This window comes from Lachnoclostridium sp. An131, assembly GCF_002160825.1.
Classification (GTDB): Bacteria; Bacillota; Clostridia; order Lachnospirales; family Lachnospiraceae; genus Laedolimicola.
Genome location: NZ_NFLI01000003.1, coordinates 1 through 113,138, shown reverse-complemented (window position 1 = coordinate 113,138; position 113,138 = coordinate 1). Strand labels below are relative to the sequence as shown.

Genomic DNA, 113,138 nt, shown 5'->3' with positions numbered 1-113,138 from the left:
AGCTGTTTATATACCAACAATACGTTATGCATTTTCCCATCAAAATCAGGATCTCGATTTTCACAATAATACTTGATACGAAAAGGCTTGATTTCAGCTTCATCAAGTATTGTATGAACAGTGCTTTTGTGAATCGTGGAGAGTCTTGTATACCCGGCTGCTTCTGCATGTCTGTTGATATGCGATGTAAGTTTCGCATAAGTCCAGGTTTCTGCAGCATAGCCAAAATCAACCGGCTTTTGACAGGCAATGTTAATAATCCAGGCCTTTTCATCATCGGTGATCTCAGCATTGCGGCCGCGCCCTGGGGCATCAAACAAAGCATGCTCCACGCCACCTTCGGCGTATTTGTTTAAACAAAGCATAACACTTTTGCGGTTGATGCCAATTTTATCCGCAATCTCATTAATGGTACAACCATCGGCCTTTAAAAGCAGGATACGGGCACGGCTAACTGTTTGTGCCTGTATGGTACGGGCACGTGTTTGAACTTCAAGATATTCACGTTCCTCAGCACTGAGGTTAATGACAATTGATTTCCTTCCCATAGATAGGATACCTCCATCATCTGATGTAACTATTCTATCACGGGCAGGAAATAAAGTCCGGTTATTTAAAAGATTTTATACTAGGGAAAGGTAAAACTGTTTACGCGCTTCAGGCATTTTGGGAAGCTTCTTAATATGGACATGCTGAAATGCTTTTTTGAAGTCGGAAACGATCCGGTGCTGCTTGGCGGGTTAAAAATCATGCAGGAAAAAGCTTTGTGTGAAGGCTACGTGGGGAATCCCCCTGTGATTTCCAGCGGTCTGAAAAGTGTTGACCTGCCGCAGGCGACTGCCCGACAAGCAGCTGGAACTGACATTGTCGAATCGAGAGGTGGGGGGGGGGAAAACAGTTCATCGATTTGTTAAGGGATTGGTTTGAAGAAACGACCAAGGAGATTTGGCGTGGATCAATCAGTTTTGCGTGGTATTTCGAACTGGGGAGCAGCTACAATTCAGAATATACTCCGTGATTACTTATGGAATTTTGCCAGTGTCTGGGATATAGCGTTCAGATAAATATGATGCTGGAGCAGACTGGGCTCATGTTTAAACTATAATATTGGGATAATAGAAGTTGGAGGCGGTATATGTAGAAATTAGTCTGAAAAAAGAGGGATGGGGATACATTGGTCCTTTTTAGTCAGGAATCAAGATATTTTAATGCAAGTACGTTTTCCAGTTTGCAGTTGTTTCGACAACAGTATAATCCGAATACTGCTTCACAGCGTTATAAGTATTTGCATTTTTCGCTTAATAGATTAAATTTGCACTTTTCAACAGCCCGTCTTTCTGGTAATATAGAAATATCTGAATGAAAACAGGAGGAATAATTATCTATGTGTGGAATCGTTGGCTTTGTGGGAAACCGGCAGGCGGCGCCTGTGCTGCTCGAGGGCCTTTCGAAACTGGAATACAGAGGCTATGATTCGGCAGGCCTGGCAGTACGGGATGGAGACGGTGACATCGAGATTGTAAAAGCAAAGGGACGCCTGAAGGTTCTGGAAGAGAAGACAAACGATGGGCAGGCCTTAAGCGGCGACTGCGGAATCGGTCACACACGCTGGGCGACGCACGGAGAGCCATCAGAGGGAAACGCGCATCCTCACTGCAATGCAGATGGTTCAATCGTCGGAGTTCACAATGGTATCATTGAAAATTACCAGGAACTGAAGCAGAAGCTTCTGAAGCATGGATACACCTTTTATTCCGGCACAGACACGGAAGTGGCGATTAAGCTGGTAGATTATTATTATAAAAAATATCTGGGAACACCGGTAGACGCCCTGAATCATGCCATGGTGCGCATCCGCGGCTCCTATGCGCTGGCTGTAATGTTCAAGGATTATCCGGAAGAGATTTATGTGGCCAGAAAAGACAGCCCGATGATCCTCGGCGTTGCGGATGGGGAGTCTTATATTGCCTCTGATGTGCCGGCCATTCTGAAGCATACAAGAAATGTATACTATATTGGCAATATGGAGCTCGGCCGGGTGCAGAAGGGCAAGATTACCTTCTACAACCTGGACGGAGACGAGATTGAAAAGGAGCTTGTGGAGATCAAGTGGGATGCGGAAGCCGCAGAGAAGGCCGGCTTTGAGCATTTTATGATCAAGGAAATCCATGAGGAGCCGAAGGCTGTACAGGATACGCTGAATTCTGTGATTCATGACGGGCGAATCGATCTGGCGGAGATGGGGCTCGATGATGAAATAATCCGGGGCGTCAGCCAGATTTACCTGGTGGCATGCGGCTCGGCCTATCATGCCGGCATGTCTGCTCAATATGCAATAGAGGATTTGGCAAAGATTCCGGTGCGGGTGGAGCTGGCTTCTGAGTTCCGTTACCGCGAGATGCCTTTGGATGAGAAGGGCCTGGTTGTGGTTATCAGCCAGTCAGGCGAGACTGCGGACAGTCTTGCGGCTCTGAGAAAGGCGAAGAGCTGCGGAATCCGTACGCTTGCTGTTGTAAATGTAGTGGGTTCCTCGATTGCCCGGGAAGCTGACAATGTGTTTTATACGTTGGCAGGACCGGAGATCGCGGTGGCGACCACGAAGGCCTACAGCACTCAGCTGATTGCCTGCGATATTCTGGCGGTTCAGTTTGCGAAGGCCCGCGGAACGATTGATGAGGAAAGGTATGCTTATCTGATAGAAGAGCTTTTGTCTCTGCCGGATAAGATTACGAGGGTATTGCAGGATAAAGAGCGGATTCAGTGGTTTGCGGCAAAGCAGTCGGCCTCGAAGGATGTATTTTTCATTGGACGTGGAATTGACTATGCGATTGCCATGGAAGGCAGCCTGAAGATGAAGGAGATCAGCTATATCCATTCGGAGGCCTACGCGGCGGGCGAACTGAAGCATGGAACCATCAGCCTGGTGGAAGACGGGACGCTGGTCGTGGGAGTGCTGACCCAGAGCAGCCTTTATGAGAAGACGCTCAGTAATATGGTAGAGTGTAAGAGCCGCGGCGCTTATCTGATGGGACTGACGACCTACGGGCATTACAATATCGAGGACACTGCCGATTTCGTCACCTATATTCCGAAGACCGATGAGCATTTTGCGGCGTCTCTGGCGGTCGTTCCGCTTCAGCTTATGGGATATTATGTATCTCTGGCAAGGGGGCTGGATGTGGATAAGCCGAGAAATCTGGCCAAGAGTGTGACTGTAGAATAATAATTTAAAGAAAAATGTTAATTGCAGGCTGGCGTTCCGGAGAAAAGATTTCTGACGGGCCGCCAGCCCTTTGTGATGTGTTTCCTAGATTTCGCAGTGATTTTCCGCTTTCTGTCTTGCTCCCCGGATCAGCTCTTCCTCCACCTCTGGCCGTGTCTGTCCGTTCCGATACACAAAACCGATTTCCCGGGAAGGGATTGGAAAGGGGAGAGGAAGCTCCAGGAGCGTTCCGTCTTTCAGCTCCTGGGCAATAAATTCCCGTATGACTCCGGCGATGCCCAGGCCAATGCGGGCAAAGTCGATCAGAAGATCCATGGAGGTCGTTTCCAGGATGTTTTCCGGGAACAGGGCGTTTTCCTTGAGGTAACGGTCGAGATACTGGCGCGTCAGGTTGTCCCTGTCCAGAAGCATCAGGACGCCGTTCTTCAGAAGCGTCAGGGTGTCTTCGGCGGCGGAAGGACGGAAGCAGCTTTGGCCTGTGAGGAGAGAAAGATTGTCAAGATAGTCCTTTGCAGCCACAAATGTATCCTGGATCTGCATGACGGGAGTGAAGGACAGGGAGCCGAGCTGTTCCGGCTTTCCGGTGAGGCCCAGATCGAGCTCGCCCTCTTCAAGCATCTGCAGCGTGTGGTTGGTGGACTGACAGGCAATAGTGACGCGGAGGTGAGGATGAAGCTTGACGAAATCCTTCAGAGAGGGCAGAAGGACGTATTTGCAGAGGGTAGAGCTGACCCCGATGCGCAGCTGGCTCATACCGAGCTCGTGGCGCAGGCGCAGCTGGTTTTCCGCGCTTTCGAGCGTCTGCAGGGCGGATCTGACATGGGAGAAAAGAAGTTCACCGTCTTCTGTCAGCCGCACTCCCCGGGAGGAGCGAACAAACAGGGGCGCGCCCACCGCCTGTTCCAGTTTCTGTATGGCTTTGCTGACGGCGGGCTGGCTGATAAAGAGCTCGTCGGCGGCGCGGGAGATGTTTCCGGCCCGGGCTACCGTGTAAAAGATACGGTATAGAGACAGATTCTGATACTGATTCATGATGCTTCCTCCTCTTATGAATATACCTCAGCCCCGGAAAATGCGTAAGGACAAAGGACATTGCAGTTTGCTATTCTGAGTCCTGCGGGGTAAAGGTATGATGAAAAACATATTAAACCGGTCAAATAGCGGCATAACATAATTTATAATTATAGTAAATATTCATAATATGTATTTTAATTATATCAGTAAATGTGATAGAATACAATCAGGCTATATAAGAAAGAAGGAGAACAGAAGCATGGGAATGACAATGACACAGAAGATTCTGGCCGCGCATGCGGGACTTCCGGAGGTAAAGGCCGGGCAGCTCATTGAAGCGCAGCTGGATCTGGTGCTTGGAAACGATATTACGACGCCGGTGGCTATCCGCGAGATGGAAAAGCTTAAGAAGCAGGAGGTCTTTGACCGGGATAAGATTGCCCTGGTCATGGATCATTTTATTCCGAATAAGGACATCAAGTCGGCAGAAAACTGCAAATGTGTGCGTGAGTTTGCCTGCCGCCAGGATATCACAAATTATTTTGATGTGGGAGAGATGGGCATTGAGCATGCGCTTCTTCCGGAAAAGGGCCTGACGGTAGCGGGAGACTGCATCATTGGGGCTGACTCTCATACCTGTACCTACGGAGCGCTGGGAGCGTTTTCCACGGGCGTAGGAAGCACGGACATGGCAGCAGGCATGGCTACAGGAAAGGCCTGGTTTAAGGTTCCTTCCGCAATTAAATTTAATCTGATGGGAAAGCCTTCCAAATGGGTCAGTGGAAAGGATGTAATCCTGCACATCATCGGCCTGATCGGAGTGGACGGCGCCCTGTACAAATCTATGGAATTTGTGGGCGACGGAGTGGCGAATCTGTCTATGGACGATCGCTTCACGATTGCCAACATGGCGATTGAAGCTGGCGGAAAGAACGGAATCTTTCCGGTAGACGAAAAGGCGGAGGCTTATATGAAGGAGCATTCCAGCCGTCCCTATCAGATTTATGAGGCGGATCCGGACGCAGAGTATGACGCGGAGTATACGATTGATCTGAGCGCGCTGAAGCCTACGGTGGCCTTCCCGCATCTTCCGGAGAATACCAGGACCTTCGATGAGATTCCGGATGATATCGCGATCGATCAGGTCGTGATCGGTTCCTGCACAAATGGAAGAATGGACGACCTGCGGACAGCTGCCGAGATCCTGAAGGGCAGGAAGGTGAAGAAGGGCCTGCGCTGCATCGTGATTCCCGGAACGCAGAAGATTTACATGGACGCCATGGAGGAAGGACTCCTGAAGATTTTCCTGGAAGCCGGCGCTGTGGTCAGCACGCCGACCTGCGGTCCCTGCCTGGGCGGATACATGGGAATCCTGGCGGCAGGAGAGCGCTGCGTTTCGACGACGAACCGGAACTTTGTGGGACGTATGGGACATGTGGATTCTGAGGTTTATCTGGCGAGCCCGGCGGTAGCTGCGGCCAGTGCAGTGACAGGAAGAATCTCCGAGCCCGCGGAGCTTGGATTATAGGAGGAAGGACAGATGCAGGCAAAAGGAAGAGTATTTAAATATGGCGACAATGTAGATACAGATGTAATCATTCCGGCCAGATATCTGGCTATCGCAGCTCCGAAGGAGCTGGCGGAGCACTGCATGGAGGACATTGACAGGGATTTTGTCCACAAGGTAAAGGCCGGAGATATCATGGTGGCAAATAAAAACTTTGGCTGCGGCTCATCAAGGGAGCATGCGCCTCTTGTAATCAAGGTGTCTGGCATTTCCTGCGTGATTGCGGAGACCTTTGCGCGGATTTTTTACCGCAATGCCATCAATATCGGGCTTCCCATTATTGAGTGCCCGGAGGCCGCAAAGGATATTAAGGACGGCGATGAGGTGCAGGTGGATTTCGACAGAGGAACCATTTACAACCTGACTACGGGAAAGCAGTATCAGGGTCAGGCGTTTCCTGAATTTATGCAGAAAATTATCAGGGCAGAAGGCCTGATCAACTATATCAACGAACAGTAAAGCGGTGCAGTGTTGTATCCGGGGCTGAAAAATCGGTCCCGGATACAGTGCGCTAAAGAAAAGGAAGCCTCTATGGGAAAACAAAACGAAGAGAAAACCAATCTTTTCAGGACGATGGGAAAAGCGCTCAGCATGGAAATCCGCGAGCATAGAAGCTCGTTTCTGGTCTATGTGGTTCTGCGGGCGCTGGTGATTCTCGTCATGATCCTTCAGATTTTTAACCGGAACTATGAAAATGTATTTTTGTGCGCTCTGACGCTCCTGCTTTTGATTGTGCCGAGCTTTCTGCAGGTCAATCTGAAGATCGAGCTGCCTACGGGGCTGGAGATTATTCTGCTGTTTTTTGTTTTTGCGGCGGAGATTTTGGGGGAAATCGAAGCGTATTACATCCGCTTTCCGTTCTGGGATACGATGCTGCATACGCTGAACGGCTTTTTGATGGCGGCTATCGGCTTTTCGCTGGTAGACATTCTGAATCGTAATGAACGGTTTAAGTTTGAGCTGTCTCCGTTTTTCGTGGCGATTGTAGCGTTTTGCTTTTCCATGACCATTGGAGTGCTCTGGGAATTTTTTGAGTGTGCCATGGATCTGTTTTTCGGTCAGGATATGCAGAAGGATACGATTGTCCATGCATTTTCTTCCGTGATGCTGGATCCGGAGGGAGCCAACCACCCGATCCGTGTTTCGGGTATTTATGATGTGGCAGTGAACGGGCAGAGCCTGGGGCTGGGAGGATATCTGGATATCGGCCTTCTGGACACCATGAAGGATCTGTTCGTGAATTTCGTCGGGGCTGTGATTTTTTCTGCGGTGGGATACGTCTATATCCGGAACCGGGGCAAGAGCTCTATTGCGGCGCGGTTTATTCCGAGGCTGAAGAAGCCGGAGGCAGACTTTCTGGAGATTGCCCGGGAAAGGGTACAGGAAGAAGAGCTGGAAGAGAGGCTGTCAGGAGAAGAGCGGAAGAAAAAGGAACGGCAGAGAGAGGAAAAGCCGGAGACAGAGAACGTGGAAAAGGGCGGCACAGATAGAACCAGTTAAGTAAGAATAAGCAAAAGCAGAAAAGGCGTCAGAAGGCTGCCGGAAGGAAAAGACAGCTTCCTGACGCCTTTTTGGGGGTGCGCCTGGCGGCGGAAAGACGGCTTCAGACCGGGCTTTGAAACATGGGAAGACCGGGCGGGCTGAAGGTAAAGGAAAAGAAGCAGGTCACAATCAGAAGCAGCAGGGCATAGTTGGCCAGCAGCGGCAGGTTCAGGGAAGGGCAGCGCACCTCCAGATAGCGGGACGACAGAAAGGTGACAAAGACGCTCAAAGCGAAAATCAGGATATCTGCAGCGAGAAAATTTCGGCCGATAATCCCCGTATAAGTAAAAAATGCCGCCAGAATAAAAAACATTCCCAGAATCACGCCCAGCACCCGGGCGGTCAGAAAGCTGCCGGAGACCTTGAAAAGCACGATGATTTCAAAGAGCGTGTAGACAAGCACTGGAAAGAACAGCAGCTTCAGATGCTCCCAGACAGATTCGCTGACCGGAGCAAACAGGGCGACGAAAGGATTTTCTCCGCTCCATTCGTAGCAAAAGTGAAGCAGGGTGCCTGCGATCAGAGTAAACAGGATTCCGGCAAGCAGATTGGTTCCTTCTCTGATTTTCATGTGAAATTCCTCCTATCTTTTTACAGCTATATTTCCGATTTACTCCATGAAATATTACGAAAATATGACATATACTATATTATATGTAACAAAGATGAAATGATTGTTGAGAAAAAGAACAGAAAAAGGCAATAAAAAAGCCTGTCCGATAAAAATTATTTTTGGTAAATATACCAGTCATTATTCATAAAAAGGATAAAAAAGGAATTAATATACAAAAACAGTAACGAAAATAAGGAGGGATGGTTGACGGGCAGGCAGAGGATTTTTATAATAGGGTTGTATGAAAAAGCTAAGGGATTATGCAATTGTGCTGGGATTGGCGGGTATGATTCTTATGGTATCCGCCGATACGAAGGATGTAAAAGCAACTGGTAAAATCTCTTACGAAAGTGAAGGCCTTTCTGAGGCCTCCTGCGTGACAGCCGGCATGAAGACGGCGGAAGCCTCCAGGACGATTCGGGATGAACAGCCAGAGGCAGAACAGCAGCTGGCCCGCACCCTGGAAGCAGTTCCGGAAGAAAATCCGGAAGCAGACAGCCCGGAAGAGGCTCTGCAGCCAGGCTCCCTGGACGAGGCAGGGACGGATGCGGCAGAGGAAGCAGCCTCCGGCTGGGTTTATGAGGTATCCGGTGAGGATTATGACGCGCTGCTTCGTCTTGTGGAGGCGGAGGCGTCAGGGGAAGATATCAAGGGAAAGATGCTGGTAGCAAACGTAGTGCTGAACCGTGCGGAAAGCGGGCTCTTTCCTGATACGATAAAGGAGGTTATCTATCAGCGCCAGAATGGAAGGGCGCAGTTTTCACCCGTGGCTACAGGAAAGATTGACCGGGTGAGTGTCTCGGAGGAGACAGTGGAGGCCGTGGAACGGGCGCTCTGCGGGGAAGATGAATCGGCGGGCGCGCTTTATTTTGTGGCTCCTGCCTGTGCGGATGCGGAGAATCATGCGTGGTTTCAGCGTAATCTCACACTTCTGTTTTCGTACAACGGGCATGAATTTTATGCTTGACAGTTACAGAGGTTTTTGATATCCTTAAAAACAGATATCAGAGAAATGCGAGGACGAGGAGTAGTACGATTTTCTTGGCGTTCAGAGAGCTGCTGGCTGGTGTGAAGCAGTGGAAGAGAGAATGGGAACTGACCTCAGAGCGGCTGTCCGAAATCTTCGGAGCGGGAGAGTAGGCGCAGACGGAGCCCGACCGTTACAGCGGGGAGGATATAAGGTTCCATACAGGAATCCGTATCTGATGAGAGTGTGGATCTGTTTCCACAAAACCGGAGTGGTACCGCGTAGGATATGAAAATCTTCCGTCTCCGGCAGCGAGAGCTGCCGGAGATTTTTTTCGTGTAAGCGGCGGATACTGCCACATGGTTTTCCGCATTTCTATTATCTGAAGCAGTGTGAAAATCAAATCAGAAAAGGAGAAAAAACCATGATGAATCACAGCAAATACCGGAGACAATATTATATGCCGCCTTATCCCTGCATGAAATGGGCAGAGAAGGATTACGTGGATAAGGCCCCCGTATGGTGCAGCGTGGACCTTCGGGACGGCAATCAGGCGCTTGTAGTGCCAATGACCCTGGAGCAGAAGATTGGCTTCTTCAAGCTTCTCTGCAAGGTAGGCTTCAAGGAGATCGAGGTGGGCTTCCCGGCGGCTTCCGAGACGGAGTATACGTTTCTCCGCGCTCTGATTGAGCAGAATCTGATTCCGGATGATGTGACGATTCAGGTGCTGACCCAGGCCAGAGAGCATATTATCCGCAAGACCTTTGAGGCGCTGGAGGGCGCGAAGCAGGCCATTGTGCATGTGTACAATTCTACCTCTGTGGCCCAGAGGGAACAGGTATTCCATAAATCAAAGGAGGAAATCCTGAAAATCGCCGTAGACGGAGCAGAGCTTCTGAAGAAGCTGACAGAGGAGACGGGCGGAAATTACCGCTTTGAGTACAGCCCGGAGAGCTTTACGGGAACAGAGCCGGAATATGCGCTGGAGGTCTGCAACGCGGTGCTTGACGTATGGAAGCCCACGGCAGACAACAAGGCGATCATCAATCTTCCTGTGACAGTGGAGCATTCCATGCCCCATGTATATGCCAGCCAGATTGAGTACATGTGTGAGAACCTGAAATACCGTGAAAATGTGATCGTGTCGCTCCATCCCCACAATGACCGGGGCTGCGGCGTGGCAGACACGGAGATGGGACTTTTGGCAGGCGCTGACCGCGTAGAGGGAACGCTGTTTGGAAACGGAGAGAGAACCGGAAACGTGGATGTGGTAACGCTGGCTATGAACATGTATTCCCAGGGTGTGGATCCGGAGCTTGACTTCAGCAATATGCCGGAGGTCTGCGAGGCTTATGAGAAATTTACCGGCATGAAGGTAAACGAGAGAAGTCCGTACGCGGGAGCGCTTGTATTTGCGGCCTTTTCCGGCTCCCATCAGGACGCCATCGCAAAGGGCATGCATTACCGCGAGGAGCACGATCCGGAGCACTGGACGGTTCCGTATCTGCCCATCGATCCGACGGATGTCAGCAGAAACTACGATGCGGACGTCATCCGTATCAACAGCCAGTCCGGAAAGGGCGGCGTAGGCTACATCCTGGAGCACAATTTCGGCCTGAACCTTCCGCCGAAGATGCGCGAGGCCATGGGATACGCGGCCAAGGACGAATCCGATCACAAGAACAAGGAGCTGCTGCCTGAGGAAATCTTTGAGCTCTTCAAGAAGAAATTCGAGGGCCTGAACGCTCCCTACAATATTACCGAGGTACATTTCAAGCAGGAAAACGGCGGCATTACAGCCGAGGTGCATACCGAATACCAGGGAAAGAGGGAGGTTACCTATGCGCCTGGAAACGGCCGTCTGAACGCAGTCAGCAACGCTCTGAAGAAATGCTTTGGACTCCAGTACAATCTGGTTACCTATCAGGAGCACGCACTGGAGGCAAGCTCCAGTTCCCGGGCTATTGCCTATGTGGGAATTCAGAAGCCTGACGGAAAGCTTTACTGGGGCGCAGGCGTGGATTCCGATATCATCCGTGCTTCCATCGACGCTCTGCTGACAGCGATCAATAATTCTGCTATTTAATATCTGAGACTGTGCGGCGCCAGGCCGCAGGAGAGGAAGGAGAAAGCTATGAGAGTTGCATTGGCGCAGACAGAACCCCTCTGGGAAAATAAAGAAGGAAATTTCCGGGCAGCTCTTTCCTTTCTTGAGCAGGCACGGGAGAAGCAGGCAGACCTGATTCTGTTTCCGGAGATGAGCATGACTGGCTTTTCCATGCATCCCGAAAAGATAGGGGAGACAAACGAAAGCCCGGAGACGCTTTCGTTTTTCCGGGAGCAGGCACAGGAATACGGCCTCTATATCGGGGTTGGCTATGTGGAATACTGTCAGCCGAAATCCTTTAACCGGTATGCCATCATAAGCCCGGAAGGCAAGGTTCTGGCCGATTACAGAAAGATTCATCCCTTTACCTTCGGGACGGAGGCGGTTCATTATGCGGGAGGAGAAGAGCTTGCTTTCTGCCGGGTGAAGGAATTTACAGTGTCTCCGCTTATCTGCTACGATCTGCGGTTCCCGGAGCTTTTTGAAATTGCCTCTGAGCGGGCGGATCTGATTGTGGTGCCGGCAAACTGGCCTTCCGACCGCCGGGAGCATTTTATGACGCTTCTGAAAGCACGGGCAATTGAGGATCAGTGCTATATCGCAGGCGTAAACCGTGTGGGGCGTGCCCGGACCTTAAGCTACAGCGGGGATTCCATGATTGTAGATCCCTTTGGCCGCGTTCTGTCGAAAGCGGGGGATGGGGAAGAGCTGATAGTGGCGGATTTGAATCTGGAAGGGCTTCGGCAATACCGGGAAGAATTTCCGGCGCGGACGGATCGAAAGCCGGAGCTTTACGAGAGACTGCGCCGAAGCTAAAGAAAAACAGGAGCGGAGGATAAGAGCCTGCGCAGGAAGATACAGCATGATACAGCGCCGGAGCCAGGCACAGCCAGAATTGGCTTGTGCGGCTCCGGCGCTGTCTGCTTTCCGGTCTTTTTACAGCACGCAGATATGTCCGGTGTTATTCCGGATAAACTGAGAGGGAAAAGTATTTTGAAGCAGGCTTTCTCCCTCCGCTCCGGTACAGTGGGAGACTGCGATCTGGGAAAGCCCCAGCTTCCGGAACCCGGCAGCCGTTTTCTGAAGCCGGGCTTCGCCTGCTTCCACAAGGTGGGTGCCTCCGATTACAGCGTAAAGAGGAGCGCCGGATCTGGCGGCGGCTGTGTGCAGCATATTGAGGATGCCGGGATGGGCGCAGCCTGAGAGGAAGACCAGTCCCTTTCCGGTCAAAAGCCCCAGGGCGATCTCATCGTCAAAGGCATCCGGCTGAAGGCCGGAGCCGTATTCTGTATAAAACCGTGGATTTGGCTGTTCAAAGGGACAGCTTTTCTCAAAGCCTTTGAAGATTACGATTTTCGGAGTAAGCCAGGTCGTATCGGTACCAAGCTGCCTTAAGGCGACCTGGTAGGGAGCAAGAATTTCCCGGGGAAACGGGTTTCCATTGTACTGGAAGCTGCCTCCGGGCTTTTTCAGATCCCCGGGAATTGTGCAGTCTTTGGAAATGTTCAGATTTATGCGTTTGTATTTGGGGCGGAAAAAGCCTTCTCCTACATAAAGCGGCGTGCCGGGCGCCAAAAGAGGCAGAAGCCTGGCCAGCCCTCCGCTGTGGTCATAATGCCCATGGCTTAGAATAACGGCGTCCAGCCTGGAAAGATCAATGCCAAGCTTTCGGGCGTTGTCTGCAAAAGCACCTGTCTGGCCGGTGTCAAAGAGGAGCCGTTTTCCGGCAAACTCAATAAAAAGGGAAAGTCCATGTTCAAAGGCCAGTTCCCCTTTGTCATCCGGCTGGTTTTCTATCAGTGTCGTGATTTTCAGTTCCATGCAAGCAGCTCCTTTCGCAATCCGGGCGTATCATTTTTCTGTATCCAGTATAGCACGAAGAGGCTGCTGTGAAAACCTGTGGACGAACCGGAAGGAAATATGCTATAATAGCCCGGAAAGCCTGATACATATTTTTAGAAAAAGGGGACGAAATTCATGGATTTGTTATACAGGAGTACAAGAGATTCCGGCGTACAGGTGACGGCTTCCCAGGCAATCCTGAAGGGACTGTCCGCAGACGGCGGTCTGTTTGTGCCAAACACGATACCAGAGCTGGATGTGAGCCTGGATGAGCTGGCGCAGATGAGCTATCAGGAGACGGCCTACGCAGTGATGAGCCGGTTTCTGACTGATTTTACGGAAGAGGAGCTGAAGGGCTGCATCGAAAAGGCCTATGACGAGAAATTTGATTTGCCGGAGATAGCCCCGCTTGTGAAAGCAGGGGGCGCTTATTATCTGGAGCTTTTCCATGGAGCGACTATCGCCTTTAAGGATATGGCGCTTTCGATTCTGCCGCATCTGATGACGGTTTCCGCCAGAAAAAACCAGGTGAAAAATGAGATCGTGATTCTGACGGCGACCTCAGGAGATACGGGAAAAGCGGCGCTTGCCGGGTTTGCTGATGTGCCTGGGACACGCATTGTGGTTTTTTATCCGAAAAACGGAGTAAGTCCGATTCAGGAAAAGCAGATGGTGACCCAGAAAGGAGACAACGTAAAGGTTATCGGGATCCGCGGCAACTTCGACGACGCCCAGAGCGGCGTGAAGGCTATTTTCGGCGATCAGGAGCTGGAGCGTGAGATGGCGCAGGCGGGCTTCCAGTTTTCTTCCGCAAATTCCATCAATATCGGACGCCTTGTTCCGCAGATTGTCTACTATGTGTATGCCTATGCGAAGCTTTATGCGGCTGGCGAAATAGAGAAAAACGAGAAAATCAATATCGTAGTTCCCACCGGAAACTTTGGAAATATCCTTGCCGCTTATTATGCGAAGCAGATGGGGCTTCCTGTGGGCCGGCTTATCTGTGCTTCCAATGAAAATAAGGTTCTTTTTGATTTCTTTCAGACAGGAAGCTATGACAGAAACCGGGATTTCATTCTGACAAGCTCACCGTCCATGGACATCCTGATTTCCAGTAATCTGGAGAGACTGATTTACCGGATCGCCGGGGAAGACGACAGGGCAGATGCGGCCTTCATGAAAAATCTGGCGGAAAAGGGAGTCTATGAAATTACGCCTGCCATGCGGGAAAAGCTCGGTGATTTCTACGGCAATTTTGCCACAGAGCAGGAGACAGCCCAGACGATTCAGAGCCTGTATGACAGGACCGGCTATGTGATCGATCCTCACACGGCTGTGGCTTCCTGTGTGTACGAAAAGTACAAGGCAGATACCGGCGACAAGGCAAAGGCCGTGATTGCCTCTACGGCGAGCCCTTATAAATTTACAGGCAGCGTGATGAGGGCTATAGGACAGAATTGCGACGGAAAGGATGACTTTCAGCTGGCAGATGAGCTTTCCGCTCTTTCGGGCACGGAGATCCCGCGGGCGGTAGAGGAGATTCGTACGGCTCCGGTGCTTCACGATACGGTAGTGGAGATCTCGGAGATGAAAGAGGCAGTCAAGGCATTTTTGGGAATATAAAGAAAGGCGGATACGATGGACAGCAGTATTTTTGGTATTTTGGATATTGTTTTTGTGGGTGCAGGCATCTACGTTCTGTACGCATGGGTTATGATGAAAACAAAGGGAGAAATCAAGACCTCGATTTTGATGAGCAAGGACGTAAACATCAAGAAATGCAAGGATCTGGAAGGCTATAAGGCTTTTATCGCTCCCAAGATGCTGATTTTTGGCATTGCAGCGATCCTGTACGGAGCGGCCGGCCTTATCAACACTCACGTGTATGCGATGCCGCTGCCGGTATATATCGTGATTATGGTACTGTTTCTGGCGGTGCTGATCTGGTTTGCGTATGCAACCCGCAAAGGAATCGAGAGATTCTGGTAAGTGACAAAAAAGAGGGTATCCTCAAAGTGCAAATCCACTTTGGGAATACCCTTTTATCGTATCCATGTGTGAAAAGAGAGGATTTCCGTGCAAGCCAAGCCTACCGCTCGGACAGCTTTACATACTCCTGTTTTTCCGCAACACTCTTGTATGCAGGACGAATGATCTTTCCGTTATTTGCCAGCTCCTCGATACGGTGCGCGCTCCAGCCGACGATACGGGCCATGGCGAAGATCGGTGTGTAAAGCTCCAGCGGCAGATCCAGCATGCTGTACACGAAGCCGCTGTAGAAGTCTACATTTGCGCTGACGCCCTTGTAAATCTGACGCTCTTCGCCGATGATCTTCGGAGCCAGGCGCTCTACCATGGAATAAAGCTGAAATTCCTCTTCACGCCCCTTTTCTTTGGACAGGCGCTCTACAAAGGACTTGAAAATATTTGCACGTGGGTCGGACAGAGAATATACAGCGTGTCCCATACCGTAGATCAGTCCGGCACGGTCGAAGGCTTCCTTGTGAAGCAGAGCCTTCAGATAGCTGCCGACCTCCTCTTCGCTGGTCCAGTCCTTTACATTCTGCTTCATATCCTCGAACATGCGTACAACCTTGATGTTGGCGCCACCATGCCTTGGTCCCTTTAAGGATCCCAGGGAAGCGGCCACCGAAGAATAGGTGTCTGTGCCGGAGGAGGATACTACATGAGTTGTGAAGGAGGAGTTGTTTCCGCCGCCGTGTTCCATATGGAGTACGAGGGCGATATCCAGAACCTTTGCCTCAAAATCAGAATAGGAGCTGTCAGGCCGCAGGGTGTAGAGGATATTTTCCGCTGTGGAGAGCTCTGCCTGGGGCTGATGGATGTAGAGGCTCTTTCCGTCATGATAATGGCTGTAGGCCTGATAGCCATAGACGGAGAGCATCGGAAACAGGGCAATCAGCTGCAGGGACTGACGCAGTACATTTGGAATGGAAATATCGTCGCCCTTGTCATCATAGGAGTAGAGGGTCAGAACGCTGCGGGCCAGGGTGTTCATCATATCCTTGCTGGGCGCTTTCATAATAATATCGCGCACAAAATGGGTTGGAAGAGTGCGGTAGGAGCCCAGAAGCTCACAGAAGTCAGAAAGCTCTTTTCCATTCGGCAGCTCGCCAAAGAGAAGAAGATAGGTGATTTCCTCGAAACCGAAACGCTTTTCCGATACGAAGCCTTTCACCAGCTCCTCAATATCGTGTCCGCGGTAGTAGAGCTTACCTTCGCAGGGAACCTCCTTCCCATCCACTGTTTTATAAGCCTGAACCTCACCGATCTCAGTCAGTCCGGCCAGGACTCCCTTGCCGTTGATGTCGCGCAGACCACGCTTTACGTCGTATTTCTGGTACAGGTCGGCATTGATTTGGCTGGCCCTCTCGCTCATTTGGGCGAGATCTAAAATTTCAGGTGTAATCTCAGAATATGAATTCATCTGCATAGGCAAAAACTCCTTTCGCTTTCTATAAATAATAGTATAAATTCATTTTTTCAGGGGATTTCTGAAAAAGAATTTGCCGGGGTATATCTGCGCTCAGGCGTGAGGTGAGAGACCCGCTTAAGCAGAAGTGATGTCACGGACCTGGCGCTGAGATGGCCGTTTCAGCGGCTTCTGAATGGACTGCGATTATACCATGTCCTCCGGGGGATGCCATGCGGCACGGTATAATGTCTAATGGCATTATACCATAAAATTGCAGGAATAAGAATATAAAAAAGAAAAATTTACAGTTATTTAATAATTTGGCTACATTTTAAGCAAAAAGAGGAGGGAGAACAGGGGGATGGAAGCGCAGGGCGCGGCAGGAGAGTTTCTCGTCTCTTTGTATAGTTTGGATAAGATTTGTTTTTATTTTTTTAACATTTCCCGGCTTGACTTTTTTTTCACAAGATGGGATAATATAGGGCGAGGCAAAAACGGGCCACTGGCCTGATGCAAATTTATACTATAGAAAGAAAGAGGTCAAGTGAAACATGGCAAAGATTGATTTAACCAAGTATGGCATCACCGGAACCACAGAGATTGTACGCAATCCCTCTTACGAGCAGTTGTTTGAGGAAGAGACAAAGCCCGGTCTGGAAGGCTATGAGAAGGGACAGGTCAGCGAGCTCGGCGCAGTGAACGTGATGACTGGTATCTACACAGGACGTTCACCGAAAGACAAATTCATTGTAATGGATGAGAATTCCAAGGACACTGTATGGTGGACTTCTGACGAGTATAAGAATGACAACCATCCGGCAAGCCAGGAAGCCTGGGTTGCAGCAAAGGAGATTGCTCTGAAGGAGCTTTCTGATAAGAAGCTGTATGTGGTAGACGCTTTCTGCGGAGCGAACAAGGACACCCGCATGGCTATCCGTTTCATCATGGAGGTAGCTTGGCAGGCACACTTCGTTACCAATATGTTCATCCAGCCGACCGCTGAGGAGCTGGAGAGCTTTGAGCCGGATTTCGTTGTTTACAACGCTTCCAAGGCAAAGGTAGAGAACTACAAGGAGCTGGGCTTCAATTCTGAGACCGCAGTTGTATTCAATATCACAAGCCGCGAGCAGGTTATCCTGAACACCTGGTACGGCGGAGAGATGAAGAAGGGTATGTTCTCCATGATGAACTACTATCTGCCGCTGAAGGGCATCGCTTCCATGCACTGCTCTGCAAACACAGATATGAACGGCGAGAATACCGCCATCTTCTTCGGACTTTCCGGAACAGGAAAGACTACGCTGTCTACAGACCCGAAGCGTCTGCTGATCGGCGATGACGAGCATGGCTGGGATGACAACGGAGTATTCAACTTCGAGGGCGGCTGCTACGCAAAGGTTATCAACCTGGACAAGGAGTCTGAGCCGGATATCTACAATGCTATCAAGAGAAACGCTCTTCTGGAGAACGTTACTCTGGATGAGAACGGAAAGATCGATTTCGCTGATAAGAGCGTAACCGAGAATACCCGTGTATCTTACCCGATCGACCACATCGAGAAGATTGTTCGTCCGGTATCCGCAGCTCCGGCAGCGAAGAATGTAATCTTCCTGTCCGCCGATGCATTCGGCGTACTTCCGCCGGTATCTGTTCTGACACCGGAGCAGACCGAGTACTACTTCCTGTCCGGTTTCACAGCAAAGCTTGCAGGAACCGAGCGTGGAATCACAGAGCCGACACCGACCTTCTCCGCTTGCTTTGGCCAGGCATTCCTGGAGCTGCATCCGACCAAGTATGCAGAGGAGCTTGTTAAGAGAATGAAGGAGAGCGGAGCTAAGGCTTACCTGGTAAATACCGGATGGAACGGAACCGGAAAGCGTATCTCCATCAAGGATACCCGTGGAATCATCGACGCGATTCTGGATGGCTCTATCCTGAACGCTCCGACTAAGACGCTGCCGTACTTCAACGTAGAGATTCCGACTGAGCTTCCGGGCGTAGATCCTGATATCCTGGATCCGCGCGATACCTATGCTGATGCTTCCGAGTGGGATGCAAAGGCAAAGGATCTGGCTGGACGCTTCATCAAGAACTTTGCGAAGTATGAGAGCAACGAGGCTGGAAAGGCTCTGGTAGCTGCCGGCCCACAGATTTAAGAGGATACTGAGAATTCCTAAAACCCGAAGGGGCGTGGATTTTTCCGGAGTAATTCCGCTTTTCGCCACACAGCTGCGATTCGCAGCTGTGTGGTTATTTTTTTGCGTATTGGCAATGAGGCATGCGGAAGATTTGGAATCCCGCCCACACAAAGGAGCATTTTATGAACGAAACCTTCATGAAAGAAAAACCGATATTCGGGCTGGTGCTGTCTATGTCGCTTCCTATGGTTTTGTCCATGCTGGTCAGCTCACTTTACAATATTGTGGACAGCTATTTTGTGGCAAAGATCAATGAGGACGCCATGACAGCCCTGTCACTGGTTTATCCGGTTCAGAATTTTATTAATGCAGTGACGATTGGCTTTGGTATCGGAATCAATGCCATGATCGCCTTTTATCTTGGAGCGCAGGATCAGGAAAAGGCAGATCAGGCCGCGTCGCTGGGAGCCTTCTGGAATGGAGTACACGGGGTGCTCCTTACAGCTGTGTGCATCGCAGTGATGCCTTCGTTTCTGCGTCTTTTCTCGTCAGACAAGGTAATTATTGATTATGCAGTCCGCTACTCCCGGATCGCCTTTCTGTTCTCGGTGATCATTGCCTTTGGCATGACATTTGAGAAAATTTTTCAGGCAGCAGGGCAGATGAAGGTCGCAATGGTGAGTGTACTGGCAGGCTGTATCACGAATATCGTCCTGGATCCGGTGCTGATCTTTGGCCTGGGTCCGGCGCCGGAAATGGGAATCGAGGGAGCGGCGCTTGCGACAGGGATCGGGCAGGCCGTAACCTTGGCGATTTACCTTGTTGTTTATCTGCGGGGAGGGCTTCCCGTGAAGATTTGCTTTCAGTCTATGACGTTTAGAAATGAAGTCAGCGGGAAGCTGTATGCAGTAGGCATACCGGCTGCTTTGAATCTTGCGCTGCCGTCCCTTCTGATATCGGCGCTGAATGGAATTCTTGCTGCTTTTTCCGATGCCTATGTACTGGTGCTGGGCGTATATTATAAGCTGCAGACCTTCCTTTATCTGACTGCGAACGGCATTGTGCAGGGAATCCGTCCCTTGATGGGCTATAATTACGGGGCGGGGGAATATCAGAGGGTCAAGAAGATTTTCCGGACAGCCCTTTCCATGTCGGCGGTCATCATGGTATTTGGAACGGTTATCTGCATGCTGCTTCCGGAGCGGCTGTTTGCATTGTTTACGGCAAATGCAGAGACGATCCAGATGGGAGAGCAGGCGCTGCGTATTATCAGCCTGGGATTTCTGGTATCCTCTGTGTCAATTACCGCGGGCGGCGCGCTGGAGGGGCTGGGAAAGGGCTTTCCTTCCCTCCTGATTTCCCTGCTGCGCTACCTGATCGTCATGGTACCGGCAGCCTTTCTCTTAAGCCGGTTTCTGGGGGCAGAAGGAGTCTGGCATGCGTTTTGGATAACAGAATGGCTTACTGCCCTTGCTTCTCTTCTGATTTACAGTAAAGGAACAGGAAAAATATAGAAGAAAAAGGGCTTCTGCCGGCTTTTTCAGCCGGGCAGGAGCCCTTTTTATATGAGAGTATGAGCCGGATGCCAGGTCCTTTTCATGTCATCAGAAAATTCAGGGATCCAGCTGGATTTTCTGTCCCCTTTTCCAGAAGGGAAATCAATCCCCGGATGGTTTCCTCCGTCTCCTGAGGCTCGGAAGGAGCCAGGGAATTATCCAGCTTTACAGTCAGTACGATCAATACAATTTCCGCCAGCGCAGCGGGATGTTCGAAGTGAATCTGTCCCTCACGGATACCTTGGCGGATGATCTCGGTCAGCACAGGCTTCATCTCAGAAATCAGATGCCGCATGTATTTCTGACGGATGAAGGCGTCCTCCCTGGCGTCGGAGAGCTCGGAATCCTTCCGGGTGCGGAAGGCTGAGGAGGAATTCCTGCAGGCCTGAAAAATCAGAGCCATGCGGGTAAAGGGGGAGATATCGGTCTGCATGGCCAGTTTTTTGGCAGTCTTAAGCGGAGCTTCGTAATTCCGTTCTACCAGCGCGTCCACAATGGAATCCTTGGAAGGAAAGTAATAGTAGATGCTTCCTTTTCCGATTCCGGCAGTCTGGGCAATTTCACTGACAGAAATATTCTGTATATGCTTGGTTTTCAGAAGAGTCTGGAGCGCATCCAGGATTTGGGTTTGTTTTGTCTGATTCTGCAAGTGATTCACCTCTTCCGTATTCTCTGGTTTTTCTGCAGCTTCTTTATGTATTACAAGTATTCAGTATAACACGGCAGGAATGACTCTACAACCGGGAAAATAACCAGAAAATAATGTAAAAATACGGTTTTTTTGGAGAAAGGGTGAATTGACCGCCGGTCGAAAAGATGATATTGTATTCGTGTAAATAAGTCGACCAGCGGTCGAAAATAAAAAATCATAAAGCGAGGAAAAGAAAGATGAGGTATGCGGATTTTTTCGCAGAGATTAAGAGCCGTTTTATGGAAGCGGACGTGAGCGATATTCACGAGCATCTGGCTTACCAGTTTAATATCACAGGGGAAGCGGAAGGGATCTTTTATGTGGAGGTAAAGGATGGAAAGCTGTATGTGGAGCCCTACGAGTATTTTGACAGGGACGCAATGTTTACCGGAAGCGCCGATACCTTTATGAAGATTGCGGAGGGAAAGCTGGATCCTATCGCGGCAGTCGGCCTGATGAAATTAAAGGTAGAAGGAAACATAGACAAGGCTCTGCGCTTTAAGGAATTGATTGATAAGAAAAGAAAATAGGAGAGGAACCGGGGATATGAAAAAGAAGCTGGTAAAGGGAGCGGCTGTTCTGCTGGGGCTTCTGGCGGTATCGGAAGCAGGAGGCTCCGCCTATTTTTACCGGAGAACCATGAAGAGGAACCGCCTGAGTGTGGAGCGTACCATGAAGATGTCGGGAACAGACTGGAGCAGATATGGAGAGCTCATGCAGAGACGCAGGGAATCTATGATGGCTCAGCCTCAGGAGGAGCTTTGGAACACATCCAAAGACGGCCTTCGTCTTCATGCCACATATTTCCCAAACGGCGGCAGCAAACGGGTGGCTGTCTGCCTGCATGGCTATACCAGCCAGGGCATGAGCGACTACATAGGGCTTTCGGATTATTATCTGAAGCATGGCTTTGCGATGCTGCTTCCGGATGCCAGGGCTCATGGCAAAAGCGAAGGAGAGTATGTGGGCTTTGGATGCCTGGACCGGTATGATTTAATGGGATGGATTCAGTGGATCATTGACAGGTGCGGGGAGGATGTGGAGCTTCTGCTTCACGGGACATCTATGGGCGGAGCTACGGTGCTGATGGCCAGCGGCCTTTCTCTGCCGCCTCAGGTGAAGGGAATTGTATCAGACTGCGGGTTTACCTCACCGAAGGAGGTGTTTACTCATGTGCTCCATTCCATGTACCATCTTCCGGCCTTTCCTATGATTCAGATCGCAAGCGCTGTAAACCGTAGAAAGGCAGGCTATGGGCTGGATGACTGCAATGCAGCCAGGGAGGTGCGCAAAGCAAAGGTTCCGGTTCTTCTGATTCACGGAAGCGCGGACAGCTTCGTTCCCTGCAGCATGTGTGAGGAGATCTATGAAAGCTGTGCTTCGCCGAAAAGGAAACTGATTATCGAAGGCGCCGCCCATGCGGAGAGCTATTATAAAGCGCCGGAGGCCTATGAGCGCGCTCTGGACGAATTTATCGGAGGAATTCTAAAATGATGAGGACAAGAAAAGGATACCCGGTGTACCCACTGACTGCCGCGCAGAAATTCCATTTCTTTTATCAGAACTTCTGCCCGAAGAAAGAGGTGCTGAATATCGGAACCAGTCTGACTATCGGGGTGGATCTGGATTTTGAAGAACTGAAGAGGGCGATTTACAAGGCCTATGAGCGCTGCGATTCCATGCGGCTGAGGTTTGCTCATGACAAAGAGGGAACGTATTATCAGTATGTAGTGGAAAAGGAAGAGCGGGATATTGAATTTGTGGACTTCACAGGGAAAACCATGGAAGAGGCGGAGCAGGTTATGACGGAATGGACGAGAGTACCGTTTAAGCGTGACGATTCGCCTATGAACCGCATTGTGATGATCAAGACTCCGGACGGTTTTCAGGGAGTGTATCTTCTGGTCGATCATATGACGATGGACGCCCAGTCCCTGATCTGCTTCCTGAAGGATATAATAGAGCTTTACTGCAATGCAAAATACGAGGGAGTGCCTTATCCAAAGGAAATGGCCTCCTATATTGAGCAGGTGCAGAAGGATTTGGCCTATGAGGCCGGCAGCAGGGCCCAGGCAAGAGACGCAGAGTATTTCCAGAGGCTGATTGAAGCCTCAGAGCCGATCTACAACGGCATCGATGGTCCCGGAACGCTGGAGGCCGAGCGGAAGCGCAGCGGGAATCCGAAGGCGAGAGCAGCCATTAATGTATCTGATTCTGTAGATTCTGCGCTGGACATCTTCCACCTGGAGGCTGAGCCTACGGAGAGGCTGATGAATTTCTGCGAGAAATACCATGTATCCCTGGCTGCGCTGCTGTTGATGGGGCTTAGGACCTATTTCCAGAAGATGAATGGAAATGATGACGTATCCATCAATACAGCTATCGCCAGAAGGGCGACTCTGAAGGAAAAGAAATCCGGCGGAACCAGGATTCACTCCTTCCCGTTCCGCACGGTCATATCTCCGGATCATACCTTCCTGGAGGGAGTATATAGGATCCGGGATCTGCAGAACGAATATTTCCGCCATGCAAATTATGATCCGGTAGCCTATTTTGGATACCGCAGCAGGCTGTATCCGAATCCCCAGGGGCAGACCTACGAGCCCATGTCTCTGACCTATCAGCCGCTGACGCTGAAGGAGAAGGGGCTTGAGCAGCTGGGTGATATTCAGTACAAGACAAAGTGGTATCCCAATGGCGCTACGACACAGGCTATGTATCTGACGGTTATGCACCGCCCGGAGGACAATGGCCTGGACTTCAGCTTTGAGCATCAGGTAAAGGCCGTGTCCAGAGAACAGCTGGAGTACCTTTATTATTATCTGTGCAGGATCATGTTTAAGGGAACGGAGAACCCGGAGCTGAGCATTGGCGAAATCATCAAACTGGTATAAAATAGGAGGGAAGAACATGTTTGAACTGTTAGTAAGGCTTATCTGCAATTACGTGGAGGTGGAGCCGGAAAATATCCATCCGGAATCGCGTTTTATGGAGGATCTGGGGTTTACGTCCTTTGACTTTATGAGTATGCTCGGAGAACTGGAGGACGAGCTGGACGTGGAGATTGACCAGAAGGAAGCGGCAGATATCCGTACGGTACAGGAGGCTGCGGATTATCTGGAAAAGCTGAAGGCGGAGGAGTAAGAGAGAAATGCTGTGTTCAACAATCCGCCAGATACTGGTAAATACAGAAAGGCAGTACGGGCCGGAGGATGCGGTCCGCTATAAGATTGGCAAAAATAAAATAGAATCCAAATCCTACACACAGCTGAAGAAGGACAGTGAGAGCTTCTCCTGCGTACTGGAGGCTTTGGGAGAGCAGGGAAGCCATGTGGCGGTGATCGGAGCCACCTCCTATTCCTGGCTGGCTGCCTACTTCGGAATCGTGAACTGTGGAAGCGTGGCGGTTCCCCTGGATGCCTCTCTGCCAGCGGATGAGCTCTGTGAGCTTGTGGACCGGGCAGACGCTTCGGTGCTGGTTCTGGACGAAATCCGGAAGGATGTGGGAGAGGCCGTAAGAGAGCGTTGTCCGAAGCTGAGGCATCTGATTTCCATGCAGAAGGAGGAGAGCGGCGAAGAGGCCCTGTCCTTCTGGCAGCTGCTCCGGGAGCATGAGGGGCCCTGCGCCTATGAGCCGGATCCGGATAAGCTCTGCACGATTCTGTTTACCTCAGGCACTACGGGGAAAAGCAAGGGAGTCATGCTGACCCAGCGCAATCTGGCGGAGAACGCCACCTGCCTGGATATGAAGATTCCTCCCCGGACAGTGATTTTGTCGGTGCTGCCGATTCATCACGCGTACTGCCTGAGCATGGATATTCTGAAAGGCATATCGCTGGGCTCTGTCATCTGCATCAACGATTCCCTGCTCCGCGTGGCCAAAAATATCAAGCTGTTCCAGCCGAATATGATTCTGATGGTGCCTCTGATGATTGAGACTATGGCAAAGAAGCTGGAGGAGGTGTCCGGGCTTCCGGACAGCCTGGTGAAGCGGCAGATTTTTGGAAAGCAGTTCCATACTATCTGCAGCGGAGGCGCTTATCTTCCTCCTGCGATGATTGATCTGTTTAACCGGTATGGGATCACGATTCTGCAGGGCTATGGAATGACGGAGTGTTCCCCGGTCATCAGCACGACGGTAAGCTGGAATATCCGGAAAGAATCAGTCGGGCAGCTGCTGCCCAACTGCGAGGCAAAAACGGTGGACGAGGAGCTCTGGGTGCGCGGAAGCAGCGTGATGCTGGGCTATTATAAGATGCCGGAGGAGACGGCGGAAGCCCTGGAGGATGGCTGGCTGAAAACCGGTGATCTGGGATATGCGGACGAGGAGGGCTTCGTCTATCTGACCGGCCGGAAAAAGAACCTGATCATTACGAAGAACGGCGAAAACGTGTCTCCGGAGGAGCTGGAGAATAAGATTGGGGAAAACCGGCTGGTGCAGGAGATCCTGGTACGTGAGCAGGAGGGCGTCATCGAGGCAGAGATTTTTCCGGATTACGACTATGCGAAAAAGAAGCATATCCGGGATATCCGGGCGGCTCTGCAGCAGATCCTGGACGAGTACAACCAGGGAGCGCCGGTATATAAGAGGGTATACAGCCTGAAGGTGCGCGAGACGGAGTTTGAGAAGAATACTTCCAGAAAAATAAAGAGATATTAGAAAAAATGAAGGGCCGGCATACCGGAAAAAGGTTTTTCCAGCATGCCGGCCCTGTTCCTGCGGTAAGATTTTTCGGAACAAAATGTAGATTTAGTAAAAATACACAAAAAATGCCCTAAATTAGAAGTTTTTACAGTTATATTTGTGCAAAACATAAAATTTACAAAGGAGAAATTGCATTCTTTTTCATAAAATTGTATAATAATAGCGTATTTAAATGAAAGAGAGGGCCTTTATCATGAAACAAAATAACATGTTGGCAATGATTCTGGCCGGCGGGCGCGGTTCCCGTCTGCACGAACTTACCAATAAGGTCGCAAAACCGGCGGTGGCGTACGGCGGAAAGTACAAGATTATCGATTTTCCGCTCAGCAACTGTGCAAACAGCGGAATCGATGTGGTCGGCGTTCTGACTCAGTATGAATCCGTTCTCCTGAACAGCTATGTGGCGGGAGGCGGCAGCTGGGGCCTGGATGCCCGTGACAGCGGCGTATTTGTCCTGCCGCCCCGTGAGAAGGCAGACGCGAATCTGAATATATACCGCGGGACAGCAGATGCGATTTCCCAGAATATCGATTTTGTGGACAGCTATGATCCGGAGTACATTCTGATTTTGTCCGGAGACCACATCTACAAGATGAATTATGCGAAGATGCTGAAGTACCACAAAGACAACAATGCGGACGCAACCATCGCGGTCATTGAGGTTCCGATTAAGGAGGCCAGTCGTTTCGGTATTATGAATACGGATACGGAGACCGGACAGATTGTGGAATTTGAGGAAAAACCGGAGCATCCGAAGAGCAATCTTGCTTCTATGGGTATCTATATTTTCAACTGGAAGCTCCTGCGCAGAATGCTGGTGGCGGATATGAAGAATGAGGAATCCAGCCATGATTTCGGAAAGGATATCATTCCGCAGATGCTCAATGACGGGAAGAGACTCTTTGCCTACAAATTTAAAGGCTACTGGAAGGATGTGGGAACCATCGATTCCCTTTGGGAGGCGAATATGGATCTGCTGGATCAGAAGAGCGGCCTCGATTTGGATGACCGTACCTGGAAGATCTATACAGAGGACATCCCTACCTTCCCGCAGTATATCTCTGAGGATGCAGATGTGAAAAATGCTTACATCACCCAGGGCTGTGTTGTAGAGGGCGAGGTGAAAAATTCCGTCCTGTTTACCAGTGCCAGAATAGGCGCAGGTGCGAAGGTGTATGACAGTGTCCTGATGCCGGGAGCGGTCGTGGAGCCGGGAGCGGTGCTGAATCGCGTCATCGTGGCGGATAATGTGAAGATAGGAAGCCAGGCAGTGGTTGGCAGCGCGGACAGCGAGCACATTGAACTGGTTGCGAAAAATGTAAAAGGGGTAGAATGATTATGGCAAGAGCATTAGGAATTATCAGTTTTTCAGAAAGTCATATCTGGGTAGATGGCCTGGAAGATTACCGTTCAATCGCCGCATTCTCCTTCCTTGGCAGATACCGCGTGATTGACTTTCCGATTTCCAATATGTCAAACAGCGACATTGACCGGATTCAGGTGTATATCCGGAGAAGACCGCAGTCCCTGGTAGGCCATATTGGTACCGGGCGGCATTTCAATATCAACTCCAAGAGCGGATATGTAAAGATGATGTTTACGGATTCCCAGGAGGAAAATGATTATTACAATACAGATGTAAAGGCTTATCTTGCAAACCTGGAGCATATTGAGAATACCTCAAATACCCATGTGGTCATTGCTCCCGGATATATGGTATACCGTCAGGACTTTGACGCGCTTCTGAAGACGCATATCGAGTCGGAGGCGGATATCACAGTCCTCTATCATTCCGTGGACGACGCGAAGGAGAACTATCAGAGCTGCTACTGTGTGAACCTGAACCGCCAGAAGGGTGTGGATTCCTTTGAGCGGAACAATGGAAAGGTAAAGAACCGCAACATCTTCATGGATACCTATGTAATGAAGAAGGAGCTGTTTGTGGAGCTTCTCAGAGAGGCTAAGAAGACCTCGTCCATGTACACGCTGCGCATGATCATCAATGACAAATGCCATGATCTGGACATCCGCGGTGTGGCCCACAGAGGCTTCTTTGCCCCGATCACAGATTTCAAGAGCTACTATGACGGCAATATGGCCCTGCTGGATCTGAAGACAGCGCAGAATCTGTTTGATACATCCTGGCCTATCTATACACGTACCAGCGATTCCTGTCCGACTCAGTATTTTGATACCGCCATAGTCAGAAAATCCTTCCTTGCAAACGGATGTACCATAGGAGGAACGGTAGAAAACTCTGTGGTAGGCCGTGACTGTGTGATTAAGCCTGGCGCCGTAGTGAAGAACTGCGTGCTGCTCACGAACGTGCTGATCGGTGAGGGCGTACATATTGAGGGCCAGGTGGTGGACAAGAATGCAAAGGTCACGAAAATGAAGGAGCTGATTGCAGAGCCGGATACGCCCGGTTATGTAAAGCGAAACGACACCGTATAAATCCCTGTCCCTCTCGTTACGGGCTTTGCCTGTATTCTGCGAAAGCAGGTGTAATTTTTTTCTGGTTGTCAAATCAGGAGAACCGGAGTATAATAACACCAGGGAGTAATTCCTGGGGTGTGCGTCAAACCGCTATTTTGAACCTACATTTACGTTTATGGGATTCCAATATCTCAGTCTGGATGCCAGGCCTCCGTTTTGCAGTGGAAGGCAGAAGGGCTGTTGAGGTCACCCACCTAGCTTTGGCTAGGCGTCAAAATCGCGGAGACGGCATTTTGGGTATACTGCAGATAAAAGCAGCCGCTTGCGGCTGCTTTTTTTCGTGCGCCGGTTCTGTCCCGGACGTGCCCTTCATATAAATAAAATGGCATGGAATAAAGCGGCTTTTAGCCGCCGGATAAGGTGGGCAGATAACGGTGGATCATTGGAGAGATTATCACAGGGATAAAAGCAGGGAGATCAGAAGGACCAAGCTGTATCTTCTGATGATAGGCGTTCTGATTCTTGGAACGCTTCTTTTTTATGAAAAAAAGGGAATGCAGGCTCCGGAAACAGCACAGGAGGGACAGCGGGAGGGGCGGCAGACAGAGGAGGAGACTCCCATGGAAGATGCGCAGGAGGAAGAACCGGAAATGGCAGAAGAAACGGAGGAACCGGAGGTTCAGCCTCTGGAATACAACGGAAATATCCGGGTGCTGTTGAGAACAGATCATTATGAGGGAGAGATCCATGGGGAAATTCAGCTGTCCTCTGGCTCAGGACAGGACCTCACGGTATATGATGGGGAAAATGGGGAGACGATAGAAAGTGGGAATTTTCTTGCCTTTACGAGGGAGGAGGATACGCTGTTTCTGAATGGAGAGCCGATGGCAGCTATGCCGGAGAGGATGGTTGTGAAAACTGCTGAAGGAGACGGCGCAGGAATCGCCGTAGAGTCGGTGGTGAGGAACAGCGGGATCCCTGTCTATGAGGGAGTGCTGGAGATCTGGCCTGTACAGGAGGGCTTTTATCTGGTCAACGATCTGCCCTTTGAAACCTATCTGAAATATGTCGTTCCCAGTGAGATGCCTTCCGGGTACAGTATGGAGGCATTGAAGGCCCAGGCAGTCTGCGCGAGGACCTATGCCTGCAAGCAGCTTCAGTCCTTTGACTTCCCTGCCTGTGAAGCGCACGTGGATGACAGTGTCATTTACCAGGTATACAATAATACCGGAGCGGCGGAAAGTACCAGCCAGGCTGTAGATGCGACCTCGGGAATGATTTTGACAAGCGGCGGGCTTCCCATTACGGCTTATTATTTTTCTACCTCCTGCGGAGCCACTGGAAACGAGGAAATCTGGTGGGAGGGAGACGCTTCGCTTACGCCGTATCTTTGCGCGAAAACAGTAGACGCAGCGGGAGAAGCTGTGGATCTGAGTGAAGAAGAGGCGTTTGAGGAATTTCTGGAGGAGGAAAATGAAGGCTGCTATGACGCCGGTATCAGCTGGTACCGCTGGGAGGCGGAAACAGATCTGGATACGCTTACGGATAATGTCAACGCGGCGCTGAAAAGCCGGTATGAGGCGAATCCGGAAGCGGTTCTTACAGAGGAAAACGGCGCATTTGTGAGCAAAGAAATAGAGAGTATTGGAAGGATTCAGGGAATCGAGGTGCTGGAGAGAAATGAAGGCGGAGCGATTGTGAGGCTTCAGATTCGTGGAAGCGAAAATACGATACAGGTATTGACAGAATATAATGTGCGCGCGCTTCTGAATCTGCAGGGCTGCAATGTCGTCCGAAGCGACGGAACGCTTACAGCAGGAGCCTCGCTGCTGCCGAGTGCCTGCGTGGTGATTACTCCGGTATTTGGAAGCGAAGGGGAGCTGGCTGGCTGGCGCTTTGAAGGCGGCGGCTATGGCCATGGTGTGGGCTTGAGCCAGAATGGGGCGAATACTATGGCAAAGCAGGGAATGAGCTTTGAGAAAATTTTAGGTTTTTATTATACAGGAGCGGAATTGACGGCAATCACGGATTTATGGTAAGATATACATTCAGAAGAGGGAGAGCAGTATGAAATTTCTGAAGAAGGCAGTAAAAATGGTGTCCGGTTTTCTGGGGGCCATGCGTGATGACCATGTGGGAGCATATGCGGCGCAGACCGCTTACTTTATTATGCTCTCATTTTTTCCGTTTATCATCCTGCTGGTGACGCTGATACGGTATACCTCGATTACGCCTGCGGATGTGTACGAAGCGGCCCGGGCGATTTTCCCTGCCAGCATGGACAGCTTTATCTTAAGCCTGATCAATGAGGTATACAGCAAGACGGCCGTGACTGTCTCGGTTTCCGCGATTGTGGCAGCCTGGTCTGCCGGAAAAGGCTTTCTGGCCCTGATGCGGGGTATGAACACGATCTACAATGTGGAGGAACGGAGGAATTATATCATTCTCCGTCTGCGGTCAGCGCTTTATACAGTGGTCTTTGTGATCGCCATTATCCTTTCGCTCGTGGTGCTGGTTTTCGGAAATTCCATCCATGAGGCAGCGGTGGAGCATATGCCTTTTCTGGCAGTGGTCACGGGGATGATAGTACGCCTGAAGGGCATCGTGGGTGTCTGCTTTCTTACTGTTGTGTTTATGCTTTTGTACCGTTTTGTGCCAAACCGCCGTGCCCGTCTGCTCAGCCAGGCGCCAGGGGCTCTGTTTTCCTCTGTGTGCTGGTATCTTTTTTCTATCGGTTTTTCTATCTATGTGGAATATTCGCCGGGGATTTCCAATATGTACGGAAGCCTGACAACGATTGTGCTTGTTATGCTCTGGCTTTATTTCTGTATGTATATTATTTTGCTGGGTGCCGAAATCAATTCTTACTTCGAAGATCAGTTCCGCCGGGTTGCTTATTACCGGCAGATGCTGCGGGAGCAGAAGAAGGAATCCTGAGCTGCCGGCTGTGCCTCCGGTACTGATTGGGGGACAGGCCGGTATGCTTCCGGAACACGCGGCAGAAATAGCCGGAGGACTGAAAGCCGCATTTTCGGCTGATCTCCTCTACCGTGTCCGGGGAGGAGGAAAGCAGCTGTTTTGCCCTTTCCAGACGGTAATTCTGCAGATAGCCGACTGGCGGCTGGTGCAGATAGGACTGGAAGCACCGGGAAGCCTCACTTTTGCTGATGCCTGCAGAGGCGGCGATGTCGTTCAAAGTGATGGAGGTGGCATAGCTGCTGCGGATAAAGGCGAGCATTTTCTGCATCCGAATCTGCAGGACAGCCTCCTCTTTTTCCGGCTTTACGGAGGAAAGCTCTCCCGCATGGGAAAACAGGAGCTGCCAGATATGGTTCAGCTCATTCTGTACCTGCATTTCAAAGCAGGGGCTGTCCTCCTCCGCGTGTTCAAAGGGCAGGAATGGAAGCGGGCCGTGTTCAGGTTCAGAACCATATTTCTGCAGAAGAGAAAAGATGTGGTCAAGGTGGGAGAGAAGCTGCTTCTGCCAGAGAACAGCGGGCTTCAGGACTATGCAGGGAAGCTGGCGGGATGATAAAAGCGGTCCGATATATTTCCGGTAAATCAGATGATCTGCGGGAGCGATGAGTTCACCGGAAAACAGAATATTGGGACATCGGCAGCGGTCCCTTTCATAGAGCTGTGAGAAGCTGTGGAGCACGTTGCTGTTTACAAAGATGCCGTCTCCTTCGTCCAGCAGAAATTCCATACGCCCGATCTGCGCCTGTACGGGGCCGCCGCAGATGAGCAGAAGCTCGGCTTCCGCGTGCCAGTGGAGCGGAAAGCGGCAACCGGGAAAACGGAAAAAGTCATCGACATAATACTGAATGGGAAATTCTCTTTTTCCGTGAACAGTCAGCTCCTGAAAATTATCTCCTATCGATATGCTTGAAGTGTTCATCAGCCTTCCTCCTTCCTGCCGGTACTGTCCTCAAAAGAGCCCTGTACGGCTCTCTGCTTTTTGACTTTGAGAATATAGTACTATATTTTTGGAAGAAAATCCATTGATTTAAAGAAAGTTTGGGAATATACTACGATACAGCTTGAAAAAGCAATTTTTATGAAGAACTGTAGGAGGATGATCCATGATACAGAAATACAGCTTATCGTACAGCCATACCATTCGGGCATGCTTTACAGCCTATATTGTTCAGGCTATCGTAAATAATTTTGCCCCGCTGCTTTTCCTCACCTTTCAGTCTGTGTATGGGATCCCCCTGCAGCAGATTACACTTTTGATTACCTTTAATTTCTGTATTCAGCTGTTGATAGACGCACTGAGCGCGCGGCTTATCGACAGGATAGGCTACCGGGCATCTGTGGTGGCTGCACATATCTGTTCCGCGGCCGGACTGGCCCTTTTGTCAGTGCTTCCGAGTATTCTTCCGGATCCGTTCGCCGGGCTTTTGATTTCCGTTATGCTCTATGCGGTTGGAGGCGGCCTGATTGAGGTGCTGGTAAGTCCAATCGTAGAGGCTTGTCCTGCAGACAACAAGGAGGCGGCCATGAGCCTGCTTCACTCCTTCTACTGCTGGGGCCATGTGGCGGTAGTCCTGTTCTCTACGGTTTACTTTCTGCTGTTTGGAACTGAGAACTGGAGAATTCTCGCGCTGCTCTGGGCCGTGGTGCCGGCTGCCAATTCCATTTTGTTTATGCGGGTTCCGATCTATTCACTGCTGGGTGAGGGAGAAAGGGGATTGTCTTTGAAGGAGCTTTTGAAGAACCGTATTTTCTGGCTGCTTCTTCTGATGATTTGCGCTGGAGCCAGCGAGCAGGCGGTGAGCCAGTGGGCTTCCACATTTGCGGAATCAGGCCTCCAGGTGTCAAAAAGCATGGGCGATCTCTGCGGACCGATGCTCTTTGCCATTCTGATGGGAACCTCCAGGGCCCTTTACGGAAAATACGGAGACCGTCTGAAGCTTGACACCTGCATGAGAGCAAGCGCGGCCCTGTGTATCGTAAGCTATCTGATCATTTCCCTTTCTCCGTGGCCGTTCTTAAGCCTGCTGGGCTGCGGCGTGTGCGGATTTTCTGTAGGCATCCTCTGGCCAGGCGGCTTCAGCATTGCCTCGCGGACCATTGCCAGAGGCGGGACTCTGCTTTTTGCCCTGCTGGCGCTGGGCGGAGATGTGGGCTGCTCCCTGGGGCCTACTTTTGTGGGAATGATTTCCTCCCTGGCTCAGGGAAGCCTTTCCTCCGGCATTCTGGCAGCTGTGATTTTTCCGGCTCTGATGCTGGCGGGCTGCCTGATATTGCCGCTGCTGTTAGGGAAAAAGCGGGGCAGAAAGGCAGAGGTGCCGCGGACGGAAATGTAAAAGCAGGCAGATTAGAAATATTCTTTCAGATATGCAGCTGTCTTTTCCGGTATTTCAAAGAATGCAGTTATTCCGGCGATCTCAAGGCTGATACGGGAATCCTCATACAGGGTAAGCTGGCAGAATTCATACAGCTTTCCATCTGTCTGTGTTTCTCCGAATTTTATGGCCTTTTCCTGTAAAAGAGTAAAGCCTCCGATTTGCTTTCCATTTGGCGGAAGCTCTTTCAGCCTCCAGTCTTCTGCATCCTGGGTCAGCGCAGCTGCGAACGCTGTCAGCTCCGGCTCCCGCAAGGAGCATTCCGAAGGCCAGAACAAGGTCATCCGGAGTGGAAAGCTCTGCGGGAATGAGGAGCGGGAAAAACAGAAAGCCCAGGGCAATCAGAGCGATGCCGAGCAGATCAAGGGCAACAGCCTTTTTTCTGCGTTCCTCATAGAGAGTGGTCAGCTTTTCCTTTACAGTCTTGTCAAATAGAAGCGGTTCTCTCCAGAGACGGCGGTAGGGATTGCCGGCCAGAAGGATGGAGAAAAGAAGAATGATTTCAGTAATAAACAGCAGCATAAAAACCAGGACTCCCAGATTACTGTTTTGATTTGAAAAGGAAAAGGCCAGGCTGCCAATAAACAGGCCGGCAGCTGCGCCGGTTTTTTGCAGCTTTCTTTTTTGGTGGGCCAGAAAGCCTCGGGCTGTTTCCAGGCTTACATAGAAGCCTGGCTCCTCAGGCGAAGGCTTGGAGCGGTCTTCTTCCCCCTCATTTAACAGATAATCCAGAGTGACATGAAACATTTTGCTCATGCGGATGATTTTCTCCGTCTCCGGGTAGCCGCTGTCCCGTTCCCATTTGCTGACTGCCTGACGTGAGACGCCTAACTGGTAAGCAAACTCCTCCTGAGACAGCCCGGCTTCCTTTCGAAGTTTCTGAATTTTTTCTCCAAAGGTCATATGTGTATCCTCCTTCTGTGACAGTTTATCTGTTTTTGCGCCGGATGGCTACCAAAATACGGTTGCAGCTGTGCTACGCCAGGTTGCAAAGTCGTAAAACAAGCGGTTTTGCGCCTCTCAGAGCCTCATCACGGGACGGATGTATTTGAAATACTGTTCCGGATGGTAATAGAAATACATAATTCTGCCGGGAGTGGTATCAAGCCGGCAGCCAGCGCCGGAATAGTCAAAGGACGCCATGGCGCTTTCTATTTTCTGTTCTACGCTTATATTTTCCCGCTCATAATTAAAGGGCCCATGCTCAAAGACTGCATATTCACCTTCCGGCACATCCATAAGGAACATATGCGGAGGAACTTCTCCCCGGTACTCTGCGGGGAGCCGTATGCCCCAGCATTCAACGCGGGGAATTCCCCAGTCACAGAGACGCCCCTGTGGATCGTTTATGTAGGCCATTACCTGGCCGCCTGTGCAGTCTGCTTCGCTGCCTCCCTCATCGTCCAGCTTTCCTTTGACGCTGTCCAGAATTCCGCAGACAGTTTCGTAATCCTGGCCTGGCAGCTGATTCTGCTTCTGCCAGAAATCCCAGTATCCATTGCTCTCATAATTTCTGACATGCAGAAATTTGTGGGCGGGTATCGTGATAAAATAGATTTTCACATCATCTTTTGACTGAATCATGCCGATTTCTCCTAAACCTAATAAGTAACGGTCAAAGGGATGGATTTTGGTGCGGAGTATGACGGGACGGGGATGCTTCCTGTATGCGCCCGGTGTCATGCCGTATGCTTTTTTAAATGCCCTTGTAAAGGCTTCCTGAGAGGAAAATCCATAATCAAGGGCGATATCCAGAAGCTTCCGCTGGCTGTCCCGGACCTCTTTCAGCGCGAAGGCCAGCCTTCTCTGCCGGAGATAGCTGCGCAAAGACAGGCCGGATATTTCATGGAATTTCCTGGTGGTATGAAATTCAGAATATCCCAGCCTGCAGGAAAGAGCGCGCAGGGTCAGGGCTTCTTCCTCGTGGTTTCGTATACCGTTGTCGATTTCGTCGACGATACTCTGAATCTGTCTTCTCCATTCATACATGCCGGTTTTCTCTTCCTTTCGCCGTTCTGTCGGTAATTATACCCTGGCGGCCGGATTTCTGCTTGATTTTATTTGCGTTTCGGGTTACCCTCAGGTAACAGGAACATAAGTTTCATGTTCATTGCGGGCAGATTACTTTCAGTATACAGGAGAGGAACATTCGGATCAATGAGCTAGAATGTCCGGGGAGAGAATATGAATAAAATGGAAGAGATGAGAGAGTTGAAAGAAGGAATAAAAGAAATGAAGGGAACAAAAGAGATGAAAAAGCGATTCACGGCCGGGCTTACGCTGGCTCTGTTCATGGCGGCATTTCTGGCAGTGTGCGGGTGCGGAGAGAAAGAGAAAAGTGTGACGGAAGCGCAGAATCCGGATACGGCTGTTCAGGCAGAAATACAGACGGAGAAAGTTCTGGAAGAGCCACAGGAGGCAGAAGAAATTCCGGAAAAGGAACCATTGCAGGAGAAAGAAGAAATCCCGGTAACAGAGGAGACCGACTGGTCCGGTTATTTTGATGGGCTGAACGGAGCGGCGGTTCTTTACTGGCCTTCGGAAAACCGCTATCAGATCTACAATGCGGAGCTGGCGCAGACCAGGCGGTCGCCCTGTTCCACCTTTAAAATCATTTCTTCGCTGGTAGCGCTGGAAAACGGAATTCTGGAGCCGGAGAATTCGGTCCGTACCTGGAGCGGGGAGGCGTTCTGGAATGAAGACTGGAACAGGGACATTGGTTTTGAAGATGCGTTCCATACTTCCTGCGTCTGGTATTTCAGGCAGCTGGCAGATGATATCGGGCCGGAGCTGATGCAGCAGGAGCTGGACAGGCTCCAGTATGGAAACTGTGATATTTCCGACTGGGAAGGACGGCTGAACACCAATAACAGCAACCGGGCCCTGACCGGCTTCTGGATTGAATCCTCTCTGAAAATATCTCCGAAGGAGCAGATGGAAGTGATGGAGCGCATCTTCGGCAGGGATTCTGAATACTCTGCAGAGACGCAGCAGGACCTGATGGACGTCATGCTGGTCACGGAGCAGAATGATTCGGCTGCCGCTGTCTATGGGAAGACCGGAATGGGAAAAGACCGGGGAATTACAGTAGACGCCTGGTTTACAGGCTTCGCAGACACCGCAGATGGCAGAGTCTGTTTCTGCGTTTATCTGGGCGAGACGGAAGGGAGAGAGGTGACCAGCACCGGAGCAAGGGAGATTGCCCTGAAACTTCTTGCGGATTATGAATAAAACGGGGCCTGAAAGACTCAGGGCCGCGCGCTTTCTACGTAAAAAACGATTTTGGTAATGTATTCATTTTCATCCTGGGAAGTGATATAGTCGTTGATGCAGAATTCATAAGCATCGGAGACGATACTCCAGTTATGAGCAGCACAGTAATCCAGCAGCTTCCGGTACGAACGGCCGATGGACGGATAATCTCCCACATGGTAGATACAGGCGCAGGTCCCGGCGGGAAGACGCAGGATGTTTGGGGCTTCCCCGTTCCTGTCGATGGGCAGAAAGGCCATGGAAGCCTCGGTAAAGCGTCCGTCTCGGATGTGCTTAAGAGGAACAATGACGCCGGTCTGAAAATAGATGGGAAGATGCTTCTGAGAGGAATCCACAAAGCACTGCTTGGTGGCGATGCTGATTTCTTTCAGAGTGTATGGCGCTTTCACTTTCCGGAACAGAAGATACTGGGCGTCCTGGCTTTCGATGGTGACAGCGCCGTCGTTTCCACGGCGTTCCGTTACCTCTTCCATCTGTCCGCAGCGGTGCAGCACTCTGTTTCGAATCAGGCGCAGCTCCTGAATCTGCCGGTCAATGACGCTTACCTGTCTCTTTAACGCGGCCAGACTGCTGTCGATATTGTAATGCAGCATATGTTCTTTGATTTCATCCAGAGAAAATCCGATTTTTTTCATAATCAGAATGGTGTCCAGGTAGTCAATCTGGCTGGCGCTGTAATAACGGTATCCGTTGTGCGGGTCCACATAGGCAGGGCAGAACAGACCGATTTTATCATAAAAAATCAGTGTCTGCCGGGAGATATTCTGATATCTGGAAAGCTCGCCGATGGAGAACAGGTCTTCCATAATTCCTCCTTGACATTATAGTTACTATATAGTTTATGATAACACGGAACAGAGATAAAATGCAATAAAAGGAGAGAAATCATGTCTGGAAAAAAGATTTCTGTTTTACGGGAAAAATGGATGGAGGGCTTGTCCTGGCAGAGGATTGGGCTAATTATTCTGGGAGCGGCAGTCTGTTCCTTTGGCATCCACAATATTCACCAGCGGACAGGCATTACAGAGGGCGGAGTCATCGGGCTGATGCTTCTTGCGGAGCATTGGCTTGGATTTTCCCCTGCCTTTCTTACGCCTGTGCTGGACGCGGCCTGCTATCTGCTGGCTTTCAAATATCTGGGAGGGAGATTTATCAGGATCTCCGTAATTTCAACCTTAAGCGTTTCGCTTTTTTACAAGGTCTGGGAATGCTTTCCGCCCATGCTGCCGGATCTGTCAGCGTATCCTCTGGCGGCAGCCGTGCTGGGAGGGATGTTTGTGGGAATCGGCGTCGGAATCATTGTGCGCCAGGGCGGCTCCAGCGGAGGGGATGACGCGCTGGCTCTGACGATCTCCCGCGTCACGCGCCTTCGCCTGTCCCGGTCCTATCTGTTTACGGATCTTGTGGTGCTGGGGCTTTCACTGAGTTACATTCCTGCCGGAAGGATATTCTTTTCTGTAGTTACAGTGACGATTTCCTCGTTCCTGATTGACTGTATTCAGAACTGGGAACCGCATAAGCCAAAGGCGCCGCAAAAAATCCGGGAAGAGCATGGGAAAGTGGAGAATAGAAGAGAAAGCATGAAATCTGAAAGCTGATATAAATGATATATATAAATGATATAAAGTATGCCGGACCAGGTCACAGAACTCAGTCCCGGCATACCTTATCGATGTCTATACAATAATCTTCATCGATCAGAATATAATTGTATCCATATTTTTTACACATTTCATAATAATGGGCATTATCCCGGAGAAGAGATTCCCGGGTGCACCAGGAATCATCCAGGCGCTGTTCGATGGTGCAGGCGTATTTCTTAATATCTGTAAAATGCCGCTCAATATAATTTCGGCTCATTACAAGACAGCAATAGCGGATAGGGCTCAGACGGAAGCCCGGACATAGTTCATAAGCTCATCGAAGCCGCCGTTTGGATAGCCAGAGATATCCTTCTCTTTCCTGTTGATCAGGCAGTCTGTCAGAAGAAATACCTGCATACCAAGCTCCCGGGCGATCATGTCTTCGGTGACATCGTTGCCTACCATGAGGCAGCATTCCGGGTCTTCTCCGAGACGGTTCAGGAGCTCCTGATAGTAGGCCGGATTCGGCTTGCAGTACCCGATATTTTCATAAGTCGTGTAAAATTCAAAATCCTCCGGTTCCAGTCCCGCCCAGCGGATGCGGCTTTCGGTGGCGATGGCCGGGAAAATGGGATTGGTAGCCAGCGCCGCGCGCAGCCCCAGCCTCTTCGCCTCCCGGACGGCCTGAGCGGCCTTGGGCTGAAAACCGCAGAGCTCTTTTCCTTTCTGAAAATCTGTGGTGTAAAAGTCTTCGAACACAGGAAGATCGTTCAGAACCTGTTCCCCGTAAATTTCTGAAAAACGCTTCCAGAAGGCAGTCTCGTTGTTCTGGCTCCCGTCATTTTTTACCATAGCTGCAGTACCGGCCCAGATGGAATCTACCAGCTTCGCCGGCTCATAGCCCAGGGGAGCCAGCCTTGCGGCCAGCAGCTTGAAATAGCCCTTTGTAAACGCGTCATTGTCCATGGGAAGAAGGGTACCGTCCAGGTCAAATAATATCGTTGTAAGTTTCTGATGTTCCATTGCGTACCTCACTTATGTCCTGTTAGATGTTTGTACAGCTTATCCGTTTTTGTGTCTGCCGCCTTCCCGTATTGCGTGGCGGCTGGCGCAGAAACAGTCTTAGCAGATATTATAATATTTTATTTCTCCATTGGCAAGGATCGTGCAATTATTTTACAGGCATATGAAAAACAATTATCCCATGAATGCGGTGACGCACCAGGTTTCGCCGGAGCCGAAAATGATGGCGCAGAACAGTTTACATCCCGAAATAAGCGGCGATTTCTTTCATCCGCTCAGACTGAGCCACATGGAAGGGACATCTCTTATCACAGTGCCCGCAGGAAACACAGGCGGATGCTTTTTTCTCCAGCTTGCCGTAATGGTCTGCAGCCATCGTGTCCCCGGAAGCTGCCAGATCGTAGTACTTATTGATCAGCCCTACATTTAATCCTGCCGGGCAGGGCTGGCAGTGGTTGCAGTAGACGCAGGTTCCTGTGACGTCTTTCGGAGTGAAGGTTCCCAGAATGGAATAATCCCGTTCTTCAGGAGAGGCCGTCAGGAAACCAAGAAGCTGTTTTACGTCGGCAAGATCCCGGATGCCGGGAAGTACGGTCAGCACGCCGGGCTTATCCAGGGCATACTGAATGCACTGGTACTGCGTCAGGGCCTGCCCGAAGGGCGAAGTATTGGCATCCAGAAGCTGTCCGCCGGAAAAAGGTTTCATGACAGAGATTCCGACGCCTTCGGCTTCGCAGCGGCGGTACAGGGCCATGCGTTCGCTGGCGCTTCCGTTTGCATAGTCTCCGTGCTGATAGTCGTACGCTGCGTTGATGGAGAACATCAGCTGGTCGATGAGCCCGGTGTCCAGCGCATGCCGGGCCAGCGCCGGAGTGTGGGAAGAGAGGCCGATGTGGCGTACAGCGCCGGCCTGCTTCATATCCAGCAGATAGTCCAGAACGCCGTGCTTCTGATAGGCCTGCCAGTCGGAAGCTGCGTCCAGACAGTGAATGAAGCCGTAATCAATATAATCCGTCTTCAGTTCCGTAAGCATCCAGTCAATCTGCCGTTTTATGGTCTCGAGCTTTGTGGTCCAGCCGTATTCTCCGGTTTCGTAATTTGCCCCGAAATGAACCTGATAGAACATTTCCTTCCTTACAGAGGCGAAGGCCGTCCCGTAGTATCCGAAGGTTCTGGCTCCGGCGGTTGCAAGGTCCGCATAGTTGATTCCATTTTCATGGGCGTAAATCAGGGCTTCTACGGCATCCTTTTCCGGCGTGTCGGCGATATAGCTGGTGCCGAGTCCCAGGATGCTGATTTTGTCCCCGGTCTTTTTATGAATTCTGTACTCCATATTTAAATCCTCCTGTATTTTGTCAGTGAAGTACCCGCAGCCGGCGGACTGAGTATGAAAATTGAAAGCGCAGCAGCGCAGCGGCGGGCAGAAACGGCATCCGGCCGGCAAAGCTCCCTTGTCTTTCCCGGCTGGAGCGCACTGATATTATTTTACAGGCTGAAGTCAGCTTTAGGTCAATAGGAAATTCAACTTTTATTCCATACGGAGCCGTACCACGATGCTCTGCTTCTCCAGATTCCGGAAGCACAGGCAGGGAATCAGTACGGCGAACAAAAGCAGGAGGGGCGCGCATACTCCCAAGGGCAGCAGCGTGAAATGAAAGGTGGAGAAGCCGCCGCTTACCATGGCGCGGATCAGAATTCCCACGGACAGAGCGCTGACAATGAAGGAGGCTGCCAGTGTAATGACTGCGTAGAAAAGACCTTCATAGACCAGCATCCGGCAGAGCTGTTTCTTTGTCATGCCGACGCTCTGAATCATGGCGAATTCCCGTCTGCGGGAGACGATGGCTGTTACCATGGAATTGATGAAATTCAGGATGCCCACCAGGGCGATGACGACGCTGACGGCATTTCCCATGACGGAAGAGGAGCGGGTCTCAGCCTCGTACTGCTCGGCCATGGTCTGGCGGGAGGTGACGGGAAGGCTGCTGTCCGTGGTCTCCCTGTAATCGTCCAGGAAGGAATGTACCTGTTCCAGATCGATGGCAGGTCCCACGGCCAGAACATAATCTCCGGAGGCAAAGGCTTCCGCGTCAAAGCTGCCCTGGAGAATATACGGCTCCTGGGTGATGGCGTCCAGGGGAATTCCGTCAAGGCCGTAGACCCTGGCGGAGGCTTCCCGGCTTTTCAGGGCGGCGCGCAGCTCTCCGGCGCCTGCCGCGTCATAGGTTTCCCAGCCTGCCAGCGCGTCCTCGGTATAGAAGTTTTGAAGATTTTTAAGGGTGTCGTCGTCGATCTGCCAGTCCGCCTGACCGGTATAGAGATGGCCTGACGCTTCCAGTCCCTCCTGATTTTCCAGATCCCGGACCAGAGAGCTGCTGAGGGAGGTGGAAGCAGGGTCATAGCCGTTCAGGCTGTCCCCGCTGTCTGAGTCGGTAAGCTCGAAGTCTGCAAGCGTCAGATCAGCCAGGTATTTCTCTATATCGAAGGACGCGTTCTGCGCGTAGAAGGAGCACAGAAGCACCAGGGCCAGCGTCAGGGAGCAGATGACGGTGACGGTCCGCCTTTTATTGCGGCCCAGATTGGACCAGGCCATGGAAGACAGGGAAGCGCTTCCGCGGCGCCGTTTGCGGCTTTTTCTGCTCTTCGACGCGGCGTCGTTCATGCGCAGAGCTTCTATGGGAGACACTTTTCCCGCGAGCCTTGCGGGGCGCAGGCAGGAGAGAAGGACCGTAATCCAGGCGAACAGGGCGGAGCCGATGAAAATGACCGGATTGGCGGATACGGTGCTTTCGCCCTCAAGGATTCCCAGGAAGGAAGGCACCAGCACCATGCCGAGCAGCCAGCCAAATAGCAGTCCCAGAGGGATTCCGATCAGGCAGATGCGGCCTGCCTGCCCGAAGATAAGCCGGCGGATCTGGCGGTTGGTGGTTCCGAGGGTTTTCAGCCTGCCGTAGAACTGGATATCGGCGGTGACACTGATCTGAAAGATATTGTAGATGATCAGGAAGCCGGCGATAAAGACCAGAATCATGCCCAGGTACAGAGGCAGGCTTTCCTGGAAGGCCGTGGCGCCCATTTCCGGGGAATAGGCCAGGTTTACGCTGTATTCCAGATCCGAAAGGCCGGTGTCTGCCAGGATGTCGTTCAGATCTGCTTCGATATTCTGGTCGCTGTACAGGCTCACCTGGGCCATGAAGGTGCCGAGCACATTTCCGTCGGAAGCACTGTCCGGAGTCTGCGTATCTGCATCTGCTCCGGCAAAGCTCTTTTCTTCCGCAATCATTTCATCGGCGAAATCCCGGCTGACCCAGGCCATGCCGGCATAGCTGGATTCGTTTCCTTCCCAGAACCCGCAGAGCGTAAAGACAGAGGAAGTGACTTCGCTGCTGTTCAGATCCTTACGCCATTCCAGCGTGACGCTTTCGCCCAGTTCATGGGGAAGGCCAAGCCGGTCAAGGGTAAGCGTATCCAGGGCGATCTCGCCGGCATTTTCAGAAGACCGATGACGTCGTCGCTGGTTCTGGTGTCCAGGTTTCCGGTAGGCTCGTCGGCCAGGATAATCGAGGGCTTGCTGGCAAGGGCTCTTGCGATGGCCACCCGCTGCTGCTGGCCGCCGGAGAGCTGGTTGGGAAGGCTGTCAAGCTTCTTTTCCAGGCCGAGAAGCTTGACTACCTGCAGGATGAATTTCCGGTCAGGCCGCCTGCCGTCCAGGGAGATGGGAAGGATGATATTTTCCCATACGCTTAAGACAGGAACCAGATTATAATTCTGAAAGATGAAGCCGATCTGCTTACGGCGGAAAATGGTGGCCTGTTCGCTGTTTAAGGCTGCAAGCTCCGTATCGCCCACCCGGACACTGCCTTCGCTCGGGGTATCCAGGCCGCCCAGCATATGAAGCAGCGTGGATTTTCCGGAGCCGGAGGTTCCGATAATGGCCGTAAATTTTCCTCTTTCGATATCCAGATCTATGCCGTCCAGGGCTTTCACCAGCGTTTCGCCCTTTCCATAATATTTTTTCAGTCCTCTTGTCTGTAAGATGATGTTGTCTTTCATGCCGATTTCCTCCTGTATGAAAATATGGAATGCTTTTTCTTTTCAGATATCAGGATAGCAGAGGAAGGTCACAGGAAAGGTACAGGAAGGTTACGTTTTTGTACCTTTGATACCGGCCTTGACCTGGAGCTTTTGCAGGAATTCTGCCGGATAGCCCTTGACGTATTCCGGGAAATTCCGTATGCTAAAGGTGAGAAAAACATACGGGCAGCCGTGCTAAGCAATTAGTGCGGCGCCTCTTTTTTGGAAAAGATCCTTTCAGTGAAAGAGAAAAGGCAGGAAGAAAGCATGAAACGTATTTTTTTCGCAGAAGATGATTTGAGTTTGATAGGCGGATTAACCTTTGCTTTGAAGAAGCAGGGATATGAGACGGAGGTTGCAAGGACAAGCCTGGAAGCGCGGAGAATATGGAAGGATGGAAGGTACGACCTGGTCATTCTGGACGTGTCTCTGCCGGACGGTTCCGGCTATGATCTGTGCAGGTTCATCCGGGAGACATCGAAGGTACCGATTATCTTTCTCACAGCGGCGGATGAGGAGACGGATATCATCATGGGACTGGACATAGGCGGAGACGATTACATTACCAAGCCTTTTAAGCTGGCGGTATTCCTGTCCCGGGTGAATGCGCTTCTGCGCAGAAGCGAAAATTTTGACGGGAATTCCGGACAGGAAAATGTGGAATTAAGCTCAGGCGGCATTACGATACAGCGGCTGAAAGGAGAGGTATACAAGGATGGAGTGAAGCTTGACCTGACAGCGGGGGAATATAAGCTGCTCTGCCTCTTTATGGAAAATCCGGATATGGTTCTGTCGCCGGAGCAGATCCTGGGCAGGCTCTGGGACCATGAAGAGAAATATATAGATAGCAGCACGCTGACCGTTTATATCCGGAGGCTGCGTACAAAAATAGAAGATGACCCCGGCGAGCCAAAGAAAATCATCACAGTGCGGCGCATGGGATATAAATGGAACACGGCGGATTGAGGTGCGAGATGAAGATACTGGCGGATAAAAGGATCAAACAGTTTTTTGTCAGAGCAGGACTGCTTACGCTGATTTTTACGCTCCTCTCAGCGGTTTTTGCCGGTCTGGCAGCAGGAATGCCGGGAGTCAAAGTGGCGGCAGGCCCGGGAGAAGGAGCGGCGCTGTGGGCCGGAGCCTGCTGTCTTGGCCTGGGGCTTTCGATTCTGATGACAGCGTTCCTGCATTTCCGGGAGGAGAACCGGGTTCTTGAGGAGGCTGTGGCGCAGATTCGGGCATATCTGCAGGGAGATCCGGACGCGCGGATCGACTGTGAGGAAGAGGGAGAGCTGTACCGGCTGTTTCACGAAATCAATTCCCTTGCGGCGATTTTGAACGCCCATGCGGAAAACGAGGCGAAATCCAGAGAATTTATGAAGGATACCATAGCGGACATCTCCCATCAATTGAAGACGCCTCTTGCGGCGCTGAATATTTACAACGGGATTCTGCAGGGGGAGGCGGAAAATCTGCCGGAGATACGGGAGTTTACCGATCTTTCGGAGCAGGAGCTTGACCGGATCGAGACGCTGGTGCAGAACCTGCTGAAGATCTCGAAGCTGGACGCGGGAACGATTGTGATGGAAAAGGCAGAGGAATCCGTACCGGAAATGATGTGGACCCTGGAAAAGCAGTTTGCCTGCCGGGCAGAGCTGGAGGATAAGACGCTGACATTCTCCGGGGAAGACGGCGTCACGCTGAACTGTGACCGGAGCTGGTTTCTGGAGGCAGCCGGGAACCTTGTGAAAAATGCTTTTGACCACACGGAGAAGGGCGGCGCGATCCGGGTGGAATGGAGGCAGTTTGCGTCGGTGGTCCAGATAACGGTGAAGGACGACGGGAGAGGAATCCATCCGGAGGATCTGCACCATATTTTCAAACGGTTTTACCGAAGCCGTTTTTCAAAGGATACGAAAGGGATTGGCCTGGGCCTTCCGCTTGCGAAAGCAGTTGTGGAGATGCACGGGGGTACCATTGAGGCGGACAGCGAGCCTGGAAAAGGAGCGGTATTTACCATGAATTTCCTGTCGGAATCTCCTTAATTGACCGGAAATGTCCCGGCCGTTCAGAGCAATTCCTACAAAATTGCAGGATAAATGTCATATGGCGGTAGGGTGGGAATGCTACGCTTTCTGTACAGCATTGGTTTGCGGGGCGCATTGCCCCTGGTACGCCGGCGCTGGTGATGGAAGACGCAAAAGGAGGATGACAGCAATGGATTTATTGAAAGTAAAAGCAGTTTCCAAGACCTATGGCAGCGGAGAGGCTGCCGTGCATGCCCTGAAGAAAGCCAGTTTTACGGTTCCCAAGGGAGAATTTGTGGCGATCGTCGGAGAATCCGGCTCCGGAAAAACGACGCTTCTGAATATGATCGGGGCGCTGGATACGCCCACGTCCGGGAAAGTGTTCATAGACGGGAAGGATATTTTTGCCATGAAGGAAAAGCGGCTGACTATTTTCCGACGCAGAAATATCGGGTTTATCTTCCAGAGCTTTAATCTGATTCCGGAGCTTACGGTGGAGCAGAACATGATTTTCCCGGTGCTGCTGGATTATCAGAAGCCCGACAAAAGGTATCTGGAGGAGCTTCTTTCCGTGCTGAATCTGAAGGAACGCCGCCATCATCTGCCGGGCCAGCTCTCCGGCGGTCAGCAGCAGCGCGCGGCCATCGGGCGCGCGCTTATGACGCGTCCTTCGCTGATTCTTGCGGACGAGCCTACGGGAAACCTGGATACGCAGAACAGCAGCGAGGTCATGGCTCTCCTGAAGGAGACTTCAAGAAAATATGAGCAGACGATTATCATGATTACCCACAACCGGCGCATTGCCCAGACGGCGGACAGGATTCTGCAGGTGTCGGACGGGGTGGTAACAGATTTCGGACGGGCAGGGGATGCCCGGAGACTGTCCGCAAATGACAGACAGACTGGATATGGGAAAGAAGGTGGCTTCGAATGAAAAGCTATCTTGGTCTGATTCCTATTTCCGCAAAGGTCCACAGGCGGCAGAACCGCATGACGATTCTCTGTATTGTATTTGCCGTCTTTCTGGTGACGGCGGTGTTCAGCATGGCGGAGCTGGGCGTACGGATTGAAGCGGACAGGCTTCTGGAGAAGCACGGAAGCCAGGAGCTCGAAAATCTGGCCGGCAGCACCATGGCCCAGACCCTCTACCCCATTGCCGCGGTACTGACGCTTTTGATTCTGATCGCCGGCGTTCTGATGATCTCAGGCAGCATCAACAGCACGGTAGCACAGAGAACAAAATTTTTCGGCATGATGCGCTGTATCGGCATGAGCAGACAGCAGATTATCCGATTTGTCAGGCTGGAGGCCCTGAACTGGTGTAAGACAGCTGTGCCTGCGGGCGTGGCGCTCGGAATTATGGCAGCCTGGCTTCTCTGCGCGGTTCTGCGTTTTCTCGTAGGGGGACAGTTTTCAGAAATTCCGGTATTCGGAATCAGTATTACAGGAATTGTAATCGGCTCCGTAACGGGAATCGCCGCTGTGCTGCTTGCCGCGCGGGCGCCTGCGAAGCGGGCGGCGCGGGTGTCCCCGGTGGAAGCGGTTTCCGGAAACGAAAAAGGAACCGGCGCCCTGCGCCATGGCGCAAAGCTTTGCCTGTTCCGGGTGGAGACGGCTTTGGGGATTCATCATGCAGTGTCCGCGAAGAAAAATCTGATCCTGATGACCGGCTCCTTCGCCCTGAGCATTATGATGTTCTTAAGCTTTTCGGTTCTGGTGGATTTTGTAGGATACCTGATGCCCCAGTATTCCGACGCTTCTGACATTGATATATCGGGCAGCGGAGGCGCGGACACGGTAGACAGCGGGCTCCTGGATACGCTCAGCGGCATGGAGGGCGTGAAGCGGGTGTACGGGCGCAGAACCAGCTTTCAGGTTCCGGTGGAAATAAGCGGGGCGGCAGAAGGCTTTGGTGCGGCAGAAAGCTCCGGCGCCGCAGACCTGATTTCCTATGATGATTTTGGTCTGGACTGCCTGAAAAAGGACGATATGCTGAAAAAGGGCAGCGACATCTCGAAGGTCTATGGGGACAGCGGTTATGTGCTTGCGACTTCAGATGCGGACAGTCTTCTTCGGATCGGGGACAAGGTAAAGATTGGAGCGGAAGAGCTTGAAATAGCGGGACTTTTGAAGTACGATCCTTTCAGCAGCGACGGACTGACCCATGGGGAGGTTACTCTGATTATGTCCGGAGAGACCTTTATCCGGCTTACTGGAATCACCGGGTATTCTTTGATCTCAGTACAGACCACAGGAAATGTGACGGAGGAGGATGTGGAGGCGATCCGAGCCGCGGCCGGAGAGGACTGCGTTTTTTCTGACAGGCGTGATCAGAATACCTCCGGCACCTACCGGGCGTTTGCAGCCTGCGTGTATGGCTTTCTGTTTGTTATTACGCTGGTTACTGTGTTGAATATTGTAAACGGCATTTCCATGAGCGTGTCCGCCAGGACAAAACAGTACGGCACCATGCGGGCGGTCGGAATGGACGGGCGGCAGATCACGAAAATGATAGCTGCGGAAGCCTTTACCTATGCGCTGTCCGGCTGTGCCGCCGGGTGCGCGGCAGGACTTTTCATCAGCAAATGGCTTTTTGACGTTCTCATCGCCGCCCATTTTGCCTACGCTGTCTGGGAGCTGCCGGTGAACTCTCTTCTGGTGATACTGCTGGCTGTGATTCTTGCGGCGGTTCTGGCAGTCTGGGCTCCGGCAGGGCGGATACGGAAGCTTTCTGTAACGGAGACAATCGGAGAGCTGTAGCGCCTGGACTTTCCGGCATGCAGACCGGTCAGAGTGTGTTTGGGATGCCTGCGGGATTTTCAGCTTCCCGCAGGCAGATTGATGCTTCGGATGATCCGGCAGGGATTTCCCACAGCCAGAGAGTTTGCGGGGATATCCCTTGTCACGACGCTTCCTGCGCCGATGACAGAGCCGTCCCCGATGGTTACGCCGGGAAGCACGATGACGCCGCCGCCCAGCCAGCAGCCGTTTCCGATTCGAATGGGCAGGGCGTAGGTGCGGCAGAAATATTCCTCCGACTCGGGGTTCCAGTCCGGAGTCAGCCTTTCCGACAGCTCTACAGGATGCGCCGCCGTGTAAAGCTGTACATTGGAAGCGATCAGAACATTGTTTCCGATTTCGATTTTATTGCAGTCCACAAAGGTGCAGTTCATGTTAATGGACACATTGTTTCCGATATGGATATTGTATCCGTAATCGCAGAGAAAAGGCTGGGCTACCGAAACGTTTGTGCCGGCCTCATAGAACAGACGGTCAAGAATTTTTCTCTTTTCTTCCTTCTGCTCATACTGCAGGGCATTGTATTCTTTCAGCAGCTTCCTGGCTTTCGCCTTTAAGGACAAAAAAATCTCGTTGTGGCAGTCGTAGTATTCACCGGCCATGCATTTTTCCAGTTCTGTCAAGCTTACACCTCCTGAAATGAGTTTGTTTCAGTATAAGAAAAAACCTGTTGCAGTGCAAGCAACAGGCTGTTTCGATTTATCCGCGGCATTCTCAGGGCATATTCCTTCTGATTCTTTATTCTGCAGTTCTCAGCCGCTCCGTAATGCTTCCCCTGGAGATGAAATGCAGGCAGCCAAGGGGGACTGCGGCGGACAGGACCAGCACGCCTGCCAGAGTAAGCGCGAGGGGCGTCACGGAAAAGGTGTAGACCATGCACCAGGAGCCAATCCCTTCTATGACGGACGGCATGACAAACCGCGCGAAGAGGAAGGTCAGCGGTCCGGTGGCAAGAAACATCAGCGCCGCGTGGAAGATGCCTTCCAGAAGAAGAAGCGTCTGAAGCTGGGAATGTGTCATTCCCAGGCTTTCATAGACGGCAAATTCACGCCGCCGGTTTACGGCTTTGATAATCAGCATATTGGTAAAGTTCAGCAGAGCGATGCCCAGCAGAGCCACGCTTACAATCAGAGTGGGAAGGACCGTATTCAGCCGGCCGGCGGCGAAATTTTCCTGATATTCGCTGCGGCGGGTGATTCCTACGCCACGGTTCAGTCCCTGTTCATAGGCGTCAAGATAAGCCTCAAACGCCTCCTGGCGGCCATGATCGATGCTGACAGCGGCCTGACGCACACCCTGGTCCGGAAACAGCCGGTCAAAGGCGGCGGGGGCCATATAATAATAGATACAGAAGGAAGCCTCAGGACTGTTGGAGCCGTTTAAGATCATTCCGCTGTCGGCGATGGAGCCCAGGACTTCAAAGGTCTCTCCGGCCAGCGTGACAGTTTCCCCGGCGGCTTCCGACGAGAGGCCGGCGGCATTTGCTCCGGCTGTGAGCACCACATTTCCGGACGCGAAGGCATCTGCGTCAAAGGACCCGCTGGTAAAGGATACATTTTCCAGAATGTAGTCCAGGTATTCTCCCTCGAGAGAAACTGCGACGCCCATATATTCTCCGGTTTCTTCCAGGCGCTCCAGTCCCTCGATCCAGAGGGGCTGTCCCTCCATCATTTCCCGGCGGGCGGGGCCGCCCTCTTCCTCGGAGGCGTTGTAATAGCTGATAAGGCGCTGCCGCAGTTCTTCAGACGCGGTCAGGGAAAGCTCCCGGGTTTTCAGCGCGCTCACGTGGAGGACTTCCGGACGGGAGCGGAGCTCCTCAATGGTTTCATCGGTGATGGAATGGTTGTTCTGGTTGTACTGCTGTACGGAAAGATAGGCCGATCCGTCGGCAATGGTGTAGTCCCAGGGGGACATGGCCTCCAGGTAGAGGCCTTCTTTCAGGCTGATATACTGTATCCATACGGAGGTCAGAAGAAAAAGGGCCAGGAGCAGCGTTACCGCAGAGAGCAGCATCTTAAAGCGGTCCCGCAGAAGAGCGCGGAAGGCAAGGCCGGGAAGGCGGATTCTTCCGCTGCCGGAAGCGCTTTTTCTGCCGGGAACAGGCGTTTCGTCCAGAGACCGCAGAAGCCCGGCGGGCGTCATGCGGGACAGGCGTCTGGCCGGCAGAAGATAAGAGAGCAGTGTCGTGCCAAGGGAAAGGACTGCTCCTGCGAAAAAGGGTCCCCAGGAGAGAAAGTAAAGGGCCGGATTCTCTTCCATGCCGGAGACGATCCGGCTTGTGACTGCCAGATGAAGCAGAAAACCAATGAGAAAACCGGGGAGGACTCCCAGCAGGGAGACAGCACAGGCCTTCTCCGCCAGAAAGACGCGGATCTGCCGGGGCGTCATGCCGAGGGCTTTGACCTCAGCAAAAAACAGGCCGTCCTGGCCGGAAGCGATATGGACAATGCCGTAGATCATCAGAAAGCCGCAGATCAGCACAAGGATCGCCGGATAGTAGTAGGGCATGGCATTGCTCTGGGCCTGTTCCATCCGGGCGCTGTTGAAGGCCAGATTGGTTGTGCAGCCGGCGCCTGCGATTCCCTGACTGGCCAGAAGCTGTTCCGCCTGCGCTTCCAGATTCCGGGGCTGGTAAAGGGTGACGCCAAGAGTGGTATTCCGGGCAGTCTCTGCGTCATACTCCGGGTAGAGGTCCCGGGCGGTTTCCTCCGTAATCCAGGCGCAGGCCTCTGAGAAATTTGTGGGGCTGGCCCACCAGCCGCAGAGGGTGAAGGAGCTGGTGTGGGAGATCCCTTCCGGATCTGTCCAGGAAAGCTCCACCGGAGCGCCTTCTTCACGGAGAATACCCAGAGAATCCATCGTAAATTCGTCCAGAGCGATTTCTCCTTTCTGTTCCGGCAGGCGGCCGGAGGTGGGAATGGACAGAACGGTTTCCGCGTAATCCCGGTCAGTGACCGCCAGCTTTACCTGCCGCTGTCCGATGACGGCATCCGTAAGCTGTCCCACGGAGCTCAGGCGGACAGAGGACCTTATGGCGGCGTCCCGGGAAAGGATGTCTGCCTGGTGCTCCGTCAGCCCTGTATAGAGGATATGGCTGGTGGAGCCGTAGGTATACTGGTAGTTCAGAAGATAGGCTCCTTCTATGGAGCCGGCCAGCAGAAAGACAAAGGAATAAAGTCCGGTGACCAGGGCGCAGGCCAGGATCAGGATCAGATTTTTCACGCGGTGGAAACGGAAGTCCCGGCGGACCAGCCTCCCGCAGATGTTCAGATTGTTGTTTACAAGCATGGAAAGACCTCCTTACGCACGGATTCTGCCGTCTTCGATCCGGATGACCCGGTCGGCCATCTGGGCGATCTCCAGGTTGTGGGTGATTATGACGAGAGTCTGTTTCCAGGTTTCCACAGAAAGCTTCAGAAGACCCAGCACGTTCTGGCTGCTTTTACTGTCCAGGTTTCCGGTGGGCTCGTCCGCCAGAATGACGGATGGCTTGGCGATCAGGGCACGGGCAATCGCCACACGCTGCTGGCCGCCTCCCGAGAGCTGATTCGGGTAAGCGTTCTGCCGGTCTTCCAGATGCAGAAGCGAAAGAATCTCCTGAAAAAAGACGGGGTCCGGCGTGCTTCCCGCCAGGCTTAAGGGAAATAACATGTTTTCCTTTACCGTAAGCGTGGGAATCAGATTGAAATTCTGGTAGACGAAGCCCACCTTGCCGCGGCGGAAGACAGCCAGTTCTTTTTCCTTCAGTCCGGCCAGGCTTACGCCGTCCACGATGACTTCTCCTTCGTCCGGAGTGTCCAGTCCCCCAAGCATATTGAGAAGGGTGGTTTTCCCGGAGCCGGAAGCGCCGATGATGGCGGTGAATTTTCCCTTTTTGATGGCAAGATCGATGCCGTCCAGGGCGGCGGCTTCCTGCCCGCGGTAAAAGCGCTGGAAGATATCGTTGTAATGCTCCTCGGGAATCCCTGTGCCCGTGTCCGTAATGTCAATGCGGGTGTAGAACTGCCAGGGGCGCACGGTAATGGCGACGCTTCCGCCGCCGGGCGTATATTTGACGGCGTTGTCCAGAATGTTGCCAAGAGCCTCCGCGGTCCATTTGGGATCGTGCTGCACGGTAATCCCGCTGTCGCAGTCTGCCAGAAGCGCGATGCCCTTTTCTTCCGCCCTGGCCCAGACGGTACTCATGGCGGCGGCAATGGTATCCTTTAAGGGCGCTTCCGTTATATGAAGGGCAAAGGTTCCGGTTTCCAGACGGGACATTTTGATCAGGGACTGCAAAAGAAAATCCAGCTTGTCGATCTGACCGTTCATGGTTCCCAGAAATTCGTTCCGCTTTTCCGCGGGAAGCGCGGGATTTTTCAGAATTCCCGCATAGAGACGCAGGTTTGCCACAGGTGTCTTCACCTGATGGGAGATATCACTGACCAGTCCCTGAATAGTCTCTTTGTCCTTCTGGCTCTGGAGCTTTCCCTCGTTCATAATGTCGTAATATTGCAGAAGCTTACCCTGGACCCGGGAGGTCAGGGAATCCTCGTAAGGATGATAATCCTCCGGCTGGCGGCCGGACATAAGCGCGTCCAGGGTCTCGCAGATCTCGCCCGCAAAGGAGGAGATCTGAAGGCGCTGATACCAGTTCAGCAGCCCTGCGGCTGCAAGAATTCCGGCGCAGACCGCAAGCAGACAAAAGCGGACGGAGGCTCTGGGGACGAATTTCCACAGAAGCCAGAGCAGGAGAGCGATGAGCAGAAGCATGAGAAGAAGGATGGAAAAACGCAGAAATTTTATGTTTTTATGCTTTCTCATGTATTTCCTCCTGTCCAGATATAGCCCATGCCCCGGACTGTCTTAATGTAGGGATGGTCATCGTCTTCGATTTTGGCCCGCAGACGGTTCATGGTCACGGTGAGGGTATGATCATCGATGAAATTTCCGCCGCTGTCCCAGAGACGCTCCAAAAGAAGCTGGCGGGTGAGAATCCGCCCGGAATTCTCCGTCAGCGTCTTCAGAAGCTTGTATTCGTTGGGGGTGATGGCCAGCTTTTCTCCGCCGCGGACTGCGGTGAGAGAAGAAAAATCGAGAAGCAGAAAGCCGTCGCTCCAGCGGTCTGTCGGAACAGAGGACTTCTCCTTTCCTCGCCGCAGCGCCACTTCTATCCGCCGCAGCAGGATTTTCATGTTGAAGGGCTTGGTTACATAGTCCTCAGCGCCCATGTCAAAGCCGGAGAGCACATCTTCCTCCAGATCATTGGCCGTCAGAAAGATGACCGGAAGCTCTGGGCGGAGCTCCTTGATTTCCCGGCACAGGTCAAAGCCGTTCCCGTCCGGCAGATTTACGTCCAGAAGGGCCAGGGAAAAGCGCTCCTCCCGCACAAGATAGCGGGCTTTGGCGCAGGTATAGGCAGCGGCAGAGGAATAGCCGCCTGTATCCAGTTCAAAACAAAGACCGGCGTTCAGGGCCAGGTCGTCTTCCACTACTAAGATCCGTTCCATAAAAACAGCACTCCTCACAATGAATCGTCCTCCTGCGGCTGCAGCAAGACACAAATTTAAGTATATCAAAAAATCTGTAAATGAAAAGAGGCAGATAGGAAGGAGGAAAAGCAGATTGACATAAGAAAACCCGTCTGTTATTTTTGGAATAAGGTGGAGTCCCTGTGAAAATAAAAAACATAATTATTGCAGGCCTTATAACAGGTTTTCTTGTCTGTACTGCCGGATGCGGAATAAAAGAGGCTTCGCAGTACCCCTGGAAGATTACAGAAAGTGAAAGAGACATCAGAAACGCAGACGATAGGATCGTGCTTCAGGCTGAGAAAGCTTCTGTGACAGCGGAAGGGATGCGGATATCCACACAAAATAACAGTGACGCAGAGATCACCTTCGGGACAGAGTACTTTATCCAGTTGAGAGAAGATGGTTCCTGGTATGATATTGATGCGGATACTGACTGGACGATGGAGCTGGTGCGGATCGCGGGCTGGAACGGCTGAACAGATGAAAAGATACGCCAGGAAGGGCAGAAGCGGACAGTGGCCGCAAATTGAAAAACAGAAGACTTGGGAATAGACGGAAGCGCTTCGATGTGCTATAATCATAACGTCGGCCTGGGCCGCGTCCGCTTGGCTCACTGCCGCGGAAATAAAGGGAGAACTCAGGCGGGAGCGGGGCATTCCGCACCGCTTTGGAAAAACAGCCGCAGGAAGATGAAACCGGCAGGAAAACGACAGCGGCGGGAAGAACGGGAGGAAGCAGACAGATGGCAAATGTGACATTTCAATTTGAAAACGGGGAAAAGGTGATGGTCTCCACTATGGCAGGAGAGAATCTTCTGGAGACCGCGCGCAAATCGAATGTGGTGATTGACGCGCCCTGTTCCGGAAACGGCTCCTGCGGAAAGTGCAGGGTGAAGCTTTTAAGCGGAAAACTGGATTCCAGACAGACCCGCCATATCAGCGATGAAGAATACGCGGAGGGATGGCGCCTGGCCTGCTGCAGCCATGTGGCGGGAGACGTGGAGATTATGGTTCCGGATATTGCGTCTGCCTACAGAAGCCGCATGAAGGTGGCTGATTTGAGCTCCCCGGAAGAAGTAAGAATCTTTGATGAGTCCAAAGAGAAGGTGGAGGAAGCGGGACTTCCGATGAAGAACAATCTCAGGATTGTATCCGTAAAAATGAATCCGCCAAGTCTGGACGATACAATGCCGGATATCGAACGGCTGATCCGGGCCCTTCAGAAAGAGACGGGGATTGAGCACGTACGGGTGCCTTATTCTGTGCTGCGCCGTCTGCCGGATGTGCTCAGGAGCAGCGATTTTGATGTGCAGTGTGTGATCAGCCAGAGTAAGAGCCATGTCTTTGTCTATGAAGTATCAGGAAGCAATGAGAATCTGATTGTGGGAGGCCTGGCGGTCGATATCGGAACCACCTCAGTGGCGGCTGTCATAGTCGATATGACCAACGGAAAGATCCTGGCCAAGGCTTCCACTGGAAACGGACAGATTCGTTATGGAGCGGATGTTATCAACCGTATTATCGAATCCACGAAGCCCGGCGGACAAAAGCGGCTGCAGGACGCTATCGTTTCTGAGACGCTGAATCCGCTGATTCAGCAGATGTGCCGGGCGGCAGGAATCAGTCCCCGCCATATTTTCCGTCTGGCAGTGGCGGGCAATGCCACGATGAATCACCTGCTGATGGGGATCAACGCGGACCCGCTGCGGATGGAGCCGTATATTCCGGCCTTCTTTAAGACGAATTCCTTCTATGCGTCGGATATCCATCTGAACGTGCATCCGGACGCACATATTATCATGGCGCCCAATATCGGAAGCTATGTGGGAGGAGATATCACGGCGGGCACACTGGTCAGCATGCTGTGGAACCAGCCCCACTTCTCACTGTTCATCGATCTGGGAACCAACGGCGAGCTGGTATTCGGAAACTCTGATTTCATGATGAGCTGCGCCTGCTCCGCAGGACCGGCCTTCGAAGGAGGCGATATCAGCTGCGGCATGCGCGCCACAGACGGCGCCATCGAGGCATGTACGATTGACAAGGAGACCATGGAACCCACGTTCCAGATCATCGGAGACGAGGGACAGAAACCGGTAGGCCTGTGTGGTTCCGGTATCATTGACGTAATTGCGGAGCTGTTCCGCTGCGGCATGATCAGCCCCAAGGGAAAATTTATCCGGGAAGGAAAGAGAATCAAGCACGACGCCTACGGTATGGGAAGCTACGTGCTGGCCTTTGAAGAAGAGGCAGAGGGCACGAAGGATGTAGAGATCACCGAGGTGGATATTGACAATTTTATCCGTGCCAAGGGAGCGATTTTCTCTGCGGTCCGCACGATGCTGAAGAGCCTGGATTTCGACATCAGCATGATCGAGCAGGTATATGTGGCCGGAGGAATCGGAAGCGGCATCAACATGCAGAATGCTATCAATATCGGCATGTTCCCGGATATTCCCATCGAGTATTATCACTATATCGGCAATTCCTCCCTGTCCGGCGCCTATGCCATGCTGCTTTCCACAAAAGCAGAGCGCAAGGTCTATGAGCTGGCCCAGAACATGACTTATCTGGAGCTTTCCACGGAGCCTGGATACATGGATGAGTTCGTGGCCTGCTGCTTCCTGCCTCATACGGACAGCAGCCTGTTTCCGTCAGTGACTCAGAAATAGACAGAGACAGGAAACGGCGGCGGAAAACAGAGACAGAAATTAGAGCAGAAACATAAATGAGCAGATACGCATACCGGCCGGAGCTATATGTCCCGGCCGGCGTGCTGTCATAAAGCATGAGACTGTGTCGGGAAGAAAATCCTGAGAGGGTCTCAGGAAAGAGAGATGAAAATATGGATTTCCCTTATGAAAAGGACAATAAAGAACGGATTCCCCTGGAGCATTATCTGAGCGAATACCGGAATATCGATCCGAAGGAAGCGGCCGAGCGCTGCGGTGTAGAGTATGACGAGGAGAAGCAGCAGTTTCATATCCGGCTGATGGGCTTCCGCTATCTGGTAGATTTTCCGGAATTTGCGGTGCACAAGGAAGACGAGAATGAGGAGGGCGCTTTTCTTCTGCTGGACATGGTTCCGGCGAAGATCATTGTGCTGCGGTTCCTGATCTCGGCGCAGATGGTAAAGAGCAGCGGCAAATATCTGACCTACCGGGAGGTTCCCTGGGGCGAGGTCTATTTCCGCCAGTTTGAGGGACGCTGCCTGATGAGGCTGAAATTCGGCTTCGGCTTCAAGCTGGACAAATTTGCGGAAGGCATGGAAAAAATACCAGGCGTGAAGAAGCTGAGCCTGGGCGATGTGTCCTATGAATTTGAATTCATCAATGGTCTTCATGTGCGCTTCATTCTCTGGGCCGGAGACGAGGAGTTCCCGCCATCCTCTCAGATCCTCTTTGAGGACAACTTCCCCTATGCGTACCAGGCAGAGGACCTGGCTGTGGTGGGTGATATTTCCATTACTACACTGAAAACATTAGCGGCTTAAAAAGCCGGCAGCAAGGAGACAGGAGCAATGAAGGAGTCAAAAAAAGCGATTCTGGTAGTGAGCTTTGGAACAAGCTTTCACCGGACCAGAGAAAAGACCATTGACAGAATCGAAAAGGATATTGAGGAGGCGTATCCGGAGTACCGGATCTACCGGGCCTGGACCAGCAAAATGATTATCGCGAAGCTGCTGCGCCGGGATCGGATCCAGGTTCCGACTGTGGCAGAAGCGGTGGAGCAGATGATCGAAGACGGAATCACGGAGCTGATTGTGCAGCCCACCCATGTGATCAACGGAGTGGAAAACGATCTGATGAAGGAGGATGTGCTGGGGAGGCGGGACGCTTTTGAAAGCGTGGCCTTCGGTGATCCGCTGCTGACCTCCCAGGAAGACAATGAGGCAGTGATTCATGCGGTGATGGAAGAGTTTCCGGACTTGAAGGAAGACGAGGCGCTGGTACTGATGGGACATGGAACCACGCACTATGCCAATTCCATCTATGCGGCCCTGGATTATACGTTTAAGGATTTGGGATATTCCAGAGTATTCCTGGGAACAGTGGAGGCTTATCCGTCCATGGAATCCCTGAAAAAGCAGATCCGCGCGCTGGGGCCCAGAAGACTGATACTGGCGCCTTTTATGGTGGTGGCCGGCGACCATGCGATTCATGATATGTCCGGTGAGGATGAGGATTCCTGGAGAAGCCAGTTCGAGCGGGAGGGCTATGAAGTGGCCTGCCAGATGAAGGGACTCGGTGAGTATCCGGGTGTGAGAAGGATCTATCTGAGGCATGTGCGTGCGGCGGAAGAGAGGCTTCAGGAGGTCTGTCCGGAGGGGGAAGACGCCCTGTACGGACAGCAGAAAAGAGAAAATTATACAGAGGAAAGCCAGACATTTCCTTTATGAGCAATATGAGAGAAAACAAGACGGAGTATCCGCTTTCAGGCAGATGCTCCGTCTTGTCTGATCTGCCGCGCTGCGGCAGGATTTGTATTGTGATATGCGGGCGCCTCTCTTTACTGCCGGGACGCTTTCAGCGTCGGTGAGACAGTCAGGATAATCCGTGAAAACGCCTTCATAAAGACGAAGAGCAGCACGGTATTGACGCCAAGGGAGACTACATTTTTAATGAGGCGGATGGTGAAGAGATATTCCCATTCCATGCCGTACATAAAATGAAGCCACAGGGTGTTGAGCGTACAGGCAATGATGAACTCCGCCAGCCCTGCCGCGAATGCGCGCAGAGGCGTGATCCTTGAGCGGTAGAGGATCATTCCGAAGAGGAAGCCCAGGAGCGCATAGCTGATGGTAAATCCCGGAAAGAACGGGCCTGTCTGGGGAGCTGCGAAAAAGCTGATGACGTCGCCCGTAAGTCCTGCGGCCATTCCCATGACGGGGCCGCCGTAGGCGGCTGCCGCGGCCAGTGCCAGAAAGGCAAAACGGAATTCAAGAAATTCGGTCATTTTGATGCTGAAGAAGGAGAGGGCCACGTAAGCTGCCACAAAAAGGCCGCAGAGACAAATGCTTTGTACCTTCTTCAGGTTTTGAAGCTGTTCCCGGAACGCAAAGGCGTCCTTAGAAAATAACTGCATAAAAAATACACCTCCTGTAGTGTGCCAGGTAAAATAAATAATATCGAGACTGTCCCAGCCCGATCTCCTCCACACATGAGATGTACTCATCTGCAGCAACGGGTGCGGATTATATATCGTAAGACCAAGCTCTCATGCTCTGCTTTTCGTTTCGCGGCGACTCCCCAGCCTGCGAACACTTGACGCATAAAATCCTACTTCGCTATTATTTATTTTCCAAAATGAGTGTTCCGCTTTTTGCGGAAATGACAGCCAGTCAGAAAGCTTATCCTGGCGTCTGAAGCAATTATAACATATTACTGTCAGAATGCAATGGATATTATTAAAATTTTAACAAAGATTTTGCCGGCACTTGCGCGCCGGGCGGGAATGTGGTATTCTGATAACCTGGTGTCGGTATATCAGGGAATCGTGTCTTTGGCACACCGGCGCCAGTCAGGCAACAAAAACACACTGCCGCCGCTTCGGGCGGCAGTTTTTATAAGACAGGAGCTTCGAAATTAAACAGAAGAGATGTGAAAGAGGTGGAAGTATGATTCTGCATGCGCTGGAACATGCGTTTCTGGATACTGTGAGAATGGTGCCCTTTTTGCTGGCGGCCTTTCTGGCTCTGGAAGCGCTGGAGCATTATTCGAATAACTATATGAACCGTGTGCTGGGAAAAGTGGGAAAGGCGGGCCCTGCCGTAGGAGCTGTGTTTGGCTGTGTTCCCCAATGCGGCTTTTCTGTGGCTGCCGCAAATCTGTATTCCGGGGGCGTGATTACCCCGGGAACGCTGCTGGCGGTGTTTCTTTCGACTTCCGATGAGGCGGTTCTGATTCTGCTGGGCAATCCGGGGAGCGGCCCGGTGATTGCGCGGCTTCTGCTGGGAAAGGTGCTGATCGGAATCGGGTTCGGCTATCTGGCAGATCTGGTGCTGAGAAATAAAAAGGAAGAGAAGCATATAGAAGACCTGTGCAGAAGCTGCGGCTGCAGCGATCATGGCGGCATCCTAAAGCCGGCCCTTAAGCACACGGTACGCCTGACGGCTTACATCCTGGTATTTACGTTTGTGCTGAATGTTCTTCTGGAGTGGATCGGAATGAATACGCTGACCGCCATTCTTGGACGGGATACCTGGTTTCAGCCCCTTTTGACGGCACTGCTGGGCCTGATTCCGAACTGCGCCTCTTCCATCCTGATTACAGAGCTTTACCTGGCGGGAGGCTTAAGCTTTGCGGCAGCTATGTCTGGTCTCTGCGCGGGAGCCGGCGTGGGACTGGCTGTGCTGTTTAAGACGAACAGGCCTATGAAAGAGAATCTGGGAATTCTGGCTCTGCTGTACGTGATTTCGGCTGCAGTGGGACTGCTTCTGGAGCTTGTTTTGTAACGGAAAAGTTTAAGGTTTTGTTAAGATTCCTTTGCTTATATGGTCAATTCTACGGAGATTTGCTATGATAAATCTCAGATTAACGGATTTGGAGGTCATTTTTTATGAAAAAACTGGGATGGTATTTTATGAGCATCGTTCCGCTGCTCAGTATGATAGGGATCCAGCTGATTGTCACCGTCGTTGTGATGACAGCCTGGCTGATTAGCTCCGGTTTTACAGGAATGACGCAGACATATACGGAAAATTCCATTGTGCTTGTCGTATGGATGCATGTATTCACGCTTGCTGTTATGGGGTTGTGGTATTATCTTTATGTGGTGCGCAGGCAGAAAAAAACAGGAATTCCCTTTGCGGGAAAATTCAGCTGGAAGGGTGTAGGCTATACGGTAATGCTGGCTTTCGGAGCGCAGTTCCTGATAGGTCTTCTTCTGACTGCATGGCAGCTTGCGGCGCCAGATATGATTGAGGCTTACAATCAGATGATCGAGGCCTCCGGTATTGCCACAACCAGCTTTTTGTCGATTCTGGCGACTGTGATTCTGGCTCCAATCGGTGAGGAGATTATTTTCCGCGGCCTTACCATAGAGTATTTGAAAAAGGCGGGAGCTGGATTCTGGGTCATCAATGCGATTCAGGCTTTGTTCTTCGGAATTGCGCATATGAATCTGGTGCAGGGAGCCTATGCGTTCCTTCTGGGAATGGTCTGCGGTTATGTGGTTCTGAAATATGAATCGCTTTTGGCGGGAATCGCCGTACATATGGTATTCAATGCGTATGGAACCTTTGTGACGCCTCTTCTGAACATGATTTTCGGGACGGAGCCGTCTGCGGCAGTGGAGATTGCTTCCTATGTAGTGGCTGTCGTACTGGGCGTGGGCCTGTCTGTGGGCGGCCTGAAGCTGATAAGAAAGGATCTGGAGGAAAAAGAAGAAAAAGCGGCTGGGGAAGATTCCGTGTATGAAGGCGCTTCTCCGATGATGCATTAGAAGGAGAAAATAATGCGGGGCAGCGGTATCCACTCAGATACCGCTGCCCCGTTTCGTGCTGGTCAGGATTTTTTTCCACATTCCTTCCGGAAAAGCAGCCAGGAATAGAGATACATTCCAGCGACACCGAGCAGAATCACTGCCAGTGTAAGGTTCGTCATCCAGGGAGAAGGGAAAATCCCGGATAAAATCATAAGTATTCCATAAATGCAGAAAAGGACGCCGCCTGCGGCATGGGTTTTCTTCCAGACGTAGGGACTTTCCAGAGCCCAGGGCGTCTTGATGCCAAAGGTGTAGTTGGACCGGATCTGCGGCATATAGTTGCCGATGACCAGAAGCAGGATGCCGATGCCGATGGGGACCACCCGGTTGATGCTGACGGGCCAGCCCATCATGGCTCCGTTGGAGACCCAGACGAAGGCGGTAAAGAGCAGAATGACAAAGACGCGGAAAATATCATAGGCCTTCTGGTGCTTTTCATAGCTGGCTTTGCGCGGATCGATTCTGGGAATCAGAAAAAACAGCAGGAACAGGATGAGCGGGACTGCGGCGAGCACCAGAGTGATGTATTTGCTGCCGAAGCCGTTTACTTCTCCGGCTGTGTTCCAGTGGATGGGAACCGTGTCCGGCATCTGCGGGAGCAGAAGACACTGTCCAATCAGCGATAAAATCGAAAGAACAAATAAGAAGATATTTATTTTTTTCATTTCTTTTTTCCTCCTTCAGAAAAATCAAAGAACCATTTCATCAGCTCCTGAAATATGGTCATATTCAGGCTGTATATAATGTTCTGGCCGTTCCGTTCATCCAGTACAAGGCCGGCGGACTTGAGCGTATTCAGGTGGTGGCTGATGGATGGCTTCGAAATATCAAAGCAGCCGGCAATCTCTCCGGCTGTCATGTCCCGATCTGCCAGAAGCTCCAGAATCCGGCGCCTGGTGGGATCAGAGAGGGCTTTAAAGGCATCGTTCAAATGGCGTTCCTCCTTTGTGCGGCTGTGTCTGGAACTGCAGGAGAACCTCCGGCTTCCGGCAGCTGCGGCGCAGTCAGATTTTGATGCTTAGATATTTATTAGATATTTAGATGATTTTCTAAATATCTAAGCAGATAATAGCATGCATAGCGGGAAATGTCAACAGATATTTCATAAGGTATATACATTTGTGAATTTGTGATATACTTCTTATGGAAAATAGATTGCAAAAAAACAGATGACCAGAGAATGGATTACAAAAGAATGAAAAAGCACGGCCGGGCAGCCCTGCTGCGCCGCCGTCAAAAGGAGAAGCAAAATGAACAGAGACAGATTGGTAAAGACATTTCAGGAGCTCACAGCCATCGACGCCCCGCCCTTCGACGAGCGGAAGATGGCGGACGAACTGACAGCCCGGCTGAGAAAACTGGGGTTCGTGGTTTCCGAGGACAGGGCAGGAGAATATTATGGAGGGACGGCAGGAAATCTCTACGCCTCCCGTCAGGGAAATATTCCCGGAAAACCCCTGCTTTTTTCCACACATATGGATACGGTAGAGCCTTCCAGGGGAAAGAAGGCGGTTCTTCACGAGGACGGACGGATCACCAGCGACGGGACTACGGTTTTGGGCGCAGACTGTATGGCGGGAACTGCGGCGATTCTGGAAGCGCTCACGGAGCTGTATGAAGAACAGGCGTGCTGCCGGGATCTCGAGCTTCTGTTTTTCATCGGGGAAGAAAAGCATTTGAAAGGCAGCGCAGTTTTTGACTTTACGAAGGTACAGGCGGAAGAATCCTATATTCTGGATTTGAGCGGGCCTCTGGGAACGGCGGCTGTGCAGGCGCCGACACTGATTGATTTTTCCATCACCGTGCACGGAAAGGCTGCCCATGCGGGGTTTGCGCCCGAACAGGGGGTTCACTCTATCAAAATCGCGGCGGAAGCCATGACACGGATAGAGCTGGGAAGGGTTGGAGACAGCATGACGGTGAATATCGGCTATATCGAAGGAGGCGTGAAGGCGACCAATATCGTCCCGGAATGCTGCCGTCTGCTTGGCGAAATCCGCAGCTATTCCCATGAGCAGGCATTGGGAGAGATGAAGAGGATAGAAAAAATTTTCCAGGAGGAGGCAGAAAAGGCCGGCGGAAGCTGCGAGGCAGATTTCACGGTTCCGATACAGGCTTACCGTGTACAGGAGACCCATCCATGTGTGCGGCGGTTCCGGAGAGCCTGTGAGCGTCTGAAGCTTCCGGTCAGGCTTGTTCCGACCTTTGGGGGAAGTGACCAGAGCAATCTGGCCCGGCACGGCATTTCAGGGCTTGTATTGGCCAGCGCCATGGAGCAGGTGCATTCCTGCGCGGAGTATACGACTGTGTCCGGCCTTGAGACGGTGACGGAGCTGGTGAAGCTTCTGATGCAGGATGCAGAATAGGATGGAAAATGCGGCTGGCAATGCGGCAGTGCTGGTTTGTATTTTTTCAGAATCATCCGTATGTCTGGTAGATTTTTCAGAGAAAATATGGTAAAGTAAAAGCCACAGGTTGACAGAAGGATATTGGGAGCATATGCAGAAAATAGGATTGAAGGAGGAAAAGATTATGTCAGTGATAAAGGTTACAGAGCAGAATTTTGAGGCGGAGGTGCTGAATTCCGACGTTCCGGTGCTGGTGGATTTCTGGGCCGTATGGTGTGGACCCTGTCAGATGCAGGGACCGATCATCGATGAGCTTTCAGAAGAGGTTTCCGGTGTGAAATTCGGAAAGCTCAACGTGGATGAGAATATGAGCCTGGCGCAGAAATACCGCGTAGCGAGCATCCCGACCCTGCTGGTATTTAAGGACGGCAAGATTGCGGCCTCTGCCATCGGACTGCAGTCCAAGGATGGGCTGAAGAAGCTTCTGGGAGTGTAATACATGTCAGAATATGATGTCATTATCGTGGGAAACGGGCCTGCCGGCCTGTCGGCGGCGCTCTATACCAGCCGGGCGGGCTTAAGCACTCTTGTAATAGGAAAGGATCAGGGGGCTCTGGCGAAGGCAGAGCGGATCGAAAATTATTTCGGCATGGCAGAGCCCATATCCGGCTGTGAGCTGGTGGAAAACACAAAGATTCAGGCCCGAAATCTGGGAGCGGATCTGGTGACAGATGAGATTTTCCATATTTCCTGGAATCAGGGCTTTACACTGGAAGGCCGGGCGGGAAGCTATCAGGCAAAGGCGGTTCTTCTGGCTACGGGAAGCGCGCGTAAAAAAGCGGATATCGACGGAATTTCCCGGCTGGAGGGCCATGGCGTCAGCTACTGCGCTATCTGCGACGCCTTTTTCTACCGGGGACGAAAGGTGGCTGTCCTGGGAAATGAGGAGTACGCGGTTCATGAGCTGGGCCAGCTGCTTCCTGTGGCGGGTTCGGCTGTGCTTCTGACCAACGGACAGGAGCTTCAGGCGGACGCTCCGGAAGGCGTGCCGGTGATGACCGGAAGGATCCGGTCCATAGACGGTCAGGAAGAGGTGACAGGCGTCACCTTCGAGGATGGAAGCAGGATAGAGCTGGACGGTCTCTTTGTGGCTCTTGGAAGCGCCGGGGCTGTAGACTTGGCCAGAAAAATAGGAGCCCTGACTGATGGGCGTAAGATAGAGACGGATGAAAGCATGGCGACCAATGTGCCGGGCCTTTACGCGGCAGGCGACTGCACGGGAGGACTGCTGCAGATTTCCACTGCTGTGGGAGAGGGTGCAAAGGCGGCCATGAGCATGATCAAATTTGTGAGACAGCAGAAGAAGGAGTGACAGGAGACAGACTCCGAAAAGCAGTATCAGATTTCAGGCAAAAAAGGAGAAGCGGATGAGAGGAATTTACACCAATATAGTCGAAATCCGGCAGAAGGTTTTTACGGAGGTGGCCCGCCTGGCCTATGAGGGCGGCGATTATTCCCGTATCATAAATCTGCCCTATAAGATTATCCCCGGCGAGGTGGCGACCTACCGGGAAAGCGTATTCCTGGAGCGGGCAATCGTGGAGGAAAGACTCCGCCTGGCCATAGGCCTCCCCTTACGCAAGATGACGGAGCATGCTCCGGTATCCCAGGGAATCGAGGAAAGTGCGATTGCGGAGAAATACTACGATCCGCCCCTGGTCAATATCATCAAATTTGCCTGTCATGCCTGCCCTGACGGAGAGGTGCGCGTGACGGATTCCTGCCAGGGCTGTTTGGCGCACCCCTGCAGCGAGGTCTGCCCGAAGGATGCGATTTCCATTGTAAACGGGCGCTCCGTGATCGATCCGGACAAATGCATCCGGTGCGGACGCTGCATTACGGCCTGCCCCTACAATGCAATCATAAAGATGGAGCGTCCCTGCTCCAAAGCCTGCGGCGTGGACGCCATCGGAACGGACGATTTGGGACGGGCGGACATTGATTACAACAAATGTGTTTCCTGCGGCATGTGCCTGGTGAACTGTCCCTTTGGAGCGATTGCCGATAAGAGCCAGATATTCCAGACGATTCACGCGATTAAGAGCGACACCCCGGTTTACGCGGCCCTGGCTCCTGCTTTCGTGGGCCAGTGGGGAAAGGATCTGCCGCCGGAAAAAGTGAGGGAAGCGTTCAAGCTTCTGGGCTTTGAGGACGTCATTGAGGTGGCGGTGGGCGCCGATCTCTGTACGATAGAGGAAGCCCACGATTTCATGGAAGAGGTGCCGGACAAGCTCCCGTTTATGGGAACCTCCTGCTGTCCCGCCTGGTCGGAGATGGCAAAGATGCTGTATCCGGAGTACGCGAAATGTATCTCCATGGCGCTGACGCCCATGGTGCTGACCGGCCGCCTGATCAAGAAAAAGCATCCCGGCTGCAAGGTGGTATTTATCGGTCCATGCTCTGCCAAGAAGCTGGAGGCAAGCCGGGCGGATATCCGGAGCGACGTGGACTTTGTGCTGACCTTCGAGGAGGTCATGGGCATGTTTGAGGCAAAGGAGATTGATTTCACGCAGATTACGGGAGCGGATAATCTGTCCGGATCCAGTGCGGACGGCCGGGGCTTTGCGGTCAGCGGCGGTGTGGCAAACGCAGTGGTGAACTGCATCAAAGAGCTTGATCCGGAGCGCGAGGTTAAGGTAATGTCTGCGGAAGGCCTGCGTGAATGCCGGGCCATGCTGGATGAGGCGAAAAAGGGAACCTACGACGGTTACCTTCTGGAAGGCATGGGATGTCCCGGAGGCTGTGTGGGCGGCGCAGGGATCCTGCAGAGCCCGACCAAGGCCAAAGGACAGGTAAAGCTGATTATGAAGAAGGCCAAAAACAAGGGCGTTCTTTCCAGCGATTACAAGGATATACTGAAAAGTCTGGAGGAAGAGTAAATGAAACTGATGATTGCATCCGATATCCACGGTTCTGCGTATTACTGCAGAAAGCTTTTGGAGGCTTATGACAGAGAACAGGCGGAAAAGCTTCTTCTTCTGGGAGACGTACTCTATCATGGCCCCAGAAATGATCTGCCGAAGGAGTATGCGCCCAAGGAAGTGATTGCCATGCTGAATCCAAGAAAGCAGGAGATTCTGTGCGTCCGCGGCAACTGTGACACGGAAGTGGATCAGATGGTGCTGGAATTTCCGATTATGGCGGAATACTGTATTCTCTATCTGAATGACCGGATGATTTTTGCCACGCACGGCCATGTGTTCAACGAGCAGAATCTGCCGATGCTGAAGAAAGGGGATATCCTGCTTCACGGCCATACCCATGTGCCGGTGTGCCATGAAACGGAGAGCTACACGTATCTCAATCCCGGCTCCGTCTCCATTCCCAAGGAGAACAGCTGGCATGGCTATATGATTCTGGAGGATGGAAGGTTTGTCTGGAAGGATCTGGACGGGGAAGTGAAAAAAGAATTCTGCCCGTAAGCACAGCAGAAGAGAGAAGGAAAACTGGCCGTCTGCAGAGAGGAAAAGCGGTACTCTGCAGGCGGCTTTTCTGCGCTTTCCGCAGACGGCTCCGATGTACAGGGGGTATGGCGCTCTGACACGCCGGCGCGGCAGGAAGAGTATGGATAAACTGTTGCAAATTCCCTGGAAAGGGTCCGCATAAATGAGCAAAATACCTTGAAAAAAGACGAAAAAAAAGATATAATTATTATAACTTTGTGAAGAAAAACTGTTATTTGAAGCGGAGAGAGAAATTTATGCATAATTTTAGAAAAATGAGTCGGCGCGTGATCGCGGCTGTGCTGGCTTTCAGTATGTGTTTTTCTATAGAGGCATTTGCTACAGAATCTGAGATCAAGAAGCAGCAAAAGGAGACACAGAAGCAGCTGGACGCTATCAATCAGGAGATGAAATCCATCGAGAGCCAGAGAGACAGCATACTCGCAGAGATTGACGCCTTGAATTCCGATCTGGTGGATGTGGTGCTGAATATGGAGCTGCTGGAGGCGGATCTGGCTGCAAAGGAAGAGGAGCTGGCTCAGGCCCAGACAGATTACGAGGCGGCCAAGCAGAAGGAAGAAGAACAGTATGAGGCCATGAAGCTTCGAATACAGTACATATATGAGGAAGGCGATATGGATTATCTGACGCTTTTCCTGGAGGCAGACAGCTTTGCAGATTTTCTGAACCGGGCGGATTTTGCCAGAGAGATTCAGACCAAGGACCGGGAGCTGCTGGTGGAGTATCAGGAGACTAAGGCTCAGGTAGAAGAGCTGATGGATCAGCTGGAACAGGAAAAGGCGGATATGGAAGCCCTGGAAGCGGAGTATGAGGAGGAGAAGGCATCTATGGAGGCGACTCTGGCTCAGAAGCAGGCGGAGGAGGCTGATTATGAGACTCAGCTCGCAAATGCAAAGGCTCAGGCTTCCGCATACACAAAGAAGCTCCAGGAGCAGCAGAGCCAGTTAAAAAGGCTGGAGGCTGAGCGTCTTGCGAAGGAAAAGGCGGCGTCCGCATCCAACAAGGGAACATCCTCAGGCAGTTCCGGTTCGTCCTCGGGCAGCTCGGGTTCCAATTCCGGTTCGTCCGGCTCCAGCGCCCCCGTTTCGGGCAACAGCTCGACAGGAGTGTCTATTGCGAATTATGCGCTGCAGTTTGTGGGCAATCCCTATGTCAGCGGCGGGACAAGCCTGACCAATGGCGCGGACTGTTCGGGATTCACCATGTCTGTATTTGCGCATTTCGGAATTTCGATTCCGAGGACATCAGATCAGCAGGGACGTGCGGGCCGTGAGGTGAGCTATTCCGAGGCCCAGGCCGGTGATATTATTTACTACGGCGGTCATGTGGCGATTTATCTGGGCGGAGGACGTATTGTCCACGCCAGCACGGAGAAGACGGGCATCAAGACAGGCACGGCAACCTACCGGACGATTAAATCGGTGCGCAGATATTATTAATGGGTAAGAAGAAAAGAAACTGCGGCGCTGTATCGTTATACAGAGAGTGAAAGCTTTTGAAAGCCTATCAGGGCTGCTGCAAAGCGGAGTTATCTGCTTTGCAGCAGCCCTTTTTGCGCGCAAAAATAAATTCTTAAGATTTCGGGAAGATACTTGACTATATTATATATATATGATATATACAATATATAAAATATAACACGCCCGGAAATCTGAAATCTGGACTGTGCTATATGATAACACCTTAGCATCGGTGGACTGAGGCGTATGGCCCCTTGTACACCGGCGCTGCTGCGCAGAATGAGGAAGAGGTACTATGGACATTATTATCAGCAATTCAAGCGGCAGGCCGATCTACGAACAGATCACCTCCCAGATCAAAGGACTGATTATGAACGGAACCTTAAAGCCCGGCGATCCGCTGCCCTCCATGCGTCTTCTGGCGAAGGAGCTTCGGATCAGTGTGATTACCACGAAGCGGGCCTATGAGGATCTGGAACGGGATGGCTTTATTACGACCATCGTAGGAAAGGGCAGCTTTGTCCAGGAGGCGGATCAGGAGTTTGTCCGGGAAGAGCGGCTGAAGGCCGTGGAAGGCTATCTGCAGGCGGCGGTAGACGCGGCCAGGCAGTGCGGTATGGAAGAACAGGAAGCTATTGAAATTTTGAAAGTGCTGTTTGAGGAGATGTAGTTATGGAATATGCGATCGATGTACAGGGATTAACGAAGCATTATCCGGGCTTTGCGCTGGAGCATGTAAGCTTTTCAGTACCGTCCGGTTCCATTGTGGGATTTATCGGGGAAAATGGAGCGGGGAAAAGCACGACCATCAAAGCGGTTCTGGACCTGATTCAGAAGGATGGAGGCGAAATTACGCTTCTTGGAAAGAAGGACGGTGCAGCGCTGCGTGAGGTCAAGGAGCAGATTGGGGTCGTCTTTGACGAGAGCTATTTTCCGGATAATCTGCGGGTGCCGGATGTGGACACGATTATGAGGTGTATTTTTCGGAACTGGGAGAGTGAAAAATTCCTGTCCTATTGCAGGAGGTTTGAGCTTCCGGAGAAAAAGATGGTAAAGACGTTTTCCAGGGGGATGAAGATGAAGCTCTCTATTGCTGTGGCTCTTTCACACCAGACAAAGCTTCTGATTCTCGACGAGGCGACCAGCGGACTGGACCCGGTCGTGAGAAATGAGATTCTGGACATTTTTCAGGAATTTATACAGGAAGAGGATCACACGGTCTTTTTATCTTCTCATATCACAAGTGATATTGAGAGGATTGCGGATTATATTCTGCTGATTCATAAGGGGAAAATGCTGCTGTTTGAGGATAAGGATACGCTGCGCTACGAATATGGGATCGTGCGCTGTACCCGGGAGCGGGCGGAACAGATTGAGAAATCCCAGATCGTGGGCCTGCGTGAGAACCAGTTTGAGACGGAAATACTGGTGAAACATGCCGGAAAGCTGCAGAATGCGGCGGATCTGGTGGTGGACCGGGCTTCTCTGGACGATATTCTTTTATTTACCGTGAAAAAAGACAGGAAAGAGAGAGGGGAAAGAGGATGAAAGGACTTTTGATTAAGGATCTCTGTAATCTGCGCCAGATAGCGAAGCAGACGCTGATTGTTCTGGCTGTGCTGGCGGCCTGGTGCCTGTTTCTGAATAATTCTCAGATCTTTTCCATGATGATGATTATATACTGTATGATGCTGATTTTTACTGCCATGAGCTACGACGAGATGGCGAACTTCGACAAGTACGCGCTGACACTGCCGGTGACCAGGCGTGATCTGGTGAAGACGAAATACGCGCTGCTTTTGATTCTGTTCGCTGTGGGTATTCTGGTAGGGCTTCTGGGAGAAGGAGTTTTCTATCTGACCCGCGGCGGAGGAGGGATATCTCTGACAGAGCATGCAATTTCCCTGTTTTCGGTGGCCTGCCTGTATCTGATGGCCTTTGCCGTGCTGATGCCGTTTATTTTCCGGCTGGGGATGGAGAAGGCGAGACTGCTTCTGGCGCTTATCTTCGTGATCGCCTTTGGAGTGATTTACGGCGGCGTGATTCTGGTCAGAAATATGGGAATTGAGATCACAGACCAGCTTGTAGCAGGAGTGATCGCGGCAGGACTCGTGCTTGCTGTGGCAGGCTTTTTCCTCTCATATCTGATTTCGGTGAACATTGTGCAGAAAAAAGAGTGGTAGAGCCTGCGCGGAGCCGGTGTACAGGACCTTGAATGCAGCAGGGAAAAAATTGATAAAAAAATAACAATTTTGCGAAAAAAGGGTTGCATCTCTTCCGAATATCCTTTATAATACAAAACAGAAATAATAACTATTATTGATTAAACGAGTACAGGAGGAAGCAACCTTATGAAGACAGTTATCATTGGCGCAAATCATGCCGGCATCGCTGCGGCAAACACTCTTCTTGACAACTATCCGGAGCAGAAGGTGGTTATGATTGACCGGAACACGAATCTGAGCTACCTGGGATGCGGAACGGCGCTCTGGGTAGGCCGCCAGATTGATTTTTATGAAAACCTGTTTTATACAAATAAAGAGGCCTTTGAGGCGAAGGGCGCGGAAATCCACATGGAGACATCCGTGACGCGGATCGACTTCGGGGCAAAGACCGTGTACTGTGAGAAGAAGGACGGAACCACCTTTGAGGAAAGCTATGACAAGCTGATTCTGGCCACAGGCTCTCTGCCGATTTCTCCGAATCTGCCCGGCAAGGACCTGGAGGGCATCAGCTTCCTGAAGCTGTTCCAGGAGGGGCAGGAGGTAGACCGTCAGATCAGCGATCCGGCTGTGAAGCGCGTGGCCGTAGTCGGAGCGGGCTATATCGGCGTGGAGATTGCGGAAGCAGCAAAGCGCCGCGGCAAGGATGTGCTGCTCTTTGACGTGGCTCCCTGTTCTCTGGCAAGCTATTATGACACCTGGTTTACAGACGATATGGATAAAAATCTGCAGGATCACGGAATCGAGACTCATTTCTGCGAGCGCGCGACCGCTTATAAGGGTACAAAGCGCGTAGAGGCGATTGTGACGGACAAGGGCGAGTATCCGGTAGATATGGTAATCAATGCCATCGGTTTCATTCCGAACACAGAGCTTGGACGGGATCATCTGCAGTGTCTGGCAAATGGCGCTTACCATGTAGACAGCCATCAGCAGACCAGTGATCCGGACGTATACGCAGTAGGCGACTGCGCGTCCATCTATTCGAACGCGCTCCAGGCGGAGACATACATCGCTCTGGCTACCAACGCAGTGCGCAGCGGTATTGTGGCAGGCCACAATGTGGGTGGAACACAGCTTGACGCCATCGGCGTACAGGGTTCCAACGGCATCTCTATCTTTGGCTACAATATGGTTTCCACAGGCCTGTCTGTGAAGGCGGCCGAGAAGAACGGCATTAAGGTGAAATATTCTGATTTTGAGGATCTGCAGAGGCCGGGCTTCATGAAGGAAAATGCAAAGGTAAAGATTCGTCTGGTTTACGAGGAAGGCAGCCGCCGTCTGGTGGGGGCTCAGATGGCTTCTACAGAGGATATTTCCATGGGCATCCATGTGTTCTCTCTGGCTATTGAGGAAGGCGTTACCATCGACAAACTGAAGCTTCTGGATATCTTCTTCCTGCCGCATTTCAACCAGCCGTACAACTATATTACAATGGCTGCGCTGAAAGCAGAGTAAGACAGAAAAAAGCAGATCTGGATCGGTTTGTCAGCGTTCCATATATTACTGCAATCCTTCAGAAAAAATTAAGAAAATGTTCAGAAAAGAGTCTGGCTTATCAGGCTCTTTTCTTTTATACTATGAGAGGCAGCATAAGACAAGGAGAATGAGAGGAAGCGAAAGAACGATGACCAGACGGCAGAAAAAGAGGATGCTGGTATTGGCCGGCAGCCTGACCGTCGTGATCTGCGTGGGAATGCTGATTGGAACCGTATACGCGCAGACCATGGAACAGGAACAGCAGGAGGAAGCAGCAGTACAGGAGATTGTACTGCCGGATGTACTGGAAGAGTATACAGCTGATAAGACAGCTGAGAATACGAAAGAGGCTTTGACGCAGGATACAGAAGAGAAAGAAGAGAATCTGCCGGAGGACTGGAACCTGATCCTGGTGAACCGTACCCATCCAATCCCGGAGGATTATGAGGTAGAGCTTAAAAATATTGGAAGCGGGCACAAGATTGACGCGAGAGCCTATGATGATTTCAGAGCCATGATACAGGCGGCGAAACGTGAGGGCGTCTACATCTATGTGACCTCCTCTTACCGTGATCTGGATAAGCAGACTGAGCTCTACAATAAAAAGGTGGAATCCTATGTGATGCAGGGATACTCCTATGAGAGCGCGAGAGAGCAGGCAGGGCAGGTTGTAGCCGTGCCGGGTACCAGCGAGCATCATCTGGGACTGGCTCTTGATCTGGTTTCTTCCGAATACCGCAAGCTGGATGAAAAACAGGAGAACACCAAGGGTTTTCAGTGGCTGGAGGAGCATTCCTGGGAATATGGCTTCATTCTGCGCTATCCGAATGGGGAGACAGACATTACAGGCATCATCTATGAGCCCTGGCATTTCCGCTATGTGGGCCTGGAGGCTGCAAAGGAGATTACCGAGGCAGGCCTGACCCTGGAGGAATATGTGGGAGCAAAGCCGGTGTCGGAAGGACTGGAAGAGCTGGAGGCTCAGGAGAAGGAGAAAGAGCAGAGCTCTTATCTGTCAGACAGTACTGAAGAGGATACATATCATACCTATGAGTCAAACGCCCTGGGGCAGACGGAAGGGGTATAAAAAATGAAAAGCGCAGCAAAGCTGCGGGAGTGAATCAAAAGCCCGCTCCGGAATTCATGAAATTCCGGAGTGGGCTTTTGATTAGAATCCTGGGATGCGGTTATTTAACCTCTATAAGCTCATATTCGTCATTGCCCAGGCCGATCCTTTTGGCGTGTTCGATCGCTGTTTTCCAGTCTGTATCAGGTGATATCGCCCCAAAATGATCCCGGTCATGATGGCAGGATTCGCCAAGGACACTGTCACGAATCACAGGCTGGCGGTTCACAGCGTCTGCGCAGGCCACGTCGAGAGCCACCGGATCAAAGGAAGCGAACATCCCCACATCCGGGACGATGGCTGTGTCGTTTTCTGCATGACAGTCGCAGAAAGGGGAGACGTCGATGACCAGGCTGATATGGAAGGCTGGTCGGCCGTCTACTACAGCCTTGGTATATTCGGCGATTTTCCGGTTCATAATGTCGCAGGCTTCATCATGCGCAGGCTTGACGGCATCTTTGGGACAGACGCCGATGCAGCGTCCGCAGCCAACGCATTTGCTCTGATCGATGGATGCCTTTCGGTCTTTCACATGGGGAGCGTCATGGGCGCAGATCCGTACGCAGGCGCCGCAGCCGATGCAGTCTTCTGTATGGACAAAAGGCTTTCCGGCGCTGTGCATCTCCATTTTTCCGGCCCGGGAACCGCAGCCCATACCGAGATTTTTCAGGGCTCCTCCAAAGCCGGCCATTTCATGCCCCTTAAAATGCGTAAGAGAGATGATGATATCTGCGTCCATGACAGCGCGGCCGATCTTTGCTTCCTTTACATATTCGCCGCCCTTTACGGGAACGGCGACGTCATCTGTCCCCTTCAGGCCGTCGCCGATCAAGATGTGGCAGCCGGTGGAGAAGGGGGAAAAGCCGTTCAGATAGGCAGACTCTATATGATCCAGAGCATTTTTTCTGCCGCCCACATAGAGCGTGTTGCAGTCTGTCAGGAAAGGCTTTCCGCCCAGGCTTTTTACGACGTCCGCCACAGTCTTGGCGTAGTTGGGGCGCAGATATGCCAGATTGCCCGGTTCGCCGAAATGAATTTTGATGGCAGTGTATTTGCCGTCAAAATCGATAGTCTCGATGCCTGCTTTTCGAATCAGGCGCTCCAGCTTGTTCTGAAGATTGTCGCCGTTGTGTACACGCAGGTTTGTAAAAAATACCTTTGAAGGTTCCATGGAACGTTTCCTCCGTCCTTTTAGAATTCATAAAACAGGCAGCCGCGGGCTGACAGGCAGCGTTCCGGGACTGCTTTTTAAGTAGTCTATCACGGATAAGAAAAAAATTCCAGGAGGATTTCTTAAATTTTCGTGAAAACAGGGAGGGCGGCTTGGAAATAAACTAAAAATATGGTAGGATAGACGAGGTGAAAAGAAGGAGTGCATATGAAGAAAATATTGAAAAAGATACTGCAGAACCGTCTTGTGGCGTTTGGCCTGATTCTGGCTGTAGAGCTGGCCTGGCTGCTGATTTTTCTGACAGAGCTTGTGAATTATTCCACGGTAATTTCTATCCTGTTTACGGTCTTAAGCCTGCTGGTAGTCCTCTGGATCATCAACCGGGATGACAATCCTGCCTACAAAATGGCATGGATTATTCTGATTATGACAGTCCCGCTGATTGGAGGCCTGTTCTACCTGGCAGTGGGGCACAAGCAGCCATCCAGAGGAATGCGCCGGAAAATGGAGGCCGAGCGGGTACGGACAGAGGACGAGCTTTTGCAGGATCCGGAGGTGCTGGAGGAGATACGCGCCTGTGACCGGCGGATCGAGGGACAGATCCGATATACCGCTCTGACAGGAGGATATCCCGTCTACGGGAACACGGCGGCCCGCTATTATCAAATAGGCGAAGAGCTGTACCAGGATCTGCTGGAAGAGCTGAAGAAAGCGGAGCATTTCATCTTCATGGAATTCTTCATTGTCGGAGAAGGAAAAATGTGGGGAAGCATCCGCGAGATTCTGGAGGAAAAAGCGAAGGCAGGCCTGGATGTGCGCTTCATGTATGATGATCTGGGAAGCGTATCTCTTCTTCCCGCAGACTATGACCGCCAGCTCGAGGAGGCGGGAATTAAATGTATTGCGTTCAACCGTTTCGTTCCGTTCTGGTCACTGGTGATGAACAACCGCGATCACCGGAAGATTGTTGTGATCGATGGACATACGGCTTTCAGCGGAGGCGTGAACCTGGCGGATGAGTATATCAATGAAAAGGTAAGGTTCGGCCACTGGAAGGACACGGGCTTTATGCTGAAGGGTGAGGCTGTCTGGAATTATACGGTCATGTTTCTGAGAATGTGGAATTCCCAGCGGCATACAGATCCCTCCTACGACCCGTTCAGGCCCTTTGTCTGGCACCCGGCTCCCTTCGAGGGGGAAGGCTTCATACAGCCCTATGGAGATTCGCCTCTGGACGATGAGATAGTGGCTGAGAATGTATATCTGGATATCCTGAATCAGGCGCGGGATTATGTTTACATTTTTACTCCGTACCTTATTGTGGATCATGAGATGCAGTCAGCGCTGTGTCTGGCTGCGAAGCGCGGGGTGGATGTACGGATTGTGACACCCGGAATTCCGGATAAGAGAATGGTGTTTCAGCTGACACGTTCCTACTATCCTGTCCTTTTGAAGGCAGGTGTGAGGATTTACGAGTATACGCCGGGCTTTCTGCATGCCAAATCCTATGTCTGCGACGATGAGATTGCGGTGGTAGGAACGATCAACATGGATTACAGGAGCCTGTACCTGCACTTTGAGTGCGGCACCTATTTTTACAGGAGCCCGATTGTGGCGGATGTAAAAAAAGACAGCCTGGAAACGATGAAAAAGGGCAGGGAAATCACCTTAAGCGATACGCGCCAGGGCTTCCTGGGAGGCCTTTTCAGCGCTGTTCTCCGTGTATTTTCTCCGCTTCTTTAAAAGAAGGCGGTTAAAAGGTTAAAATGTAAGAACGTATTGGAGGAAAAGATTTTAAAATGAATGTATTGTTTTTTCTGAGGCCCAAGGGAGAGCTTGCCTATATTTATGACGACTGTTCGCTCCGCCAGGGTCTTGAGAAGCTGGAGCGCAGCGGTTTTACCGCTATCCCAATGATCAACCGAAAAGGAGAATACATAGGGACGATCACGGAAGGAGATTTCCTGTGGTCGCTGAAAAATAAATTTCTTCTGGATTTAAAGATGGCTGAGGATGTGCCGATTCAGTCTGTGCGCAGGAGAATGCGGTTCGAGCCTATTTCCATCAATTCCAATATGGAGGATCTGGTGACAAAAGCCATGAACCAGAATTTCGTTCCGGTGATTGACGACAAAGGAATTTTTATCGGGATTGTAACCCGGAAGGATATTATCGAATTCTGTTATAAAGAGTATACCAGAAAAGAAAATTGACTTGATTCATAGACCAAATGTTGTTAAAATGGTATCTGATGTGATTTGGTTCTAAAAGAAACAAAAATATATGGAGGGCTGAAAATGAGTAGTACAGCACAAAGCCCGGCAGGCAGAAGAATTGCAGAGCTGCTTGACGGGAACAGTTTTGTGGAAATCGGCGGTCAGGTGACAGCCAGAAGCACCGATTTCAATCTGCAGGAAATGAATACGCCTTCGGACGGCGTCATCACAGGATATGGAGTGATCGACGGGAATCTGGTCTATGTGTACAGCCAGGATGCTTCCGTACTGAACGGAACGCTTGGAGAGATGCATGCGAAAAAGATTGTACGTCTGTATGAGATGGCATGTAAGATGGGAGCGCCGGTGATTGGACTTATCGACTGCGCGGGCGTCCGCCTTCAGGAGGGCGTGGACGCGCTGAATGGTTTTGGGGAGCTTTATCTCCAGCAGACCCTTGCATCTGGAGTCGTGCCGCAGATTACTGCGATCTTTGGTTCCTGCGGCGGCGGACTTGCGGTCATTCCGGGACTTTCAGATTTCACTTTTATGGAAGAGAAGGATGCGAAGCTTTTTGTAAATGCGCCAAACGCGATCGCGGGAAACAGAAAAGAGAAGTGCGACAGCTCTTCCGCGAAGTTTCAGGCAGAGGAAGCGGGAACGGTAGATATGGTGGGAAGCGAGAGCGATATTCTCGCCCAGATCCGCTGCCTGATCACCTGGCTTCCGGCGAATAATGAGGACGACGCCTCTTATGAGGAGTGCGTGGATGATCTGAACCGCGTATGCGCGGATCTGGACAGCGTGCAGTATTCTGCTCCTTATATCCTGTCCAGCATTTCTGACGGAAATGCGTTTTTTGAGACAAAAGCAGCCTATGCGAAGGATATGGTGACAGGCTTCATCCGCCTCAATGGCATGACTGTAGGTGCTGTGGCCAACGGAGAGACGGAGCTGACGGCGAGAGGAGCCCAGAAGGCGGCAGACCTTGTAAATTTCTGCGATGCTTTCAATATTCCTGTTCTTACGATTACAAACGTGAAGGGCTATAAGGCTTCCCTGTGCTCTGAGCGCAGCCTGGCAAAGGCTGTGGCACGGCTTACCTATGCGTTTGCGAACGCGACGGTTCCGAAGGTAAATGTAATCGCGGGCGAGGCGTTCGGCAGCGCCTATGTGACGATGAACAGTAAGGGAATCGGAGCAGATCTGGTATTCGCATGGAAGAACGCGAAGATTGGCATGATGGACGCAGGGATGGCTGCAAAGGTCATGTATGCAGATGCAGATGCCGAGACGCAGAACGAGAAGGCGAAAGAATATGCCGCTCTTCAGGACAGTGTAGAGGCTGCCGCGAGACGGGGCTACGTGGATGCGGTCATCGATGCTGCTGACACGAGAAAGCAGGTAATCGGCGCGTTTGAGATGCTGTTTACCAAGAGAGAGAGCCGTCCGGACAAAAAGCACGGAACTGTCTAGGAGGGGTGAAAGGTTATGAAAAGAGGCTTGAAAAAACTACTGGCTCTGCTGGCTTTGACAGGTATTCTTGTGCTGGCAGGCTGCTCGTCCAGAATTTATCTGGAGAATGAAGCAGACTACCAGACGAGATCCGATCAGTATGTGCAGATGCTGGTAAATTCCGACACGGCTGATCTGGAAGCAGAGCTTGAGAACCTGGAGGCTCATTACGAAGATTTTGAGCAGCAGGTGGAGCTCTATCCCTACATCGGCGGAACGGGACAGAAATTTGATTTTACGGCTGATGCCTATGTAAGCATGCTGACCTCTTATCTGGACAATATAGACGAGTTCGGCGCCTACGTGGGCGTAAAAGAATATGAAGGCGCGACAGAGGATTCTGACGGAAATATTACATATTCCGCAGTTTACGAATTTGAAGCTCATGATATGCGGCTGAGCCTGGTGTATGATGGGGATGGGGTTGTGACGACGGTAACCCTGGATCCGATTTACAGCAGGGGCGAGATTGCTGAGAAGGCGGCCTTGAATACGCTGATCGGTATGGGCTCTGTGTTTGTGGTTCTGATCATTCTCTGCTTTATCATTTCCTGCTTTAAGTACATTCATATGGCAGAAGAAAAGGCAAAGAAGAAGGGTGGAAAGCCAGAAGGCAAGCCGGCGGCGGTGGCTTCAGGATCCAAGGCTGCAGCGCCTGCTCAGATGGCGGCGCCGGCCGGTGCGGAGCCTGAGCTTGTGGCTGCGATCACAGCTGCAGCTGTGACGGCTGATTCCCAGCTCGTAGCAGTGATTACAGCAGCTGTGGCGGCTGAGATGGGTACGTCGGAGGACGGCTTTGTAGTGCGCTCCATCAGGCGCAGAAGCGGCAATAAATGGAAAAAATCATAATCCAAGTTAAAAAATTGCAATGATTTTAAATTCAGGAGGAAAAAACAATGAAAAATTATACAATTACCGTAAATGGCGTAGCATATGATGTGACCGTAGAAGAAAGAGCTGCCGGTGTAGCCTATATCCCGGCTCCTGCTCCTGTGGCAGCCCCGGCTCCCGCACCCGCAGCGGCGCCGGCCCCTGCAGCAGCCCCGGCCCCGGCTCCCGCAGCAGCCCCGGCTCCTGCTCCGGCCCCCGCTCCTGCAGCAGCGGCAGGCGGTATCGAAGTAAAGGCTTCCGTGCCGGGCAAGGTCGTGAAGATTGAGGCTTCGGTAGGCCAGGCAGTAAATCCGGGCGACAGCATCGTTGTTTTGGAGGCTATGAAGATGGAGATCCCGATCGTGGCTCCTGAGGCAGGAACAGTAGCAAGCATTAACGTAAGCGTAGGTCAGGCAGTCGAGTCCGGTGATTTATTAGCGTCTCTGAACTAAATCAGACAGAACGTGAATTTCAACGGAGGTTACGACATGGAATATATATTTGAAACCCTTGGAAACCTCGTGCACCAGACGGCCTTTTTCAATCTGACCTGGGGCAATTTTGTCATGATCCTTGTTGCATGTGTGTTTCTGTATCTTGCTATCAAAAAGGATTATGAGCCGCTTTTGCTGGTTCCGATCGCTTTTGGTATGCTTCTTGTAAATATTTATCCGGACATTATCGTAAGTCCGGAGGAGACCTCGAACGGTGTCGGCGGCCTTCTTTATTATTTCTATGTGCTGGATGAGTGGTCGGTCCTGCCCTCCCTGATTTTCATGGGTGTGGGCGCGATGACTGATTTTGGCCCGCTGATCGCGAATCCGAAGAGCTTCCTCCTCGGCGCGGCGGCTCAGTTTGGTATTTTTGTGGCGTATCTGGGCGCCATGCTGATGGGCTTTTCCGACAAGGCTGCGGCGGCCATCTCCATTATCGGAGGGGCAGACGGCCCGACCTCGATCTTCCTGGCCGGAAAGCTGGAGCAGACGGCTTTGCTCGGACCTATTGCAGTGGCGGCCTACTCCTATATGGCTCTCGTCCCGATTATTCAGCCGCCGATCATGCGTCTGCTGACTACGGAAAAGGAGCGTAAGATCAAGATGGAGCAGCTTCGCCCCGTATCCAAGCTGGAGAAGATCCTGTTCCCGATCATCGTGACCATCGTGGTCTGCCTGATCCTGCCGACGACAGCTCCCCTGGTAGGAGCCCTGATGCTGGGCAATCTGTTCCGTGAGTCTGGCGTGGTAAAGCAGCTGGCAGAAACAGCCTCCAATGCGATGATGTACATTGTGGTTATCCTGCTGGGAACCTCTGTAGGCGCTACAGCCAGCGCGGAAGCGTTCCTGACAGCCGATACCCTGAAGATCGTGCTGCTCGGCCTGATTGCGTTTGCATTCGGCACTGCGGCAGGCGTATTGCTTGGAAAGCTGATGTGCGTATTGACGAAGGGCAAGGTAAATCCGCTGATCGGCTCTGCGGGTGTGTCTGCCGTTCCGATGGCGGCCCGTGTGTCTCAAAAGGTAGGCGCTGAGGCCGATCCGACGAACTTTCTGCTGATGCACGCCATGGGTCCAAACGTAGCCGGTGTTATCGGTACGGCTGTTGCAGCCGGTACCTTTATGGCTATCTTTGGAGTCATGTAAAGTGAAGGGCGGAGAATCCTGAATTTACAGGCGGTAGAAAAATGAGTGTGAGTAAATGATAGAAAATTTTAACGAGGAGGTTCAAAAATGTCTGAGATAAAACCGGTACAGATTACCGAGACTATACTGCGTGACGCCCATCAGTCTTTGATTGCAACACGTATGACGACAGAACAGATGCTTCCCATTGTGGAGAAGCTGGACCAGGTGGGCTACCATTCCCTGGAGTGCTGGGGAGGAGCTACCTTTGACGCGTCCCTTCGTTTTATGCACGAGGATCCGTGGGAGAGACTGCGCAAGATTAAGGCGAAGGCGAAAAAAACCCCGCTGCAGATGCTGTTCCGCGGCCAGAATATTCTGGGATACCGTCCCTATGGTGACGATGTGGTAGAGTATTTCGTACAGAAGTCTATTGCGAACGGAATCAATATCATCCGTATCTTTGACTGCCTGAATGATATGAGAAATCTTCAGACCGCAGTGAAGGCGACCAACAAGGAAGGCGGCCATGCGCAGGTTGCCCTTTCCTACACACTGGGGGATGCCTATACCCTGGAATACTGGACGAATATCGCGAAAGAGATTGAGGAGATGGGCGCTAATTCCATCTGTATCAAGGACATGGCAGGATTGCTGCTTCCTTATAAGGCCACAGAGCTTGTAAAGGCTCTGAAGGAGACCGTTCATATTCCGATTCAGCTTCATACCCACTATACATCCGGCGTGGCTTCCATGACCTACCTGAAAGCCGTAGAGGCAGGCGTAGACGTGATCGACTGCGCGATGTCTCCGTTCGCTCTGGGAACCTCCCAGCCGGCGACCGAGGTAATGGTAGAGACCTTCCGGGGAACTCCCTATGATACCGGTTACGATCAGAAGCTTCTGGCTGAGATTGCGGATTACTTCCGTCCGATCCGTGACGAGGCTCTGGACAGCGGCCTGCTGAATCCGAAGAACCTGGGTGTCAATATCAAGACTCTGCTGTATCAGGTGCCGGGCGGAATGCTGTCCAACCTGACCTCTCAGTTGAAAGAGCTGGGAGCGGAAGACAAATACTACGAGGTGCTGGAAGAGGTTCCGCGTGTGCGTAAGGACTTCGGTGAGTGCCCGCTGGTCACTCCGTCTTCTCAGATCGTCGGTACACAGGCAGTGATGAATGTGGTAGCCGGCGAGCGGTACAAGATGGTAACCAAGGAATCCAAGGACCTGCTTTCCGGAAAATACGGAAAGACGGTAAAGCCTTTCAATCCGGAAGTGCAGAAGAAGTGCATCGGAGACGCAGAGGTTATCACCTGCCGTCCGGCAGATCTTGTTCCGAACGAGCTGGATACGCTGGAGAAGGAGATGGCACAGTACAAGGAACAGGACGAGGATGTGCTGACCTATGCGCTGTTCCCGCAGGTAGCTACGGAGTTCTTCAAATACAGAGATGCGCAGGAGAAGAAGGTAGACGTGACAGAGGCGGATACCGAGAACGGCGCATACCCAGTATAAGAGAACACAGGTACAGTAAAAGGTATAAAACTGTTCGAACAACAATAGAAAGCCGCCGCTTTACAGGAGATTCTTCTGTGAAGCAGCGGCTTTCCGCATTTTCACTGACAGCCAGATGCAAAAAGCAGTTGATTTTATGTTCGTGAAATCCAGTTTTCCTCCAGAAAGTCTACCATATCAGCGGTCCTGGGCGGACAGCCCTTCAGGGAACAGGCAAAGCAGGAAGTGCAGGAACCGATTCCAATGTCTCCGGACTGGTTTTTATAGCCCTGCCCGATGCCAAGAGGAGTCAGGCCACGCCGGAGCTTTCCGGCTTCATCGAGGCGGTTCAGCGCATGAATGAGCATGCCGTAGCAGGCAGAGCAGGCGTCTTTCGGCGCCGTGTATCCGGCCAGCTTCTGCACACGGCGGGGCAGAGGTGTTTTTCGCCTGGAACCGGGAAGCTGTGTGTAATCCGTATCAGAGCTTTCATTTAAAAGAATCAGGCGGGCCTTTGAGGTGTCGGCGCAGCCTGTCCCAAGCTGTTCCGCAAGGCGGATATAGGGCACGTCGTCCACGGGAATCCCGAAGCAGCCGCAGACAAAAGCGTCGCAGAGCACCGGGTCCTTCAGCCCGAGAATCCGGTTCATTACCACAGGATTTCCGCCTTCCTCAAAATCCAGATCCCCGCAGATATTGTCCACAAGGATAAAATCGTTCCGCACGACGGTGCTCAGATACGCGATCGGTTTGTGCAGGCCCATGGTGTGGAAGCGCCGCTTCTCTGCGTTGGGAATCAGTCCTTTGTTGTTCTTTAAAGCGCAGGTGATAAGGGTCTGACAGTGGCCTTTCAGCACCGGCATATTGATAACGAAATCTGATTCCAGGGCTTTCCGGCAGACGGTGAGCTTCATGCCCTTTGCATCGCAGAAAACGCCTTCGTCCTTTTGCAGATCCACGAGCGGTACGCCGTATTTTTCTGAAATGGCAGGGTAGCCGAGGGCTTTGTAGGCGCGCTGCGTGCTGTCGCCGACCCAGGCTCCTTCCATAATGGTAATGTGGCGGAAACCGTGACTCTGCAGATATTCAATCGTTCCGCATACCAGCTCCGTGTGCGTGGTGGCGCCGGTGTCCGGCAGTATGGTACCCAGCAGGTTGGGCTTCAGCGCGATGTGCCTGCTGCGGTCTCCGATCTCCTGTGCCAGTCCGGCCTCGGTCAGCAGATGAATCGTCATTTCTTTATAATCTGTGCCGTGGATGATATAAATGTCATTCCTGTTCATAGGCAGAGCTCTCCTTTTCTTTTATCTGAATTTAGCATCGGTGTACGAGGGGCAATACGCCTAAGTCCTGTAAATGCGCCTGTCTTCTGCGTGATCCTCAGTCTGCGGATCCTGTTTATGATAGTTATTTTATCATACCGGAAAGATAGTACAAGAGGGTTTCGTCAACAGGAAACCTTGAAAATGCAGCATTCAGGCACGCTGGTAAAAGGCAGATTGCCGTACTGCCGGGAATATGTTACACTGTCGGTAAGAATACAAGGACAGCGCCGGGGTACAGGCAAAGCAGGTCTTTTTTTGAATGCCGGCGCTGATGACAGGATGATAAAGGAGAAAGACAACACAGATGAGCAAAGTTTTGATTGTGGGCGGCGGGGCGGCTGGTATGCTGGCTTCTGTCTTTGCCGCAAGGCGGGGGCATGAGGTCCATGTGTTTGAAAAAAATGAGAAGCTGGGAAAAAAGCTTTATATTACAGGAAAAGGAAGGTGCAATCTGACGAATGCCTGTGATATGGACAGCCTTTTTGACAGCGTGCGGACGAACTCCCGGTTCCTGTACAGCGCATTTTACGGGTTTACGAATCAGGACGCCATGGATTTTTTTGAGCAGGAGGGACTGCCTCTGAAAGTGGAGCGGGGAGAAAGGGTATTTCCTGCTTCCGACAAATCAGCAGATGTGCTGGATACCCTGCGCCGCAGCATGAAAAAAGCCGGTGTGAAGGTTCATCTGAATACAGGTGTAAAAGAGCTCATCTGCCGGGAAGGGCAGATGAAGGGAGTGATTCTGGAGAACGGAGAGACTGTAGAAGGGGATGCTGTGATTGTGGCCACGGGCGGACTTTCCTATCCTTCTACAGGCTCCACCGGGGACGGATACCGGTTTGCGGAAGAGGCAGGTCATAAGGTGACTGACTGCCTGCCTTCCCTGGTGCCTTTCAATATCCGGGAGGAATTTGTAAAGGAACTGCAGGGACTCTCCCTGAAAAATGTAGAGATTTCCATTTATAATGGAAAGAAACAGGTGTTCCGCGAATTTGGAGAGATGCTCTTTACCCACTTTGGCGTCAGCGGGCCGCTGATTCTGACTGCCAGCAGCTATGTGGGAGCTTATTCCTCCCGGCAGGAGCTGCGTCTGGTTCTGGATTTGAAACCCGCCCTGACACCAGAACAGCTGGACCAGCGGATTCTCCGTGATTTTGACGCAAACCCCAACAAGAGCTTTAAAAATGTGGTTTCCGGCCTGTTTCCGGCAAAGCTGACACCGGTAATGGTGGCTTTATCCGGCATTGCTCCGGATAAGAAGGTGCACAACATATCCAGAGAAGAACGGCAGAGATTCGTACATCTGATAAAAAATCTGGAGATGACCATAACGGGACTTCGGGATTATCGGGAGGCGATCATCACGAAAGGCGGCGTGTCGGTGAAAGAGATCAATCCCTCCACGATGGAGTCCAAGCTGGTAAAAGGACTTTATTTCATCGGAGAGGTGCTGGATCTGGACGCGGTGACGGGAGGTTTCAATCTGCAGATTGCCTGGTCTACGGCATATGCGGCGGGAAATGCGGTGTAGTCTGGTCTGCCGGGCATTCTGTGAGTGCTTTGGATATTATCCTTTACGGGCAGCTTATTCTGGATTTAAAAAGAACGCAGAGGAAGACAGAGAAAAATGGGAGAAATAGAATATAAAGTAGATGACTGTAATCTCAGCGCGCAGGCCTTTGTCTCGTTTGTCAACAGGATATGGCCGGGAAATTAGGATATAGAAAAGACAGAGAAAGCATTGTCAGAAACAATAAATATAACCGCCTATGATGACAGCACGCTTACAGGGTGTCTTCGGATTCTTACAGATGGCTGTTATTTTGGGACGATTACGGAACTGCTGGTGCTTCCGGAGTATCAGAAAAAAGGAGGAAATCCAGTTGATTTATATTACAGGTGACTGCCATGGAGATTACCGCCGTTTCAGTACGGAAATCTTCCCGGAGCAGAAAAAGATGACCAGAGAGGATTTTGTCATTGTATGCGGCGATTTCGGCTACTGGGATCGCTCCCCGGAGCAGGAATGGTGGCGGAAATGGCTTGCTGAAAAGCCGTTCACACTGTTGTGGGTGGACGGAAACCATGAAAATTACGATATGCTGGCGGAGCTGCCGGTGGAGGAATGGCATGGCGGGAAGGTTCAGTACATCGGAGAAAATGTGATACATCTGATGCGCGGCCAGGTCTATGAGCTGGAGGGATGCCGCCTGTTTGCCTTCGGAGGCGCCAGAAGCCACGATATCCATGATGGAATTCTGGATCCGGATGAGCCTGATTTTAAAGAAAGGTACCAGGCTCTGCGCCGTGCCGGGGCGTGGTTCCGGGTGAACCATGTGTCCTGGTGGAAGGAAGAGATGCCGAATGCCGAGGAGTTTGAAGAGGGAAGAAAAAATCTGGAACGTGCCGGCTGGCAGGTGGACTTTATCGTGACGCACTGTACGGCCTCGTCTACGCAGGCTCTTGCCGGAGGGCTTTTGTATCATCCGGACGCGCTTACGGACTATCTGGAAGAAATTCGGCAGAAATGCCAGTACCAAAGGTGGTTTTTCGGACATTACCATGATGACAGGAATGTGACGGAAAGGGATCTGATGCTGTATGAGCAGATTATCCGGATCAGATAAAGGCAGAATACAGGCAAAAGACAGCCGGTGTCGGAGCTGTAAGTTCTTGGAGGCGCTGTTATGCCGGAGAAAGGAAAGGGAAAGATGAAAAAAGCAAAAAAAGCCGGCGTGTTGGCTGTTGTAATTCTGATTATTGCCGTGGGCTTTCTGATATATCATTATTTTCAGACATGGCCTCTGCGTTTCCGCTCGGATTTTAATGAGTTCTTTGGGGAAGGAAACTGGGAACAGGTGTCTTCGGAAACAAACGAGAGCCGGATGTATACAGTTTACCATCGTTCCAGCAGCCCCGCTCTGTCAGGAGAGAGGGCAGGAACCTACCATAACTGGGATATAGCCTTTACAAACAGATATGGGGAGGAAGAACTCTGGACTATCACAGACCATACGCTTAAGATCAACCATGACAAGCACTGGTTCTTAAGCTCTGAACGGTACTCGGCCAGGCAGGCTCTGACGCTGGAGCTGATGGATCTTTCCTTAGATGCTGTGGGCGAACAGGTGAAACGGGAAATTCTAAGCGGTGTACTGTCGGAAGAGGAGCTGGAATGTCTGGATATCTACATTTCCTATCGAAACGGAAACCCGCCGCCGGAATTTTACAGCAGACTCCGGAAAGAGCCCTGGTTTCAGGCCAATGAGATCACAGCGGCAGATTATCTGGAAACCGATCTGTATGACTTCTATCTTCGGATTCAGGCCTTTGACTACAGGGTGGAAAAGCTGCCAGAGGAGAAGCGCCAGCATCTGATGGACAGTCTTTTGGAAATAGAGAGACTGCTCCGGAATGCTTATGGCAGCCATGCGGATTATGAGATATACCTTGGAGAGGGATATCGGGCAGAATTCACGGCCGGCGGGTCTGCAAACGAGAGATAAAACAGAGCATAAAATGGGGAAATTATAATTGGGGTAAAAATGAAAATGGTTGAACTGCGTGGAAAGGCACCGTATAAAACTGTCTTAGTTCATGGCGGTCCTGGCGCAGCAGGTTCTTTAAAAAACTGTGCAGAAGAATTAAGCAGACAAAGCAGATAATGAAATGTATAACAGAATTTGGAATGAGGCTGTCAGATTGAGAACCAATGGGGAGTTATTGGCGGTATTTAAGAATATTCAGAGCAAACTATTATTTTATGATATTCTTCAGGCTATTATATAATTTCCTGCTTACCATCCCATGGCAGGTGCAAGCGCCCGCCGCGCAGCATAGCCGGCTCATATCTGCGAAATTCTTAACTGTGGAATTTTAGATGTGATTGAGCTGGAAAATGATAATACTGTTGAAAAAGCCGCTCGACGAATCGTAGACAACTTTGTAAATGAAGCATCGGTTGTCAAATTTTTATGGATATGATAGTTTGGCAGCAAGGAGGTGCAAAGATGGACGCGCATAAATTTGGGGCTTTTGTAGCCAAGTGCCGCAAAGAAAGAAACATGACGCAGGCTGATTTGGCTTTAAAAATACAAGTCACCGACAAAGCTGTTAGTCGATGGGAACGAGGGATAGGATTTCCTGATATTAACACGATAGAACCATTGGCTAATGCTTTGGAAGTCAGCGTTCTTGAACTTATGAAATCGGAAAGAATGGCAGCGAATCAAGTTGAGAAAGAGGAAGCGGCAGAAGTGATTACAGACACTCTGAATGTGGCGGTACTGCAACGTAAGCAAGAACGCAAAAATGTGTTTCAGATTTTAGGTGTTACATCCATTATTGTGTTTTTTCTTCTATTTATTGATAGTATGCAGTGGCAGGCAGATACAATTATCTTTACCGGTGTCGGAGTTGCTTTTCCGTTGTTTTGCATGGGGGGATTCATTGCTCTGCTATGTAACGGAATATGGAGAAAAGTAAAAGGGAAATCATGTGGCCAAACGCTTGCATTGGCGATTGCCTTACCACTTCTCTTGATTATATTTTTGGGACTGTTCTTTTTAATCGGAGCATTGGGGATTGGCCCTGTCCCCAACTAAATATGCCGTAGACAATAACACAAGTTTCAGTCAGCCCTTCCCGACTGGTGCAGCAGATTAAAAAATATGAAAAATACAAAAGAAAAGTGGATATGAAACATGTGAAATCGAGAAAAACTTAGAATTCACAGAATTTTCACAAAATTATTAGCACTCACCTCTTGTTAGTTGCGATTGGTTTTTGTCTTGTTTTATCAAGTGCCGCAGGGCCTTATTTTCAAGGATTCTGCGGCATTGATGTTTTTATCTGGGAGCGTCTTAATTCATCGATTTGTTCGGGAATGGTGTAGAAATTGGTGTAGTACAGCGCTCTTTATCAATAAGGCAGCTTATGGCTAAGTAGATGTAATCAAGAGAAGAAAGGAAAAGCACAATCCAGACGGAACCGGCGGTTATATCAAGAGATATTTGTGGAATGGCAAGAACTTTGATATAATGGGAACAGGACCCCCCGGAACCGGAAGAAAGGCAGGAGGGTAAATGCACATAAGCTATAAACCCCTCTGGCACACGCTGGTTCGTATCTGCGAAACTCTGAATTGTGGCATTTTGGATGTGGAATTAACTTATGTGAAGAGGGAGGAATAGGCGATGACCTCTGATTATAAAAAGGAATATAAGGAATTGGTACGAAAAATCGTATTAAAACAGGATATATTGGAAGCTTTAGCATATGTTGGTATTTGTAAAGGTCAGACGGTCATGGTGCATACCTCTCTGAGCAGTCTTGGCTTTGTCTGCGGCGGTGCACAGGTGATGATAGAGGCGCTTTTGGAAGCAGTTGGCGATGAAGGAACAATTATGATGCCTGCACAGTCATGGAAAAACCTTGTGAACTGGCAGATAAATCCGGATTGGTTTTTCTTGGAGAACACAGCCTGACCCCAATGAAATATGTGAACGAGCTGCAGGGGTTGGAGAAAATCATTTTTCAATATCTGTATGCGGGGAAAGTGGCAGCATCTATGTACAAAATGTACGAATTTAAAAAGGAGCAAGGTGGATGCTAATACACGAATTTGTTAGCGGAAATAAACCAGTCATGGTGTTAATACATGGCGTACTTACGCCATGGCAGGTGTGGATGCCCCAGATTGAATTTTATAAAAACCGGTATAATGTCTATGCCGTCTCCCTGAATGCTCACACGGAGGAGAAGAGAAGTGAGTTTATTTCTGTTTGCGCTGAAGCAAAAGATATTATCAGACGTTTAAAAGAAAGGGGAATTCAAGTCGTTGATGTTCTATGCGGAATATCTCTCGGCGGAAAAATTGCCCATGAGATATGGAAGAACGGAAAGATAGAAGTATTAAATCTTGTTCTGGATGGTGCACCATTGGTAAAGTGTCCAAAGTTTGCTGTAAGAATCATGATAAGCAATTACAAAAGTATTATTCACAGGTCAAAGCGCAGGGAAGCAAAGGTTATCGAGAATTACAAGCGGTATTTTCTGCCTGAAAAGTATCTGGAAAGCTACTTAAAAATCGCTGACCGGATGAGTAATGCTTCCATTGAAAACATGGTGAACTCGGTATTTGCAGGCGGAGAACTTAGGACTTCTGCAAACAAAAGCAGAATACTGTTTATTCACGGGACAAAGGCAAACGAAGTCCTTTCCAAAAAGTCTGCAAGACTTATGAAAAAATATTATCCGGAAACAAGGATTGTGTGTTTCAATGGCTGCGCTCATTGTTATACGATGATATACCAACCAGAGCAGTGGATAGAATGTGTGGAGAAGTTTTTGCAGGAGTAAAGGAGTCGGCGCAATGGAGTTTGGGTGGATAAACGGAATTAATCTGACAGCTGTCATACTGCTTATCTTAATCAATATTGTGGCTCTTAAGACGGGAGATGCTGAAGGATTTAGCAGTAAATATCGAATCATTAATGTTCTTGAACAGATTGGCAGATACGGATGCATGATTTTTATGGTACTTCCGATTTGGATAAAGAACTGGAAGTTTGGTTTTCAATCTGTTGGTGAAATGTCTTTGTGGATTGCTTCTACTGTTATTCTTCTTCTGCTATATGGCTTCCTCTGGATTAAAAAGCGCAGGGGCGGGATCAGCACTTTGTACGGATTGGCCATTATTCCAGTTGTTTTGTTTCTGATGAATGGCGTTTTGCTGCGGCATTATTCCTTGATTGCTGCTTCGCTTTTATTTGGTGTATGCCATTTGATGATTGTTCGGGAAAGTCAGAATTGAATATCCCCGCAGGGGGTGTTCAAAGGCGTTCATTTCCAAAATAAAAAATGTGATTGTATCAAATACCTCAAATTAGTAGAAGCTGCTCACGGCTGTGGCATCCTCTTTGTGGCTCTCTATAATCTCATGGTACATGTTCAGGGCAGACAGCGGTGTTTTCATCTGATGTGATACATCCGAAATAATGTCCTGCAAAAATTCTTTGGTCTGCCGCTGGTTTTCGGCATGAGCAGAGAGGATAGCCGCCATTTCATTGATGGCGTGAAAAAGGCTGTACCAGTCACCAGCCTGTGAACATTCGATGCGGGATGTGGTATTTCCATCCAGAAACTGGAGGATGGTATTTTCAGCGTTACGAAAAGCCTTGTGCTGGCGGCGAAGATAGAGAAACAGCGATATGTAGACTGCTCCGAACAGGAAAACCAGCAGCAGAAATACAGAAAGCATCGTCTGATTCCGGTATGTCCGGACAGCAGGCAGAAAACGCATGGAAGCCGTTTCATCATACCCAATAGAAGCCAAAGCCGCCCTGCCGCGTTCCAGGTCATTCTCGTCTGGCTGCGAAGTAAAAGCGGCGATTGACAGCTCGTTTTCATTGTTTAGCAAATGGCCTGCGACACCATAATCATGGAGCAGTAATTCCTGCTGAAAATTTTTTGCCAGAAGTGTGGCAATCTCTCCTGCCAGAAGAAAGGAGACGAGGCAGATAGCAGTAACAGTGATTAACAGTGTCTTTGTTTCTTTTCCTAATTTGCCCATAGATCCGCCCTCACTCAACAACCCATTTATATCCAATTCCCCGTTCGGTCAGCAGATATTTGGGCGCATTTGGCGTATTTTCAATTTTGTTTCGCAGCCGCCGGATATAAACGGATAAAGTATTATCATCTACAAAATTCCCATTGCCATCCCACATACGGTCTAAAATCATTTCCCGTGGCATGAGATGATTTGGATTTTGCAGGAACAGGCACAGAAGTTTGTATTCTGCCAGAGGCAGGTCAACCGGCTCGCCGTTTTTCCAGACAAGCCTTTCAGTGGTATCTACACGAATACCATTTGCCTCTAAGATGGTCTCTGCTTTTGAAAATTGCAGAGAACGCCGAAGAAGTGCTTTTATTCTGGAAAGCAGCTCATTGAGTTTGAAGGGTTTTGTGATGTAATCGTCGCCGCCCATATCAAGGCCCCTCACAATGCTGATCTCCTGATCGGACGCAGTCAAAAATATAATCGGGATCGTTGAACTGCTCCGTACCTTTTTGCAGATATCAAATCCTGTGCCGTCCGGCAGAGTGACATCCAGTAGCAGCAAATCATAACGATTTTTCCGAAACAATAATAATGCCTCTTTGACGGTTTTCGCATTGTCTACGGCATATCCGCTGTTCTCCAAAGTATATTGCAGGCCGTCAATCAGGCTTAAATCATCTTCAACATAGAGTATTTTTTGCATTTTTTGTTCCCTGCACCTCCGGAACCATTATAATTCGTTTCCCTGGATAGTACAAGCCGCACAGATGCTTTCTCCTTTGAAATCGCGGTATTTCCATGTCCCGTCCCGAGCGGCTTCGATAAAAAATATACCAGAGCGGCTTCGATAAAAATAGTAATTGCGTGTATCCCCCAATTCGGCTATAATGTAGAAAGTGCAGATTTTGAAAGGTGGAGATGCTGAATGCTGGAATTCAAATACGACACGCAGCTGCTGATTGAAGGGGAAAACCTGGATGAGGATGAAATCAGCGAATATTTTACTGAAAACTTTCAGGGAGACTGCCTGCTGGCGGTAGGAGATGAGGATTTGATTAAAATTCATTTCCACACGAATGAGCCCTGGAAGGTGCTGGAATACTGTGCAGGACTTGGCGAGATCTATGATATTGTGATTGAGGACATGGACAGACAGGCGAGAGGTTTAAAAGGATGAGTTATCAGATAGCGATCGATGGTCCGGCGGGAGCCGGAAAAAGCACTGTGGCGAAGGCAGTGGCGGAAAGGCTTGGCTATATCTATGTGGACACAGGCGCCATGTACCGCGCTATGGCTCTGTACCTGCTGCGCCGGCATATTGACGCCGCGGACGCAGAAGGGATCAGCGAGGCCAGCCGCCATGCGGATATTACCATTTCATACGTGGACGGCGCGCAGCAGGTGCTTCTGAATGGCGAGAACGTGACAGGTCTTCTGCGCACGGAGGAGGTCGGAAATATGGCTTCGGCTTCTTCAGTCAATCCGGATGTGAGAAGAAAGCTGGTGGAGCTTCAGCAGGCGCTGGCTGCCCGGGAAAATGTGGTGATGGACGGCAGAGACATCGGCACCTGCGTTCTGCCGGACGCGAACGTGAAGGTATACCTGACGGCAGGCACGGGCTGCCGGGCAAAGCGCCGCTATGACGAGCTGTCGGCAAAGGGACAGGACTGTAATCTGGAAGAGATTGAGGCGGATATCAGAGAACGGGACGAGCGGGATATGACCCGGGAGTTTTCTCCTCTGCGGCAGGCAGAGGACGCGGTTCTGGTCGATTCTTCCGATATGACCGTGGAGGAAGTGATTGGAAAAATCATTTCCCTGGTTCAGGAAAAATAGTCCGGCTCAAGCGGCATTGACATTTGGAGATTGAATAAGGAGAAGAAATTCATCTATTATGGAAGTAATCCTTGCGAAGACAGCCGGATTCTGTTTTGGTGTCCGGCGGGCTGTCGATACGGTATATGAACAGATTGAGAAGGCAGAAGGACCTATTTATACCTACGGCCCCATTGTCCACAATGAAATGGTGGTGCGCGAATTGGAGGAAAAGGGCGTCCGCGTTCTGGATTCGGAGGAGGAGCTGGCTGCGCTGACAGAGGGAACGGTAATCATCCGCGCGCATGGAGTCGGAAGGCATATTTATGAGCTGCTGGAGAAAAAAGGGATCCGTCTTGTGGATGCGACCTGTCCCTTTGTGCGCAAAATTCACCGCATTGTGCAGCGGGAGGAGGAAAACGGGCGCCGGATTCTTATCATCGGGAATGCGAAGCATCCTGAGGTGGAAGGGATCCGCGGATGGTGCCAGAAGCCTTCTTATGTGATAGAATCCATGGAAGAAGCCGAAAATTTTGCGGCGCCCATGGAAGAAAAGATTTGTATCGTGTCCCAGACGACATTTAACTACAATAAATTTGAAGATTTAGTTGAAATTATTTCGAAAAAGGGGTATGATATACTTGTTTTAAATACGATTTGCAGTGCAACAGAGGAGCGGCAGACGGAAGCGGGGCAGATCGCATCGAAAGTGGACGCGATGATTGTCATAGGCGGCAGTCACAGCTCCAACACGCAGAAGTTATTTGAAATATGCAAAAAAGAATGTGAAAATACTTACTATATACAGTCACTTGATGATTTGGATTTGAAGACATCGGAGTCCATTCGTTGCGTAGGTATTACAGCAGGGGCTTCAACCCCCAACAAAATTATTGAGGAGGTTCAAAAACATGTCAGAATTAAGTTTTGAACAAATGCTTGAAGATTCACTGAAAACAATAAGGAATGGGGAGGTTGTCGAAGGCACTGTTATTGATGTCAAAGAAGATGAAGTCATCTTGAACATAGGCTACAAATCAGACGGTATCCTGACAAAGAGCGAGTACAGCAATACACCGGTAGACCTGACGACCTGCATTCACGTGGGAGACACCATGGAAGTAAAGGTTCTGAAGGTGAACGACGGAGAGGGACAGGTTCTCCTGACCTACAAGCGTCTGGCCGCCGAGAAGGGAAGCAAGCGCCTGAAGGAGGCGTTTGAGAGCGGAGAGGTTCTGACCGCTCCCGTAACCCAGGTACTGGACGGAGGCTTAAGCGTCGTTGTGGACGAGTCCCGTGTATTTATTCCGGCCAGCCTGGTATCCGATACCTACGAGAAGAGCCTGGCAAAATATGAAGGTCAGGAGATCAGCTTTGTAATTACAGAGTTCAATCCCCGCAGAGGCCGTATCATTGGAAACCGCAAGCAGCTGATTCTGGCTCAGAAGGCTGAGCAGCAGAAGGCTCTGTTTGAGCGCATCCATGTAGGCGATGTGGTAGAGGGCGTAGTAAAGAATGTGACCGATTTCGGCGCGTTCGTAGACCTGGGCGGCGCAGACGGCCTGCTTCATATTTCCGAGATGTCCTGGGGAAGAGTAGAAAACCCGAAGAAGGTCTTCAAGGTAGGCGAGAAGCTGACTGTCCTGATTAAGGATATCCGCGATACAAAGATTGCCCTGAGCCTGAAATTTGAGGATCAGAATCCGTGGCTTCATGCAGATGAAAAGTATGCGGCAGGAAATATTGTGACAGGCCGTGTAGCCAGAATGACCGATTTCGGCGCGTTTGTGGAGCTTGAGCCGGGCGTAGATGCCCTGCTTCACGTATCCCAGATCTCCAGAGAGCATGTAGAGAAGCCCTCTGATGTATTGAGCATCGGCCAGGAGATCGAGGCTAAGGTTGTAGATTTCAACGGCGAAGAGAAGAAGATTTCTCTGAGTATGAAGGCGCTGCAGAATTCCCAGGAAGCCCATGCGGCTGATGAGGATGTGGCAGATGTAGATATCGACACAGTTGCTGCCGAGACAGAGGAGTAAAAATACGGGAACAGCCGGGAGGCTTTCCTGTTTAAAAGGACTGACGGGAGGACAGGCACCTGAAGCGTGCGTGTCCTCGCGTCTTGTTTGGGAGTCTTTATGTGGAATTTGACGATTGCGGGGACAGATCTTTACCATATTATCAACTGGTTTTTCATCTACAGCTTTCTCGGCTGGGCCTGGGAAAGCGCGTATGTATCTGTAAAGGAACACCGTTTTGTGAACCGCGGCTTTGTGACCGGCCCGCTCTGTACGATTTACGGCTGCGGCGCAGTCGCTGTCTATCTGATTTTGAAGCCTGTCTCGGAAAAGCTGCCGCTTTTGTTTTTGGGCGGCGTCATCGTCCCGACGATTCTGGAATATCTGACGGCGGTGCTGATGGAGGCAGTTTTTCACACCAGCTGGTGGGATTACAGTAAAAATAAATTCAATTTCCAGGGGCGCATCTGTCTGGGAGCCTCTCTTGGGTGGGGCGTGTTTACAGTGGTTCTGTTCTATGTGCTGCATCCTTTTGTGGAGTGGATTGTGTCTCTCTATTCTGCAGCGGCCGGAAAGGTTCTGGTGTGCGCCGCAGGGCTTTTGTATCTGGTGGACTTTTGCATTTCCTTTGCAAATGCCATGCAGATTGGAAAGCGGCTGCGCGGCATGGATCAGGTTCTGGACGATGTGTACGAGTTTGTCCAGTCTACAAGGCTTTATGAGAGCGCGGAAGAGCTGCGGGGACGTCTGGCGTCCTACCGGCTGTCTGAGTATGGGAGCGAGCTTCGAAAACGGCTGGAGAACAGGGTAAATGCAGTAATTGCCTTTGCCTCTGAACTGACTCCTGAGGAGCAGAAGGCCAGACAGGAAGCGTGGAAGCTGCAGATCGAGGAGCGTATCGCCTCTGTACAGAACAGGTATGAGCAGCTTAAGGGGCACAGGAATATCCTGATCCGCCGTGCGATGAATGCGTACCCGAATATGAAATCCAGGACACAGGCGCTGAAGGAACGTGCGGCAAGCCGGATGGAAAAGAAAGAAAAAAACAGAGATACACAGGACTGAGAAGAGAAAAGATACAAAGGATGTGAGAATGGATGGGACATATGACCTTTAAAGGAGGGGTGTTTCCACATAAACGGAAACGCTTTACGAGAGATAAGATGCTGGAGGAGTATCTTCCGAAGGGAGATCTGGTCTATCCCCTGCTTCAGCATATCGGAGGCCTGGCAGTGCCGGTCGTGGAACCGGGAGAGTGCGTTTTGGAGGGGCAGCTGATTGCAAAGGCCAGCGGAGATATTTCCGTCCCCATTCATGCGTCTGTATCCGGAACAGTGAAGGCGATAGAGCCCCATATGACGGTTTCAGGCAAGGAGATTCCTTCTATTGTGATAGAAAATGACGGACAGTACGAACAGGTTCCTGTGCCGGAGGTGACGCCCTGGAGAGAACTGGAGCCCGGAGAAAGGCTTCGGCGTATCCGGGACGCCGGAATCGCAGGCATGGGAGGCGCCGGCTTTCCGACTCATATCAAGCTGGCGGTACGGAATCCCAAAAGGATCCGCTATGTGATTGTAAACGGAACTGAGTGCGAGCCGTATATGACGAGCGATTACCGGCGCATGGTGGAAGAGCCGGATCACCTTGTGGAAGGGCTTGGAATTGTACTGGGATTTTTCGAGAGGGCTGTGGGGATCCTGGCGGTCGAGGACAATAAAAGAGACGCCATTACAGCGCTTCAGCTTGCTGTGCAGAAGGAGCCGCGTATGGAGATACGAGTGTTTGAGACAAAGTATCCCCAGGGTGCCGAGCGCATGCTGATTTATTCTGTGACAGGTATGGAGATTGATTCTACACAGCTTCCCGAGGATGCAGGCTGTGTGGTATTGAATGTGGAGACGGTCTGCGCCATCCGCGAGGCTTTCGTGGAAGGGCGGCCGCTGATACGGCGCGCCATTACCGTGACAGGAAAGGCGCTGAAAAACCCCAGGAATCTTCTGGTGCGGCTTGGGACCAGCTTTGCGGAGCTGCCGGATGCAGCAGGAGGCTTCTTGAGAGAGCCGAAAAAGTTTGTCTGCGGAGGACCTATGCGCGGAACCGCGCTTCCGGATCTGAATGTGCCGGTGATGAAGACCTCGACCGGACTTTTGTGTATGAGCAAGGATTACCTTTTCAAGCCAAGCGCCTGTATCCGCTGCGGCGCCTGCATGGAGGTATGTCCGATTCGCCTGCTCCCTGTGAGGCTGGCAGAACTGGCTGCGCAGGACAAGGAAGAGGAGTTCCGCCGCCTGCACGGAATGGAATGCCTGGGCTGCGGAAGCTGCAGCTATGTGTGTCCTGCCAGAAGAGCCCTGGCGCCTTCGATTCAGGAAATGAGAAAAAGCCTTCTGGCACAGGGAAAGCGATAGGGGGAGTGCAGAATGGAACAGAAAAAATATATCTGGACCTTTCCTCATGTGAAGGGAACCATGTCCACGGCAAATATTATGCGGATGGTGCTGCTGGCCCTGCTGCCTGCAGCTGTGTTCGGGGTGTTTCATTTTGGGCTGAGAGCGCTCTGGCATATCCTTGTCTGCGTCGTGACATGTATGCTGACAGAATTTGTGTTTGAGGCCTTCGCGGACCGGCCTCTTGCAGTGACAGACTGCAGTGCGGCGGTGACGGGCCTTCTGCTTGCCCTGATGCTCCCGGTGGGAGCGCCTCTGTGGCTTGGAATTCCGGGAAGCGTTTTTGCGATTGCAGTGATTAAGATGGCGTTTGGCGGAATCGGAAGGAACCGCCTGAATCCTGCTTTAAGCGGCTATTGCCTGCTTCTCCTTTTCTTCTCAGATTATATGCGGGACTATAGCTTCGGAGATTATGGTTCGTCTACACTTCTGGGACAGTTCCTTCAGGGAGAGACCGTGGATCCCCTTCCTATGATTCTGGGGAACACAAACGGAGGGATTGGACAGACCTCATCGATCGCGATTCTGGCGGGAGCAATTCTGCTTCTGTCCTTTGGCATTATCCGCCTGCGGATTCCGCTGGCAGGGACATTTGCCTTTATTGCGACGCTTTTCCTGTTTGGAGGACGCGGCTTTGATCAGCTCTGGCCGACTACGCAGCTCTGCGGAGGAGGCTTCCTTCTTGGAACCTGGTTTATGGCGGAGGATTATACGACCTCACCGGTCACCAGAAAAGGACAGATTTTGTATGGGCTCCTGATCGGCGTCCTGGCGGCGGCGCTGCGTCTGCGCGGGATTGAGGAGGCTATTGTCTACGCGGTTATTGTGGGAAATATGGCTGCGCCTCTGATAGAAAGGATTACCGTACCCAGGGCTTTTGGGCAAAAGAAGATGGTCCGGGTTCATAATGACAAAAATGACAGCGCGGCATAAGGAGACTTGTACAGCATGATTGCATATATCAGAGGAAGACTGGACTATGTGGAGCCGGAGGAGGGATTTGCGGTTCTGGAAACCGGAGGTATCGGTTTCCAGATTTTCCTGTCAGGAAGGGATTTGGAGCTTCTTCCGGCTGCCGGAGAGGAAGTGCGTCTTTACACCTATCTTCAGGTGCGTGAGGACGCCTTTGTTCTCTATGGCTTCTTTACCCGTGAGGACAGAAAGCTGTTTGGGCAGCTTTTGGGCGTCAGTGGGATCGGGCCCAAAGGAGCTCTCGGAATTCTGTCTGCGCTTTCGGCTGACGACCTGCGGTTTGCGGTTTTGGCAGATGATGCGAAGACGATTTCCAAGGCGCCGGGCATAGGCTTAAAGACGGCAAAAAAGCTGATTCTGGAGCTTCGGGATAAGCTGAGCCTGGAGGAGGCCTTTGAAGCCCGGCTGGCCGGTGAACGGGCTAAAGAGGGCAAAGCGGGCGCCGGACCTTCTGCGGGCCTTACAGAGGCGCGGAACGAGGCCGTAGAGGCGCTGACAGCGCTGGGCTATTCCTCGTCGGAGGCGCTGAAGGCTGTGCGTCAGGTGGAAGCTGCGGACGGCATGGATGTGGAGGATATTCTGAAGGCAGCGCTGAAATATATGAGCTTTTAGGCAAGGGCCGGGGCAATTTGGAGCGCTGTGCTTTTAGGAGTGACAGAACATGGGAAAACGGATTATTACAACAGAAATTCAGGAAGAAGACATCCGCACAGAATACAGCCTGCGTCCTCAGACGCTGGAGGAATATATTGGACAGGAGAAGGCCAAGGAGAACCTGAAAGTCTATATTGAGGCTGCGAAGGCCCGGGGGGAAGCCCTGGATCATGTGCTTTTCTATGGGCCGCCGGGGCTTGGAAAGACGACCCTTGCGGGGATCATAGCAAATGAGATGGGGGTCCGCATGAAGGTGACCTCCGGGCCGGCGATCGAGAAGCCGGGGGAGATTGCGGCGATACTCAACAATCTCTCCGAGGGAGATGTTCTGTTTGTGGACGAGATTCACAGGCTGAACAGGCAGGTGGAAGAGGTGCTTTACCCGGCTATGGAGGATTTTGCCATCGATATTGTGATTGGAAAGGGAGCCTCCGCCCGGTCGATCCGCCTGGATCTGCCGCATTTTACCCTGATTGGCGCGACCACAAGGGCAGGCCTTCTGACCGCGCCTCTGCGTGACCGTTTTGGGGTGGTGCACCACCTGGAATTTTATACGGAGGATGAGCTGCAGACCATCGTGCAGCGCTCAGCTGAGGTGCTGGATGTGGAGATTGAGCCCCAGGGAGCCCTGGAGATTGCCAGGCGTTCCAGGGGAACGCCGCGCCTGGCGAACCGCCTTTTGAAGCGGGTGCGTGATTTCGCACAGGTAAAATACGACGGAAGGATTACGGCAAAAATTGCCGATTTTGCCCTCGATCTTCTGGAGGTGGACCGGTACGGCCTGGACCAGACCGACCGCCTGATCCTGAATACGATGATTGAAAAATTTACCGGCGGCCCGGTGGGACTGGATACGCTGGCGGCAGCCATCGGAGAAGACGCGGGGACTATAGAGGACGTCTATGAGCCCTATCTCATCAAACGGGGCTTCATCAACCGGACACCCCGGGGAAGAGTCGTCACTGAGCTGGGATATCATCATCTCGGAGTTGTACAGGGCGGATGAATTATGATATAATGTCGCTAGACATTATATCTGGAATCCCCCGGAGGGGCCATGTCCAGAGGACATGGTATAATGTCGATAGGTATAAAAGGATGTGAACAGTATGGCTGTGAAAAATGTGGCGGAGGTTGTAATCGCCGGCAGAGTGTATAAAATCAGCGGCTATGAGAGCCCGGAGTATCTGCACCAGATTGCCGTTTATCTGAATGACAAAATGGCAGAGCTCCAGAGCATGGATGGCTACCGGAAACAGAATACAGATCAGAAGCAGCTTCTTCTGAACATGAATCTCGCCGATGACTTTTTCAAGGCCAAGCGCCAGGCGGATAAGCTGACTGCAGACCTGGAAAAGAAGGAGCGGGAGCTTTATGGCGTCCGCCATGATTTGATAGAAGCGCAGCTGGCTCTGGAGAATCAGAAGAAGGAGCTGGAGGCGCTGCTGGATCAGAGTACGAAGCCGGAGGCCGGAAGCGCTGAGGAGACCGGAGGCCCGGGTGCTTCTCCGGCTCCGGGAACGGTACAGCCCCAGCAGGCGCGGCAGCAGAGCCAGCCCCGGCAGAGCCATGCTTCCGGCCGCAGGAACAATCCATACGGCAGCGGAAATAATCAAAATACAAGACAGGGATAAGAGGTTTCAGATAGCAGCTTTTTTGGAACCTGGCCCGAAGGACAGGGCGTCAGATGCATATTATGGCTTTGACGCCTTCTTTATGCTATGGAAAGGCGGAAATACGATTATGAGACATCAGACAGAGCTTCTGGCGCCGGCCGGCTCCTTTGACAGCCTGAGGGCGGCAGTGAATGCAGGCGCAGACGCGGTCTATATCGGCGGGAGCCGGTTTGGGGCCAGGGCATATGCGGATAATCCGGATGAAAAGGGGCTGTGCGAGGCGATCCGGTTCGCGCATCTGCATGGCTGTGATCTTTATCTGACTGTCAATACGCTTTTAAAGGATGAGGAGCTGGAGGATCTGGGAGCCTACCTGAGACCTTACTATGAGAGCGGACTGGACGGTGTAATCGTGCAGGATCTGGGCGTTTTTTCCTATCTGAAGGAGACGTTTCCGGATCTTCCGCTTCACGCCAGCACCCAGATGACAGTGCTGGGCGCAGACGGCGCAGCCTTTCTGAAAGAGCAGGGAGCGGCCCGGGTGGTGACTGCAAGGGAGCTTTCACTGGAAGAGATCCGCAGAATCCATGAGACGGTAGAGATAGAGATCGAAAGCTTTGTGCATGGGGCGCTTTGCTATTGTTATTCCGGGCAGTGCCTGTTCAGCAGCATGCTGGGCGGACGCAGCGGAAACAGGGGCCGCTGCGCGCAGCCCTGCCGCCTTCCTTACCAGTGGAAGGACGGAAGCCGGGTGCTGAGCAGTCCGAAGGAAAGCTATCTGCTGAGCCCGAAGGATATGTGCACGATAGAGATTCTTCCTCAGATCCTGGAAGCAGGAGTCTGTTCTCTGAAGATTGAGGGACGCATGAAGCGTCCTGAATATACGGCGGGAGTGGTCCGCATTTACCGGAAATATCTCGATCAGTACCTGGAGTTTGGAAAAGAGCGTTATCATGTGGAGAAGCAGGACTATGCCGAGCTTCAGGCGCTTTATAACCGTGGAGGGTTTTCCCGGGGCTATTATCAGGGACAGGGCGGAAGGGAAATGATGTCTCTTTCAAGACCCGGCCATTTTGAGGGGAAGGGAAAGCGGGAAATCAGGCAGAAGCAGGAGTATGAAGCCCTCCTTGCGCGGCTGCATGAGGAGTACCTGGAAAAGGACCGGAAAGAAAAAATTCAGGGAATTTTCAGAATTTCTACGGAATTCCCCACGGAATTTGTGGTAAAGTATAAGGAAATCGAGATCCGTGTGCAGGGAGAAGCAGCCCAAAAGGCTCAGAACCGCCCTGTGACGCGCATGGATCTGGAAAAGCAGCTTCGCAAGACAGGCGGCACTCCCTTCGAGTTTGAACAGCTGGAGATTGAGCTGGACGGAGAGGTCTTCTGCCCGGTAGGCGAGCTGAACCGGATGCGGCGTGAAGCGCTGGAGAAGCTGGAGAAAGCCTATGTTCAGAAGGGCTTCCGTAAGATACAGCCAGACGCAGGGGAAGAAAAGACTTCCACTTTCCTGGTGACAGCGCAGAGCGGAGCTTCTGCAGCCGGAGAAAATCCGGAGACCGGAAGAAAAGCGGAAGAGGATCCGGCATCGGAAGGAATGCACAGCCCCGTTTTGCGGGTTCAGCTGGAAAATCCAGAGCTTCTGCAGGAGGTTCTGAAGGTTCCGGAGGTGAAAAGCGTCTATCTGACAAGCGAAAAGACAGAGCTTGAAAGGCTTGGAGAATATGCGGCGGCCTGCCATGGGGCGGGAAAGGAATGCGCGCTGGTTCTTCCGGCTGTGTTTCGGCTGAGAGCCAGAAATTATTTTCTGGAAAGGCTGGAACTGCTGAAGGCGGCAGGGCTTGACGCAGTGGTCGTGAAGAACCTGGATGAAATCGGATTTTTAAGAGAAAGCGGCCTGAAGCTTCCCGTGATTGCCGATCACAATGTCTACAGCTGGAACAGGAGGGCGCAGGAGTTCTGGAAGGAACAGGGAGTACTGCGCGATACCCTGCCACTGGAGCTTAATGCAAAGGAGCTTGCAAGGCGCGGCTGCAGGGGCAGCGAGCTGATTGCCTACGGCTATCTGCCGTTGATGACGACTGCGGGCTGTATTCACAAAAATCTGGAAAAATGTGACGGGCGGGAAGTGCGGCGTACACTGGCAGACCGCTATCAAAAGGAATTTCCGGTAGTGAATTACTGCCGTTACTGTTATAATATTATATATAACTGTGAGCCGCTTTCTCTTCTCTACAGCAGGGAAGAGGTGGAAAGGCTTTCTCCGGAAGGCCTGAGGCTTTGCTTTACCATGGAAGGCAGGGAGCAGACGCGCCGGATCCTTTCGGATTTTGTGCGGGTTTTCTTTCATAATGGGGAAAGCGGGAGGCCTGTTTCCGGTTATACGAAGGGACATTTAAAACGGGGAGTTCAGTAAAGCCATATGATTGACTTGATTGTGGAATTATCCAGATACGTTTTTATCATCTTAATAGCGATGTATACCTTTCTGTGCTTCTCTGTGCTGAGAAAGAAGGATCAGGAGGCGATCAATCATGGCTGGAAGGTGCAGATTCTGATCATATTTCTGATACATTTGCTCGCTTTCGGTATCATTTTTATTCAGAGCTGGCAGACGGAAATCCTGATCTTTTATCTGCTGCAGGTGTTTCTGCTGCAGGCAGTGCTGGTGTTTACCAGGCTGATCTATCCGCAGATCAACAGGCTGGTGCTGAATAATATGTGTTTTCTCCTGGCGGTCGGTTTTGTGATTCTGACCCGCCTCAATTTTGACAAGGCGGTCCGGCAGTTTCAGATCGCGGCGGGAGCTCTGCTTCTGTCGCTGGTAGTGCCGGTGCTGATCCGTAAATGTGCGTTTTTGCAGCGGATTCCCTGGCTGTATGGAATTGCCGGCCTTCTTTTGCTTCTTGCGGTGACTTTTGTGGGAGAAGAGGATTCCGGCGCAAATCTGTCGCTGGTTCTCGGAGATTTCAGCTTTCAGCCTACAGAGGTCGTAAAGCTGACCTTCGTCTTTTTTGTGGCGGCAAGGCTGGCTGGAAGTACGGAATTCAAGGATGTGGTGCTTACGACGGTGCTGGCTGCTCTCCATGTGCTGGTTCTCGTGTTTTCCACGGATCTGGGCGGAGCACTTCTGTTTTTTGTCACCTATCTGGTGATGCTGTATGTAGCCACAAAAAAGAAGCTTTATTTTCTGAGCGGCCTGGGAGCTGGCGTGGCCGCAGCCTTTGTGGGCTATCAGCTCTTTTATCATGTGCGTGTCCGTGTGCTGGCATGGACAGATCCTTTCAGCGTCATCGAAAATGAGGGATATCAGATCGCACAGTCCCTGTTTGCCATCGGTACGGGCGGGTGGCTTGGCATGGGTCTCGGGCAGGGGATGCCGAATAAAATCCCCGTGGTGGAAGAGGATTTTGTCTTTTCGGCGATTTCTGAGGAGATGGGAGGAATCTTTGCTATCTGCCTGATTTTGATCTGCATGAGCTGTTTTATCATGTTTATCAATATTGCGATGCAGATTAAGAAGAGCTTTTACAAATATACGGCTCTGGGCTTTGGAACCCTGTACGGCTTCCAGGTATTTCTGACGATAGGAGGAGCCATACGCTTTATTCCATCCACAGGCGTGACGCTGCCTCTTGTGAGCTACGGAGGAAGCTCGATTGTTTCCAGCGTAATTATGTTTGCGATTATTCAGGGCATGTATCTTTTGAAGGAAGACGAGGAGTTAGAGATTGAGAAAGAACGGGAACGGGCTGCCAGACAGCGGGCAAAAGCCAGAAAAGCAAAAAAAGCAGAGGCAGAAGAAAAACAGTCCGGAACGGGCAGGACAGGGGCAGGACAGCAAAAGCGCCGAAAAGCAGAGCGGGAGCAGCATAAGCCCAAACAAGGCCGGAGGGAAGAAAAACCATGAGCTTGCAGTTGTGACTTATCTGTTTATCGGATTGTTTACGCTGATGATAGGGTATTTTGTGTATTTTGAGTCCATACTCAGCGAGGATGTGATCAACAATCCCTACAATTCCAGACAGGACGCCTTTGCGGAAAAGGTGATCCGGGGCAGTATCCTGGCCGATGACGGCACAGTCCTTGCGGAGACGAAGGTTGCGGAGGACGGAACAGAGACGAGGGTCTATCCTTATGCAAATGTATTTGCCCATGTGGTCGGGTATTCAGACCGTGGACGGACCGGAATCGAGAATCTGGCCAATTTCAGCCTGCTGACTTCTGATATCTCCACAGTCGAGCAGATTCAGAATGACATCAATCAGCAGAAGGATCAGGGAAATAACGTAGTGACCACGCTGAATGTAGAACTGCAGCAGACGGCATATTCTGCCCTGGGAAACAGCAGAGGAGCGGTCGTGGTGCTGGAGGCTGAGACGGGAAAGGTTCTGGCTATGGTATCGAAGCCGGACTTTGACCCGGGAACGATTAACGAGGACTGGGATGCTCTGACAGCGGAGGACGATACAGACAGCGCGCTGTATAACCGGGCTGCCCAGGGGCTTTATCCGCCTGGCTCTACCTTTAAGATTGTGACGCTGCTGGAATATATGCGGGAAAATCCGGATTATGCGGATTTCAGCTTCCAGTGCCGCGGAAGCCTGACAGAAGGCAACTATACGATTAACTGTTACGGAGGCACTGTGCATGGACAGGAGGATTTGACGGAAGCCTTTGCGCGCTCCTGTAATTCCGCCTTTGCGTCTATTGGCCTCTCTCTGGATGAGACAAGGCTGGCGGATACCTGTGAAAGCCTGCTGTTCAATTCAGAGCTGCCCTTTGATCTGACGTATTCCAGGAGCTCCTTTGCTTTGGAGGACGGTTCAACGCCGGCGGAGCGCATGATGACGGCTATCGGACAGGGAGAGACGGTGGTTTCTCCGCTTCATATGGCGATGATTGTGGAGAGCATTGCCAACGACGGCGTGCTGATGGAGCCGTATGTGCTCGATCATGTGGAGAGCTACAGCGGAAATACCGTGGACACCTACAGCCCGACGAGGTATGGTGAGGTGATGACGGCGGAAGAAGCAGAGGCACTGACGGAATATATGAAAGCGGTTGTAGAGGATGGGACTGCCAGAAGCCTGAATGATCTGGGCTTTTCTATCGCCGGCAAGACCGGAACCGCCGAGTACAGCAGTGATAAGAGCAAGAGCCATGCCTGGTTCGCAGGCTTTTCGGATACCGGAGACTCGGATATCGTAGTCTGCGTGCTGGTAGAGGAAAAGGGGTCTGGAAGCGAATATGCAGTTCCGATCGCAAAACAGATCTTCTCTGTATGGTATGCACAGCAGAATTCCCTTTGGCAGTAATGAAATGAGGGAAACAAAGTTACATGGAACACGAAAGAGGTGGAATAACAGATGGACATGTTCGCGGGACTGATTAGGCTGGCGGCAGTGATTGCCCTTGCATTTCTGACAGGCAGGCTGGTGGCCAGGTTCCGCCTTCCGGCCATCCTGGGATGGCTGATCGCGGGAATGGTACTGGGCCCGCATGCGGTTGGGCTTTTGAGCGAGAGAATGATGGACGCCAGGTGGTACAGCGCCGTGGAAGGGCTGATGGAGTGTACCGCCGGCATGATGATCGGCACAGAGCTGATCTTGGGAAATATGAAGAGGACAGGAGGCCAGCTTCTGGTCATGACCGTGGCGGAGTCTCTTGGAACCTTTTTTGTGGTCAGCCTTGCGTTTGGGATGATCTTCTGGGCCACCGGCATACCGGTTTATCTGGCCTTTCTTTTCGGCGGCATTGCGCTGGCCACGGCGCCTGCGCCTTCGCTGTCGATTGTAAATGAATTTAAGACCTCGGGTCCGGTCACGCGGACGCTGATTCCGATGGCAGTGCTGGACGACATGGTAGGAGCGGTCGTCTTTTTCCTTGTCATGGCTTTTGTGACGGTATCCTCCTCTGCACAGGAAATTCCGGTTGCTGCAGTGATTGTCGTGGTTTTGCTTCCGCTTTTTATCGGAGCGGCGGGCGGCCTGGCGGGCGGTCTTCTTCTCCGGCTGATACACAGCAGGCAGGGCGAAATTCTGGTAACGGTTCTTATGCTTCTGGCAGTGACCGGAGCCGGCTTTCTGGTGGACAGCCTGCTGCCTGTGCAGGTCATGAATTTTATGCTGCTTGGCATGGCCTTTTCTACCGTTTATTCCAATTTGATAAACGGAGAGCAGCGCCGGGAGATTATGGAAGTCATGAATCCTATTATCGGCGGAGCGCTGATTGTCGTAATTTTGAATCTGGGCGCGCCTCTGGATTATCATCTGGTATTTGGAGCAGGACTTTATACGGCGGTTTATATCCTCTCCCGGGCAATTGGGAAATACGGCGGCGCCTGGCTTGGAGCGGTCATTACGCACGCACCGGATACGGTGCGGCGGTATCTTGGCTTTACGCTGCTGCCTCATTCCGGTATTTCGCTGATTTTTACGGGAATTGCAGTCTCTGTCCTGGAAGGGACGGCTCCGGAGTATGCAGTGCTTATTCAGGGAACGATTGCGGCTGCTGCGGTCATCAACGAGATTATCGCGGTCTATATGGCAAAGAAGGGCTTTGAGTGGGCTGGAGAGCTTCAAAAGGCTGAGAAAGGGCGGAGCAGGAGAAGAACGGGAGGCGCAGCATGAAGGAAGGTCACAGAGACAGGGACAGGCGGAGCAGCTGGAGAAAAGGGAGACGGCGGACCCTTCCTTTTCTGCTGGCAGCGCTTCTCCTTGGATGTGCCGCTGGAGCGGCATGGTGGATTCTGAAGAGTCCGGATGCGGAGAAAGGTCAGGAACAGACAGAAAGCCCGGATGCGGAGGAGGGCCAGGCAGAAAAAACAGAATCAGAGGAAACGGTATCGGAGGAGGAACGCATCCGGCAGGAGGCCCGGAGGCTTCTGGATGGGATGTCCCTGGAAGAAAAGGCCGGGCAGATGTTTATCGCCAGATGCCCGGAGGAAGAGGCCGCAGCCATGGCAGAGCAGTATCAGCCGGGTGGTTATCTGCTGTTTGCCAGGGATTTTGAGGAGAAAACAAAGGAGCAGGCGGCAGAGGAGATACAGTCTTATCAGGCAGTGTCACGGATCCCCATGCTGATCGGCGTGGATGAAGAGGGAGGAACCGTAACACGAATCAGCCGGTATCCTGCCTTTCGGAGCGAGCCCTTTGCCTCATCTCAGGAGCTGTATCAGCAGGGAGGCTTCGAGGCTGTCGCGGAAGACACGCTGGAGAAATGTGAGCTGCTGAAAAGCCTGGGCGTCAATGTAAATTTTGCTCCTGTCTGTGATGTATCGGAAAACCCGGAGGATTTTATCTATGAGCGCAGCTTTGGACAGAATGCGGAGCTTACGGCAGAGTATGTGAAGACAGTCGTAGAAGCCATGGAGGGACAGAAGGTTGCCTGTGTGCTGAAGCATTTTCCCGGTTATGGCAGCAATGCCGACACGCATACAGGAATCGCTTATGACAGCCGCCCGTATGAAGTCTTTGAAGCCTCGGATTTTCTGCCGTTTCGGGCGGGGATCGAGGGCGGAGCGCAGATGGTTCTGGTGTCCCATAATATTGTCTCCTGCATGGACGGGGAGCGTCCGGCTTCTCTGTCTGCCCGGGTACATGAGATCCTTCGGGAAGAGCTGGGCTTTTCCGGAGTCATTGTGACAGACGATCTGGCGATGGACGGGATTCGGGATTTTACGGATGACAGCAGCGCAGCTGTCCTGGCGGTACAGGCAGGGAATGATCTGATATGCTGTACGGATTTTGAGACGCAGATTCCGGCTGTGATTGCGGCTGTGGAGGCCGGGACGATCACGGAGGAACGGATTGAGGAGTCTGTCTTGAGAATTCTGGAGCTGAAGCTGTCGCTGGGAATGATGGAGGAATAGAGAAGAGAAAAGAAGAGGAGGGACTGGAATGATGGTTCATCATTCCGGTCCCTCCTCTGCACATGCAGAAGATAAAAGCTAGGCTTCCGTCTTTTCGTCCTGCTTTTTCTCGCCGATAGAGAGCAGAGCATTCAGAAGGATGCCGAAAATGGCGGCTCCGGCGATACAGGGCACGTTCAGCCCGAAGAAGGGAATGTTTCCGCCGAAGGCATAGTTTCCGCCGATACCGATGACCATGACAGAAGCGATGACTGCGATGTTTTTGGAGGAGAACATATCCACCTTTTTGTCAATCATGATGGCCATACCCTGAGCTGCGATGGCGCCGAAAAGGTAGATTTCCAGTCCGCCGATGACAGCCAGGGGAATTCCGTAAATGATACGGATGAGCGGCGTGAACATGGAGACAATCATAGCGATGATTCCTGCTGCCATCAGAACCGGCACAGAAAAGATTTTGGTGATTGCCATGGTACTGATGTTTTCGCCGTAATTGGTTCCGGCAGGGCCGCCTATGAATGCGGAGATCATATCGCAGATACCGTCTCCAATCAGGTTTTTGTCAAGCTGACCGGCCATATCGTAATGCTTTCCGTTTTTCTTGCGGGACAGCTCGTTCACATAAATATCCAGCTGATAGATGTGGGCGGTGGATTCCGGGATGGTAGCGATGGCGATAGGCATGATGGCGGCCACCGCGGCCCAGGAAACCTTCGGCAGTGAAAATGCGGGCAGGGCAAAGAGAGATCCGTCTCCGAGCTTCCAGCTGGAGGCTGCCAGAGCCTCGGCAGGCATCTCACGGAACAGGCTCATCTCAGGTCCGCCGATCAGAAGGAGCAGTCCTGCCGCTATGCAGCCTGTCAGGGCGCCGAGAAGAAGCGGAAGCTGTCCGAGAACACCCTTCAGATAGCGCGAGAAAAGGATTGTGGAAAGCAGTGTGATCAGAGAGATAACCCATACCCAGCTGCTCCCGGCTGTACCTTCCACGCCAGCCTGCGGAGCTGCGTCTGATAAGGCGTTTCCTGCCAGCGTCAGGCCAATGATCATGGCGACCGGACCTGTGATGGAAGCCGGAAGAATACGTTCCACAGCCTTATGTCCGCAGAAGCGTACCAGCAGGCCTGCCGCGATGGAAACAAAGCCGGATAAAATAATACCGAACTGGGCATAGGAGATAAGCTCTGTGGGAAGAATTCCCGTAGCTTCGAAGGAAGCGAGCTGCTCGGCGGTGCCTTCCGCAGCTACCATGCTGGAGATAGCGGTCAGATAGGCAAAGGAAGAACCGTAATACATGGGAATCTTCCGGCCGGTGATCAGAATGAAGCAGACAGTGGCAAGACCGCTGGCAAAGATGGTGGTAGACACCTGAAAGCCGGTGATCAGGGCCACGGTAACGGTAGCAGGAAACATAACGATGACCTGCTGAATGGCATACAGCAGGAGCTTGATGAAGGTAGGCCGTTCGTCGGGCAGATAGCCCACAGCCGTCTGTGAGTTGGTATTCATTTGGTGTTTTCCCCTTCCTGAATAAGAATATGTCATAGAGCTCTCACGCGGGGAAGTGATTTTGCCGCAGCGGCATAATAAAATACCCTTCCAGAAAGGGCGGAAAGGCATAAAAGGATCTATGTACTCCCCCGGATGGAACCATTTTCCGGCAGTGTATGCCGCAGAAAATAAATGGTTTCACTGTGAGTTACTTTACCATATCTGAGGGGTGTTTGTAAAGATAAAGTAAAGAAAAGAAGAAAAACCGAAATAATCTGGCGGAAATATGGAAAATCCGGCCCTTCGGCGCCCACGGCTGCCATTTACGGGGCTGCCGCCTGCCTCAACTTAGGCTTGTCAAACCATTTGAAAAGAGTTATACTAAATGCAAGTATATCCAGAACACACCAGGACAGGAGGTTTTGCAATGATTGAAGCAACCAGTTGTGGCGGTGTGGTAATATTTCGTGGCAAGATCCTTCTTTTGTACAAAAATTACAAGAACCGGTACGAGGGATGGGTTCTGCCGAAGGGAACTGTCGAGCCGGGAGAGGAGTTTAAGGACACGGCAGTGAGAGAGGTGCGCGAGGAAACGGGCGTAGAGGCTTCCATCATCAAGTATATTGGGAAAAGCCAGTATTCCTTTTCTGTGCCGGAGGACACGGTAGAAAAGGATGTGCACTGGTATCTGATGATGGCGGATAATTATTACAGCAAACCACAGCGTGAAGAATACTTTGTGGATTCAGGCTATTATAAGTACCATGAAGCATATCATCTGCTGAAATTTTCGAATGAAAAGCAGATTCTGGAGCGGGCTTACAATGAGTACCTGGATTTGAAAAAAAGCAACCTTTGGGGCAGTAAGAAGTATTTTTAGAAGCGGAAGGCGTTTCACACCTGTTTTGCGGTTTTCCGCAGGGAAAATCCGAAGCATCTGTCGGAGGGCCTTTTCTTCTGTTCAGAGCGGATATGGCCAGCGGGCAGGAGCACATACGGTCAGCTTAAGGAAAAGGAGCCGGAGCATGCGGGCCGTCCGCCGGCGAGGCAGAAAAGAGGAAAATCTGAATGCAGTGGGCAGAACATTTATATCTGAGTGATAAAACGGCTGCAAAAAAGGAAAAGATTATAAGAAAGGCAGAGCGGGGAGCCGGGATGGCCACTATCTATTTTATCGCGCTGGCTTCCAACCCGGCAAATCTGTTCGATATTTTTCATGCCGCTCATTTGAAGGAACGGGCCTTTTACCGCCAGAATCCTTATATTGTAGGGATTGCCTCCGGTTATGAGGAGGCTCTGGAGATGGTGCGTCTCATGGTGGAGGATATCTACCGCGAAACCGGCTCCTTCCGGGTGCGGGAGTATTTTGGACAGGGCGGACAGGAGAACTAGATGCTGCATGTATTGTTTCTGATATTAAAGATAATAGGAATTATTTTGGCAGTTCTGCTGGGGCTTATCCTTCTTCTCCTTCTGCTGGTGCTGTTCGTGCCGGTCCGCTACAGGGCTTACGGCATCAAAAAAGGCGGAGAATGCAGGGCGGAAGCAAAGCTTAGCTGGCTGCTCCATCTAATCAGCATTCCAATCAGCTATCAGAACGGGGAATTGAGCGCCAGACTTAGGATTCTCGGGTTTCCGGTGCTGAATCTTCTGGAAGAGGAGAAGGAAGACGGGGAAGAGGAGCTTCGGAAGGAGAAGCCCGGGAAAGAAAAAAACGGAAAAGAAACGTCTGAAAAGGCAACACCCGAAACAGTGAGCACTCCGGAAGAAGCCATATGGGAAGAAAAAAAACGGAGCAGTGAGACCCGGCAGACTCAGAAAGAGGAAAACCAGACTGGAGAGCCGCAGCAGATCCCGGCAGCGCAGCCGGATTTGGAGGAGGAATCTGGAGAAGAAAAGGACGGCGCTGTTTCACGGTTCTTCCGGTTCCTGCGTGCGGTATGGGGGTTTCTGAAAGGAATTCTTCAGAAATTAAAAAATCTGAAATGTACATTCCGGCGCTTCTGTGGTAAAATGAAGCGGATGGCGGAGAGATACCGGGAGATAAAGGACTTCGCGCTGGACGAGAGGACGAAAGCGGCTGTAAGCCTTGTGTGGAAGCAGGCAGGAATTCTGGCCCGGCAGGCACTGCCGAGGAAGATCCGGGGAGAGCTCCATTTTGGAACCGATGATCCGGCCCTGACCGGTCAGATTCTGGGAGCGATCGGTATATTCTATCCGCTTTTTATGGATAATGTTAAGGTAAATCCTGATTTTGAACAGATGGTGCTGGAGGGAGAGCTGTTTTTCAGGGGCCGCCTGAGGCTTGTGACTCTGGCGCGTATTGCCTGGAGGCTTTTCCGGGATAAAAATGTGCGTTATGTTTATCGAAAACTAAATAGAGCTTAAACAGAAATCAGAGAGGTTAAAGGAGGCTTTTTCTTATGAATAATAATTTTGATACAACGGTAGAATCCCTGTTTAAGGGAATGGACAGCTTTATCTCCACAAAGACGGTAGTCGGTGACGCTGTGACGATCGGCGACACGATTATCCTGCCGCTGGTGGATGTATCCTTCGGCGTAGGCGCAGGCGCTTTTGCCGGGGAAAAGAAGCAGAACGCCGGAGGCGGTATGGGAGCGAAGATTTCTCCCAGCGCGATCCTTGTGATTTCCGGCGGCGTAACGAAGCTGGTCAATGTCAAGAATCAGGATACGATGACGAAGATTCTCGATATGGTTCCCGACTTTGTCAATAAGTTTGCAGGCGGAAAGAAGGAGAGCAGTCCGGTGGCGGATGCGATCCAGGATGCTGTGGATACCATGGAGGCAGAGTAAGGACACAAAGGCAGGGGAGAAGACAGCTCCCTTCAGCAGAGCGGCTTTTTATGCCGGGCTCTGCGAAATTCCCGGTATCTGAAGCTGCGCTTCCGGCATATACTGAAGGTAAGAAGCTTGTGAGCCGGGAGCCGTTATGAAACAGTTGCTGGGATTTGTCATGTTCTGGATTGGGGTAGGGATTCTGACCACGTTTTTCATGCCTGTCAATGGCTGGTTTGTCCGTGCTCTGGCAGCCTTTTCTCTGATACTGGTGGGATATAATCTGTTTTCCTCTGGAGGGAAATGCGGGAAATAGGCAGTCATAGTTCTTCCAAGACGAAAAACGATAAGACAGGCCGGAAGCGGAGTGATTTTGCTTCTGGCTTTTTTTTATGTTCCAAAGAGGATCCGGAGATAGAAGCCGGACTGGACAAAAAAACAGAGCCGCATGCCGGATTGATATGATACCCTCAAGTAGGACACTAAAATATAAAAACCTACTTGGGGGTATTTTATGTCCAGAAAAAGCAAAATTGATGCAGTAGAAAAAGTAAAAATTGTAGAAC

The 113,138-nt window shown here is 51.4% G+C and carries 106 protein-coding genes, 1 other RNA gene, 1 pseudogene, 1 riboswitch and 1 other annotated feature (1 of these 110 running past the window's edge); of the genes and pseudogenes, 80 read left to right on the top strand and 28 right to left on the bottom strand.

The window, feature by feature from the left end; genetic code table 11:
* Positions 1-548 carry the beginning of an IS630 family transposase gene (locus B5E77_RS03315; protein ID WP_087163976.1) on the bottom strand. The gene continues 643 nt to the left of window position 1, outside the view, so only the first 548 of its 1,191 coding nucleotides appear in the window; the start codon lies at positions 546-548; its stop codon lies beyond the left edge, outside the window.
* A 135-nt stretch (positions 549-683) separates the two neighbouring features.
* Between B5E77_RS03315 and B5E77_RS03310 the strand changes: the two genes are divergently transcribed.
* Both B5E77_RS03310 and glmS read left to right on the top strand, forming a co-directional pair.
* Positions 684-914, top strand: a complete 231-nt coding sequence (locus B5E77_RS03310) for a hypothetical protein (protein ID WP_087163975.1) — start codon at positions 684-686, stop codon at positions 912-914.
* Positions 915-1,384: 470 nt separating this feature from the next.
* Positions 1,385-3,223 (top strand): glutamine--fructose-6-phosphate transaminase (isomerizing), encoded by a 1,839-nt coding sequence (glmS, locus tag B5E77_RS03305; protein WP_087163974.1) that lies wholly within the window; start codon positions 1,385-1,387, stop codon positions 3,221-3,223.
* 84 nt (positions 3,224-3,307) lie between these two features.
* Here glmS and B5E77_RS03300 read toward each other — a convergent pair whose 3' ends face one another.
* Entirely contained in the window at positions 3,308-4,255 is a 948-nt protein-coding gene (locus B5E77_RS03300; RefSeq protein WP_087163973.1) for a LysR family transcriptional regulator, read from the bottom strand.
* A gap of 241 nt (positions 4,256-4,496) precedes the next feature.
* On the opposite strand from B5E77_RS03300, the gene leuC reads away from it, so the two are divergent.
* The 3 genes from leuC to B5E77_RS03285 all read left to right on the top strand — a co-directional run bounded on the left by leuC (position 4,497) and on the right by B5E77_RS03285 (position 7,304).
* A complete protein-coding gene (gene leuC / locus B5E77_RS03295) occupies positions 4,497-5,765 on the top strand; it encodes a 3-isopropylmalate dehydratase large subunit (RefSeq protein WP_087163972.1) in 1,269 nt (422 codons plus the stop codon).
* 12 nt (positions 5,766-5,777) lie between these two features.
* Entirely contained in the window at positions 5,778-6,263 is a 486-nt protein-coding gene (gene leuD / locus B5E77_RS03290; RefSeq protein ID WP_087163971.1) for a 3-isopropylmalate dehydratase small subunit, read from the top strand.
* A gap of 72 nt (positions 6,264-6,335) precedes the next feature.
* On the top strand, positions 6,336-7,304 hold the full coding sequence (locus B5E77_RS03285) for a hypothetical protein (RefSeq protein ID WP_242963579.1): 969 nt from the start codon (positions 6,336-6,338) through the stop codon (positions 7,302-7,304).
* Positions 7,305-7,407: 103 nt separating this feature from the next.
* Here the strand turns inward: B5E77_RS03285 and B5E77_RS03280 are convergent, their stop codons facing one another.
* On the bottom strand, positions 7,408-7,917 hold the full coding sequence (locus B5E77_RS03280; protein ID WP_087163970.1) for a DUF6512 family protein: 510 nt from the start codon (positions 7,915-7,917) through the stop codon (positions 7,408-7,410).
* A 283-nt stretch (positions 7,918-8,200) separates the two neighbouring features.
* On the opposite strand from B5E77_RS03280, the gene B5E77_RS03275 reads away from it, so the two are divergent.
* The 3 genes from B5E77_RS03275 to B5E77_RS03265 all read left to right on the top strand — a co-directional run bounded on the left by B5E77_RS03275 (position 8,201) and on the right by B5E77_RS03265 (position 11,849).
* Entirely contained in the window at positions 8,201-8,926 is a 726-nt protein-coding gene (locus B5E77_RS03275) for a cell wall hydrolase (RefSeq protein ID WP_242963578.1), read from the top strand.
* Positions 8,927-8,967: 41 nt separating this feature from the next.
* Positions 8,968-9,236 (top strand) — a binding site (T-box leader).
* Between the two features lie 114 nt (positions 9,237-9,350).
* On the top strand, positions 9,351-11,012 hold the full coding sequence (locus B5E77_RS03270) for a 2-isopropylmalate synthase (RefSeq protein ID WP_204248008.1): 1,662 nt from the start codon (positions 9,351-9,353) through the stop codon (positions 11,010-11,012).
* Between the two features lie 48 nt (positions 11,013-11,060).
* Positions 11,061-11,849 (top strand): nitrilase-related carbon-nitrogen hydrolase, encoded by a 789-nt coding sequence (locus B5E77_RS03265; RefSeq protein WP_087163969.1) that lies wholly within the window; start codon positions 11,061-11,063, stop codon positions 11,847-11,849.
* A 120-nt stretch (positions 11,850-11,969) separates the two neighbouring features.
* On the opposite strand, the gene B5E77_RS03260 is transcribed toward B5E77_RS03265, so the two are convergent.
* Positions 11,970-12,854, bottom strand: coding sequence for an MBL fold metallo-hydrolase (locus tag B5E77_RS03260; RefSeq protein ID WP_087163968.1), 885 nt, complete (start codon positions 12,852-12,854; stop codon positions 11,970-11,972).
* A 156-nt stretch (positions 12,855-13,010) separates the two neighbouring features.
* Between B5E77_RS03260 and thrC the strand changes: the two genes are divergently transcribed.
* Together thrC and B5E77_RS03250 are read left to right on the top strand one after the other, a co-directional pair.
* On the top strand, positions 13,011-14,498 hold the full coding sequence (gene thrC / locus B5E77_RS03255) for a threonine synthase (protein WP_087163967.1): 1,488 nt from the start codon (positions 13,011-13,013) through the stop codon (positions 14,496-14,498).
* Positions 14,499-14,513: 15 nt separating this feature from the next.
* Entirely contained in the window at positions 14,514-14,864 is a 351-nt protein-coding gene (locus tag B5E77_RS03250) for a hypothetical protein (RefSeq protein WP_087163966.1), read from the top strand.
* Between the two features lie 100 nt (positions 14,865-14,964).
* On the opposite strand, the gene B5E77_RS03245 is transcribed toward B5E77_RS03250, so the two are convergent.
* Positions 14,965-16,329: a citrate/2-methylcitrate synthase gene (locus tag B5E77_RS03245; RefSeq protein WP_087163965.1), complete on the bottom strand. Its 1,365-nt coding sequence runs from the start codon at positions 16,327-16,329 to the stop codon at positions 14,965-14,967.
* Positions 16,330-16,862: 533 nt separating this feature from the next.
* On the opposite strand from B5E77_RS03245, the gene pckA reads away from it, so the two are divergent.
* Both pckA and B5E77_RS03235 read left to right on the top strand, forming a co-directional pair.
* The gene (pckA, locus tag B5E77_RS03240; protein ID WP_087163964.1) at positions 16,863-18,467 is read left to right on the top strand and encodes a phosphoenolpyruvate carboxykinase (ATP); all 1,605 of its coding nucleotides are present in this window, start codon (positions 16,863-16,865) and stop codon (positions 18,465-18,467) included.
* Positions 18,468-18,631: 164 nt separating this feature from the next.
* The gene (locus B5E77_RS03235) at positions 18,632-19,963 is read left to right on the top strand and encodes an MATE family efflux transporter (protein WP_087163963.1); all 1,332 of its coding nucleotides are present in this window, start codon (positions 18,632-18,634) and stop codon (positions 19,961-19,963) included.
* Positions 19,964-20,045: 82 nt separating this feature from the next.
* On the opposite strand, the gene B5E77_RS03230 is transcribed toward B5E77_RS03235, so the two are convergent.
* Positions 20,046-20,654: a TetR/AcrR family transcriptional regulator gene (locus B5E77_RS03230; protein WP_087163962.1), complete on the bottom strand. Its 609-nt coding sequence runs from the start codon at positions 20,652-20,654 to the stop codon at positions 20,046-20,048.
* A gap of 239 nt (positions 20,655-20,893) precedes the next feature.
* Between B5E77_RS03230 and B5E77_RS03225 the strand changes: the two genes are divergently transcribed.
* The 10 genes from B5E77_RS03225 to B5E77_RS03180 all read left to right on the top strand — a co-directional run bounded on the left by B5E77_RS03225 (position 20,894) and on the right by B5E77_RS03180 (position 30,774).
* The gene (locus tag B5E77_RS03225) at positions 20,894-21,226 is read left to right on the top strand and encodes an SCP2 sterol-binding domain-containing protein (protein WP_087163961.1); all 333 of its coding nucleotides are present in this window, start codon (positions 20,894-20,896) and stop codon (positions 21,224-21,226) included.
* Positions 21,227-21,242: 16 nt separating this feature from the next.
* On the top strand, positions 21,243-22,190 hold the full coding sequence (locus B5E77_RS03220) for an alpha/beta hydrolase (RefSeq protein WP_087163960.1): 948 nt from the start codon (positions 21,243-21,245) through the stop codon (positions 22,188-22,190).
* Positions 22,190-23,590: a condensation domain-containing protein gene (locus tag B5E77_RS03215; protein WP_087164061.1), complete on the top strand. Its 1,401-nt coding sequence runs from the start codon at positions 22,190-22,192 to the stop codon at positions 23,588-23,590. The genes B5E77_RS03220 and B5E77_RS03215 overlap by 1 nt, the downstream gene beginning before the upstream one ends.
* 16 nt (positions 23,591-23,606) lie before the next feature.
* Entirely contained in the window at positions 23,607-23,840 is a 234-nt protein-coding gene (locus B5E77_RS03210) for an acyl carrier protein (protein WP_087163959.1), read from the top strand.
* A gap of 7 nt (positions 23,841-23,847) precedes the next feature.
* Complete coding sequence (locus B5E77_RS03205) at positions 23,848-25,356, top strand: AMP-binding protein (RefSeq protein ID WP_087163958.1); 1,509 nt, start codon at positions 23,848-23,850, stop codon at positions 25,354-25,356.
* Positions 25,357-25,594: 238 nt separating this feature from the next.
* Entirely contained in the window at positions 25,595-26,737 is a 1,143-nt protein-coding gene (locus B5E77_RS03200; protein ID WP_087163957.1) for a glucose-1-phosphate adenylyltransferase, read from the top strand.
* Between the two features lie 2 nt (positions 26,738-26,739).
* Positions 26,740-27,855 carry a glucose-1-phosphate adenylyltransferase subunit GlgD gene (gene glgD / locus B5E77_RS03195; RefSeq protein WP_087163956.1) on the top strand — a complete coding sequence of 372 codons (1,116 nt, stop codon included), beginning with the start codon at positions 26,740-26,742 and terminating at the stop codon, positions 27,853-27,855.
* Positions 27,856-27,961: 106 nt separating this feature from the next.
* A non-coding RNA gene (gene ssrS / locus B5E77_RS03190) (6S RNA) lies at positions 27,962-28,141 on the top strand.
* A 130-nt stretch (positions 28,142-28,271) separates the two neighbouring features.
* Entirely contained in the window at positions 28,272-29,876 is a 1,605-nt protein-coding gene (locus B5E77_RS03185) for a SpoIID/LytB domain-containing protein (RefSeq protein ID WP_087163955.1), read from the top strand.
* Positions 29,877-29,904: 28 nt separating this feature from the next.
* On the top strand, positions 29,905-30,774 hold the full coding sequence (locus B5E77_RS03180) for a YihY/virulence factor BrkB family protein (protein WP_242963575.1): 870 nt from the start codon (positions 29,905-29,907) through the stop codon (positions 30,772-30,774).
* Here B5E77_RS03180 and B5E77_RS03175 read toward each other — a convergent pair.
* Positions 30,695-31,735, bottom strand: a complete 1,041-nt coding sequence (locus B5E77_RS03175) for an AraC family transcriptional regulator (protein ID WP_087163954.1) — start codon at positions 31,733-31,735, stop codon at positions 30,695-30,697. The genes B5E77_RS03180 and B5E77_RS03175 overlap by 80 nt on opposite strands.
* Positions 31,736-31,919: 184 nt before the next feature.
* Here B5E77_RS03175 and B5E77_RS03170 point away from each other — a divergent pair, with 184 nt between their 5' ends.
* Positions 31,920-33,149, top strand: coding sequence for an MFS transporter (locus B5E77_RS03170; protein WP_087163953.1), 1,230 nt, complete (start codon positions 31,920-31,922; stop codon positions 33,147-33,149).
* A 126-nt stretch (positions 33,150-33,275) separates the two neighbouring features.
* On the opposite strand, the gene B5E77_RS03165 is transcribed toward B5E77_RS03170, so the two are convergent.
* Positions 33,276-34,091: a helix-turn-helix domain-containing protein gene (locus B5E77_RS03165; protein WP_087163952.1), complete on the bottom strand. Its 816-nt coding sequence runs from the start codon at positions 34,089-34,091 to the stop codon at positions 33,276-33,278.
* Between the two features lie 117 nt (positions 34,092-34,208).
* Complete coding sequence (locus tag B5E77_RS03160) at positions 34,209-35,177, bottom strand: helix-turn-helix transcriptional regulator (RefSeq protein ID WP_087163951.1); 969 nt, start codon at positions 35,175-35,177, stop codon at positions 34,209-34,211.
* A 195-nt stretch (positions 35,178-35,372) separates the two neighbouring features.
* Here B5E77_RS03160 and B5E77_RS03155 point away from each other — a divergent pair, with 195 nt between their 5' ends.
* Entirely contained in the window at positions 35,373-36,419 is a 1,047-nt protein-coding gene (locus B5E77_RS03155; protein WP_242963573.1) for a penicillin-binding transpeptidase domain-containing protein, read from the top strand.
* A gap of 17 nt (positions 36,420-36,436) precedes the next feature.
* Here B5E77_RS03155 and B5E77_RS03150 read toward each other — a convergent pair whose 3' ends face one another.
* The gene (locus B5E77_RS03150; RefSeq protein WP_087163950.1) at positions 36,437-37,267 is read right to left on the bottom strand and encodes a MerR family transcriptional regulator; all 831 of its coding nucleotides are present in this window, start codon (positions 37,265-37,267) and stop codon (positions 36,437-36,439) included.
* 81 nt (positions 37,268-37,348) lie between these two features.
* On the opposite strand from B5E77_RS03150, the gene B5E77_RS03145 reads away from it, so the two are divergent.
* A complete protein-coding gene (locus tag B5E77_RS03145) occupies positions 37,349-38,059 on the top strand; it encodes a YitT family protein (RefSeq protein WP_204248007.1) in 711 nt (236 codons plus the stop codon).
* Between the two features lie 52 nt (positions 38,060-38,111).
* On the opposite strand, the gene B5E77_RS03140 is transcribed toward B5E77_RS03145, so the two are convergent.
* The 5 genes from B5E77_RS03140 to B5E77_RS03120 all read right to left on the bottom strand — a co-directional run bounded on the left by B5E77_RS03140 (position 38,112) and on the right by B5E77_RS03120 (position 43,120).
* Positions 38,112-38,321, bottom strand: a complete 210-nt coding sequence (locus B5E77_RS03140) for a hypothetical protein (RefSeq protein ID WP_087163949.1) — start codon at positions 38,319-38,321, stop codon at positions 38,112-38,114.
* Between the two features lie 26 nt (positions 38,322-38,347).
* Positions 38,348-39,067 carry an HAD family hydrolase gene (locus tag B5E77_RS03135; protein WP_087163948.1) on the bottom strand — a complete coding sequence of 240 codons (720 nt, stop codon included), beginning with the start codon at positions 39,065-39,067 and terminating at the stop codon, positions 38,348-38,350.
* Positions 39,068-39,305: 238 nt separating this feature from the next.
* Complete coding sequence (locus B5E77_RS03130; protein WP_087163947.1) at positions 39,306-40,400, bottom strand: aldo/keto reductase; 1,095 nt, start codon at positions 40,398-40,400, stop codon at positions 39,306-39,308.
* A gap of 195 nt (positions 40,401-40,595) precedes the next feature.
* Complete coding sequence (locus B5E77_RS03125) at positions 40,596-42,383, bottom strand: ABC transporter permease (protein ID WP_242963572.1); 1,788 nt, start codon at positions 42,381-42,383, stop codon at positions 40,596-40,598.
* A 74-nt stretch (positions 42,384-42,457) separates the two neighbouring features.
* Positions 42,458-43,120 carry an ABC transporter ATP-binding protein gene (locus B5E77_RS03120; RefSeq protein ID WP_087163945.1) on the bottom strand — a complete coding sequence of 221 codons (663 nt, stop codon included), beginning with the start codon at positions 43,118-43,120 and terminating at the stop codon, positions 42,458-42,460.
* Between the two features lie 288 nt (positions 43,121-43,408).
* On the opposite strand from B5E77_RS03120, the gene B5E77_RS03110 reads away from it, so the two are divergent.
* The 4 genes from B5E77_RS03110 to B5E77_RS03095 all read left to right on the top strand — a co-directional run bounded on the left by B5E77_RS03110 (position 43,409) and on the right by B5E77_RS03095 (position 47,928).
* Positions 43,409-44,107, top strand: coding sequence for a response regulator transcription factor (locus tag B5E77_RS03110; RefSeq protein ID WP_087163943.1), 699 nt, complete (start codon positions 43,409-43,411; stop codon positions 44,105-44,107).
* An 8-nt stretch (positions 44,108-44,115) separates the two neighbouring features.
* Positions 44,116-45,186 carry a sensor histidine kinase gene (locus B5E77_RS03105; RefSeq protein WP_087163942.1) on the top strand — a complete coding sequence of 357 codons (1,071 nt, stop codon included), beginning with the start codon at positions 44,116-44,118 and terminating at the stop codon, positions 45,184-45,186.
* A 172-nt stretch (positions 45,187-45,358) separates the two neighbouring features.
* Positions 45,359-46,102: an ABC transporter ATP-binding protein gene (locus tag B5E77_RS03100; protein WP_087163941.1), complete on the top strand. Its 744-nt coding sequence runs from the start codon at positions 45,359-45,361 to the stop codon at positions 46,100-46,102.
* Entirely contained in the window at positions 46,099-47,928 is a 1,830-nt protein-coding gene (locus B5E77_RS03095) for an ABC transporter permease (RefSeq protein ID WP_087163940.1), read from the top strand. Before B5E77_RS03100 ends, B5E77_RS03095 begins: the two co-directional genes overlap by 4 nt.
* 59 nt (positions 47,929-47,987) lie before the next feature.
* Here the strand turns inward: B5E77_RS03095 and B5E77_RS03090 are convergent, their stop codons facing one another.
* From B5E77_RS03090 to B5E77_RS03075, 5 genes and pseudogenes are all read right to left on the bottom strand, one after another.
* Entirely contained in the window at positions 47,988-48,590 is a 603-nt protein-coding gene (locus tag B5E77_RS03090; protein ID WP_087163939.1) for a sugar O-acetyltransferase, read from the bottom strand.
* A 115-nt stretch (positions 48,591-48,705) separates the two neighbouring features.
* Positions 48,706-51,255: an ABC transporter permease gene (locus B5E77_RS03085; RefSeq protein ID WP_087163938.1), complete on the bottom strand. Its 2,550-nt coding sequence runs from the start codon at positions 51,253-51,255 to the stop codon at positions 48,706-48,708.
* Positions 51,256-51,267: 12 nt separating this feature from the next.
* Positions 51,268-52,152, bottom strand: coding sequence for an ATP-binding cassette domain-containing protein (locus tag B5E77_RS17600; RefSeq protein ID WP_275532751.1), 885 nt, complete (start codon positions 52,150-52,152; stop codon positions 51,268-51,270).
* A 66-nt stretch (positions 52,153-52,218) separates the two neighbouring features.
* A pseudogene (locus tag B5E77_RS17595) lies at positions 52,219-52,446 on the bottom strand (histidine kinase dimerization/phospho-acceptor domain-containing protein); the annotation flags it as partial.
* 320 nt (positions 52,447-52,766) lie between these two features.
* Positions 52,767-53,456: a response regulator transcription factor gene (locus B5E77_RS03075; protein WP_087163937.1), complete on the bottom strand. Its 690-nt coding sequence runs from the start codon at positions 53,454-53,456 to the stop codon at positions 52,767-52,769.
* Between the two features lie 164 nt (positions 53,457-53,620).
* On the opposite strand from B5E77_RS03075, the gene B5E77_RS03070 reads away from it, so the two are divergent.
* The 4 genes from B5E77_RS03070 to B5E77_RS03055 all read left to right on the top strand — a co-directional run bounded on the left by B5E77_RS03070 (position 53,621) and on the right by B5E77_RS03055 (position 57,878).
* Positions 53,621-53,956, top strand: a complete 336-nt coding sequence (locus B5E77_RS03070) for an immunoglobulin-like domain-containing protein (RefSeq protein ID WP_087163936.1) — start codon at positions 53,621-53,623, stop codon at positions 53,954-53,956.
* A gap of 266 nt (positions 53,957-54,222) precedes the next feature.
* Entirely contained in the window at positions 54,223-56,151 is a 1,929-nt protein-coding gene (gene acsV / locus B5E77_RS03065) for a corrinoid activation/regeneration protein AcsV (RefSeq protein WP_087164056.1), read from the top strand.
* Positions 56,152-56,324: 173 nt separating this feature from the next.
* A complete protein-coding gene (locus tag B5E77_RS03060) occupies positions 56,325-56,972 on the top strand; it encodes a DUF3786 domain-containing protein (protein WP_087163935.1) in 648 nt (215 codons plus the stop codon).
* Between the two features lie 27 nt (positions 56,973-56,999).
* The gene (locus tag B5E77_RS03055) at positions 57,000-57,878 is read left to right on the top strand and encodes a sirohydrochlorin cobaltochelatase (protein ID WP_087163934.1); all 879 of its coding nucleotides are present in this window, start codon (positions 57,000-57,002) and stop codon (positions 57,876-57,878) included.
* Positions 57,879-57,988: 110 nt separating this feature from the next.
* Here the strand turns inward: B5E77_RS03055 and B5E77_RS03050 are convergent, their stop codons facing one another.
* Positions 57,989-58,564 (bottom strand): folate family ECF transporter S component, encoded by a 576-nt coding sequence (locus tag B5E77_RS03050; protein ID WP_162609630.1) that lies wholly within the window; start codon positions 58,562-58,564, stop codon positions 57,989-57,991.
* Positions 58,565-58,658: 94 nt separating this feature from the next.
* Positions 58,659-58,768, bottom strand: a riboswitch (THF riboswitch).
* A gap of 328 nt (positions 58,769-59,096) precedes the next feature.
* On the opposite strand from B5E77_RS03050, the gene B5E77_RS03045 reads away from it, so the two are divergent.
* Together B5E77_RS03045 and B5E77_RS03040 are read left to right on the top strand one after the other, a co-directional pair.
* Positions 59,097-59,933: a putative manganese transporter gene (locus B5E77_RS03045; protein WP_087163932.1), complete on the top strand. Its 837-nt coding sequence runs from the start codon at positions 59,097-59,099 to the stop codon at positions 59,931-59,933.
* Positions 59,934-60,037: 104 nt separating this feature from the next.
* Entirely contained in the window at positions 60,038-60,922 is an 885-nt protein-coding gene (locus B5E77_RS03040) for a CPBP family intramembrane glutamic endopeptidase (protein ID WP_087163931.1), read from the top strand.
* A gap of 62 nt (positions 60,923-60,984) precedes the next feature.
* Here the strand turns inward: B5E77_RS03040 and B5E77_RS03035 are convergent, their stop codons facing one another.
* Together B5E77_RS03035 and B5E77_RS03030 are read right to left on the bottom strand one after the other, a co-directional pair.
* Entirely contained in the window at positions 60,985-61,629 is a 645-nt protein-coding gene (locus B5E77_RS03035) for an SdpI family protein (RefSeq protein WP_087163930.1), read from the bottom strand.
* Positions 61,626-61,895, bottom strand: a complete 270-nt coding sequence (locus tag B5E77_RS03030) for an autorepressor SdpR family transcription factor (RefSeq protein ID WP_087163929.1) — start codon at positions 61,893-61,895, stop codon at positions 61,626-61,628. The genes B5E77_RS03035 and B5E77_RS03030 overlap by 4 nt, the downstream gene beginning before the upstream one ends.
* 319 nt (positions 61,896-62,214) lie before the next feature.
* On the opposite strand from B5E77_RS03030, the gene B5E77_RS03025 reads away from it, so the two are divergent.
* From B5E77_RS03025 to B5E77_RS02975, 11 genes are all read left to right on the top strand, one after another.
* Positions 62,215-63,330, top strand: a complete 1,116-nt coding sequence (locus B5E77_RS03025) for a M20/M25/M40 family metallo-hydrolase (protein WP_087163928.1) — start codon at positions 62,215-62,217, stop codon at positions 63,328-63,330.
* A gap of 133 nt (positions 63,331-63,463) precedes the next feature.
* Positions 63,464-63,808, top strand: a complete 345-nt coding sequence (gene trxA, locus B5E77_RS03020; RefSeq protein WP_330394598.1) for a thioredoxin — start codon at positions 63,464-63,466, stop codon at positions 63,806-63,808.
* Positions 63,809-63,811: 3 nt separating this feature from the next.
* Positions 63,812-64,684 carry an NAD(P)/FAD-dependent oxidoreductase gene (locus B5E77_RS03015; protein ID WP_087163927.1) on the top strand — a complete coding sequence of 291 codons (873 nt, stop codon included), beginning with the start codon at positions 63,812-63,814 and terminating at the stop codon, positions 64,682-64,684.
* 55 nt (positions 64,685-64,739) lie between these two features.
* Complete coding sequence (locus tag B5E77_RS03010) at positions 64,740-66,251, top strand: 4Fe-4S dicluster domain-containing protein (RefSeq protein WP_087163926.1); 1,512 nt, start codon at positions 64,740-64,742, stop codon at positions 66,249-66,251.
* The gene (yfcE, locus tag B5E77_RS03005) at positions 66,252-66,794 is read left to right on the top strand and encodes a phosphodiesterase (RefSeq protein WP_087163925.1); all 543 of its coding nucleotides are present in this window, start codon (positions 66,252-66,254) and stop codon (positions 66,792-66,794) included.
* A 278-nt stretch (positions 66,795-67,072) separates the two neighbouring features.
* Positions 67,073-68,275: a C40 family peptidase gene (locus tag B5E77_RS03000; protein WP_087163924.1), complete on the top strand. Its 1,203-nt coding sequence runs from the start codon at positions 67,073-67,075 to the stop codon at positions 68,273-68,275.
* A 316-nt stretch (positions 68,276-68,591) separates the two neighbouring features.
* Complete coding sequence (locus tag B5E77_RS02995) at positions 68,592-68,966, top strand: GntR family transcriptional regulator (protein ID WP_087163923.1); 375 nt, start codon at positions 68,592-68,594, stop codon at positions 68,964-68,966.
* A gap of 2 nt (positions 68,967-68,968) precedes the next feature.
* A complete protein-coding gene (locus B5E77_RS02990) occupies positions 68,969-69,844 on the top strand; it encodes an ABC transporter ATP-binding protein (RefSeq protein WP_087163922.1) in 876 nt (291 codons plus the stop codon).
* Positions 69,841-70,479 carry an ABC-2 transporter permease gene (locus tag B5E77_RS02985; RefSeq protein ID WP_087163921.1) on the top strand — a complete coding sequence of 213 codons (639 nt, stop codon included), beginning with the start codon at positions 69,841-69,843 and terminating at the stop codon, positions 70,477-70,479. Before B5E77_RS02990 ends, B5E77_RS02985 begins: the two co-directional genes overlap by 4 nt.
* 168 nt (positions 70,480-70,647) lie before the next feature.
* Positions 70,648-71,976 carry a H2O-forming NADH oxidase gene (gene nox / locus B5E77_RS02980; protein ID WP_087163920.1) on the top strand — a complete coding sequence of 443 codons (1,329 nt, stop codon included), beginning with the start codon at positions 70,648-70,650 and terminating at the stop codon, positions 71,974-71,976.
* Between the two features lie 169 nt (positions 71,977-72,145).
* Positions 72,146-73,084, top strand: coding sequence for a M15 family metallopeptidase (locus B5E77_RS02975; protein ID WP_162609629.1), 939 nt, complete (start codon positions 72,146-72,148; stop codon positions 73,082-73,084).
* A 100-nt stretch (positions 73,085-73,184) separates the two neighbouring features.
* Here the strand turns inward: B5E77_RS02975 and B5E77_RS02970 are convergent, their stop codons facing one another.
* Positions 73,185-74,294, bottom strand: a complete 1,110-nt coding sequence (locus tag B5E77_RS02970) for a DUF362 domain-containing protein (protein ID WP_087163918.1) — start codon at positions 74,292-74,294, stop codon at positions 73,185-73,187.
* A gap of 207 nt (positions 74,295-74,501) precedes the next feature.
* Here B5E77_RS02970 and cls point away from each other — a divergent pair, with 207 nt between their 5' ends.
* The 7 genes from cls to B5E77_RS02935 all read left to right on the top strand — a co-directional run bounded on the left by cls (position 74,502) and on the right by B5E77_RS02935 (position 82,029).
* Positions 74,502-76,037 (top strand): cardiolipin synthase, encoded by a 1,536-nt coding sequence (cls, locus tag B5E77_RS02965; RefSeq protein ID WP_087163917.1) that lies wholly within the window; start codon positions 74,502-74,504, stop codon positions 76,035-76,037.
* Positions 76,038-76,093: 56 nt separating this feature from the next.
* The gene (locus B5E77_RS02960) at positions 76,094-76,507 is read left to right on the top strand and encodes a CBS domain-containing protein (RefSeq protein WP_087163916.1); all 414 of its coding nucleotides are present in this window, start codon (positions 76,094-76,096) and stop codon (positions 76,505-76,507) included.
* Between the two features lie 84 nt (positions 76,508-76,591).
* Complete coding sequence (locus B5E77_RS02955; protein ID WP_087163915.1) at positions 76,592-77,986, top strand: acyl-CoA carboxylase subunit beta; 1,395 nt, start codon at positions 76,592-76,594, stop codon at positions 77,984-77,986.
* Positions 77,987-78,001: 15 nt separating this feature from the next.
* Complete coding sequence (locus tag B5E77_RS02950; RefSeq protein ID WP_087163914.1) at positions 78,002-78,874, top strand: OadG family protein; 873 nt, start codon at positions 78,002-78,004, stop codon at positions 78,872-78,874.
* A 47-nt stretch (positions 78,875-78,921) separates the two neighbouring features.
* Positions 78,922-79,347, top strand: coding sequence for a biotin/lipoyl-containing protein (locus tag B5E77_RS02945; RefSeq protein ID WP_087163913.1), 426 nt, complete (start codon positions 78,922-78,924; stop codon positions 79,345-79,347).
* A gap of 36 nt (positions 79,348-79,383) precedes the next feature.
* A complete protein-coding gene (locus tag B5E77_RS02940) occupies positions 79,384-80,535 on the top strand; it encodes a sodium ion-translocating decarboxylase subunit beta (RefSeq protein WP_087163912.1) in 1,152 nt (383 codons plus the stop codon).
* 87 nt (positions 80,536-80,622) lie between these two features.
* Complete coding sequence (locus B5E77_RS02935) at positions 80,623-82,029, top strand: oxaloacetate decarboxylase subunit alpha (protein WP_087163911.1); 1,407 nt, start codon at positions 80,623-80,625, stop codon at positions 82,027-82,029.
* A 134-nt stretch (positions 82,030-82,163) separates the two neighbouring features.
* On the opposite strand, the gene B5E77_RS02930 is transcribed toward B5E77_RS02935, so the two are convergent.
* Entirely contained in the window at positions 82,164-83,291 is a 1,128-nt protein-coding gene (locus tag B5E77_RS02930) for a DUF362 domain-containing protein (RefSeq protein ID WP_087163910.1), read from the bottom strand.
* 346 nt (positions 83,292-83,637) lie between these two features.
* On the opposite strand from B5E77_RS02930, the gene B5E77_RS02925 reads away from it, so the two are divergent.
* The 7 genes from B5E77_RS02925 (at position 83,638) to B5E77_RS02890 (ending at position 90,147) form a co-directional block, all read left to right on the top strand.
* Positions 83,638-84,864: an NAD(P)/FAD-dependent oxidoreductase gene (locus B5E77_RS02925; protein ID WP_087163909.1), complete on the top strand. Its 1,227-nt coding sequence runs from the start codon at positions 83,638-83,640 to the stop codon at positions 84,862-84,864.
* A 352-nt stretch (positions 84,865-85,216) separates the two neighbouring features.
* Positions 85,217-85,960, top strand: a complete 744-nt coding sequence (locus B5E77_RS02915; protein WP_242963570.1) for a metallophosphoesterase family protein — start codon at positions 85,217-85,219, stop codon at positions 85,958-85,960.
* 84 nt (positions 85,961-86,044) lie between these two features.
* Positions 86,045-86,839 (top strand): hypothetical protein, encoded by a 795-nt coding sequence (locus B5E77_RS02910; protein ID WP_143468568.1) that lies wholly within the window; start codon positions 86,045-86,047, stop codon positions 86,837-86,839.
* 504 nt (positions 86,840-87,343) lie between these two features.
* Positions 87,344-87,937: a helix-turn-helix domain-containing protein gene (locus tag B5E77_RS02905; protein WP_087163906.1), complete on the top strand. Its 594-nt coding sequence runs from the start codon at positions 87,344-87,346 to the stop codon at positions 87,935-87,937.
* 591 nt (positions 87,938-88,528) lie between these two features.
* Complete coding sequence (locus tag B5E77_RS02900; protein ID WP_087163905.1) at positions 88,529-88,819, top strand: AAC(3) family N-acetyltransferase; 291 nt, start codon at positions 88,529-88,531, stop codon at positions 88,817-88,819.
* A gap of 121 nt (positions 88,820-88,940) precedes the next feature.
* Positions 88,941-89,693, top strand: a complete 753-nt coding sequence (locus tag B5E77_RS02895; RefSeq protein WP_087163904.1) for an alpha/beta fold hydrolase — start codon at positions 88,941-88,943, stop codon at positions 89,691-89,693.
* A gap of 13 nt (positions 89,694-89,706) precedes the next feature.
* Positions 89,707-90,147 carry a hypothetical protein gene (locus tag B5E77_RS02890; RefSeq protein WP_087163903.1) on the top strand — a complete coding sequence of 147 codons (441 nt, stop codon included), beginning with the start codon at positions 89,707-89,709 and terminating at the stop codon, positions 90,145-90,147.
* Positions 90,148-90,219: 72 nt separating this feature from the next.
* Here B5E77_RS02890 and B5E77_RS02885 read toward each other — a convergent pair whose 3' ends face one another.
* A complete protein-coding gene (locus B5E77_RS02885; protein WP_242963569.1) occupies positions 90,220-90,906 on the bottom strand; it encodes a hypothetical protein in 687 nt (228 codons plus the stop codon).
* A gap of 10 nt (positions 90,907-90,916) precedes the next feature.
* Entirely contained in the window at positions 90,917-91,600 is a 684-nt protein-coding gene (locus B5E77_RS02880; protein ID WP_087163902.1) for a response regulator transcription factor, read from the bottom strand.
* A gap of 222 nt (positions 91,601-91,822) precedes the next feature.
* Between B5E77_RS02880 and B5E77_RS02875 the strand changes: the two genes are divergently transcribed.
* From B5E77_RS02875 to B5E77_RS02805, 15 genes are all read left to right on the top strand, one after another.
* A complete protein-coding gene (locus tag B5E77_RS02875; RefSeq protein WP_087163901.1) occupies positions 91,823-92,074 on the top strand; it encodes a kinase to dihydroxyacetone kinase in 252 nt (83 codons plus the stop codon).
* A complete protein-coding gene (cmk, locus tag B5E77_RS02870) occupies positions 92,071-92,733 on the top strand; it encodes a (d)CMP kinase (RefSeq protein WP_087163900.1) in 663 nt (220 codons plus the stop codon). The genes B5E77_RS02875 and cmk overlap by 4 nt, the downstream gene beginning before the upstream one ends.
* A gap of 58 nt (positions 92,734-92,791) precedes the next feature.
* A complete protein-coding gene (gene ispH, locus B5E77_RS02865) occupies positions 92,792-93,643 on the top strand; it encodes a 4-hydroxy-3-methylbut-2-enyl diphosphate reductase (RefSeq protein WP_087163899.1) in 852 nt (283 codons plus the stop codon).
* Positions 93,624-94,748 carry a 30S ribosomal protein S1 gene (rpsA, locus tag B5E77_RS02860; RefSeq protein ID WP_087163898.1) on the top strand — a complete coding sequence of 375 codons (1,125 nt, stop codon included), beginning with the start codon at positions 93,624-93,626 and terminating at the stop codon, positions 94,746-94,748. Before ispH ends, rpsA begins: the two co-directional genes overlap by 20 nt.
* 99 nt (positions 94,749-94,847) lie before the next feature.
* Complete coding sequence (locus B5E77_RS02855; protein WP_087163897.1) at positions 94,848-95,792, top strand: putative ABC transporter permease; 945 nt, start codon at positions 94,848-94,850, stop codon at positions 95,790-95,792.
* Between the two features lie 32 nt (positions 95,793-95,824).
* A complete protein-coding gene (gene rsxC / locus B5E77_RS02850) occupies positions 95,825-97,135 on the top strand; it encodes an electron transport complex subunit RsxC (protein WP_087163896.1) in 1,311 nt (436 codons plus the stop codon).
* Positions 97,136-97,147: 12 nt separating this feature from the next.
* Positions 97,148-98,107 carry an RnfABCDGE type electron transport complex subunit D gene (locus B5E77_RS02845; protein WP_087163895.1) on the top strand — a complete coding sequence of 320 codons (960 nt, stop codon included), beginning with the start codon at positions 97,148-97,150 and terminating at the stop codon, positions 98,105-98,107.
* Positions 98,108-98,122: 15 nt separating this feature from the next.
* Positions 98,123-98,758, top strand: coding sequence for a Holliday junction branch migration protein RuvA (gene ruvA / locus B5E77_RS02840; protein WP_087163894.1), 636 nt, complete (start codon positions 98,123-98,125; stop codon positions 98,756-98,758).
* 49 nt (positions 98,759-98,807) lie between these two features.
* Positions 98,808-99,806, top strand: coding sequence for a Holliday junction branch migration DNA helicase RuvB (gene ruvB / locus B5E77_RS02835; protein ID WP_087163893.1), 999 nt, complete (start codon positions 98,808-98,810; stop codon positions 99,804-99,806).
* 103 nt (positions 99,807-99,909) lie between these two features.
* Positions 99,910-100,434 (top strand): cell division protein ZapA, encoded by a 525-nt coding sequence (locus B5E77_RS02830; RefSeq protein WP_087163892.1) that lies wholly within the window; start codon positions 99,910-99,912, stop codon positions 100,432-100,434.
* 109 nt (positions 100,435-100,543) lie between these two features.
* The gene (locus tag B5E77_RS02825; protein WP_087164054.1) at positions 100,544-102,829 is read left to right on the top strand and encodes a U32 family peptidase; all 2,286 of its coding nucleotides are present in this window, start codon (positions 100,544-100,546) and stop codon (positions 102,827-102,829) included.
* 6 nt (positions 102,830-102,835) lie between these two features.
* Positions 102,836-104,323 (top strand): FtsW/RodA/SpoVE family cell cycle protein, encoded by a 1,488-nt coding sequence (locus tag B5E77_RS02820; RefSeq protein WP_087163891.1) that lies wholly within the window; start codon positions 102,836-102,838, stop codon positions 104,321-104,323.
* A 10-nt stretch (positions 104,324-104,333) separates the two neighbouring features.
* Positions 104,334-105,731, top strand: a complete 1,398-nt coding sequence (locus B5E77_RS02815; protein WP_242963568.1) for a peptidoglycan D,D-transpeptidase FtsI family protein — start codon at positions 104,334-104,336, stop codon at positions 105,729-105,731.
* Between the two features lie 51 nt (positions 105,732-105,782).
* On the top strand, positions 105,783-107,045 hold the full coding sequence (locus B5E77_RS02810; protein ID WP_330394597.1) for a cation:proton antiporter: 1,263 nt from the start codon (positions 105,783-105,785) through the stop codon (positions 107,043-107,045).
* Positions 107,042-108,286 (top strand): glycoside hydrolase family 3 protein, encoded by a 1,245-nt coding sequence (locus B5E77_RS02805; RefSeq protein WP_087163890.1) that lies wholly within the window; start codon positions 107,042-107,044, stop codon positions 108,284-108,286. Before B5E77_RS02810 ends, B5E77_RS02805 begins: the two co-directional genes overlap by 4 nt.
* 78 nt (positions 108,287-108,364) lie before the next feature.
* Here B5E77_RS02805 and B5E77_RS02800 read toward each other — a convergent pair whose 3' ends face one another.
* Positions 108,365-109,792, bottom strand: coding sequence for a uracil-xanthine permease family protein (locus B5E77_RS02800; RefSeq protein ID WP_087163889.1), 1,428 nt, complete (start codon positions 109,790-109,792; stop codon positions 108,365-108,367).
* A 409-nt stretch (positions 109,793-110,201) separates the two neighbouring features.
* Here B5E77_RS02800 and B5E77_RS02795 point away from each other — a divergent pair, with 409 nt between their 5' ends.
* From B5E77_RS02795 to B5E77_RS16955, 5 genes are all read left to right on the top strand, one after another.
* Positions 110,202-110,654: an NUDIX hydrolase gene (locus B5E77_RS02795; RefSeq protein WP_087163888.1), complete on the top strand. Its 453-nt coding sequence runs from the start codon at positions 110,202-110,204 to the stop codon at positions 110,652-110,654.
* Between the two features lie 188 nt (positions 110,655-110,842).
* Entirely contained in the window at positions 110,843-111,166 is a 324-nt protein-coding gene (locus tag B5E77_RS02790) for a hypothetical protein (RefSeq protein WP_087163887.1), read from the top strand.
* Entirely contained in the window at positions 111,167-112,162 is a 996-nt protein-coding gene (locus tag B5E77_RS02785) for a DUF2953 domain-containing protein (protein ID WP_087163886.1), read from the top strand.
* A gap of 35 nt (positions 112,163-112,197) precedes the next feature.
* Positions 112,198-112,590 carry a GerW family sporulation protein gene (locus B5E77_RS02780; protein ID WP_087163885.1) on the top strand — a complete coding sequence of 131 codons (393 nt, stop codon included), beginning with the start codon at positions 112,198-112,200 and terminating at the stop codon, positions 112,588-112,590.
* A gap of 136 nt (positions 112,591-112,726) precedes the next feature.
* Positions 112,727-112,888 (top strand): hypothetical protein, encoded by a 162-nt coding sequence (locus B5E77_RS16955; RefSeq protein WP_162609628.1) that lies wholly within the window; start codon positions 112,727-112,729, stop codon positions 112,886-112,888.
* Positions 112,889-113,138 lie beyond the last annotated feature (250 nt).

What these genes read in the sequence shown, in the direction of transcription:
- B5E77_RS03060 (WP_087163935.1), top strand. Translation starts at nt 56,325, where the DNA reads ATGGATTTCCCTTATGAAAAGGACAATAAAGAACGGATTCCCCTGGAG.
- B5E77_RS02945 (WP_087163913.1), top strand. Translation starts at nt 78,922, where the DNA reads ATGAAAAATTATACAATTACCGTAAATGGCGTAGCATATGATGTGACC.
- B5E77_RS02780 (WP_087163885.1), top strand. Translation starts at nt 112,198, where the DNA reads ATGAATAATAATTTTGATACAACGGTAGAATCCCTGTTTAAGGGAATG.
- B5E77_RS02975 (WP_162609629.1), top strand. Translation starts at nt 72,146, where the DNA reads ATGACCAGACGGCAGAAAAAGAGGATGCTGGTATTGGCCGGCAGCCTG.
- B5E77_RS03215 (WP_087164061.1), top strand. Translation starts at nt 22,190, where the DNA reads ATGAGGACAAGAAAAGGATACCCGGTGTACCCACTGACTGCCGCGCAG.
- B5E77_RS02790 (WP_087163887.1), top strand. Translation starts at nt 110,843, where the DNA reads ATGCAGTGGGCAGAACATTTATATCTGAGTGATAAAACGGCTGCAAAA.
- B5E77_RS03140 (WP_087163949.1), bottom strand. Translation starts at nt 38,321, where the DNA reads ATGAGCCGAAATTATATTGAGCGGCATTTTACAGATATTAAGAAATAC.
- B5E77_RS03145 (WP_204248007.1), top strand. Translation starts at nt 37,349, where the DNA reads ATGTCTGGAAAAAAGATTTCTGTTTTACGGGAAAAATGGATGGAGGGC.
- B5E77_RS03285 (WP_242963579.1), top strand. Translation starts at nt 6,336, where the DNA reads ATGGGAAAACAAAACGAAGAGAAAACCAATCTTTTCAGGACGATGGGA.
- B5E77_RS03000 (WP_087163924.1), top strand. Translation starts at nt 67,073, where the DNA reads ATGCATAATTTTAGAAAAATGAGTCGGCGCGTGATCGCGGCTGTGCTG.
- B5E77_RS02820 (WP_087163891.1), top strand. Translation starts at nt 102,836, where the DNA reads ATGATTGACTTGATTGTGGAATTATCCAGATACGTTTTTATCATCTTA.
- B5E77_RS02805 (WP_087163890.1), top strand. Translation starts at nt 107,042, where the DNA reads ATGAAGGAAGGTCACAGAGACAGGGACAGGCGGAGCAGCTGGAGAAAA.
- cls (WP_087163917.1), top strand. Translation starts at nt 74,502, where the DNA reads ATGAAGAAAATATTGAAAAAGATACTGCAGAACCGTCTTGTGGCGTTT.
- B5E77_RS03130 (WP_087163947.1), bottom strand. Translation starts at nt 40,400, where the DNA reads ATGGAGTACAGAATTCATAAAAAGACCGGGGACAAAATCAGCATCCTG.
- B5E77_RS03265 (WP_087163969.1), top strand. Translation starts at nt 11,061, where the DNA reads ATGAGAGTTGCATTGGCGCAGACAGAACCCCTCTGGGAAAATAAAGAA.
- B5E77_RS03100 (WP_087163941.1), top strand. Translation starts at nt 45,359, where the DNA reads ATGGATTTATTGAAAGTAAAAGCAGTTTCCAAGACCTATGGCAGCGGA.
- B5E77_RS02960 (WP_087163916.1), top strand. Translation starts at nt 76,094, where the DNA reads ATGAATGTATTGTTTTTTCTGAGGCCCAAGGGAGAGCTTGCCTATATT.
- B5E77_RS02810 (WP_330394597.1), top strand. Translation starts at nt 105,783, where the DNA reads ATGGACATGTTCGCGGGACTGATTAGGCTGGCGGCAGTGATTGCCCTT.
- B5E77_RS03165 (WP_087163952.1), bottom strand. Translation starts at nt 34,091, where the DNA reads ATGACCTTTGGAGAAAAAATTCAGAAACTTCGAAAGGAAGCCGGGCTG.
- rsxC (WP_087163896.1), top strand. Translation starts at nt 95,825, where the DNA reads ATGGGACATATGACCTTTAAAGGAGGGGTGTTTCCACATAAACGGAAA.
- B5E77_RS03170 (WP_087163953.1), top strand. Translation starts at nt 31,920, where the DNA reads ATGATACAGAAATACAGCTTATCGTACAGCCATACCATTCGGGCATGC.
- B5E77_RS02885 (WP_242963569.1), bottom strand. Translation starts at nt 90,906, where the DNA reads ATGGGCAAATTAGGAAAAGAAACAAAGACACTGTTAATCACTGTTACT.
- ruvB (WP_087163893.1), top strand. Translation starts at nt 98,808, where the DNA reads ATGGGAAAACGGATTATTACAACAGAAATTCAGGAAGAAGACATCCGC.
- B5E77_RS03010 (WP_087163926.1), top strand. Translation starts at nt 64,740, where the DNA reads ATGAGAGGAATTTACACCAATATAGTCGAAATCCGGCAGAAGGTTTTT.
- B5E77_RS03110 (WP_087163943.1), top strand. Translation starts at nt 43,409, where the DNA reads ATGAAACGTATTTTTTTCGCAGAAGATGATTTGAGTTTGATAGGCGGA.
- B5E77_RS02940 (WP_087163912.1), top strand. Translation starts at nt 79,384, where the DNA reads ATGGAATATATATTTGAAACCCTTGGAAACCTCGTGCACCAGACGGCC.
- B5E77_RS02925 (WP_087163909.1), top strand. Translation starts at nt 83,638, where the DNA reads ATGAGCAAAGTTTTGATTGTGGGCGGCGGGGCGGCTGGTATGCTGGCT.
- B5E77_RS02955 (WP_087163915.1), top strand. Translation starts at nt 76,592, where the DNA reads ATGAGTAGTACAGCACAAAGCCCGGCAGGCAGAAGAATTGCAGAGCTG.
- B5E77_RS02880 (WP_087163902.1), bottom strand. Translation starts at nt 91,600, where the DNA reads ATGCAAAAAATACTCTATGTTGAAGATGATTTAAGCCTGATTGACGGC.
- leuD (WP_087163971.1), top strand. Translation starts at nt 5,778, where the DNA reads ATGCAGGCAAAAGGAAGAGTATTTAAATATGGCGACAATGTAGATACA.
- leuC (WP_087163972.1), top strand. Translation starts at nt 4,497, where the DNA reads ATGGGAATGACAATGACACAGAAGATTCTGGCCGCGCATGCGGGACTT.
- B5E77_RS02845 (WP_087163895.1), top strand. Translation starts at nt 97,148, where the DNA reads ATGGAACAGAAAAAATATATCTGGACCTTTCCTCATGTGAAGGGAACC.
- trxA (WP_330394598.1), top strand. Translation starts at nt 63,464, where the DNA reads ATGCAGAAAATAGGATTGAAGGAGGAAAAGATTATGTCAGTGATAAAG.
- B5E77_RS03200 (WP_087163957.1), top strand. Translation starts at nt 25,595, where the DNA reads ATGAAACAAAATAACATGTTGGCAATGATTCTGGCCGGCGGGCGCGGT.
- B5E77_RS03160 (WP_087163951.1), bottom strand. Translation starts at nt 35,177, where the DNA reads ATGTATGAATGGAGAAGACAGATTCAGAGTATCGTCGACGAAATCGAC.
- B5E77_RS03180 (WP_242963575.1), top strand. Translation starts at nt 29,905, where the DNA reads ATGAAATTTCTGAAGAAGGCAGTAAAAATGGTGTCCGGTTTTCTGGGG.
- B5E77_RS03045 (WP_087163932.1), top strand. Translation starts at nt 59,097, where the DNA reads ATGATTCTGCATGCGCTGGAACATGCGTTTCTGGATACTGTGAGAATG.
- B5E77_RS03175 (WP_087163954.1), bottom strand. Translation starts at nt 31,735, where the DNA reads ATGAACACTTCAAGCATATCGATAGGAGATAATTTTCAGGAGCTGACT.
- B5E77_RS03150 (WP_087163950.1), bottom strand. Translation starts at nt 37,267, where the DNA reads ATGGAAGACCTGTTCTCCATCGGCGAGCTTTCCAGATATCAGAATATC.
- B5E77_RS02875 (WP_087163901.1), top strand. Translation starts at nt 91,823, where the DNA reads ATGCTGGAATTCAAATACGACACGCAGCTGCTGATTGAAGGGGAAAAC.
- B5E77_RS02985 (WP_087163921.1), top strand. Translation starts at nt 69,841, where the DNA reads ATGAAAGGACTTTTGATTAAGGATCTCTGTAATCTGCGCCAGATAGCG.
- B5E77_RS02935 (WP_087163911.1), top strand. Translation starts at nt 80,623, where the DNA reads ATGTCTGAGATAAAACCGGTACAGATTACCGAGACTATACTGCGTGAC.
- B5E77_RS03210 (WP_087163959.1), top strand. Translation starts at nt 23,607, where the DNA reads ATGTTTGAACTGTTAGTAAGGCTTATCTGCAATTACGTGGAGGTGGAG.
- B5E77_RS02995 (WP_087163923.1), top strand. Translation starts at nt 68,592, where the DNA reads ATGGACATTATTATCAGCAATTCAAGCGGCAGGCCGATCTACGAACAG.
- yfcE (WP_087163925.1), top strand. Translation starts at nt 66,252, where the DNA reads ATGAAACTGATGATTGCATCCGATATCCACGGTTCTGCGTATTACTGC.
- B5E77_RS16955 (WP_162609628.1), top strand. Translation starts at nt 112,727, where the DNA reads ATGAAACAGTTGCTGGGATTTGTCATGTTCTGGATTGGGGTAGGGATT.
- B5E77_RS02930 (WP_087163910.1), bottom strand. Translation starts at nt 83,291, where the DNA reads ATGAACAGGAATGACATTTATATCATCCACGGCACAGATTATAAAGAA.
- B5E77_RS03075 (WP_087163937.1), bottom strand. Translation starts at nt 53,456, where the DNA reads ATGGAACGGATCTTAGTAGTGGAAGACGACCTGGCCCTGAACGCCGGT.
- B5E77_RS02905 (WP_087163906.1), top strand. Translation starts at nt 87,344, where the DNA reads ATGGACGCGCATAAATTTGGGGCTTTTGTAGCCAAGTGCCGCAAAGAA.
- B5E77_RS02990 (WP_087163922.1), top strand. Translation starts at nt 68,969, where the DNA reads ATGGAATATGCGATCGATGTACAGGGATTAACGAAGCATTATCCGGGC.
- B5E77_RS03095 (WP_087163940.1), top strand. Translation starts at nt 46,099, where the DNA reads ATGAAAAGCTATCTTGGTCTGATTCCTATTTCCGCAAAGGTCCACAGG.
- B5E77_RS03135 (WP_087163948.1), bottom strand. Translation starts at nt 39,067, where the DNA reads ATGGAACATCAGAAACTTACAACGATATTATTTGACCTGGACGGTACC.
- ispH (WP_087163899.1), top strand. Translation starts at nt 92,792, where the DNA reads ATGGAAGTAATCCTTGCGAAGACAGCCGGATTCTGTTTTGGTGTCCGG.
- ruvA (WP_087163894.1), top strand. Translation starts at nt 98,123, where the DNA reads ATGATTGCATATATCAGAGGAAGACTGGACTATGTGGAGCCGGAGGAG.
- B5E77_RS03300 (WP_087163973.1), bottom strand. Translation starts at nt 4,255, where the DNA reads ATGAATCAGTATCAGAATCTGTCTCTATACCGTATCTTTTACACGGTA.
- B5E77_RS17600 (WP_275532751.1), bottom strand. Translation starts at nt 52,152, where the DNA reads ATGAGTACCGTCTGGGCCAGGGCGGAAGAAAAGGGCATCGCGCTTCTG.
- B5E77_RS02910 (WP_143468568.1), top strand. Translation starts at nt 86,045, where the DNA reads ATGAAAAAAGCAAAAAAAGCCGGCGTGTTGGCTGTTGTAATTCTGATT.
- B5E77_RS02895 (WP_087163904.1), top strand. Translation starts at nt 88,941, where the DNA reads ATGCTAATACACGAATTTGTTAGCGGAAATAAACCAGTCATGGTGTTA.
- B5E77_RS03250 (WP_087163966.1), top strand. Translation starts at nt 14,514, where the DNA reads ATGGACAGCAGTATTTTTGGTATTTTGGATATTGTTTTTGTGGGTGCA.
- glgD (WP_087163956.1), top strand. Translation starts at nt 26,740, where the DNA reads ATGGCAAGAGCATTAGGAATTATCAGTTTTTCAGAAAGTCATATCTGG.
- B5E77_RS02950 (WP_087163914.1), top strand. Translation starts at nt 78,002, where the DNA reads ATGAAAAGAGGCTTGAAAAAACTACTGGCTCTGCTGGCTTTGACAGGT.
- B5E77_RS02830 (WP_087163892.1), top strand. Translation starts at nt 99,910, where the DNA reads ATGGCTGTGAAAAATGTGGCGGAGGTTGTAATCGCCGGCAGAGTGTAT.
- B5E77_RS03120 (WP_087163945.1), bottom strand. Translation starts at nt 43,120, where the DNA reads ATGAAAGACAACATCATCTTACAGACAAGAGGACTGAAAAAATATTAT.
- B5E77_RS02800 (WP_087163889.1), bottom strand. Translation starts at nt 109,792, where the DNA reads ATGAATACCAACTCACAGACGGCTGTGGGCTATCTGCCCGACGAACGG.
- B5E77_RS03205 (WP_087163958.1), top strand. Translation starts at nt 23,848, where the DNA reads ATGCTGTGTTCAACAATCCGCCAGATACTGGTAAATACAGAAAGGCAG.
- B5E77_RS03270 (WP_204248008.1), top strand. Translation starts at nt 9,351, where the DNA reads ATGATGAATCACAGCAAATACCGGAGACAATATTATATGCCGCCTTAT.
- B5E77_RS03025 (WP_087163928.1), top strand. Translation starts at nt 62,215, where the DNA reads ATGAACAGAGACAGATTGGTAAAGACATTTCAGGAGCTCACAGCCATC.
- B5E77_RS03125 (WP_242963572.1), bottom strand. Translation starts at nt 42,383, where the DNA reads ATGGCCTGGGTCAGCCGGGATTTCGCCGATGAAATGATTGCGGAAGAA.
- B5E77_RS03055 (WP_087163934.1), top strand. Translation starts at nt 57,000, where the DNA reads ATGAAGGAGTCAAAAAAAGCGATTCTGGTAGTGAGCTTTGGAACAAGC.
- B5E77_RS03050 (WP_162609630.1), bottom strand. Translation starts at nt 58,564, where the DNA reads ATGCAGTTATTTTCTAAGGACGCCTTTGCGTTCCGGGAACAGCTTCAA.
- rpsA (WP_087163898.1), top strand. Translation starts at nt 93,624, where the DNA reads ATGTCAGAATTAAGTTTTGAACAAATGCTTGAAGATTCACTGAAAACA.
- acsV (WP_087164056.1), top strand. Translation starts at nt 54,223, where the DNA reads ATGGCAAATGTGACATTTCAATTTGAAAACGGGGAAAAGGTGATGGTC.
- pckA (WP_087163964.1), top strand. Translation starts at nt 16,863, where the DNA reads ATGGCAAAGATTGATTTAACCAAGTATGGCATCACCGGAACCACAGAG.
- B5E77_RS03245 (WP_087163965.1), bottom strand. Translation starts at nt 16,329, where the DNA reads ATGCAGATGAATTCATATTCTGAGATTACACCTGAAATTTTAGATCTC.
- B5E77_RS02855 (WP_087163897.1), top strand. Translation starts at nt 94,848, where the DNA reads ATGTGGAATTTGACGATTGCGGGGACAGATCTTTACCATATTATCAAC.
- thrC (WP_087163967.1), top strand. Translation starts at nt 13,011, where the DNA reads ATGGATTTGTTATACAGGAGTACAAGAGATTCCGGCGTACAGGTGACG.
- B5E77_RS03235 (WP_087163963.1), top strand. Translation starts at nt 18,632, where the DNA reads ATGAACGAAACCTTCATGAAAGAAAAACCGATATTCGGGCTGGTGCTG.
- B5E77_RS02890 (WP_087163903.1), top strand. Translation starts at nt 89,707, where the DNA reads ATGGAGTTTGGGTGGATAAACGGAATTAATCTGACAGCTGTCATACTG.
- B5E77_RS02900 (WP_087163905.1), top strand. Translation starts at nt 88,529, where the DNA reads ATGACCTCTGATTATAAAAAGGAATATAAGGAATTGGTACGAAAAATC.
- B5E77_RS03280 (WP_087163970.1), bottom strand. Translation starts at nt 7,917, where the DNA reads ATGAAAATCAGAGAAGGAACCAATCTGCTTGCCGGAATCCTGTTTACT.
- B5E77_RS02825 (WP_087164054.1), top strand. Translation starts at nt 100,544, where the DNA reads ATGAGACATCAGACAGAGCTTCTGGCGCCGGCCGGCTCCTTTGACAGC.
- B5E77_RS03310 (WP_087163975.1), top strand. Translation starts at nt 684, where the DNA reads ATGGACATGCTGAAATGCTTTTTTGAAGTCGGAAACGATCCGGTGCTG.
- B5E77_RS02785 (WP_087163886.1), top strand. Translation starts at nt 111,167, where the DNA reads ATGCTGCATGTATTGTTTCTGATATTAAAGATAATAGGAATTATTTTG.
- B5E77_RS03155 (WP_242963573.1), top strand. Translation starts at nt 35,373, where the DNA reads ATGAATAAAATGGAAGAGATGAGAGAGTTGAAAGAAGGAATAAAAGAA.
- nox (WP_087163920.1), top strand. Translation starts at nt 70,648, where the DNA reads ATGAAGACAGTTATCATTGGCGCAAATCATGCCGGCATCGCTGCGGCA.
- glmS (WP_087163974.1), top strand. Translation starts at nt 1,385, where the DNA reads ATGTGTGGAATCGTTGGCTTTGTGGGAAACCGGCAGGCGGCGCCTGTG.
- B5E77_RS03035 (WP_087163930.1), bottom strand. Translation starts at nt 61,629, where the DNA reads ATGAAAAAAATAAATATCTTCTTATTTGTTCTTTCGATTTTATCGCTG.
- B5E77_RS02970 (WP_087163918.1), bottom strand. Translation starts at nt 74,294, where the DNA reads ATGGAACCTTCAAAGGTATTTTTTACAAACCTGCGTGTACACAACGGC.
- B5E77_RS03225 (WP_087163961.1), top strand. Translation starts at nt 20,894, where the DNA reads ATGAGGTATGCGGATTTTTTCGCAGAGATTAAGAGCCGTTTTATGGAA.
- B5E77_RS03220 (WP_087163960.1), top strand. Translation starts at nt 21,243, where the DNA reads ATGAAAAAGAAGCTGGTAAAGGGAGCGGCTGTTCTGCTGGGGCTTCTG.
- B5E77_RS03260 (WP_087163968.1), bottom strand. Translation starts at nt 12,854, where the DNA reads ATGGAACTGAAAATCACGACACTGATAGAAAACCAGCCGGATGACAAA.
- B5E77_RS03275 (WP_242963578.1), top strand. Translation starts at nt 8,201, where the DNA reads ATGAAAAAGCTAAGGGATTATGCAATTGTGCTGGGATTGGCGGGTATG.
- B5E77_RS03085 (WP_087163938.1), bottom strand. Translation starts at nt 51,255, where the DNA reads ATGCTTGTAAACAACAATCTGAACATCTGCGGGAGGCTGGTCCGCCGG.
- B5E77_RS03040 (WP_087163931.1), top strand. Translation starts at nt 60,038, where the DNA reads ATGAAAAAACTGGGATGGTATTTTATGAGCATCGTTCCGCTGCTCAGT.
- B5E77_RS03015 (WP_087163927.1), top strand. Translation starts at nt 63,812, where the DNA reads ATGTCAGAATATGATGTCATTATCGTGGGAAACGGGCCTGCCGGCCTG.
- cmk (WP_087163900.1), top strand. Translation starts at nt 92,071, where the DNA reads ATGAGTTATCAGATAGCGATCGATGGTCCGGCGGGAGCCGGAAAAAGC.
- B5E77_RS03105 (WP_087163942.1), top strand. Translation starts at nt 44,116, where the DNA reads ATGAAGATACTGGCGGATAAAAGGATCAAACAGTTTTTTGTCAGAGCA.
- B5E77_RS02795 (WP_087163888.1), top strand. Translation starts at nt 110,202, where the DNA reads ATGATTGAAGCAACCAGTTGTGGCGGTGTGGTAATATTTCGTGGCAAG.